The following is a 90,197-nucleotide window of genomic DNA, read 5'->3' as shown; positions in this document are numbered from 1 at the left end:
TGACAGACAAGGTGTTTTTTATGATCTTCTTCTTTTCTCAAATAAACGATCCACTTCTTCAGCCAAATCAGCAGTAATGAGAGGCTCTATGTCCTCAGCCAGTCTTTTCGTATGTGCCGGGCTTGCGCCGCTTGTTGATACGGATACTTGAATGCGACCTTTGCGGATGATCTTCGGCATATACACGCTGCCCTGTTCAGCCTCGCTTACACAATTGACCAGCTGTGTTTCAGAAGCGGTCGCGGCTATCTCCTGATTCACGCTGCGGTCATTTGTCGCGGCAATGATGAAAAAAGCGGGCGCGAGATCCTTCATTTCAATTTTACGGGAAACCCAGCGAATACGTCCTTCATCCGCCAGCTGTTTAATTTCAGGCAGGGCATCGGGACTGATTACAGTAATATCCGCGCCTTCCGGAAGCACCGTTTTGAGCCTTCTTAAGGCAACATTGCCTCCGCCCGCGATGATAATTCTTTTTCCGCTTAGATTAATGTGCAGAGGCAGCATACTGTCCCCCCTTAAAATCAAACTGGCCGCCGGGGTTTCGAACAGCTTCTGACACACGGTTCAAAAACGCCTGCTTAATATGCGGGTGAAAACCTAAGTATGAAGCGAGATGAACATTTTGATTGATCGTTTGAAGCTTTTGAACTTCCCGTTCAATCTCAGTCATTAAAAGCCCGGTAAACAGAAGATATGGAACGATAAAAACGGGTGCTCCGTCATCCTCTTCAAGGCCGGCAAACACTTCTTTATAGTGCGGGTCACATGCTGTTAAAAAACAAGGGATGACTTCTTTAACAGGTGTAATCGCCTCAAGTTTTCCGGCAATCTTACTGACTGCGTTTTTAACTGCCGGATCTGTGCTTCCTCTTCCGATCAGCACCACTTTCGCCTGCTCAATGGGCACTCCGGTATCTTCAATGCGATGATGCACCGCTTTTACGACTTCATCGTCCACTCCGATCGGAACACCATATGTCACTTTTATATCGGGATGCAGGGCCGCCGCACGGGCGATTTCAGCCGGAATGTCATGTTTTGCGTGGGCAGCGGTCAACAGCAGCAAAGGCACGGCCGCAATATGAGTGGCGCCTTGTCTGACACATGCTTCAAATCCCGCTTCAATAGACGGTTCCTGCAGTTCTAAAAAACAAATTTCCTGAATGGGAGCGTCAGCGTGCGGCATGCACCCTTTTAAAAACGCCGCCGACTCTGTCTGCGCTTTTTTCAGCCTGCTTCCGTGCCCGATGTATAAAATCGCCTGCTTCATTTACAACGCCTCGCTCAAATCCAGATTTTTCTGTTCAGATGCATACCAGTCCAGTTTGCAGTGATAATTGACGACATCACCGATAACAATTAAGCTCGGGTTTTTGATTTCTTCTTTTATCACTGTGTCTGAAAGCGTGCCGACGGTGCAGACGACTGTTTTTTGCCTGTCCGTCGTTCCCCAATGAATAAAGGCTGCCGGGGTGCCGGCGTCTCTTCCGTTTTCCAGCAGCATTCTTTCTATCTGCCGGATATTTTTAATTCCCATATAAATCACCAGCGTATCAATGCCCGTCGCCAGCGCTTTCCATTTTTCTTCAAAGTCGTCTTCTTGTTTATAATGCCCCGTAACGAATGCGACATTGGAGCTCGCCTCTCTGTGCGTCACGGGAATGCCGGCATAAGCAGCAGCCGCGATTCCTGATGTAATGCCGGGAACGATCTCAAACGGAATGGCGTTTTGCGCGAGAGCCTCCGCTTCTTCGCCTCCGCGGCCGAAAACAAACGGGTCGCCCCCCTTGAGCCTTACAACGGTTTTTCCTTTTTTCGCATACTTCACAAGGAAACGGTTGATCGTATCCTGTTTCATAATGTGAAAATCCGGGAGCTTGCCGCAGTAAATCAGATCCGCTTCTTCTCCGGCATACTGTAAAATCTCTTTGCTTACCAATCTGTCATATAATATAACATCCGCTTTCTGTATGGCTTTCATTGCCTTCACCGTTAATAAGTCCGGATCTCCCGGACCGGCTCCAACGATAAATACTTTCCCCATAGCATGTCTCCCCGATCCGTTTTGAAATCTTCCCAGAACAGCCGCGGCCGCACTTCAGCTATTTTACCATATCCCGCCATTAGGGGGGATATCCGGCTGATTGCGCGGCCTTTTTGGACCTATTATGCTAAGCTGTTTTTCACAAAGTCAACCAGTCTTCCGGTGCATTCTTCGCGTTCACATTTGCCTGAATCAAGTACGAGCTCAGGCGCTTTCGGCTCTTCATACGGTGAGTCGATCCCCGTAAAGAACGGAATTTCACCATTTCTTGCTTTTTTATATAAACCTTTCGGATCGCGCTTTTCGCATATATCGAGATCGCATTTCACGTAGATTTCATTAAATTCGCCCTCTGCCACAAGCTCTCTCACCTGATCTCTGTCCTCACGGAACGGAGAAATAAAAGCCGTGATGACGATGGTTCCCTGCTGAACGAAAAGCTTCGCCACTTCCCCGATGCGGCGTATATTTTCCTTGCGGTCATCATCGGAAAAACCTAAGTCCTTGTTTAAGCCGTGGCGGATGTTATCACCATCAAGCACGATGACTTGATAGCCTTGTTCAAACAGCTCGCGCGCTGCGGCGTTTGCAATCGTGGATTTCCCCGAACCGCTTAAGCCCGTCAGCCAGAGGATAGAGCTTTTATGCTTGTTTTTCTGCTGGTATTCTTCTTTCGTTATTGAGGCTTCATGCCACACGATATCACGATTTGTCACTCTATTTTCCTCCTTAAGAAACGCCTGCTTCTTCTTTCGTTTTCAGCCCTTTAATCAACACCTCGACAACTTCAGGACGGCTGAATTCCGCCGGCGGCATGACGCCGCTCCGCAGCATTTCTCTGACCTTTGTTCCTGACAGAATGACGTGGTCTTCTCTGTCATGCGGGCATGTTTTGGCCGTTCCCATGTTGCCGCATTTCCGGCAGAAGAAGCTGTGCTCGAATTTCATCGGTGTAATCCCGAGTTCATCCGCTGTAAATTGATCAAACAGCTCTTGCGCTTCATATGTGCCGTAGTAATCACCGACGCCGGCATGATCGCGGCCGACGATAAAATGCGTGCAGCCGTAGTTTTTGCGGACAAGCGCGTGGAAAATGGCTTCTCTCGGCCCCGCATACCGCATTGCCGCCAAAAATACACCGAGGAAAACGCGGTCTTTCGGATAATAATGATCGAGCAGCACCTGGTAGCTTTCCATTCTGACATCCGCCGGAATGTCATCTGATTTTGTTTCACCGACGAGCGGGTTCAAAAACAGGCCGTCAACCGTCTCAAGCGCGGTTTTTTGGATATATTCGTGGGCGCGGTGAACCGGATTTCTCGTTTGGAAACCGACGATGGTTTTCCAGCCCTTTTCTTCGAAGCTTCGTCTTGTATCGGCAGGTTCAAATGTAAACTCAGGAAACTGCTTTGACGCTTTTTTAACTAATGTGATCGGCCCGCCGATATACGTATCGCCGCGCGAAAATAATTTTTTCACGCCCGGATGCGCGGCATCATCGGTTTTATATACGTGAACAGCTTCTTTTTGTTTATCCGGCGTATAAATATCTTCGATGTCGACGACGCCATATGTTTCTCCGCCGTAAGTCAGTTTCACCGTGTCGCCGACGGCAAGCTCAGCCGCTTTTTCTGAATCGACCGGAAGCGTGATCGGCAGGGACCAGACAACCCCGGATGCCAGACGCATATTTTCAACGACTGACACGTAATCTTTTTCTGTGAAAAATCCTTCAATCGGGCTGTACCCCCCGATGCCGATCAGCTCTAAATCAGCGAACGAAATCAAATCAAGCTCAATTTCTTTTTGGACGGATGTAAGATCATACTGCTCATTCACCCGGTTAATTAATGTTCCTCCGTGCGGTGCTAAACTCATAATACATGATTCCTCCCAGTTAACAGATAAATAAACTCAGATTAATAGTTAAATGCCCCCGCCTTGTTCATGGACAGAGCGTTTCTCTTTTCGGATGGCTTTCATCAGACTGGCGGCTCCGCCAGCTGCCAAAAGCACGCTGGCCATCATAAAGATGGAATAGTAATCTCCTTTTAACAGCAGGGAGACAAGCAGATACGAAATCGATAGTGACAAAAACGGCGAAACGACCCATACTTTGAGCATCGTTTTCACGACTTCTTTATGAAAAACGTTCGGCCCGTTTTTGGCCATTCCGATACCGATAATTGATGATGATGTGACTTGCGCCAATGGGACCGGCAGACCGAAGACGGAACTGATAATGACAAGCCCCGCGCCGGTTCCTGAAAGCAGTATGCCTTCTCCGGCTGAAAATCTCGTAATCTTTTTCCCGTTGGTTTCAAGCACTTTACGTCCTAAAAGCAGAGCGCCGAGAGCGACAAAGATGCCTCCGTACAGCGTTCCTTTGGACACGCTGAGCACGCCCGCAGCAACCAGAGGGCCCACTGCATTTGCGACATTATTCATTCCGGCTGAAAAAGCTTCCCAAAACCCCGCAATCAGCAGCACAATCCCTAAAATCTTCTGTTTCCGATTCGAAATGACTCGAATATTCAGAGAACTGAATACCTTCGAGACGAGAAACGTGAAACAGAACGCGACAAACGGTACAAGCACCCAAAAACTCACGATGACCAAAAGATGCTGTAAAAACAATACTTTGTACGCGACGCCGACACCGACAATCGCCCCGACAGTGACCTCACTCGTCGACAGCGGAATGCCGAGCACATTCGCCGTGAATAACGATAGCGCCGCCGATCCGATAATAATGCAGACAATGGTGAGCGTAATGGTTTGTTCGGGAATGATTCCGCCGCTGATCGTCTTAACAACTTCACCGCCGCCGATAACCGCCCCTGACAGGACTCCGGCCGCGCAGATGATCAGCGCATACGTTTTCTTTTTAACGGCGCCGGACCCGTAAGCGACTCCCATTGAAGCCGCGGCTCCGCTGGCTCCGATATTCATGGCAAAAAACAGGCAGAATAAAATAGCGGCTAATTCCATCGTGCAGCTCCTTTATTCATGCAGTCCGCATTCTGTTTTCGCCATGCCGTTCCATCTGCCGCTCCGCAAATCTTCCGCGGTAAATGCAGGTGAAGTGCACGGTTCACAGCCGATGCTCGGATACCCCTGATCGTGGAGGATATTGTAATCCAGCTCATGCTTGGAAGTATATCTCCAGATGTCTTTCCATGTCCAATGGATCAGCGGGCATACTTTAATCGATTGAAACTTGTCGTCTTTATTCAGGAAATTCGTATTCGCCCGGCTCGGCCCTTGATCCCGGCGAAGACCGGACAGCCATGCCGGATGCCCCGCGAGCGCTTCTCTTAACGGCAGAATTTTTCTGATGTAGCAGCACTGGTTCGGTTCTCTTTCCCACAGTTTATCTCCGTGAGCCTCGGCCTGTTCCTCAAGAGTAAGGCTTGGCTTTTTCAGGATAATGTTCAGCCCCGGGTAACGCTCTTTCACTTTTTCGATCGTTTCATATGTTTCTTTAAAGTGAAGACCCGTATCAAGAAACACGATTTCCGCGTCTTTCTTTACTTTAGAAATTAAATCGATCAGGACGATGCCCTCAATCCCGAAGCTGCACGCGTAAACAAGCTGGTCTCCGTAGTGGCCGTATGCCCATTTTAAAACGGACAGCGCGCCTTTATAGGAATCGTCTTCCGGAAATGTAATCGCCGGCTCTTCCCATGTGTCATACGTTAGCATTTTTTCTTTCCTCCTCCCGGAGACAATCAAACAGCTGTTGTTTTCTGCCGGTTGTCTTATCCCTCAATCTTTTTTTCATATAAAAAACTTTCAATCCAGCGGAATGAAAGACAGTGACCCGGTATAGCCCTTATCTTCAAAATGCTGTGCATTTTTCTGGATGCGGCACCTTGCAATTCACGCAGGTTGCCGGGCGTCATCGGTCCAGTCCCTCAGCCGCTCTTGATAAGCTTTTTAGATTTGTACTAAATTTTAGCACAATTCTAACAGAAGTCAACCCGAGTTTTTTGATAGGAATAATAAAACAGGCCCTGAGGCCTGTTTTTATTGTCATTATTTTTTAAACCAATCTTTTGACTCGGGATTCAATTTCCATGATTTCAGTTTTTCAATGTCATCTGAATGTATCGTTCCGTTTGCAAGCGCGACTTCAATCAGCGTGTCATAATCCGTTAACGAGTAATAAGGAAGACCCGCTTTTTTAAAGGCTTCTTTTGCTTTCGGCAGTCCGTATGTAAAAATGGAAATGACGCCGAGGACTTCCGCGCCCTCTCTTTGAAGGGCCGCCGCAGCTTCAAGCACGCTGCCCCCGGTAGAAATCAAGTCTTCAATCACGACTGTTTTTTGTCCTTTCTTAATGGCGCCTTCTATTTGATTTCCTTTGCCGTGCGCTTTCGGTTTGCTTCTGACGTAGCACATCGGCGCGCCTGTACGATCTGCGAGAAGCGCAGCATGCGGAATGCCCGCCGTTGCAGTGCCCGCGATCATCTCCGCCTCGGGGAAATGCTCTTTCAGCAGTTTGCCGAGCCCGTCCGCCACATCATTTCTCACTTTTGGATACGACAATGTCAGACGGTTGTCACAATAGATCGGTGATAAAATGCCGCTCGCCCACGTAAACGGCTCATTCGGGCGTAAAAAGACAGCTTCAATGTGTAATAGATGTTTTGCGATAGCCTGTTTCATCGGCGAACGCCCTCCCATTCCAGTTTAATTGCTTCATATGCTTTAACGGGGTTTTCCGCTTTTGTAATTGAGCGGCCCACGACGATGGCTGACGACCCGTTTTCTTTCGCAAATGACGGAGTCGCCGTCCGGACTTGATCGTCAGCTGCGTCACTGGCCGTGCGGATGCCCGGTGTGACTGTCAGAAATGAAGGCCGGACCGCTTCATAAATGGCTTTTGTTTCATGTACCGAACATACCACTCCGTCCAGCCCGCACTCTTCCGCCATTTTGCCGTAATGCACAACCGTTTCTAACAGCGGCTTATGCAGCAGAAGCTCTTCCTTCGCCACCTGCTCTGAAGTGCTGGTCAGCTGAGTCACCGCGATTAAAGACGGTCGTTTTCTGCCTGCCGGCGTGCCTTCTTCAAGCCCCTCTAGGGCCGCCCGCATCATGCGTGCGCCCCCTGCCGCATGCACATTGACGAGATCAACGCCGAGGCCGGCAAGCCGCCTCATCGCTTTATTGACCGTAGTCGGGATATCATGAAGCTTTAAATCTAAAAATATATCACAGTTCCGTTCTTTTAATTGGTGAATGATGGCGGGGCCTTCCTGATAAAAAAGTTCCATCCCCGTTTTGACAAAAAGCCTTTCCTTTTCAAACAAGTCTAAAAACGTTAAAGTCTCTTCCCCTGATGCAAAATCAAGCGCGATGATGGGCAGGTTGTTTTTCATGTTTCCAGCTCCTTCCGATGCATTCACTTACAGATTGAAAGCCGTGTTGGCGCAGCACACGGGGGAGCTGTTCTATGATTTCCGGGCAGACGAACGGATTGACGAAGTTCGCCGTGCCGACGGCAACCGCACTCGCTCCCGCAAGGAGAAATTCTAATGCATCCTCTGCGGTCTGAACGCCGCCCATCCCGATAATCGGGATTTGAACGGCCTGGCTGACTTCGTATACCATCCGGATGGCGACCGGTTTGATCGCCGGGCCTGACAGTCCGCCCGTTTTATTTGCTAAGATCGGCCGTCCCGTCTTGAGATCGAGCCTCATCCCGATGAGTGTATTAATCATCGTCAGACCGTCAGCACCGGCCGCTTCAATCGCTTTGGCAATTTCGGTTATGTTTGCGACATTAGGCGAAAGCTTCACATACACAGGCACTGCGGAAACTTCTTTCACCGCTTTTGTCAGTTCGGCCGCCATGACGGGATCAGTGCCAAAAGCAATCCCCCCCGTTTTGACATTCGGACATGAAATGTTAAGCTCAAGCGCATGCACATTCGGAGCTTGGCTGATGTGCTCGGCCACTTCTTTATAGTCGTCCACCTGAGAACCGGCGACATTTGCGATAATCGGCGTGTCAAATTGTTCGAGCCAAGGCAGCTCATGATTGAGCACATGCTCAAGGCCGGGATTTTGCAGTCCGATGGCATTCAGCATTCCCGCGCTTGTCTCCGCCACTCTCGGTGTCGGATTTCCGAAGCGGGCTTCGTTCGTCGTGGCTTTAATCATAATGCCTCCGAGGCATGATAAATCGTAAAATCCGGCATATTCTTTCCCGAAACCGAAACATCCGGAAGCGGGGATGATCGGATTTTTCAATTGGAGACCCGGCAGATTCACTTCTAACATTACAGCGCCACCTCCTCAGCTTTAAATACCGGCCCGTCAAGGCAGACCTTTACATAGGATGTATCGCTTTCACCCGTGCGGCACACGCAGGCGAAGCAGGCCCCGATGCCGCAGCCCATCCGCTCTTCCATCGAAAGATAAACCTCTTTATGGCTGTACTGCTGCTTCAGAGCTTTCAGCATCGGTGTCGGTCCGCAGCTTAGCAGGACATCGAATTCGAGCTGCTTTTCACGGATGACATCGGTGACAAATCCTTTCTCTCCATATGTTCCGTCAGCCGTCGCCACATAGGTGTCTCCGTACGCACGACATTCCTGTTCGTAAAAAACATCCTTTGCTGATTGAAATCCAAGCACATGAATGACGTTTACGCCTTTTTCCGTCAGGCGCTTTGACAGTTCCTGCAAAGGCGGAACCCCGACTCCGCCTCCGACTAACAGCGCGGTTTTGCCGGGTTCAATCCGCCGGACGGGGAATCCGTTGCCGAGAGGGCCGAGAACGTCTATCCTGCCGCCCTCTTTTTTCCCGGACAAAAGACGCGTTCCCTCACCGTCAGCTCTGTAGATAACGGATACTTCATTCGCGGCGAAATTGACGTCCGCAATGCTGAGCGGTCTTCTTAATAGCGGCGTGACCGCGTCACTCACCTTCAGATGAAGAAATTGACCCGGCTCGGTAAGGTGCCGGACAAGCTCTCCTTTCAGCACCATCTTATAAATCCGGTCGGCAATCTCTAAGTTGGATTGAACAGTCAAATGCGCTTTTTTCATATCGTGACTGCCGCCTTTTGATTGGTTTCGGATGCAGGCATATGATCCGCCCGGAATGTCATGCTTTCCAGTACCCGCAAAATGGCTTCGGCCGTATCTAAAGATGTCAGGCAGGCGACTCCGTTCTCAACGGATTCGCGGCGGATTCTGAAGCCGTCTCTGGCCGGCTGTTTGCCCTTTGTCAGCGTATTGATGACAAATTGCGCTTCGCCGTTTCTGATGACATCGAGCAGATTTTTCCCTTCTTCGCCGATTTTTCCGACGACCTGAGCCGGAATCTGAGCGTCTTTCAAATAAGCCGCCGTTCCTTCCGTTGCCAAGATTTTATAGCCGATGGCGTGGAACCGCTTGGCGATCAGCAGTCCTTCTTCTTTATCTTTATCGGCAACAGTCAACAGCACTGAGCCGTAGTTCGGGATTTGAATGCCAGAAGCAATCAGCGCTTTATAGAGCGCTTTTTCCAGGGTTGAATCTTTGCCCATGACCTCTCCCGTCGACTTCATTTCAGGGCCTAACGTAATATCCACTCTTCTCAGCTTCGCGAATGAGAAGACAGGCGCTTTCACGAATACCCCCTGCTGTTCAGGCTGCAGCCCCTCTTGATAGCCGAAATCAGCAAGCTTTTGACCGAGGATGACCTTTGTCGCCAGGTTCGCCATTGGGATTTTTGTGATTTTGCTTAAGAACGGCACGGTTCTGCTTGACCGCGGATTTACCTCAAGCACATACACCTCACCTTTCGAAAGTACGAACTGGATGTTCAGCAACCCGATGATGTTAAGGCCTTTTGCCAAGGCTACAGTGTATTGTTCGATTTTTTTCTTTATGTCTTCGCTTAAAGACTGAGGCGGATAGACGGCGATTGAATCCCCTGAATGGACGCCGGCCCGCTCGATATGCTCCATAATTCCCGGAATAACGACTGTTTCGCCGTCAGATACGGCATCGACTTCGATTTCTTTCCCCGTCAGATAACGGTCGATTAACACCGGATGCTGCGGGTTGATTTTGACCGCATTTTTCATATAGTGAAGCAGCTCTTCTTCGTGATAGACGATTTCCATCGCCCGGCCGCCGAGCACATACGAAGGGCGGACAAGTACCGGATAGCCGATGGATGCGGCGATTTTGACAGCTTCGTTCACCGACACGGCGGTTTTTCCGAGAGGCTGCGGCACATTCAGCGCCTCAAGCGCCTGCTCGAACTTATCCCGGTCTTCCGCACGGTCTAAATCTTCTAGTGATGTGCCGAGAATTTTGACGCCGCGGGCGCTCAATTCTTCCGCAAGATTGATCGCCGTCTGGCCGCCGAATTGGACAACAACGCCTTCCGGCTGTTCCAAATCAATGATGTGCATGACATCTTCAACCGTCAGCGGTTCAAAATACAGTTTGTCTGATATGCTGAAATCAGTGGACACCGTCTCAGGATTGTTGTTGATAATAATCGCTTCATAGCCTGCCTGCTTGATCGCCCAGACAGAATGAACGGTCGCATAGTCAAATTCGACGCCCTGTCCGATACGGATCGGCCCGGAACCGAGGACGACGACGCTTTTTCTTGAAGTAACCTCAGATTCGTTCTCTTCCTCATATGTGCTGTAGAAGTACGGGGTTTCTGATTCGAATTCCGCCGCGCATGTATCCACCATTTTATATACAGGCTTGATGTCTGCTTCTTTTCGCATTTGATACAGCTCTTGTTCCGGCATATTCCATTCCCGGCTGATATATTTGTCGGAGAAACCGAGTTGCTTCGCTGTCTGAAGGACGGCGAGGCTGCCTTTTTCCGCTTTCAGCTCTGTTTCAAAAGCGACCAGCTTACAGAGCTTGTGCAAAAAGAATACGTCAATTGCGGAAAACTCATGAAGCTGCTCCACTGTATAGCCTCTTCTGAACGCTTCAGCAAGATAAAACAGGCGTTCATCCCCGGCTTTTCTGATCCGTTTTTCCAAAAGTCCGTCCGAAATCTCTTCCGCATCCTTCAGTTCCAGGTGATAGACATCGGCTTCCAGTGAGCGGACCGCCTTTAACAGCGATTCTTCAAGGGTGCGTCCGATGGCCATGACCTCTCCGGTGGCTTTCATTTGCGTCCCGAGCCTGCGGTTTGCCGACTCAAATTTGTCGAACGGCCAGCGCGGGATTTTAGAAACGACATAGTCAAGCGCGGGCTCAAAAGCCGCATATGTTTTTCCCGTTACGGGATTCATCATTTCATCAAGAGAAAGCCCGACTGCGATTTTCGCCGCAAGCTTTGCGATCGGGTAACCCGTCGCTTTTGAAGCGAGGGCAGATGAGCGGCTCACCCGCGGATTCACTTCGATAATGTAATATTGGAAGCTGTCGGGATCGAGCGCGAGCTGAACATTACAGCCGCCTTCAATGCCGAGCGCGCGGATCAGCTTTAATGAAACATTGCGCAAAAGCTGATATTCCCGGTCGCTCAGAGTCTGGCTCGGGGCAACGACGATGCTGTCGCCCGTGTGGATGCCGACCGGATCGATATTTTCCATGTTGCAGACGACGATCGCGTGATCTCTGCTGTCTCTCATGACTTCATATTCGATCTCTTTGTAACCGGCAATGCTTTTTTCCAGAAGGCACTGATGGACGGGGCTGAGTTTTAATCCGTTTTCGACGATCTCTTTCAGTTCTGCTTCATTCGAGCAGATGCCGCCGCCCGTTCCGCCTAATGTGTAAGCGGGGCGCACGATAACCGGAAACCCGATCCGGCCGACAAATTCCTCGGCTTCCTGTAGAGTGCGGATGATCTCACTTTCCGGCACCGGTTCATTCAGCTCATTCATCAGCGTACGGAATAAGTCGCGGTCTTCCGCCTGCTGGATGGCGGACAGCTTTGTGCCGAGCACTTCCACCCCGCATTCCTCAAGAACCCCGAGTTCAGACAGCTCGACGGCAAGATTCAGTCCGGTCTGTCCTCCCAGAGTCGGCAGGATGGCGTCCGGCCGTTCTTTTCTGATAATACGCGTGAGAAACTCCGGCGTCAGCGGTTCTATGTATACCCGATCAGCCATTTCCGTATCCGTCATAATCGTTGCCGGATTCGAGTTGACGAGAATGACTTCATAGCCTTCTTCCTTTAAAGCGAGACACGCCTGTGTGCCCGCATAATCAAATTCCGCCGCCTGTCCGATAATAATCGGGCCTGATCCGATCACTAAAATCTTTTTAATATCTACGCGTTTTGGCATACCGCTTCCCCTTCTTTCTCAGTTGTTTCGATCAAGTCAATGAATCTGTCAAATAAATGATTGGCGTCTTCCGGCCCCGGTGAAGCTTCAGGGTGGTACTGAACCGTAAATGCCGGCAATGTTTTATGCTTGAGTCCTTCGATCGTTTGATCATTGATCGCAATGTGCGTCACTTCAAGCTCTGTCTCATCTATTGAAGAAACTGTATATCCGTGGTTTTGGGCGGTTAAAGCGACTTTCCCTGTCGCAAGCTCTTTAACCGGATGATTGGAACCCCTGTGTCCGAATTTCATTTTTTCCGTTTCCGCTCCGGATGCCAGCGCAAATAATTGGTGGCCGAGGCAGATTCCGAATAACGGCACCTTCCCGAGTATGCCTTTTATCATTTCAATGGCTTCCGGCACATCTTTCGGATCTCCGGGTCCGTTAGAAAGCATGATGCCGTCCGGCTTGAGCTGAAGCACTTCTTCCGCCGTTACATTGTACGGCACAACGATGACATCGCATTTTCTTTTGTTTAACTCTCTTAAAATGCCGTGCTTCATACCGAAATCGACGAGTACGATGCGTTTGCCGCGGCCCGGACTCGGATATGCCGTTTTCGCAGATACTTGAGCGACTTGATTTCTCGGCAGTTCCGTTTCTTTCAGCCTTGCAAGAACCTCTCCGACATTCTCCTCGCTTGAAGCAAACGTTCCTTTTAATGCGCCGGCCGTGCGGATCATTCTTGTGAGCTTTCTCGTGTCAATCCCTTGTAAGCCGGGGATATTTTTCATTTTCAAATACTCGTCAAGCGTGTAAGCCGAACGCCAGTTGGAAGGCAGCTCGCACAGTTCTTTTACGATCAGCCCTTTTACAAAAGGAGTGATGGATTCAAAGTCATCTCTGTTAATTCCGTAGTTGCCGATCAGTGGATACGTCAGCGTCACGATCTGCCCGCAGTAAGAAGGGTCTGATAAAATTTCCTGATAACCGGTCATTCCCGTGTTGAATACGACTTCACCCGCGGTATGTTCCAGGCTCCCGAATGCTTCACCCTCAAATACCGCTCCATTTTCCAGCACTAGTCTTCTTTTCATTTGACGAGTCTCCCTTCTTCGTATGCAAGCTTACCGGCAGCCATCGTTGCAACAGGCCAGCCGAAGCACTTCATCTTGTTGAATGGCGTATTTTTTCCTTTAGATAAAAATGTATCTTTGTCAATGGCCGCTTCTTTTTCCAGATCAATCAGGGTGATGTCAGCAGGCGCGCCCGGTGCAAGCGTTCCGTACGGAAGACCGAACGCCTCGCAAGGTTTTGCCGTCATGAAATCAACCAGCTGCTTCAGCGTCCACGCCCCGTTTTTCACAAAATGTGTGTACAGAAGCGGAAAGGCTGTTTCTAAACCGACGATACCGAAAGGCGCAAGCTTCATATCCGTGTTTTTCTCTTCTTCTGTATGCGGCGCATGGTCAGTGGCGATGAAATCAATCGTACCGTCTAACAGCCCTTCAATCAGCGCCTCTCTGTCCTCTTTGCTGCGAAGCGGCGGATTCATTTTAAAATTGGTATCAAGTCCCGGGATATCTTCGTCACAAAGCAGCAGGTGGTGCGGCGACACTTCCGCCGTCACGCGGATTCCCGCTTTTTTTGCGTCTCTTACGGCTCTGACGGATTCTTTCGTGCTGATATGACACACATGGTAATGGCAGCCCGCCGCTTCCGCCAGCAGGACGTCACGGGCGATATGTACCGCTTCGCAAATGGAAGGTATGCCGTTCAGACCGTTCGCTTTTGAAAAAGATCCTTCATGCACGCTCCCTCCGTAAATAAGCGAGTTATCCTCACAATGAGCGACAATCGCTTTATTCATTGAAGCCGCCCGTTTCATGGCTTCATACATCATTCCGGCCGTCTGAACGCCGACGCCGTCATCGGTGAAGGCGAATGCGCCCGCTTCATGAAGCGCCTCAAAATCTGTCATTTCTTCGCCCGTTTGTCTGATCGTAATTGATGCGTAAGGAAGCACCCTGACAGATGAGGTTTCTTTGATCCGGTTTTGCAGCCATTCCATCTGCTCTTTCGTATCCGGCACCGGCCTTGTATTCGGCATGGCTGCGACTGTGGTAAAGCCGCCCCGCGCCGCGGCTTTAGAGCCCGTCTCAATGGTTTCTTTTTTCTCGCCGCCCGGTTCTCTGAAGTGGACATGAAGGTCTACGAGCCCCGGTGAAACAAACAGTCCGTCAGCGTCGATCACCGTTTCTCCGTCTTTCGCTGTCAAAAGCCCGGTTTCCATAATAAACTCACCCGTTACCCGGATATCCTGTGCCACTTTTTCTCCCTGTTCATTTAACATCCAGCCGTTTTTAATGAGATAAGACATAAGCCGCTTCTCCCCTTTTCACATTGGTTTGCAGTGCTCTTTTTAAGACTGCCATTCTGATATACACACCATTTTCCATTTGTTTAAAGATTCTTGATTTTCCGCATTCCACTAATGTTGTGTCAATTTCGACTCCTCTGTTCACCGGTGCGGGATGCATGATGATGGCATGCCGCTTCATGCTCTCCGCCCGCTTTGCGGTCAGCCCGTATGCTTCCAGATAGCCTTTTTGGTCGGCTTCTGTCTGATGCCTTTCATTTTGGATGCGGAGCAGCATGACGACATCTGAAGCTTGTATGGCTTCATCCGTCTGAACACAGGTGCCGAAGGCGTTTTTCTCATCCTGCCATTGCGGCGGACCAGAAAACAGCACACGTGCGCCGAGCCTTGTCAGCACCTCGGCATTCGACCTTGCCACCCTGCTGTGTTTGATATCGCCATGAATGGAAACCGTCAGGCCCTGAAAGGTCTCAAATTCCTCTTGAATCGTCATTAAATCGAGTAATGACTGAGTCGGGTGCTGGCCGCAGCCGTCGCCGGCGTTTAAGATCGGAATATTGACTCTGCCGGTCAGATCTTTGTAATATTCATCCGTGCTGTGCCGGATGACGCAGGCGTTCGCTCCGATTGATTCCAGTGTTTTGACCGTGTCATATAAGGACTCGCCTTTTTGAACGCTTGTGCTCGTATCGTCTAAGCTTAGTACGTTCATCCCGAGTTTCTTTTCCGCCACTTCAAAGCTGAACCGCGTTCTCGTGCTCGGTTCAAAAAACAGATTCGCAACAAATTTCCCCGCGAGATCGGGGCGGACTGTTCCCTCTTTTATCGCTTTTGCCTCACGCAGCAGTTCTGTAATTTCAGCCGTGCTCAGTTCAGACATCGCCGTTAAATGATTCATGTTTTTCTCCTCCGTTTCCGCTTGAAGGCCGTAAAAAACACCCCGGTCTATAGACTCGGGGTGCGGTTAAAGAGAGAAGCAGCGTACAGCTTCTTCCCGTTATAACCCTTCCAAGCCTCTCTGGACTTTCTTTAAAAGGTTTTACATATGATTTTGTTTTTCTGATGCAATCGCGTCTTCTTCATTTGCATGCGGCAGGATGAGGTTCAGGATGACTCCGACGATTGCCGCAAGCGCCATGCCGGATATTTGGAACCCGCCTTTTGATACTTGAATAAAAGCCCCTCCGACGCCGATCACGAGGATGACGGATGTGATAATTAAATTTCTCTTGTTTTCATAATCAATGTTGTTGTCAATCAGCATTCTTAAGCCGCTGGAGGCGATAATTCCGAAGAGCAGGAAGGAAACGCCTCCCATAACCGCGGACGGAACAGAGCTGATCAGCGCTGATACTTTTCCGATAAATCCGAAGCACAGCGCAATCACACCCGCGCCGCCGATGACAAAGACGCTGAAAACTCTCGTAATTGCCAGTACACCGATGTTTTCGCCGTATGTTGTCGTCGGCGGGCCGCCGATTAACGAAGCGATAATCGTCGCTACGCTGTCCCCCATTATGGAGCGGTGCAGTCCCGGCTTTTTAATGAAATCCTGTCCGACGACTTTACTCAGCACCATTTGGTGGCCGATATGTTCTGACATGGTCACGAAAGCGACCGGCACCATCGCAGCCGCAATGCCCAATGTCACTGACGGCGTATAGTCTTTGAAAGGGATGATAAATTCAGGAGCGGCGAACCATTTTGCATCAATGACCGGCTGAAAATTGACGATGCCCTGTGTCAGCGCAAACAGATATCCGCCTATAATGCCGATCAATACCGGAATCAGGCTTAAAAATCCCCGTAAAAAGATGGCGCAGATAATGGTGATTGCCAAAGTGACGCCGGCTACACTGAAATGTTTCAAGCTGTAGACGAGTTCCTTCGCATTCGGATCAGCATACATTGCCATATTGACGGCTGTGCTTGCCAGTCCGAGGCCGATGACGATGATGACCGGCCCGACGACCACCGGGGGCAGCAGCTTCATCAGCCACCCCGTTCCAAGCTGCCTGATGAGAAGTGCGATCAGGCCGTACACAATTCCCGCCAGGAAAGCGCCGACCATGGCAGCCCCCGGCCCTCCCGTCGCCTTCACCAAGATAATCGGTGATATAAAGGCGAATGATGAGCCGAGATAAGCGGGAATCTGGCCTTTTGTCACCAAGAGATAGGCGAGTGTCCCGATTCCGCTCGTGACAAGCGCCACTGCCGGGCTCATTCCGACCAGTTTCGGCACGAGTATGGTTGAGCCGAACATGGCGAATAAATGCTGCAGGCTGAATGACAGCCAGGACAATGGATTGGGGACGTCCCTGACTCCCAGGTTTACTTTTTTCTTACTCATGGCGTTTTCCTCCCGGTTGACTTTCAAATGGTATAAAAAAACCTCTTTGCTTTTTGCGCAAAGAGGCATACAAAACCCGGCCGCGTCGATCCGCCCGGCTTTGTGTTTTAAAATCCTCTTTGCAAACTCTCTGGAATGCATTTAAAAAGGGTGATTATTCATTTTCATAAATGGCGACCATATCAGTCTGATCAACTTCGCTCAGCTGAACCATCACTTTTTCAGCTTTTGAGGTCGGAATGTTTTTCCCGATATAGTCCGCTCTGATCGGCAGTTCCCGGTGCCCTCTGTCGACAAGCACGGCAAGCTGTATCGATGACGGCCGCCCGACATCAACGAGGGCATCCATCGCAGCTCTCACCGTCCGGCCGGTATAAAGCACATCATCAACCACAATGACCTTTTGGTCTGTGATATCGGCCGGAATGTCCGCGCCTTTTACAAGCGGCTCTTCATTGCTCGTTTTTTTCGTGAGATCGTCACGGTAAAGGGTGATATCGATTTCCCCGACGGTGACCGGATTCCCTTCAATCTGTTCGATCCGCTCGGCCAGCCGCTTTGCTAAATAAATGCCTCTTGTTTTAATCCCTACAAGAATGCAGTCATTCATTCCTTTATTCCGTTCGATCATTTCATGGGCTATCCTTGTGAGCGCCCTTCTGATGGCCTGTTCGTCGAGAATAACAGCTTTTTGATTCACTCGTGACACCTCTCCATTCGTATATAAGAAGAAAAAACCCCTCCTGCCAGAGCATAGAGGGGTTCCTTTCCAGGACGAAGACACATGCGTATCTCTTCTGTCCTATCCGTTATCCTTCTCAGCCTCTCTGGACTGTGTTAAAGAATCTATTCAGCTTGTTTTTATTATTTCAGAAAAGAAACTCGCTGTCAATGGCTATTTCTTAAATCTTCAATGAGTTTTTTCATATCTTCAGGAAGGGGCGCTTCAAACTCCATGTATTCGCCCGTCCGCGGATGATCAAAACCTAATATTCCGGCATGAAGCGCCTGACCGTTAAAATCAACGGTTTTTCTCGGTCCGTATTTCGGATCGCCTGCCAAAGGAAACCCGATATATTTCATATGAACACGGATCTGATGCGTTCTTCCGGTCTCAAGACGGCACTCTACGAGCGTGAAATCTTGAAAACGCTCAAGCACGTGAAAATGCGTGACGGCGTTTTTGCTGCTTTCTCTTGTTACGGTCATGCTTTGACGGTCTTTTTTATCTCTTCCGATCGGAGCGTCAATCGTTCCGTCATCATGTGAAATCATCCCGTGGACAACCGCTGTGTACTTTCTGGTCACGGTTTTATTGACGAGCTGATTAACGAGTGATTCATGCGCCATATCGTTTTTAGCGACCATTAACAGACCGGAAGTATCTTTATCAATACGGTGGACGATTCCCGGGCGCATGACGCCGTTAATGCCGGAAAGGTCGTTGCAGTGAGCCATCAGTCCGTTTACAAGCGTCCCTGTCACATGGCCGGGCGCCGGGTGTACAACCATGCCCCGCGGTTTGTTCACAACCAAGACGTCCTGATCCTCATAGTAAATGTCCAAATCCATCGGCTCTGCAAGCACGTCCAATTCTTCCGGTTCAGGAATGGTGACGTTTACCTGATCGCCGGGCTGCATTTTATAATTCGCTTTTACGGATTTGCCGTTAACGGATACCAGTCCCTCTTTTACCCATTGCTGCACTTGAGTGCGTGACCAGTTTTCTCCCGTTGAAGCCAAAAATTTATCAATCCGTTCGCTCTTTTGTTCAGGCTGAACGGTTATCTCAAATTGATTCATGTTATTGCTCCTTCTTTTTCCCGCTGTCAAACAGCATATGAATAAATAAAAGTATTACACCGACGCACAGTGAGGAGTCCGCGATATTAAAAATCGGATAGTGATAATCCACGATGATGACATGAATAAAATCCACCACTTCCTGGCGCGCCGCCCGGTCAATAAAGTTTCCGGCCGCACCGCCCAGCATTAAGCCGAGAGAAATTCCGAGTAACATCTGCCCTTTTGCATAACGCTGTATGTAATAAACGATTCCGATAATCACGGCGATGGTAATGACGTAGAAAAACCACATTTGGCCGGCTAAAATCCCCCACGCCGCTCCCGTGTTGCGATGAGATGTGATATAAAGCACCTGATTGATGACAGGTATGCTTTGTCCCAATTCCATATGGCTGACGACAAGCCATTTGGTCAATTGGTCGGCAATAATAATAAAAAGAGCGATAAGATAATAAAGCACACACGTTCCTCCAGTATACAGTTACTTTTATCCTTTATGAATTTTATCAGTAAAAGATGCCAGAGTAAAGGCAGATCATAAGCGCATGCAAACAGACGCTGTCACTCATACAGCGCCTGATCATATGCATAATCTCCGGGTTCCCAATATGGAAGGGTTTTCTTTTCAAATTGAGCGGGATAATAAAAATCATCAGCGGTTCTGGCCGTCGGCAACACCGCAAGTTTTTCAATCGGAATGGGGGCGCCTGTTTTTTCACAATAACCGTACGTATTGTTTTCAAACTTAGACAGGGCAAGAAGAACGTCCTGAAGTTCTTCTTTTATATGATAGATCAGAGTTGCTTCTTGGTCGTTCATTGAAGGTTCAACAGATGCTGACATTTGAAAGCAAGAATATTCGAATAATCTTGATTGAAGTTCTTCTTTCATCATGAGAAGCTCCGTGTGGATTGCGGTCAGTTGATCATTCATTCATCACAACTCCTGCTCTTGATGTTATGGCTTTATTGTTGCCCCCAGAGCGCCATTTGAAGCCCATAAGATTTTTCCTGTCGTTCTAATCGATGACATTGCTGGCATGTAAAAAAGCGCCCGGCTGACACCGGGCGCTTTCCCATTTATTATTTTTGATAATATTTTTCAACGATTTCCGCATTGCGCAGTGATAATGTCGGATATTTCGGATTGGCTCCGACATCTTTAGAAATGACGCGGGAACGTTCACACATCTGGCCTTCCGCTTTTTCTACGGTCATTTTTCCTGTTGTGAAACTTTGCGCGTTTTCAGGCGCTTCACTTTCGTCTTTTACTGTCAGTTCTGAGACGATAAACAGCTGCGCGATGTTTTCTTTAATGGATGACAAGAGGTCGCGGTTTTCTTTGTTCGGATACAAAGTAAGGCTCGCTTCCAATGATCTTCCGATAATTTTTTCGTTACGGGCTGTTTCCAAAGCTTTCAGCACGTCGTTTCGAAGCTCCATGAAGCGGTCGAACTTTTCTTCTGTCGCTTGACTGTCCGGAACAGCAATGGTTTCCGGCATATCTGTCAGCTGCACGCTTGCTTCTTCAACAAATGATAAGTGAGACCACATTTCATCCGCCGTATGCGGGAGAATCGGCGCCGTCAGCTTCACTAACGCCAGCAGCGTTTCATAAAAGACGGTCTGCATGCTGCGGCGGTCCGGATGATCCGCATGCTCGATGTACACAACATCTTTTGCAAAATCAAGATAGAAGGAGCTGAGCTCGATCGTACAGAAATTGTGAATGCTGTGATAAACCACCGCAAATTCATATTCATCGTACGCTTTTTTCACCTTATCAATCAGCTTATTCAGCTTGATCAGCATATATTGATCCACTTCGCGGAGATCTTTTACATCAACGGCATTGACGCTTGGATTGAAATCGAACAGGTTGCCGTGAAGGAAGCGGAACGTGTTGCGGACTTTCCGGTATACTTCCGCAACCTGCTTCAGAATGGCGTCAGACACGCGAACGTCCGCCTGATAATCCACTGACGATACCCATAATCTTAAGATGTCGGCACCAAGCTGTTTCATGACTTTAGCCGGAACAACAACGTTACCGATTGATTTACTCATCTTGCGTCCTTCTCCATCCAGTGCGAACCCATGGCTGAGCACACCTTTATACGGCGCTTTTCCTGTTACGGCTACTGCTGTAGAAAGAGAAGAGTTAAACCAGCCGCGATATTGGTCAGATCCCTCTAGGTATAAATCAGCCGGGCGAACGAGGTCATCACGTTCTTCAAGCACTGCTTGATGTGAAGAGCCTGAATCAAACCAAACATCCATGATATCCTGTTCTTTTGTAAATGTGCCGTTCGGGCTGCCAGGATGCGTAAAGCCTTCCGGAAGAAGATCCTTTGCTTCTTTTTCAAACCAAATGTTTGATCCGTGCTGTCTGAACAATTCAGAAACATGTTCAATGGTTTCATCTGTAATAATCGGTTCTCCGTTTTCAGCGTAAAATACCGGAATCGGCACACCCCACGCACGCTGTCTGGAAATACACCAGTCTCCGCGGTCCCGAACCATGTTGTGCAAACGCTGCTCACCCCATTCAGGAACCCATTTGGTTTCTTTAATGGCATCCAGCAGGTCTGATCTGAAATCTTTAATAGACGCAAACCATTGCGCTGTCGCTCTGAAAATGGTTGGTTTTTTTGTTCTCCAATCATGCGGATAAGAATGAGTAATGAATTCAAGCTTCACAAGTGCGCCTTTTTCATCGAGCTGCTGTGTGATCGCTTTGTTTGCATCATCATAGAACATGCCTTCAAACCCAGGGGCTTCGCTTGTCATTACACCTTTTTCATCGACTGGGCAAAGCACATCTAAACCGTATTTTTGGCCAATGATAAAGTCATCTTCCCCATGTCCTGGCGCTGTATGAACACAGCCTGTTCCGGCATCAGTTGTTACGTGTTCACCAAGCATAACGAGAGAGTCTCTGCCATATAGCGGGTGTTCAGCGATAATGTTCTCAAGGTCTTTTCCTTTGACCGTTCTTGTCACTTCATACTGATCAAATCCGCATGCTGATGCAACACTTTCGACTAAGGCACTTGCTACGACAAAGCGGTCTTCACCTACTGCAATCACGCTGTACTCAAGATCAGGGTGCACTGAGATTCCGAGGTTCGCCGGAATTGTCCAAGGCGTTGTTGTCCAAATGATGATGCGCTCGCCGTTTTCAAGAACGCCTTTTCCGTCTTTTACACCAAAAGCGACGTAAATAGATGCTGAACGTTTGTCTTGATATTCGATCTCGGCTTCAGCCAGAGCAGACTCACTTGAAGGTGACCAGTTAACCGGTTTAAGGCCTTTGTAAATGTAGCCTCGTTTTGCCATTTCACCAAATACGCGGATTTGCTGCGCTTCGTATTCCGGTTTTAATGTCACGTATGGGTTTTCCCAGTCACCGCGGACACCAAGACGTTTGAATTGCTCACGCTGTCCCTCGATTTGCTTCCAAGCGTACTCTTCGCATAGTTTGCGGAATTCCGCTACTGACATTTCTTTGCGGTTGACCTTTTTGTTTTTCGTCAGCGCCGTTTCAATCGGCAGTCCGTGCGTATCCCAGCCCGGCACGTACGGTGCGTTGTAGCCGCTCATTGATTTATAGCGGACGATGAAGTCTTTCAGGATTTTGTTCAGGGCATGGCCCATGTGGATGTCTCCGTTTGCATAAGGAGGTCCGTCATGCAGCACGAATTTCGGGCGGTCTTTCGTCCGTTCTTGAACAAGACGGTAAATGTCCTGCTCCTCCCAGTCTTTTTGCATGTCCGGCTCACGATTCGGCAGATTTCCGCGCATCGGAAAATCTGTTTTCGGCATTAACAGCGTATCTTTGTAATCCATTTTCATTCCTCCACAACATTTTTCAGAAAATAAAAAAGCCCTCTCATCCCATAAGGGACGAGAAAGCTTATCTCGCGGTACCACCCTTTTAGAAAAAACGGATCATCCGTCTTTTCCTCTCGAACATCGTAACGTGATGGAACGTCCTATCCTACTCTCGGTTCAGAAAGGAAACTAAAGGGCTGATCTGCATGATTCCGGCCATCCCGGGCTTTCACCTTCCCCGGGTCGCTTTATAGCCTGTTTTGAGTCATGCCGGTCCCTTTCAATCGTCTTTTCATCTGAATTTATGAACGTATTATATTCGAACGGGCCGGAGAATGTCAAGAAAATCAGAAAATTATTCTTTTTCCTCAAAAACCGCGTCGACTTCGTATTCCAGCAGATGATCCCAATCATCGTTCTTCAGCAGGTCGAGCTGCGCCTCAATCAGCATTTGGAAACGCGTTCTGAAGACTTTAGACTGTTTTTTCAGCTCTTCAATTTCCATTGCGATTTTTCTTGATTTGGAAAGCGACTCATTGATGATGCGATCAGCATTTTTTTCTGCTTCACGGACGATCAGCTTCGCTTCTTTCTGCGAGTTGCGCTTTACGTCTTCTGCGGCTTCCTGAGCTACGAGAATTGATTTATTCAGCGTTTCTTCGATATTGGCAAAGTGGCCGATTTTTTCGTCCAGCTCGTTCACTTTCGCCTCAAGCTCCGTTTTTTTACGGAGTGCGATTTCGTAATCTTTTCTGACCTGCATTAAAAATTCATTTACTTCATCTTCATCATATCCGCGAAAACCTTTTGTAAACGTTTTGTTATGGATATCATTCGGCGTTAATGGCATATTGCCACCTCCATTTTTACATTTCAGTACGGTTATCTAGTTCACATTATAAAACAAATACGGCACAGATGGAGAAAAAAACTGAAAAAACGACTTATTTTTGCCGTTCAAATGTAACTTTCCATTTGTCTTTTTTCGTTTTTCCGTCAACTTTTGCCAAACTGCATCGTCCGAAGCCGCGAATCGAGAGCATGTCCCCTTCAGCAACCTGATAAGACGGATCTTCAATGGCTTTCCAATTCACCTTAACGAGCCCGTTTTTCACAAGCGCCTGCGCTTTCTGACGGGATTGCCTGCTCATTGAAGCGCAGACGGCGTCGAGACGCAATGAAGAAACCGTGTCATCCCTTATTTCGACATCTGAAGCGGGAATGTGAAGAGCGGAAAGCTCGATTTTCTCAAGCTTTACCGGCGCTTTGCCCGCTTTGGTCAGCTGAGTGCTGACAAAATCGGCGATTTCACCGGAGACGATGAGCTGCACGGCTTCCTCTGAGAAAATCAGATCGCCGTATTTCTGCCGCTTTAAGCCGATCCCCATTAATGATCCGAGAAGAGAGCGGTGGTCAATGCTGACGAATTTTTCAGCGTATTGAACGTCAAAAGCCCGAAGCTCAAAATCATCCTGTTCAGGTTCCATATATTCAGGGTATAAAATCGCGCGTTTGCGCTCAGCTCTGTCATATCCTCCGAAAAACGCAAGACCGCAGGCGTCGCCGATAACGGCTTTTACAATCACCTGTTCTCTGGGATCTAAGAAATCAGTCAGCTTCATCCGATACTGGTCCAGGACAATCTGTTTCCATTCAAGCGCCTGATCAATAAAAGGCCGCTCGTCTTGTCTGAAGTGCTGGTAAATATCGCTCATGTTCTTTCCTTTCTATGTAAAGAGGCTTGGCTGGTGCCAAGCCCGTATCAAACTGTCGCATTCAAGTATACATTGCGATCATGCGGTATAGGCCCCAAAGTCCCGTCGTGGCAAACCGAAGCACGATAATCGCTACAATCGGGGATATATCCAGCATGGCAATGGGCGGAATGATCCTTCTGAACGGCTCTAAATACGGTTCGCAAATCGCTGCGAGAAACCGTCCGACCGCCGTTTCTCTCGTACTCGGCACCCATGACATAAAGATATAGATGATCAGGGCAAACGAGTAGATGTAAATTAAATAACTCAGAACGGAAAAAATTTGATAAAGAATCATCCTGCTTTACCACCTCTGATGTTCGTCTTCATTTATAAGCTCCGAAATCGTGCCGGAAACGTCGACATTATCAGGCGTGCACAGAAAAATATCTGAACCGATTCTCTGAATGTCGCCGCCGATGGCGTAGACGGTACCGCTTAAAAAGTCGACGATTCTTTTCGCCTGATCATGCTGGATGCGCTGCAGATTGACGACAACCGCCCGCCTGTTCTTTAAATGATCGGCGATTTCCTGCGCTTCCGCATATACACGCGGTTCACTCAACACCACTTTAGAGGATTTCTGAACACTTTGCAAGCTTACTACGTTCTGCTTGCCCTGCGGCTTCTGAGCGTAAGCAGGCTGTTTATCTTTCTGCTGTTCATGCTCTTCCGGATGATCCTGCTCCGTTTCAATGTATTCGTACTCGTACTCCTCCTCATCCATTGAGAAAAAGTTTTTCAGTTTATTTTTCATGCTCATTTATTTACACCCCCCGGTTCATTTCCGACTAATGAAGAGCCGATTCTGATAAAAGTTGCGCCCTCTTCAACAGCGATTTCATAATCATTTGACATGCCCATTGACAGTTCCCGGCACGGTGCGTTTGTCTGATTCAGTTTTTGCACCTGATCCCTCAGATCACGCAATTGCCGGAAGCAGGCTCTGATCGTTTCTGTATCGTCTGTCAGGGGAGCCATCGTCATCAGGCCCTCTACAGAAATGTTTCTAAACTCAGAAAGCTCTCTGATAAAGGGGATGACCTCCTCTGTTTTCAAACCGTGCTTAGACGGCTCAAGCGAAGTATTCACCTGCACAAAACAGCGAACCGTATGCTGCGCCCGTTTTTCAATCTCTTTTGCCAATGACAGTCTGTCTAAGGAATGAATATAAGATACACGGTCAACGACGGCCTTCACCTTTCTGGACTGAAGACTGCCGATAAAGTGCCACTCCGGGCTGCCTTTGATGACTTCCTGCTTACGGATAAGCTCGGCATCCCGGTTTTCTCCCAGACTTGTAATACCGGCATCAACGGCCTCTTGAGCCCTTTCGGCTGATACGTATTTTGTAACCGCGATGACGGTAACATCTTCGGGGCTTCGGCCCGATCTGTTACATGCTTCGTTTATTCTTTCGTTTATATGTCGTAATTGATCAGCAACACGCAAGATCTTACGCCTCCTTCATTCCGATAAAGGACATCATGCGTCCCGTTTTCCCTTTGTCGCGGCGGTGTGAAAAGAATAGTTCACGCTCTCGTTCGGTGCATAAACCGCTGACTGAAATGTTTTCTTCCGGAATGCCGCAATGTATCAGAAGAAGACGGTTGACCTCTTTTAAATCAAGCTGATACTGGCCTTTTTCCGTTTCGCATATGGCGGATTCAGCCGTAAAAGGCAGCGCCCGCACTTCATTGATGACGCGGTCGTCGACTGTATAGCTTCCCGCGCTGATGGACGGACCGATGACAGCCTGAATATCTGTTAAACGGGAGCCTTCTTCGTTTACCCAGCGTTCCGTCATGATGCGTCCGATTTGTTTGACCGTCCCCTTCCATCCGGCATGGGCAGCGCCGATAATGGATTTCACCGGGTCATAAAAATACAAGGGCACACAGTCCGCAAAACAAAGGGCCAAAAAAAGATTCGCATCTTTCGTGTAGAGCCCGTCCGTCCCGCGGAATGCGGAAGAATAGTCTCTCGCTCCTTTTCCTTTATCCCCGGCTGTCACGCGCCGGACGCGGTTTTCATGTGTCTGGTCGGCGAACACCCAGGAATCCAGATCAGTACCGCATAAGGACGCTATGACTTCACGGTTTGTCACAACATCATGAGCTTCGTCCCGGACGTGCAATCCGGTATTTAATGACTCATACGGAGGATTGCTGACCCCGCCGTTTTTCGTCGTGAATCCGGCGATGACCTTTGTGTTAAGCTGATTCACACAGTTCCAGTCTTCTATCATGAGTGCCGAGGGGGTGGTAAGACTAAACGGGTGATATGTATTCATGGAGATCCAACCTTTCGACAAACATTAAAAAAGCGTAATTTCCCACTCATTTTAACACAATTTTAAGCATACGTTTAGCGGCTGATTGAAAAATGAGATAAATAAATGTGCCGGAAACATTGAGATTTCCGGCTTTTTACAAGTGAAGGGAGGATTACGCTCCCCCCTTTGGTTCATTTACACGCACTAAGATGACATCTTCCCCAATTTTAACTATATTTCGCCAAGGAATGATCATTTCCTCTTCTTTTCCGAAAAAACCGAGAACTTTTCCGCTGCCGCCTAAAATAATCGCCTGAATTTTTCCCGTTGTCACGTTAATATCAATATCACCGATGCTTCCGAGTTTTTTTCCGTTCGACACGTTTACCACATCTTTTATTTGAAATTCAGATATGCTGATCATCCGTATCACGCCCTTTGCCCGTTCTTTTTCCTATTATATGAACGGCCGGGCTGAACCTTGTCACATCGGGCAATCTTTTTTGCGGCTGCACCAGCCGAGGATAAATCTCAGCATGATTTTCGTATAGTCCATAAGCTCATCAACGGACACTTCCTCGTTTACGGAGTGGGCGTTTTTTAAATCGCCGGGGCCGTATATGACGCTCGGAATCCCGGCATGATAGAGCCACCCTCCGTCAGTTACGGTTTGGGAAACATCAATGACGGGCTCCTGTTTTTTGACGGCTGAGTGTGATGCAGCCAAGACAGAAACTGCCGGATGATCCGGGTCGATTTTCAGCGCCGGGAACACCTCTCCTCTGTCTTCAATCATCGAAGATCCGCCCCATTTGAACACCGGCCTGTTTTCTTTGAGCCACAGATCACTGTCAGCGACACGATTAATATAGTCTTCGATTTCTGCGGCTGCTTGTTCGTGCGTTTCGTTCGGATAAAAGTGGACGGTGATCCATAACCGGCATTCATCGGCGACAAACGCTGCGTGTCTTCCGCCTTCAATGACGGCGGGGTTGATCGTATTGGTGCCGGGCGCAAAGCCGGGATAGCTTTTCGTTACCGCCCAGTGGCGCTCCAGCTCTCCCAAGGCAGCGATGATTTTCGCCATTTTTTCGATGGCGCTCGCTCCGAATGTGCCTCCGCCTGCATGAATCATATTGCGCCTCATGCCGTCATGAAATGTTTGTTTGCTTTTCAATTCTATCCAGCCGGTGATGACACCGCCCTGCCCTTGAATATGCAGGCTGCTCGTATCTGCGACAACCGCAAAATCCGCGTGATAGCCGCGTTTGCAGCATTCCAGCGTCCCCGCCTCACCGACTTCTTCTCCGATTACAGACTGTACAATGAGGTCGCCCGGAAGCTTAATGCCGGCATCATGGATCAGCTTCAGAGAGAAAAGAACACACGCCAATCCCCCTTTCATATCAGCGGCGCCCCTTCCGATCAGCATGCCGTCTTTTACGAGCGGCTGAAACGGGTCAGAGTGCCAGTCTTCGCCCCCGGCTTCTGCCACATCAATGTGTCCGTTTAAAATCAGGCTTTGATGCCTGCTTGAATCTGTCCCTTCTAAAACACCGACTACATTCGGGTCTTCCGGATACACATCCCACATATCGACCGAGCAGCCCGTTTCTTTTAAAAAGCCGGCCACCCACTTTTGGGCTTCTGCCGTATTTCTTGCTGGCGGGGCCGGAGTGGGAAAGGCTATCAGTCTTTCAGCAATATGTATGAAGTCGTGCCGCCGTTTCTCCGCCTGGTGTAACAGCATATCAATCTGATGCATTGGAAATCTCCCCTTTGGCTGTATCAAAAAACCCGTTCATTCATGAAATGAAACGGGTAAAAAACGGATCTTCCTCCGCTTTTTTCACCGCTTCCCTCCGCCGGCATGATCCGGATCAGGTCCGTTAAGGGTTGAGACAACGTCTCTCTCAGCCGCGTGGCAGCACCCCCAGGGTGAATTTATGTTATTTTACGGATGATGCCTCTTTTGCACGTGTTAAAAACGGGCGGCCATTGTTCCATAAGACATTGACAGGCATATCGAAAAACGCTGTAAGCCGCTCGTCAGAAAGCATGTCCCTGATTTTCCCGGAGGCGAACACCTCGCCCTGTTTTAAAAGAAGCGCCTGATCAAATACCGGCAGAATTTCTTCAGCGTGATGGGTGACATAAAGGATGGACGGCGCATTTTCTTTTTCGGCGATCGACGTAATCGTGTCCAGCAGCTGCTCCCTTGCCATAAAATCAAGACCCGTCACGGGTTCGTCCAAAATCAGCAGTTCCGGATCAGCCATAAGCGCCCGCGCAATCAGCGCTCTTTGTCTTTCCCCTTGTGATAATGTTTCATACCGTCTGTCGGCGTAACCGATGGCGCCCAAATCCTTCAGAAGACCGATCGCTTTTTCCCTTACTTGCTCACTCGGAGTTTCGTACAGCCCGATTGAGGCGTACGCGCCGCTGAGGGCGATTTCAAAAGCGGAGTCCGCGGCATATAATTTGTGCTGAAGACCTGCCGAAACAAGGCCGATTTTCCTTCTGAGCCTGTCACCGAGCTCTGTTTTGCCGAATTGATGGCCGAGCACCTGCATCTCTCCTGAAGTGGGGAAGTAATAAGAGCATAACATATTCAGCAAAGCCGTTTTTCCGGCTCCGTTTAATCCGTACAGCACCCAATTTTCGTTTTTCTCGACGCGCCAGTTAATATCTTTCAAAATCCATTTCCCGTTTCTTTTTAATGACACACTGTCCAGCTGTAAAATCACTGCAATTTCCCCCGTTTACTTTATTTAAATTTTCTAAAAACTTTTACACATTAGAATACATCACTTTTTTGCAAACGTAAACCATCGCATGAAAAAAGCCTTTAAACAAGGTTTAAAGGCTTTTTCCGTTATTGATGGATATTCTTATTCATTTGTTTAATGGCTGCCTTTTCAAGCCTTGAGACCTGAGCTTGGGATATGCCGATTTCTTCAGCGACTTCCATTTGGGTTTTCCCTTGGAAAAAGCGCTTTCGCAAAATCATTTTTTCCCGTTCGTTCAGTCTTCTCATGCCTTCTTTCAGAGCCAGCTCCTCAATCCATTGTGTATCCTTGTTGCGCTCATCGCTGATCTGGTCCATCACGTAAATCGGATCGCCGCCGTCATTATAAATCGGCTCAAACAGTGAAACCGGATCCTGGATGGCGTCAAGGGCAAACACAATTTCTTCATGGGGCACTTCAAGAACTTTGGCGATTTCCTCTGCTGTCGGCTCCCTGCTTGTCTCACTGATTAACCGCTCTCTTACTTGAAGCGCTTTATATGCGATATCGCGAAGCGACCTCGAGACGCGGATCGGATTATTATCCCGCAAATATCTGCGGATTTCTCCGATGATCATCGGTACAGCGTATGTTGAAAACTTAACATTATGGCTTAGGTCAAAATTATCAATGGATTTCATTAGTCCGATGCAGCCGACCTGAAATAAGTCATCAACATACTCTCCTCTGTTGTTAAACCTCTGAATGACGCTTAAGACAAGGCGCAGATTGCCGTTTACAAGCTTTTCCCTCGCTGAATCATCGCCCTCATCCTGTAATTGCCTAAACAGCTTTCTCATCTCTTCATTCTTGAGCACCGGTAATTTGGAGGTATCCACCCCGCAAATTTCGACTTTATTTCTTGACACGTTTTTCCCTCCCACTAGGAGCTGCTGTACAACGTTAAGTATCTCCTCGGGTGGGAAAAATATGCACCGCCATTTTACAGAAATAAACATCCGGCTGCGGCAATCCTTGCAGCAGTAAGGGCTGTCAGATGGAAAAAATTTTACACCATTTTGTTAAACTCTTTTCTCAGTCTTTTGATAATCCGCTTTTCGAGCCGGGAGATATAAGATTGTGAAATCCCCATCATGTCGGCTACATCTTTTTGTGTTTTTTCTTCTTCTCCGACAAGCCCGAAACGCAGTTCCATAATCTGCTTTTCTCTTTCGTTTAATTGCTCAAGCGCTTTTTTCAGAAGTTTTTTATCCACATTGGCTTCAATGTCTTTTGTAATAATATCATCATCTGTGCCGAGCACATCCGAAAGCAGCAGTTCGTTTCCGTCCCAATCAATGTTCAGCGGTTCATCAAATGATACCTCTGAACGGATTTTGTTGTTACGGCGCAAGTACATTAAAATTTCGTTTTCGATACATCGCGACGCGTAGGTGGCGAGTTTGATTTTCTTTTCCGGATTAAAAGTGTTTACCGCTTTGATCAAACCGATGGTGCCGATGCTGATTAAGTCCTCGATATTGATGCCGGTGTTTTCGAATTTGCGGGCAATGTAAACGACAAGACGTAAGTTTCTCTCAATCAGGATGGCCCGCGCCGCCTGATCCCCGCTCGGCAGCTTTAATAAGAGCACCTGCTCCTCTTCTTTAGACAAAGGCGGCGGCAGCGCCTCGCTTCCTCCTATGTAATATACTTCATCGCTTTTCAGTCCGAGTTTCATCAGCCATTTATACCACAAATATGTCAGACGCAGCTTAAGTTTTTTCATCTTCCTCCCCCTTCTAAATACAATGCATTTTGAGTATAATGAATAACAGACTTTTCGTCAGGAAACATGTTTTACAGCCTTCCCTGTCAGCATCTTCGGATGAACGATTCCGTCAAATTCACCGTCCGCGGATAATGGTTTCGTGCTGATGCCGATCAGGCATTTTTCACAAGCGATCATTTCGTCTTTTGTTAAAATCGTGACGTAATCCGGCTTTAAACAGAGTAAAAATTGATTGTCCTGGCCGACGCCCCTGTACGGAATCAGCCTCAGCTTATCCGCATGGCGGAACGAATCATCAAGCTGCTCTATCACTTCAAGCGGACTGGCGGATTTGATGAGGTCCGTTTCCTTTTCGCTGAGAATCGGAGCGAATTTGTCAATGCAAAGGATCATGACCGGCGTTTTCGTCAGCGGATCATACAGCTGATTCCCGGAATCCACCAATCCTTTCGCGCGGATTGTCTGTCCGCTGAATTCCGCCTGCACCATGACAAGTTCATCGTACTGAATGGACTTCGTCTCGATGTCTTCAATTCTCTTTTTCGAAAAAAACCATATGGCCGGAAATCCGATAACTACAAACATCCAGCTGATCGGGTCGCCGAATCCGGTCTGGCTTGTGACCATTACGCCTTGCTGCACAATTGATTCTGTCTGCAGCAGGGAATGTACGCCGATCATTCCCCCGCCGACGAGAAAAGTCGCGAAATAAAAGGCGAACAAATTTTGAAAAAAGTATCGGAACCGTTTAAAGCCAAAAGCCGTAAGCACGATGACTACTGAAAACGCCATTTTTCCCGCCGGATGCTCCACAAAGGGAGAAACAGGCGTAAACATCAGAAGCACAATGGCTGACCCGATGAAACCGCCGGCGGCCACTCTTCTTTTTTTCACCTGGCGTTTTAAAATAAAGGCGGTCAATAAAAGCAAAAGAGAATCAAAACAAAAGTTCAACAGCCAAATGACATCCAGATAGATTTTCACATCTGACCCCTTTCCTCTTTTGTCTTACTTATCTGTTTCTCTCTCTTGTTTCATAAGTATAAAGCAAGCTCTGTGGGAAAGTCTGTCAATTAATGTTGAGGGTAAAGTACAATTTTTAAGGGATAACCGTTTTATTTGTCGAGGGCCGAAAGGGTTGATTTCCTATTGTCCCCTTCAACTAAAAAAGCGCTGCCGTGATTTGGCAGCGCTCTGTTTTTACTCATTGATATAAAGTTTTCCTTTAGCCGTCTGTCTCGTTTCATTTCCGTAGTCATCTCTTGCGATAACGTCAATTTTTGCTCCGCTTGCTTTGATGGAAGAAGTCGCCGTCCAGTAACCCTCATATCGTCCCGGAGAAATTTCTCTCAGCGGAAGCTCTGTTGCGTTTTGGCTCCCTGCCCGGGCGTTTGTCAGAGGCAGACGGATCACGAAGGAAGCGTCTAATTTCTTTCCGCTTGAAAAAGCGATTTTCACTGATTCTCCGGCTTTTAATTCCTTATCCGCTCCGGGAACCAATCCGGAAATGACGGGAGCATTGTAATTGACATCGATTACCGTCTTTTTCGTTGTTTTGTTACCCGCTTCATCTGAGGCCGTGACCTTGATCTCATTGCTGCCGTTTTCCAGAAGGGTTCTCGCTTGATAAGAACCGTTATTTACTTCAGCTTTTTTTCCGTTCACCTTTACCCATTTTAAATGGGCGTCGTGCACTTTTCCTTTTACAGTCACTGCTTCTTTATTTGTTTTATCACCGTTTGCCGGACTGTCAATCGTCACATCCGGCTTATCCTCATCTAGTATGACCGTGACAGGGCGTGACTCATCGGTTGACCCGCTGTCTGTCACAGATGCCGCCGTCAGCCGATTGGCATCTTTAGTGAGTGTGACATCGGCCTGGAAATTGCCGTCTGCATCTGCTTTCGTTTCAGCGGCGGTTTTACCGTTATTGGTAAGACGGACAGCGGTTTTTGGTGAAGCCGTTCCTTTCACCGTGATTGACTTTTTGTTTGTAAATGATCGGTCTTCAGGCGACGTTATGTCAGGCACAGAAGCTTCGTAGTCGACCAAAGCTCTGATCATATAGTTTCCGTCTGATTTATCGGCTTTTGACCAGCGGCCGTCGAGGTATTGCCAGTTTCTGTTCGAGTACGGACTGCCGTCATCAGATGACAGGGCAGGTGTATAAGGATCGGGTTTCGTCTGGCGGAACACAAGATAAAAATCCTTTCCTACCGCGATTCCTTTTGAGCTGAGATCCACTTTGGTCCATTCGCCGTTTCGAAGCGCTTCAGCTTGGAACGGGCCGGCAATTTTGCTGCCCGGAGCTCCATCAGGGCCGGATGCATCATATACTTCTGCTTGAAATTCGGTACCTCCCGGATCAGGCCAGTCGGCGCCCCAAAATTTAAAAAGGCCTCCCGTCAGCATACCGTGTTCTTTTCCGTCTTTAAGCGTCATCTTAACGGCAGATTTGCTGCCGGCTTTAAAATATGACAGCGCGGCTTCTTCCGTCCCGTTATCATAGGCAATTTCCCCTTCATAACCGATATACGGCTTAAGCTTGACGTTTTTTTCAGCATCCCCTTTGATGTCAACAGAAAATTCGCTATTGTAAAAGCCTTTTGCCGCTACTTTGATTGTGTAGGAGCCTTCGTACGCCTTAAGCGAATATTCCCCTTTATCGTTTGTCACCGCCGGTTCAATTGCGGCATCCTCAGCCACATAAAGCGCAGCCCCTTTTACCGGTTTACCTGTTGACTGATTGGTGATGGTTCCTTTTAGCGTGCCGGACGGCATTTGCTCCAGTGTAAAGTCTGCCTGTGCGGTTTTGTCTGATTGAATAGAAACTTGTTTCGAAGCGGACTTAAATCCGTAAGCCTCGGCTTTCAGCGTATAGCTTCCCGCCTTATGTGACAGGCTGTAGCTTCCGCTTGCAGGGTCGGAATATACGGATTTCCCCGTCTCGGAGACACTGATTTGCGCTCTGAGCGGCAGGAGGTTTGTTTCACGTTTCACTCTTTTTCCGGGTGATTTCACTGCCGGTTTGGCCTGTTTCGGACTGACGGCTTTTTTCTTCAGGTGGCCGGGAGGTGTTTGTCTTTTGTGTTTATTTTTTTTGGCCGCCTTGCCGAGAGGGCTGCTTGAAAGCCGGACATCATCGATATACCATCCGTCTTCATTCAGTACTTCGTCTGACTGCATATTAAACATGAGCTTTATGTTTTGGCCTTTATACGCAGATAAATCAGCCTCTTCATCGTTCCATCCTGCGGAGTCACCATTGTAAACGGCCGCCTGCTCCCAATTTGATTTTCCTTCCGGCAGAACGAACACATACCCGTAATCAAAAAATTCTTCGAGCTTGTGCCAGCTTTTAAATTGCAAAAACAGCCTTCCTGTTTCCGGAACTTGAATCGGAGGCATCACCAAATTCATGTTGGCTGAATCGGCATAAGGGCCGGACAGATTCGTCGCATACACTTTATCTCCGGAAAATGCGGTGCCGGGCCCTGAACCCGGGGTACCCCATTCCCATTGGTCATGTGTCCCGTAACTGGACCAGCCCGCCGGCTGTGATTCAAAATCCTCTTTGTATCCCGCCGTAACGCTCGGTTTCACGTCAGCCCGGTACGTATCAGATTCTACAGAATGACCTCCGAAATCTTTTATGGTCCATTTATAACTTATCTTGCTTCCCGTTACATCCGGAATTTCCGCCTGGTATGTTCCCTTTTTTTCATCACCGCTTTTTTGAACGGCGGCTGTCGTTTTCCACTCTCCTTCATCAAACTGATAGGAAAGGATGACTTCAGTTACGCTTACATCGTCTTCTGCTGTAACCGTTAACGGAAGGTTTGCCCCTTTGTAAGCCACTGAGACCGGTTCATGGTGAAAGCTGGGCGGATTGTGATCTTCGCCCGCAGAAGAGACCTTGCCTTCTACGCTTCCGATTCCGTCCGTTACGGCAGAAACGGCATCAAAAGCGTTAACGAGACCGTGGCCGTAACCGTTATTCGGTGATTCAGGAAAAACGGAATCTGTCAGCTTTTCCGCGGTGCGCGTCAAAACGTCTTCCATTTCATCGACCGTAATAGAGGCGTTCGCCTGCCTTAACAAAGCCGCCGTCGCCGCCACATGCGGCCCGGCCATTGAAGTTCCGTCCCAGCCGCCTTCGTATGTTCCTCCAGGAATCGAAGAACGGATATTCACTCCCGGAGCCGAAATGTCCGGTTTTGTTTCATGATACGGTGAGGGGCCTTGAAGTGAGAAATCAGCGAGTTTCTTGTCGATGTCAGTCGCACCTGTCGCAAATGCTTCAGGATAATTGGCCGGATTTGCGATTGAACCCGGTCCTCCCGGTGTAAATAAGTCTTCATTTCCCGCAGAGAACTCCGGAAAAATCCCTGCCGCTCTCCACGCATTCACCATATCGCGGTACCACTCGTCCATTCCCGAACCGCCTGCCCAGGAATTATTAACAACATCCGGCGCCATCTCGGGATGCGGCGTGCCGTTTTTATCTTTAGGCGCGAGCACCCATTCACCGGCATCCAAAATATCGGCATCGGTTCCTCCGTCATCTGAAAATGCTTTTACTGCGATCCATTTCGCCCCCGGAGCCACACCGATTTGATTTGAGCCGTCAGGTTCTGAACCCGTCATGGTCCCTGTTACATGAGTGCCGTGTTCAAGATCATCGTAGGGAGCGTCTTTATGGGACACGGCATCATACCAGTTCATTTCATGATTCGGCGCTGCGGGATTTGCAGGATCGTAACCCCGGTATTTTTCCTTAAGCGCCGGATGATCCCACTGAACTCCCGTATCAATGGAGGCGACAACCGTGCCGGTTCCGTCGTATCCTGAGGCCCAGGCCTGCGGCGCATCAATTTGGCTGATATTCCATTCGATGCCTTCCTTTGCTTTGATCTCTTTTTGTTTTTTCTTCATTTGAAAAGGAGCTTTTGATTGTCGTTGAGTAAGCTGACGTTTTTCATTCGGAAGAACTTTTTCTACTTCAGGAAATGAGGCGGCTTTTTCCATTACCTCTTTCGAAGCAGTGACTGCCATTCCGTTGACAATATAATAGGAATGGATGTGATCAGCCTTGCCTTTCTTTTTTTGTTTTTCCAAATATGTTTTCAGATTCTGCTGCGCATCATGAGCCGCCAGTTTTAAAGAAGAAACGACGGCTGACCGCTTTTGATATTCGGTTTTTGCTGCGGAAAGCGATTGAGACTTGGCGTTTTTTTCTGCTTCTTTGACCGCTTTTTTCGTATTGGCTTTCTCTTTAAATTTGATAAGAAACGTGACTTTATCATTTTTTTCAAAACGCTTCTTGACTGAATCGGAAATCTTATGCTGAATGCTCTTAGAGGAAGAAAGATCTTTGGTGAAAGAAACTGCCCCCGGTGTGCTGTTCGCTTCGGCTGCACCCGGAAACAACAGGGAACTGACGACAATCGCGCTTAAAACGGAGCCTGTCCATCTGTTTCTCGTTTTTTTCTTCAATCGTATCCCCCCTTATTTGGTAACGCACTATAAAATGTGTATCCCTCCTTCATAATTGGAATCGTTTGTCATTTCGATGCTGTACGTTAAATGTAGACAATCTTCCATCCAGATATTGTCACATTCTGTAGAAAGCCGTATGAAACTAAAAAACAATCAATTCGTCATAGGTATAAAGTTGCTTTTTTCACTGTATAGATCATGGGGATAGGAAGGAAGACTGGCACAAAAAAGAAAAAGGACAAAACCATGTGGTCTTGTCCTTTTTTACATCAGCCGCGTTTGTTGCGGTTTCTTAAAAATGTAGGAATGTCGAGGGCATCATCCGCAGGCTGTGATGTATGGCGGTTCGACGTGTTTTGATGCTGTGTTTCTTCTCGTTTCGGCTCACGTTTCGCAGCGTTTTGGCTTTGAGACTTCAATCCTTGGTTTAAAGTCGGGCGCTGCGGTTTTGAGTCATCTTTTTCCTGTTCGATAAAACCGGTCGCAATAACGGTGACGACGATTTCATCTTTCAGATTTTCATTGATAACTGAACCGAAAATCATGTTGACATCAGGGTCAGATGCAGAAGCGACGATGTCGGCTGCTTCCTGCACTTCGTAGAGGCTCAGGTTTGTACCTCCCGTAATGTTCATCAAAACACCTTGCGCTCCGTCGATTGCCGCTTCCAGTAACGGACTGGAGATCGCCTTTTTGGCGGCTTCAGCAGCACGGCTTTCGCCCGTAGCGATCCCGATACCCATCAATGCTGAACCTTTGTTGGACATGATGGTTTTGACATCGGCAAAGTCCAAGTTGATTAAACCAGGCGTTGCGATGAGGTCAGAGATACCTTGCACCCCTTGGCGAAGCACGTTATCAGCTTCACGGAATGCTTCAAGCATCGGTGTGTTTTTATCGACAATTTCAAGAATGCGGTCATTCGGAATAACGATCAGTGTGTCAACGGCTTCTTTCATTGCCGTGATACCGCCTGCAGCCTGCAGCTGGCGTTTTCTTCCTTCAAATGTAAACGGTCTTGTTACGACACCGACAGTCAAAGCGCCTAAGTCCTTTGCGATTTGCGCGATAACCGGTGCGGCTCCCGTTCCGGTACCGCCTCCCATTCCGGCTGTAACGAACACCATGTCAGCGCCTTTTAGCGCTTCTTCGATTTGTTCCTTACTTTCTTCAGCGGCTTTTTTGCCGACTTCCGGATTCGCACCCGCTCCGAGACCGCGGGTCAGCTTTTCCCCGATCTGCATTTTCACTTCCGCTTTTGACAGGTTAAGAGCTTGCGCGTCCGTGTTTACCGCAATGTACTCTACACCCTGTACTTCATTTTCAATCATTCGGTTGACCGCGTTATTACCGCCGCCTCCTACTCCGATTACTTTAATTGATGCTAAGCCGTCTATGTTTGTTTCGAAATCCAACATGCTAAATCCTCCTAATCTGCCGAATGACTATCAATCTATTCCCAAAACATGCTTAATAGTTTTTTCATTTTGCTCGGTTTGTTGTGTTCGGCTTGTGTTTTTTGTTTTGCTTTTGGACGCTGCTGCGCCTCTGGCCGCTGATGATGTTCTTCTTCGTGAGAGACCGCGATTTCCTGCACGGCTTCTTCCGGCATATGAAAGCCTATTTTTCTTCCCTGAATTCTGGCATTTCGGCAGGCAAATTGTATCAAGCCGACACCCGTCATATACTGAGGGTCTCTTACACCGATATAATTCGGGCTTGCGACCCTTACATTGTGCCTCAGCACTTCCTGTGCCAATGAAAGCACTCCGGGCATTGCGGCCTGTCCGCCGGTCAGCACAAAGCCGCCGGGCAGATCTGTAATTCCCATATGCTCAATTTCGGCTGCGGCAATCTCAAGAATCTCTTCCACTCTTGCTTCAATAATATTGGCAATTTCCTGCTGTGTAAAAGATTGCTTTTGATTCGTTCCTATGACGGTGACTTCAAATACTTCATCTTCTGAAGCCTCATCATAGAATGCATGTCCGAATTGTTTTTTTACTCTTTCAGCCTCTTCGGTGGAAGTGCGCAATCCGATCGATACATCTTTCGTGATGTTTTCGCCTCCGAGCGGAATGACGGCTGTCTCCTTCAGGTGCCCCTGTTCAAATACCGCCACCGTCGTCGAGCCGCCTCCGATATCAATCATGGCGACTCCGAGGTTTTTTTCGTCTTTTGACAAAGCCGCCGAACCGGCCGCAAGCGGCTGCAGGCAGATATCAGTAATTTCAACGCCCGCTCTCTCCACACAGCGAAGTAAATTATGTAAGATCGTTTTGGAGCCGGTAATCAGCGTGCCTTCTACTTCCAGGCGCACGCCGAGCATTTTTTTCGGATCGGTAATTTCGTCTCTTCCGTCAACGATAAACTGTTTAGGAACGACGTCAACGATCAGCTGCTCATGCGGAACTGACACGACCTGTGCCGCTTCCATTACCCTGCGGACGTCTTCAACGTGAATTTCTTTGTTTTCACTGGAAACAGCGACAACGCCGTTCGTATCTTGAATATGAATATAATTTCCATTAACGCCGACAATGGCTTTTTTCAGCGGAAAACCTACCATTCTTTCAGCTTGGTCAAACGCTTTTTTTATAGAATGAACGGTTTCATCTATATCAACGATTGAGCCTTTTTTCAACCCTTCAGACGGTACATTTCCCACTCCGATAATGTTAAGGGAATCATCTGTCATTTCTCCGACGATCACTTTTGTATTGGACGTACCGATGTCAAGACTGACGTAAAGTTCATTGTTGTTCATTCTATGGCACCTCCTCACATTTCGATCAAATTCTATTCTATTATTTGCGGAACAACAATACAATGAATGTGGCTTTACAAGTGTGTAACAAAAACAACAGCATCAACAAATTCTTATCTGATTTCTCACAATTTATGTTTAATGAAACTATTCGTTATATTCTATGTATATCCTCTTTTATATCGCATTTTTTTTATTTTTTTTAGAGACGGCCCACCTTACCGTAAGATTTCCTGTCACGGTGCCATAATGTGCAAACCAGATGCAAATATACCCGCTTTCCATTAGTCTACACTAAGATGAACCTCCAGAAAAGCTATAGATATTGCCAGAAACATCCGAAAAAAGAAGAAACAGGAGGAAAATTCCAAATGCAATGCTCATTGCAGAAGACACGCCCATTGCATTGAGAATTTTCCGCTTGTCCGGCAGCCATATCCCGGGCAAAAACAAACATAGTCATAATGATTCCGCTATCGGTTATATCGGCTGCCCCGCTGATTGTAATAGATTCTTTTGAATCACCTTTAAATTAGTTCTTTAGAACTATTAATCATTTTCTTTTTTCTTGCCGGATTTACCTTTGTTAAATTCTTCAAAATACGTAGCGACTTCTAAGTGGATAATCCCCTTTTTCCCGCCGTCCAGCTGGGAAACGATAGAAGGATAGGTCTTCATCCGGCCGGCAAACGTTTTAATAGAAGCGGTAACTACATACCCGTCGTTCATATACAGCTTGATCCGGTCCTGATCCATTTTTACCGGTGTATAATAGATTTCAGAAATCGACTGCTTTAGCGAACCGGAAAGCTTATCAAGCTGCTCCGCCATTTTGACCCGCTTTTTCGCGTTTGTCCAGTCAACCAAAATCGGGCCCGCGTCATCCGGTGTGACTTCGTTCGGCAGCACAGTGCCGTTTTCGAGCACTTCATAATACACATCATGTCGCTGCAGATACGCGATCGTCTTGTATTCTTCAATGTGAATGCTGACTTTGTTAGGAAATACTTTTGAAAGTTCCGCCTTTTTCACCAGCTTATTCTGCTCAATCTTTTCTTCTGTTTGTTTCTTGTTCAGACTCCAGAACTCGGTTTGTCCGTTATGTATATCAGAAAGCGCGTTGATCTCTTTTACAGAAACGTTTTCGTTTCCGGAAACGGTGACAGAAGACACTTTGCTGATCGGCATCTGCAAGTACACGATGATCAGCACCATCATAAAAAAGAGCACAATGAATGAAATCAGCCGGCGGTTTGCTTTTTGTTTCCGCTGCTCTTTGATTTTCGGAATCCGCTCTTCAATATTTACGATTTTTTCTCTTTCATGATTTGGGTTCACTGCCTGTCCACCTCACTAAGAATGAAACAGCTTGACATTCGTCTGATTGAAAAACAAACGGCATGCTGTGATGCCGTTTGACATTTGTTAAAAGTATATCACATGAGCTCATGTAATCAGAGAACCTTTTAACGATTCCCTCCGATGATTTCAACTTCTGTATGCATGTCAACATCATACTGCTCACGGATTGTCTTTTTCACATACTCAATCAGGTCTAGAACGTCCTTGGCAGTCGCTCCGCCGGCATTGACGATAAAATTCCCGTGCATTTCGGATACTTTCGCTCCGCCGATCTGATGTCCTTTTAATCCCGCTTTTTCAACGAGGTTTCCGGCATGATTCGGCAGCGGATTTCTGAATATGCTTCCGGCGCAGGGGCTTGAATACGGCTGAGTATTTTTTCTGTAATCTTTGTTCTGCTGCATTTGCGCCGTAATGGCTTCCCGTTCCTTCTGCTCAAGCTGAAGAACTGCCTCGAGACAGACGCCGGGGCGTTTTTTCTGCAAAACAGACGTTCTGTAGCTGAAATCCATCTCTTCGTTTGTCAGCCATTCGATTGTGCCGTCTTCAAATAAGATACGGGCTTTCACAAGAATCTCACTCATATCAGATCCGTGCGCCCCGGCATTCATATAGACGGCTCCGCCGATTGATCCGGGAATGCCCGCTGCAAATTCGAGACCGGACATTCCTTTTTTACTCATGGAAGTCGCAAGCCGGACGACCGAATAGCCGCCTCCGACCGTCACTTGATCACCGTCAATCTCCAAATGATCCAGACCCGCGCCCAGTTTGATGACAACTCCTCTTATGCCTTCATCAAGCACGAGCAGATTTGAACCGCGGCCGATAACCGTCCATGGCAGATCATGTTTCTTCACAATATCCATAATATCTTTGACCGCTTCCACACGGTTGGGGATGATCAAAATGTCCGCCGGACCGCCGATTTTCATCGTTGTATGGTTCGCGAGCGGTTCTTGTTCCAGCACTTTGCCGACTTCGCGGTCTCTTAATTCCTGAATTACGTTCTCCATCATAAACCTCCGCATTCCATTTGCTCTATTTTTTTATGTCTTTCATGATACTGTACAGTCTGGCTGCCGCATCCGGAACACCGAGTGATTTTGTCCGCTCACTCATGTCCTTTAAGGTTTCTTCATTCATGACGATTTTGTCCAGCGCAGCGATCAGTTTTTCTCCGCTGAGCTCGGTTTCCTTCAGTACGATTGCAGCGTCATGCTGGCTGAGCGCCTTCGCATTGACTTCCTGGTGATTGGCTGTCACATACGGGCTCGGAATAAGCACGCTCGGAATGCCGAGAGCGGTGATCTCCGCAATCGTCGTCGCTCCGGCTCTTGCCACAATGACATCAATTGATTGTAAGTACTCCGGCATTTGGTGCAAAAACGGTTTTGTCACCATATTATCAGCGGCTTTTCCGCCTTTCAGCTCAGCCGTTACCTTCTCGTAATGCACTTCCCCGGTAATATAAAGGACTTGGTAAGGTCTCGTTTTCAATTCTTCCTGCATATCTATAACGGCACGGTTAATGGGAGCCGCGCCTCTGCTTCCGCCGAAAATGAGCACCGTTTTTTGATTGTCTTTCAGCCCGAACTCAGTTAATGAGCGGCCTGTCTTAATTGAGACGACTTCAGAGGCTCTCGGGTTTCCCGTAAACACAACTTTTTCAGCAGGAAAATGCGATTTTGCCTCTTCAAAGCAAATTGCCACCTTATTAACATATTTCGAGAGAAACTTATTTGTGATGCCGGGCAGGCTGTTTTGCTCATGAATGATCGTCGGAATCCCCATTTTTGCCGCCGCGTATACAACCGGACCGCATACATAGCCGCCTGTACCGATAACGGCATCCGGTTTAAACTCTTTTAAATATGATTTGCTTTTCGTCACGCCTTTTAAGAAACGCATGACGGTTTTTACATTTTCAAAAGAAAGTTTTCGTTTGAAACCTGTAATTTCAATGGCGCGAAACGGAATATTTTCCCGTTCAACAATTTTTTTCTCAAGACCGTTCTCTGTTCCGATATACAAAAATTCCACATCCGGATGCCGGCGCTGAACTTCTTTAATAAAGGCCAGGGCCGGATAAATATGTCCTCCGGTTCCGCCTCCGCTTACTGCAATACGCATTCGTATGTCCCCCTTAATCACATAGCGATAACCCTGTTTTTTAGGACAGGGTTATTGATGTTGTCTGTTTTTTTATAGATAACGAATAAATCATGAGTGATGAGGCAAGATACAGATCAATACCTCGAGTACCGGCTGACATTTAAAAGCACGCCGACCGCTGCGAGCATCAGCGTCAGTGATGAGCCTCCGTAGCTTAAAAACGGCAGCGTAATTCCTGTTACCGGGATCAGCCCCGTCACAACGCCGATATTAATCATGACTTGAATAGCTATCATAGAAATAATACCGATGGCGACAAAGCTTCCGTATAAATCCGGCGCGCCGAGGGCAATCCTGACGCCCCGCCATAATAAAATACTGAACAGCAGCAATATGAGCGAACCGCCGATAAAGCCGAGTTCCTCAGATAAAATAGCAAAAATGAAATCGGTTTGCGGCTCCGGCAGGTAAAAAAACTTTTGCCTGCTTTGGCCGAGCCCCATCCCGAACAGACCGCCCGGACCTACGGCATAGAGCGACTGAATGATCTGAAATCCGCTTCCAAGCGGATCCTCCCACGGGTTTAAGTAAGAGGTAATCCGTTTAATCCGATAAGGAGCGGACAGAACTAGCGCCGCAAATCCGCTTAAACCGATGAGTCCGAGAAACGCGAAATGAGCGATTCGCGCACCGGAAACAAAAATCATCACGATGCACGTGCCCACCATTACCGTCCCCGTTCCCAGGTCGGGCTGGCACATAATAATAATAAATGCAGAAAACACGATTCCGAGCGCGGGAACGAATCCGCGTCTGAATGACGTAATATTCTTCTGTTTTTCAGAAAGAAATTTAGCCAGAAACGCGATCATCGCGAGTTTCATAAACTCCGAAGGCTGAATGCTGAACGCTCCCACTCCGATCCAGCTTCTTGAACCGTTCCGCACCATTCCGACTCCCGGAATCAGCACAAGCACAAGCAGAAAAAAACAAATGATCAGAAGCAGCTTCGACCATGTACGCCATGTCCAATAATCCACATTCATAATGAAAAACATGGCAATGACGCCGATCCCCGCAAACAGCAGCTGCCGTTTCGCGAAGAAAAACGAGTCGTCAAATTTATAATCCGCCCATACCGCACTTGCACTGTAGACCATAATTAATCCTATTGTTAAAAGCAATAACGTAATGATAACTAATAACAAATCAGGCGCTGTTTTTTTAGTAGTCAAAGCAATCGACACCCCAAGCATAAGTCATTTAGGGCTGCCGATGAACAGAGACAAGCCCTTACTTAAGCATATGCACGGCATCTATAAACATGTCACCGCGTTCTTCAAATGTTTTGAACTGATCCCAGCTTGCACACGCGGGTGACAAAAGGATGACGTCTCCTTCATTTGAGAGCGCAAACGCCGCAGATACTGCTTGTTCAACATTATCGACACGTTTGACATGTTGTATTCCCAGCTCATTGCCCAGTTTTTCTATCTTCGGCGCTGTCTGTCCGAACGTCAGGACCGCTTTGACATTGTCCATATACGGTTTCAGGTCGTCAAAACCGTTGCCGCGGTCCAGTCCGCCTGCAAGCAGAATAACCGGTGCTTTGAACGCGGAGAGCGCTTTGCTTGTGGCCAAAATATTCGTCGCTTTGCTGTCATTATAAAATTTACGATTCTGGATCGCAGTTACATACTGCAGACGGTGTTTGACACCGGTAAAGCTTGTCAGCACCTTCTGAATCGCTTTATTAGATGCGCCCGCCGTTTTTGCCGCGGCTACAGCGGCTAAAATATTTTCTAAATTGTGCGCGCCCGGCAGTACGATGTCATCAACAGGCAGAATCGCTTCATCACCGAACATCAGCATTCCGTCTTTAATGAATGCGCCGCTTGACAGTTCCTGGTGAACTGAAAACGGAACGGTGCCGGCTTTTCCGCTTTCGGCAAGCCGCACGACTGTTTCATCGCTTTGATTCACGATGGCCGTATCACTCTCAAGCTGATGAAGATACACGTTCTGCTTGGCTTTTTCATAGTTTTCACGGCTGTGATGGTAATCCAAATGAGCGTCGAACACATTTAAAATCAGGCCGATTTCAGGTCTGAACGCATGAGTCCCCATAAGCTGGAACGAAGAAAGCTCTGTGACGATCCATTCATCACCGTCAGCATGATAAGCCACTTCACTGGCGACAGTGCCGATATTCCCTGCGATCAGCGCCTTTATCGAGTCAGCTTTCAGCATTTCATAAATCAGGGTCGTCGTTGTTGTTTTCCCGTTTGAACCTGTAATGCCGATGAATTTTGCATTGGTGATATAATACGCAAGCTCGATTTCCGTCCAGACCGGGATGCCTCTTCTTTGCGCTTCCTCCACCATGATATTTTCATACGGGATTCCGGGATTTTTGATCAGAATGGTGATGTGATGCTGATCAAAAAGTGACGTCGGATGCTCACCGCAGATGACCTCAATTCCTCTTTCTGAAAGCCTTTGGGCAGGTTCGTTCTCTTCAAAGGCTTTTTGATCATTCACGACGACGTTAACGCCTTTTTCATGAAGAATCGACGCAGCCGCATATCCGCTTTTCGCCAGTCCGAGGACCAGAAAGTTTTGTTTTTGCAAAAAAAGTTCGTTTTCCACTTATAACCACACCTCGATGTAAATTCCTAAAACGGCAAGCAGCAGTCCCGCAGTCCAGAATGTGACGACAACTCTCCATTCAGACCATCCGACCAATTCGTAATGGTGGTGAAGCGGACTCATCTTAAAGATTCGTTTTCCTGTCGTTTTAAAGCTGATGACTTGTAAGATAACAGATAAGGTCTCAATAACAAATACTCCGCCGATAATGACGAGCAGAATTTCAAGCTTCGTCAGAATGGCAACGGTCACGATCGCTCCTCCGAGCGCAAGCGAACCGGTATCCCCCATAAATACCTTGGCGGGATGGGCGTTGAATACAAGAAAACCGAGAACGGCGCCGACAACGGCAACCGAGAAAATCGCAACGTCATATTGTGACTGGTTCCACGCAAGGATGGCGAAAGCGCCGAATGCGATAGCCGCGGTACCGGACAAGAGACCGTCCAGACCGTCTGTCAGGTTGACGGCATTTGAACCTCCGACAAGCATAAAGAGAACGAGGATAAAGTATCCCCAGCCGAGATCGATTGACAGATGTGTGCCCGGCACCCTGATACCGGTTGAAAAATGGCAATAATGATATACTCCGTAAAATACAATGGCAATAATGATCTGGCCGATCAATTTCTGCTTCGACGTCAATCCGAGATTCCGTTTCATTACTACTTTAATATAGTCATCCAGAAAGCCGAGCAGGCCGTATCCGATCGTGACAAACAGCAGAAGAAACATTTCCGCGCTCAGATGCGAAAATTTCTGCGTCATGACAATCGCCGTAATGGCGATGGATACAATAATCATGACCCCGCCCATCGTCGGCGTCCCTGATTTTTTCATATGTGATTTCGGCCCCTCTTCCCTGATACTTTGGCCGAATTTTAAACGTCTTAAAAACGGGATAAGAATCGGAGATATCAGAACACTGATTAAAAATCCCATTATTATTGTAAATAAAATCACTTGCTCAAGCATTGCTCTTTTCTCCTCCCGTTTCGTTCAAACGACATACGTATTTATCATATTCACATTGTGTCCCCGTAATTCTTTTCATTTCCCTCATTCTAACACTCTTTCCTGTTTTACTTTTTATTCAGCTCAACAATAGCTCTACCCGCTACTTCGGCGTCATCAAAGTCGAATGTTTCATTGCCGATCTGCTGATAGGTTTCATGCCCTTTCCCGGCAATCAGAACCACATCTCCCTTTTTCGCGTTGGCAATGGCAAAAAAGATAGCCTGCTCGCGGTTTGCGATACTGTGATAGTAGGTGCCTTCTACCCCTCTTTCCATATCTCTTAATATGGCCAGCGGGTCCTCGCTTCTCGGGTTATCTGAAGTAAAAATCGGTTCGTCGGCAATCCGCACCGCAATTTCCGCCATTTTCGGGCGTTTCGTTTTGTCCCGGTCTCCGCCGCATCCGACGACGACGAAAAGCTTGCCCTCTGTCATGTCTTTACATGTATTCAGAACGTTTTCCAGACTGTCAGGCGTGTGCGCGTAATCGACGATCACAGGAAACGGCTGATTATGATTCACCAGTTCAAACCGGCCTCTGACACCTTGCAGCTCTTCAAGAGCGCATGTGATCGTATCAAACGGCAGACCCGCTGCGATCGCTGTCGCCGCTGCAGCCAGTACGTTATACACGTTGAAGCGGCCGACGAGTGAAACCGTGATCTGCTTTGTTCCTTTTGGCGTAACGAGTTCAAAGCTTGTGCCTTGCGCAGAGATCTCGATTTGTTTCGCCATGACATCGGCATCGTTCTCGATTCCGTATGTAAGGATGTGCGCCGCCGTCACTTTTTCAAAATAAGCACTGGCTTTGTCATCTGCGTTTAAAACGGCCCGCTTCGGCTTTTCATGGTTAAAGGAGCCGCCCAGCTGGGAAAACAGGAGGCTTTTAGCCTGTCTGTAGTCTTCCATCGTCTTGTGATAGTCTAAATGGTCCTGCGTCAGGTTCGTGAATACGGCGATATCATAATCGCAGCCGTGAACCCTGCCGAGTGACAGAGCGTGAGAAGACACTTCCATAATAGCTGTGTCAACATGCTCATCATTCATTTTCTTGAACGTTTTTTGCAGTGTGACGCTTTCGGGCGTTGTATTTTTGACCGGGAATGTCTCATCCCCGATTTTAATGTACATCGTTCCGATTAAACCGGTCTGCCTTCCCGCTTTTTTGAAAATCTCATCAACCATGTGCGTCGTTGATGTTTTGCCGTTTGTGCCGGTGATGCCGATAAGCTGAAGCTGCTTTGTCGGCTGCCCGTAAAACGCGTCAGAAAGAACGCTGAGCGCCCGCTGTGACCGGCGGACGATAATGACAGGAACATCGACGTCAAGCTCTTTCTCGGCAACGATGGCCGCTGCGCCGTTTTCTGCGGCTTTTTGGGCGAAATCATGTCCGTCTACCGTATACCCTTTTATACATACAAAAAGACTCCCTTTTCTCACTTCCCTGGAGTCCATCTCAATTGAAGTTATGTCAGGGTCATGAAAGTCATTTTGAACAGGTTCGGCCATTAAATATGTAAGCAGCTTTGTAAGTTTCATTGTATCAAACCTCTCAGAAATTCTATTCATTCTTTTATCATGATAACCGTTTATAAAAGTCAGAATGGCTTTTAAACATACAGTTCATATTTTAGCGTAAATAAAAGGATACATCCAGTTAATCTTAAAAGTTATCTTCTTTTTTTCTCTTTATGATAAGAGGCAGCCGAAAACAATCGGCTGCCTCAAAAAGACTCATTCTTCACTCAAGTAAACACGGATCTTTGAGCCTTCTTTTACTTTCGTTCCGGCTGCAGGTGATTGTTTCACAATTTTGCTTCCTTTTCCTGAGGAGTCTATATTCAAATTGACAAGCAGCGACTCAAGATCAGAGACAGACATCCCTACAACATTCGGAACCTCTATTGTTTTTGTGTCGTTCCATTGATATTTTTTCTCGATTTGATTTTTTCGCGGTTTGACGCCGAGCTCAGGCAGACTGTCTCTCATCATATTTCCGACAATCGGCGCGGCGACGGTTCCCCCGAATTGAATCGTACCTTTCGGATTATCAACCGCGACATATACGACAAGGCTCGGGTCATCAGCCGGCGCAAAACCGATAAAGGAGACGATATGGTTGTTTTCGAGATATTTGCCGTCTTTAACCTTTTGTGCGGTACCTGTTTTTCCGCCGACGCGATATCCTTCCACAAAGGCATTCCGCCCCGTTCCCTGAGCGACGACGCTTTCTAAAGCATATCTGATCTGCTTTGACGTTTCCTGGGAAATAACTTGCCTTTTCGCAATCGGCGATTGTTTCTTAACGGTTTTTTTCGTAACGGGATCAACCCACTCTTTGGCGATAAACGGAGTATAAAGCGTTCCGCCGTTTATTGCTGCGGAAACGGCTGCCACCTGCTGAATCGGCGTGACGGAAACCCCTTGTCCGAAAGCGGTTGTCGCCTGTTCGACCGGTCCGACTCTGTCAAGCGGGAATAAGATCCCCGTTCCTTCCCCTTGCAGATCAATGCCTGTTTTCTTTCCAAAGCCGAAATCCTTAATATATTGAAACAGCTTTTGTTTTCCGAGCCGTTCCCCCAGCTGTACAAACCCGGGGTTGCAGGAATTTTGAACGACTTCAAGATAAGATTGCGAACCGTGGCCGCCCTTTTTCCAGCATCGGAGGCGGGCGCCGTCGACCTCGGCAAATCCTTTGTCATAAAAATGGTCTCTTTGCAAGTTTACTTTTTGCTCTTGGAGAGCCGCCGCAAGCGTAATAATCTTAAAGGTCGAACCCGGTTCATATGTGCTCCATACCGGCAGGTTCCGGTTGTAAACGGACGGATCCACCGATTGATAGTCAGCCGGATCAAAATCAGGACGGCTTGACATGCCAAGCACTTCCCCGTTTTTCGGATTCATTGCGACCGCAATCATTCCGTCCGGGTTATATTTCGCCGCTGCATTGTCGAGCTCCCTTTCTATAATCGTCTGAACCTTGGCATCAATCGTCAATTTCATATCAAGTCCGTCTTTCGGAGGGGTGTAATCATCCGCTTCATCAGGCATTTTCTTCCCCTTGGCATCCGTATAAAATTTCACAGATCCCTTGACACCTTTTAAGTCATCATCATAATAAGCCTCCAATCCGAGAAGGCCCTGGTTATCAATACCGGCAAAACCGAGAACATGAGACAAAAAGCTTCCGTACGGATAATGGCGGATGCTGTCTTCAGCCACATAAACCCCTTTTAAGTCTAGCGCTTTGATTTCTTTCGCTTTTTTATTGGAAATTTTCCGCCCCTCGGGTGAGATTTTTTCTATGGAGGTTTTCTTAGTAATGTGTTTGTAGACCTTCTCTTCCGACATATTTAAAACTGACGCGAGAAGCTTGCCCGTTTTTATGGGATTTTGGATCTGGCGCGGTACGACAAAGACGGTCGGCGCGCTTTTATTAGTAGCCAGCTTCACGCCGTTTCGGTCAAGAATCTCTCCCCGCTCAGGCTCAAACGGCAAATTCCGGCTCCAGGAATCCTTAGCCAGTGAAGTCAGCTTTTCTCCCATCACAAATTGGACATAGCCTAATCTGCTGTCAATGATCAAAAAAATGATTACGCCAAAAAGCAAAACCAGTAATAAACGTTTTCGAACCGTTACATTTGAAACGCGCAAGGGACCGTCCACTCCTTATTTAGGCTTGTTTCAATTTATGCCTCAGCTTGGACACATAGAACGGCGGCGCATAAAAAAGAAGCCCGCGGGCATCCGCGGACTTCTCTGTCCCGTTAATCAGGATTTTTAAATTTCACCTTGATCACGGTATTTTCTTTCAGTTCTTTGCCTTTTTTCACACTTTGGCTTGAAGCGTAACCTTCACCGCTCACATCAATGTGAATGCCTGATACTTTGCTGAATTGAAGCACTTCCCGTCTCGACCATCCGGACATATCCGGCATCGTCATCTTTCCGTCTGTTTTTAAGAAGATTTTCTGATTGGTGATCACATCTTCTCCAGCTGTCGGATACTGCTCTTTTACGGCAACATCGCTGCCGATGACAATCGGTGTGAGATGTTCATTTTTCGCTTCCTTCTCAGCGCTCGTGACCGTCTTATCTGTCAGGTCAGGCATCTTTTGGCTTTTCGTTTCTTCCTGACCGGAATCTGTTTTTTCCGTCGGTTCGATATTCAGGTAGTGGAGGCTGTTTTTCATCGTCGGGTTAAAGATTTCCGCGACGGGATCAGAGCTGCTTTGACCCGCTTTTAATTGCGGCTGCTGCACGGCTACATAGATGACGAGCTTAGGATCATTTTTCGGCGCCATGCCCATGAATGAAAACACATAGTTGCTCGTTCCCTTTAAATATCCGCCCGTCCCGGCGATTTGCGCGGTTCCCGTTTTACCCGCGACGTCAAATCCTTCAATTTTATAAGGTTTTCCCGTTCCGATGTCTGACGTCACGACTTCTCCGAGCAGGTTCCGGACTTTTTTCGCCGTATCGGCTGAAATCGGCGTGCCTACTTGCTCTGGTTTTGTCTGCTTGACGACTTTTTTCGTATCGGGGTCGACAATATGATCAATGACGTAAGGTTTCATCATTTTGCCGTTATTGGCAATCGCCGTGACGGCCTGAAGCTGCTGGATCGGCGTTATCGCCGATGCTTGGCCGTAAGCCGTAGACGCTTTGTCAAAATCATATTTGTAGTTAATTTTACTTGATACTTCACCGGGCAGATCAATCCCTGTTTTTTGATAGAGCCCGAATTTGTGCAGGTACTCATTAAACCGGTCAAACCCCAGTTTTTCGTTGGCCAGTTTGGCGAAAGCAACATTGGATGACCTCATGAGGCCGTCACGGAAGCTTGTCATACCCCATCCGGCGCCATCGTTCCAATCTTTAACAGGCCCGCCTCCCACTTTATATGTTCCTGATTTATATTTCTCGTTTGCGGAAAACACATTTTCCTGAATCGCCGCGGCAAGCGTAAAGATCTTCATCGTTGAACCCGGTTCATACGCGTACGACACTAAGTCGTTGTAATAATTGGTGACGTTTCTGATATTCGGGTCGAAACTCGGACGCTGCCCCATCGCAAGCACTTTGCCTGTTTTCGGTTCTACGACAGCCGCCATAATTTTTTTCGGTTTATATTTTTCCGCTACTTTCGTCATGCTGTCTTCTAAAAAGGTTTGAATTTTCTGATCAATGGTTAAATATACATTGTCACCGTTTTTAGGTGCGGTGATTTTTTCTTTGCTGTTCGGAAGTTTCCAGCCGGATTTATCACTTTCGTAAGTGACAGATCCGTCGCGTTCCGTCAGATAGTTGTTCAGTATTTTTTCAAGCCCTAAAGAGCCCTGTATCTCGTTTGTTTTTTCATTCACATCGGCATAGCCGAGAACATTTGACAAAAATATGCCGTTCGGATAGTAGCGCTTCGTATCTCTTAAGAAAGAAATACCCGGAAGATTCATTTTTTCGATCTTTTGTTTTTTCGCATAAGAGATATCGCGGCCGGCTGAACCGAATTCCACCTGCTTCGCGCCATCCCTGTTTAAGATGTCCAGAATCTCGCTTTTATCAAGATTGATAACGGTCGCCAGTTTTTCCGCCGTTTTCTCTTTGTCTTTGACATGCTGAGGATGCTTCTTGTCGGTCGTCATCTTTTTATCAAGCACGGCAATGAGCTTATATGTCGCCGTGTCCTCTGCAAGCACTTTGCCGTTCCGGTCAAGAATAGAGCCGCGGCTCGCTTCTATCGTCCGCTTTTTTTCGTGCTGCTCGGTCGCTTTTGTTGCAAGTTCTACACCGTTTGCTTTACCGGTTAATTGAATGTACGCCATTCTCCCGAGAATGACAAAGAAAAAGAGAGCGAAACAAATACTGAGTATCGCTGCTCCTCTGTTCATAAACTTATTTTTTTTCGGCATGGGTTATCATTCCTGTATGTTTTTCACTTTTTTATCTTTCAGATTCAAACCGTGCTTTTTGGCGATATCCATCAGGCGCTGCGGCTGGCTTAAGTCAGCAGCCGTCTTTTCGAGATCACCGATCTGCTTATTCTTCTCAGATACTTTCTCCTCCAGTTTTTGCACCTCAATATTGGATTGGTACGCCGCGTATGCCTTTGATACGATAAACATTGATGTGGAGAGAACGGCAATGGCAAACAGGACGAGCAGCACCTTTTCCCCGAGTGTAATGGAAGCCCTTTTTTTGACAATCACCTTTTTTTCGGGACTTATCACTGGCCGTTGTTGTTTTTCCTGCTGGTAAGCTAAGTTGCTCATAGGCTGATGACCTCCTTTAATGTTGTCATTTGCTGCCCGTTATTTTCGTTTCTCCGCAATGCGGAGCTTCGCTGACCGGGCGCGGTTATTTTCTTCAAGCTCCTCTTTTGATGCCGTAATGGGCTTTCTCGTAATCAGTTTTAATTCCGGTTCAAATTCTTCCGGTATCACGGGAAGACCCGGAGGCAGTTCGGGAAGTGATGATTTTTCCTTGAATGTCGTCTTGCACATTCTGTCTTCCAGCGAGTGAAAAGTGATCACAGACACCCTTCCGCCCGGCTTCAGCACCTCTATCGCTTGCAAGAGGGCCTCTTCAAATACTTGAAGCTCGTCGTTTACGGCGATTCGAATGGCTTGGAATACACGTTTGGCCGGATGACCTCCGCTTCTTCTCGCCGGAGCAGGTATCGCGTCCTTTATTAGATCGACCAGTTGGTCGGTTGTTTGAATAGGCGATTTTTCTCTAGCCTCTTCAATTTTTCGGGCGATCTGCTTGCTGAATTTTTCTTCTCCGTATTTAAAGAAAATCCTCACAAGGTCCTCATACCGCCATTCATTTACGACTTCTTTCGCCGTAAGGGCGGCCGACTGGTCCATCCTCATGTCCAGCGGTGCGTCATGATGATAGCTGAATCCCCGTTCCGGTGTATCAAGCTGCGGAGAGGATACTCCTAAATCAAATAAAATTCCGTCGACACTCGTAATGCCGTGTTCATGTAAACACTCTTTTAAATAACGAAAGTTGCTTTTCACCAGAATAAGCTGTCCTTTGTATTCGGACAATGTTTTCTTTGCGTTTTCAAGTGCTGTGTCATCTTGGTCAAAGGCGATCAAGCGTCCTTTTTCCGATAATTGCTGCAATAAATATGTACTGTGCCCGGCGCCGCCAAGGGTGCAGTCCACATAGGTTCCGTCCGGTTTGATATTTAAACCGTCGACGGTTTCACGAAGAAGTACTGTCTTATGCTGAAACATTTGTGTCGGTCCCACCTTTATAAGGAATGAATTGAATTGTCAGTTGTTGTTGTGATGCACGAAGATCCATTATATATCAAATCCAATCATGTTTTCAGCAATTTCAGCGAATGAATCTTCTTGCTCTTCTGTGTATTGTTCCCATATTACCTTACTCCACAATTCAATTCGATTGGAAACCCCGATGACAACACATTCTTTTTCCAGTTTTGCGTAATTCAGAAGAGATGACGCAATATTAACCCTTCCCTGCTTGTCCAGTTCGCATTCGGTCGCACCGGAAAAAAAGAATCGGGTAAATGCGCGGGCGTCTTTTTTGGTGAGCGGCAGAGCCTTCAGCTTTTCTTCAATCAGCTTCCATTCATTCATCGGATAGCCGAAAAGGCATTGGTCCAGTCCTCTGGTCAGCACAAACTGCTCACCGAGGCCTTCTCTGAATTTTGCGGGTACGATCATGCGGCCCTTTGCATCAATTGTATGCCGGTATTCACCCATAAACATGATAAGGACCCCCACTTTCTCCCCTAAACTCACCACTATCCGCCACTTCTCTCCACAACCTCATTTTACACTGTTTACACATAAAAAAAAACCCTGAACTATTCAGGGTTCTTTAAAACTTTATTTCAAAGTTTGACAATCTGATGTTGGTTTTGAAAAGAAAATGGCAGATGTTTGAAGGTTGTGAAGAATTTTGGACCGTAGCGGTTCAGATAATACATCACATTCCAAATCCGTTCCTGCGGAGCGCCGAGCGGTCTGATGCTGTTTTGGATTCTTTCATAGTCACGCAGCACAAAGCCTTCTTTTTCTTCAATTCTTTTCGTTACCGTCCGTTCTAAAAACAAGAGCTGATCTTGAATGAAAGCGGCATTCTTCTGTAAGAGCGGCTCAAGGCTTGAATCGACCTTCAGCGCTTCGTCCCTTGCGCTTTTATGGACAGCTTCAATCTGAGACTTCGCCTGCTCCATTACAGAAGAAAACTCTTCCGGAATCTGCTCTTCAAAATAATTGTCTTTCAGGTGTCCGGTGCCGTGTTCGATCGCTTCCTGAAGCGGGATATTCCGTTCTGAAAGCTTCTTTTCAATATGGCGCTCAAGAATCGTAATGTTCAGTCTCGGCACTACCGGCGTCATGCGAAAGCCCATTAATGAGAAAGCCTGCTTCAGCTCACCCCAATAATTGATCTCCCCCGGTCCCGCGATAAACGCCAGAGTCGGGATGAGAAACTCCTGCATAAGCGGCCTTGTCACAACGTTATTGCTGAAACATTCCGGTTTTTCTTCCATATGGGAATGAAGCTCGTCGTTCGTCCACTTCAGGTCAAGCTCCTTAATGACAAAAACGCCGTTTTCTTTTTCAATTAAGAAACGCTCTCCCTCATGTTCGTAAAACAGATTGGCCTGATCTTTGTCCGATTCAATAATCGGTTGATAACCGGCTTCCCGCATAAAACGCTGCTGGTCTGAAACGGCTTTGGCAAGCTCATGATTGTGTTTTAAAATCTGCTGAAACATACCCGTTTCGAGCTTTTTAATCCCCGGATCTCCCGAATTCATCAGAATAAGGCCTTCTTCTTGAAACAAGTCGGCGATCAACAGCTCAAAAAAGTCCGTGAATGTCTCTGATGAGCGTAAACATCGCTTCACGTTTTGAAGGAGTGTGTTTGTGTGATCCGTTTCCTCAAAAGCAGCGAACACTTCATCAATCCAAGCCGCGCATTTTTCCTGATCAAGCTCGGTTTTAGCCGCCGATGTTTTTTTCCAGTACGACTGCGGCAGTTTCTGTTTCACCGGACCTTTATTCTCTGTTGACGTATGCACAAAATTGATTTCTTCCAGATCGTGATCTTCACCCGCCACCCAGAAAATCGGAACGACAGGAATCTGTAACGCCTCTTCCTGCTGTCTGGCAAGTACGATAATGGAGATAATTTTATGTATGGTGTAAAGAGGCCCCGTTAAAAGACCGGCCTGCTGGCCGCCTACAACCGCTGCGCTTTTTGGATCTCTCAGTTTTTCGATGGAGGCCTGCATGGCGGCGGAGTGAAATTTTTCGTGATAGGAGGATAAATAATCCGCTAATTCCTCTCTGGCAAACGGCCGCGAAGACAAGTCATGGAGCCGCTTTTGCCATACGTCCTCTGAATGAATATCATAATCAAAAAATGAAGACATGTTTTCTCCATCTATATAGTGCTGCACAAACTTATTTTGACTTTTGATGGAAAGTTCAGTTAGCTGCATCTGTCTGGAACTTCCTTTCTCCAATAAATAGTTAGGTTTCCGAAATGAGTATAGCATGTTACCGGAAAACCTCAAAAGACTTTGTTTCAGTTTCTTTCTAACGCTTTTATGCTGCGGTGTAAAAACGTGAGATGAACGGCCGGCAATCCGCAGCTTTCCGCTTCTTTTACAAGGTAGCCGATAATCGCATCAACCTCTGTCCGCCTGCCTGCCATGATATCGACGAGCATGGAAGAATGATTTTTTTCCGTCAGTCTGCACACTTCGCAAACCTTGTTCCACGCTTTTTCTCTATCGGCGAGGCCAAGAATTGTCTCCGCTTCTTCAAATACGTTTCTCATATACTTTTTGTAAGCGTCATTTCTTAACAGCTCTCCGTTTTTCACGCGCAGCAATGCAGTTAACGGGTTGATGCATACATTTATGATCAGTTTTCCCGTTAACAGCCGATACCAGTCGTTTTCATCATATACGGGAAAATCCCGGTGCATGCCGGAAAAGATGCTTTTGATCGTTTCCGGCCGGGATGCGCTGAATACACTCCATCTTACGGCTCCCGCTCCCGTATGTTCAACGGCATGATCTGATATCTTTTTTGCTCCGTGCTCAACTGTGCCGGCATAAAGCGAATGATCTGTTTGCCAATCTTTCATGTCGTGTATGTGTCCCATGCCGTTTTGCAAAAACAGCACATTCGTCCCTTTTATCGTCTCAAGATCCCGCAGCACAGCACTGAGCTGATGCTGTTTAACGGCTGCGATTAAAAGGTCGAATCCGGAAGTGATGCCTGTTTGTGCTCTGCATGCCGCCGTACATTCTATTCCGTCTTTCAAAAGCCGTATACCGCCTGAGTTAATCGCATCAGCCTGCTCCGTCCGCCGCGTAATGACCGTTACCTGATGGCGGGACGATAAGTAGTAAGCACATAAAAGGCCTACCGCTCCGCCGCCGATAATTCCGATTTTCACACTGTCACACCCTATATCTGCATTTTTCCATATTATCATAGCAGAAGCCGCCGCAAATTACTTCAATTTCGTTTTGAGCAAAAAGACTGGCAAGCATATTATAGTTGGAATTTTCAATTAAAGCGTTTACAATAATGGTAGAACACAACAAAGGGGGAGTTTGTGTTGAAAATAGAGCGACTGCTCATCAACTTTAAGACACTCGAAGAATTTAAAAGGTTTAAGGAATACGGGATGCAGGAGCTGTCGATGCTTGAAGATCTTCAGGATAATATCATTGAAAATGACAGCACCTCGCCTTTTTACGGGATTTACTTCGGGGATAAACTAGTGGCGAGAATGAGTTTATATCAGGTAAACGGAGGTGCGAATCCGTATTTTGATCAGCGTCAGGACTTTTTGGAACTTTGGAAGCTTGAGGTTCTTCCGGGCTATCAAAATAACGGATACGGAAAAGCGCTTGTTGATTTTGCAAAATCCTTCAGAATGCCGATCAGGACAAATTCACGCATGAAATCAGCAGATTTCTGGGATAAGATGAATTTTGAGCCCGTTAAATATGATATGGCGCGTGATAAAGGAGAAAATCCTTATATCTGGCATCCCGATATGGACGGTGAAATGACATCCGGAGAAACGGCATAATAAAAAACCGGCGGGGCGCCGCCCCCAGGCCGGTTCATTTTACAGGCTCTGCGCCGATTTTCTGTCGTCTTCTTTTGAATTGACCATCCTTCTCGCTCTGTCCATAATGTCAATTAGCGCTTTATAATCTTCTTCCGTCATCTCCAGCTTGTTTCTCAAGCTTTCATTTTCCTCACGCAGATCCTCGACTTCTTTTTGCAGCGCGGTCAGCTGTTCTGTGAGTTTTTCTTTTTCATGACGCACATCCGCTGCGGCCGGCGACTCTTTAAATTGCTGCAGAAACAAAATGACATCATCAATGGACAGCTCTTTTTCTCCTTCCGCCCTGCGGATCGGAGGCTGTTTGACGGTTCCCGGCATATTGGCGGAATGCACCCCGATCTGCTTTCTTAATTCCTTCCGCTGTTTTTTCGCCAGTTCTATCCCTGACTGATATTGTTTTCTGACATAAGAATTCCATCTGAACCCGCAGGCGGCAGCCGTTCTCGTCAGCGCTCTGCCGACTTCTTCAAAAGCGGAAAGCTGGGTCCCGCCTTCCCGAATATGCCTGAGCACCACTTCGGCCAGCAGCAAATCTTCATCTTGCGTCCACGCGTCTTGTCTCGTTATCGTCAATCGTATCTCCCTCCATATTTGCTCATTTACCTCATACATATGCCGCTGATAGATTAGATAGACTACTGGGGCTCACAATTTTTTCGGCGGAAGCAGGCCGGAGGGGCAAAAAAAAAGAAAAGCGCAGGAACCGAGATTCCCGCGCTTTTCTTCATACATTAATTGCTTTTAACATTTATGTCTTTGCCGTTGTATGATCCGCATGCTTTACATACACGGTGAGACAATTTCATCTCTCCGCATGACGGGCATTCTGTCATACCAGGTACATTTAGTTTGAAATGTGTACGGCGCAATCTTTTTTTCATTTTAGAAGTTCTTCTAAAAGGTACAGCCATTATTCCCACCTCCTTAAAGAGTTAAGATTCATCATCTTGTGTTAAGAGCTTTTTCAGATCCGCAAGTCTGGGGTCGATTTGATTTTTCTTGTCTTCCTCAGAAATCACTTGCCAATCCTTCCCCACTTGGGGAGCGGCTCCTTCTTTTTGTTCAGTTTCACAAAAGACTTGCATAGGAATTTCTAAAAGAATCTCTTCTTTTACGATCGGAGTTAAGTCGACGGTATCGTCTTCAGCAATATGAACGTCCTCATCTTCTATATCATCCGACTTATGAAATCTAAACAGTTCTTTTGTCGCGATTGTAAATGGATACGGCACATCAACTAAAGTTCTTGAGCACGGCAAAACCATTTCGCCTGAAATCGTAAAGTCAAACGAAACTTGCTTGGATTCAATCTCCGCGCGGCCCTTCACCTGGACGGGAGAAATGCGGCGGATGTCAGAATTCAATTTTGTCAGCTCATTTAACTCAACTGTTTCATCAAATTCAAAGCTCTTTTTCGCCATTTGATGAAGCTGATAAATCGTCCATTTCATTTGTATCACCTCAGGAAAGCAACAAACATGATTATAGCTTTTCAGAATGTTTTTGTCAATATTTTTTCTTTACAGCATAATGCCGCCGTCATGCAATCGTTGACAGCCGGATAGGCTATGCATACACTAAACGAAACGGACTAAAATATGCACTTCATTTGCAAATGTACCACACGAAGCAAAACATAGCAAGAAAGGCGGGACAAATATGAAAGCAGTCGGCCTGGTTGTTGAATATAATCCCTTTCATAACGGACACCGCTATCATGCGGAACAAGCAAAAATCAAAACGGACAGCAGCGTCGCGGCGGCGGTGATGAGCGGCCCTTTTTTGCAGCGCGGGGAACCGGCCGCCGTCTCAAAGTGGGCCCGGACAAAAATGGCGCTGGAAAACGGCGTGGATATCGTCATTGAGCTCCCTTATATATATGCCGTACAAAAAGCGGAATTATTCGCGCGCGGCAGCGTTTCGCTTCTTCATCATTTAGGATGCAGCAGCTTGTTTTTCGGCAGCGAAAACGGGCGGATCGAACCCTTTATTGAAGCGTCTGAAGCGTTCAGCCGAAAGGAAGATGACTGCAGCCTGATTCTGAAAGAGGAGCTGAAAAAGGGTCTCAGCTATCCGGCCGCCGCCTCAAAAGCTTTTTCACACATATTCAAAGGGCGGGACATGCTCGATTTGTCCAAGCCGAACAATATTCTCGGTTTTCACTACGTTAGAGCGATACACACCTCCGGTTCCGCTATGAAGCCTTATACAACAGCCAGAATCGCTTCCCAATATCATGACGCCGAGCTTCCCGGAGATAACAGCCGGATAGCCAGCGCAACAAGCATCCGGAGAGCGCTGATAGAAAAAGGAACGGCGGCCGCAAAGAGCTTTCTCCCGGAAGCATCTGCGCGTCAGCTGGAGGCATACAGAAATTCATACGGAATATGGCACAGCACGGAAGACTATTTTTCATATGTAAAATACAGCCTCAGCACTCTTTCCGCTGAAGAATTGAGCCGAATCTATGAAGTGGAAGAAGGCCTTGAGCACAGAATTCTGCGCACCATCAGACAAGCCCGATCCTATCGCGAAATGATGGAACGATTGAAAACAAAACGATACACGTGGACGAGGCTGCAGCGGATGAACACGCACATTCTGACACGGACGAAAAAAGAAGACATGCATCGGCTCTTGCAGCCTTCAAGCGCTCCTTATATCCGTCTTCTCGGAATGACGAAAAAAGGACAGGCGTACCTGTCGGCAAAGAAAAAAGAGCTTACCGCACCTCTCGTCAGCAAGCTCTCTTCTTTCTCTCATCCCGCTCTGGATCTGGACATACTGGCGGGACGGGTTTACAGCCTGCCGATAAAAGAACCTGAACGCACATTGTTTGAGAAGCAGGAATTTTCACAAGCCCCGATCCGCTATGATGAAGACGAAAAGCGTTTTTTGAATGCGTAAAAAAAGCACCTGACTGTATCAGGTGCTTTTTACTTTCATCTGATCCAAATAGTCAAGTGCGTCCTGCATGGTGTCGACAGGGACGATCTTCATATCGGACTTGATTGCTTTCGCCGTTTTTACCGCATTTTTGTAATCAGAATTTTCAGCTCCGTTTTGATTCGGCGCAAAGAAAATATCTTTTCCCGCTTTGTCTGCGGCGACGACTTTCTGATCGATTCCGCCGATCGGTCCGACTTTGCCGTCCACGTCGATTGTCCCCGTTCCGGCTATATTATAGCCTTTTGTTTCGTCAGGTTTTGTCAGCTGGTTGTAAATTTCTAAAGACATCATGAGACCCGCAGAAGGCCCGCCGATGTTTTCAATGCTGAAATGAAGATCCGGCTTCACTTTCACGTTCCGGTCCGTATATAACGCGACGCCGATTCCCGCTCTTTTCGGGTCGTCCGGGAATGATTTCAGCACAATGTCAACGGTCTTTTCTTTCGTGTCCCGTTCAATGTGAAACGTTACTTTTTCCCCCGCTTTTTTGCTGCTGATATAATCAATCAGCTTTTCAGCGGATTCGTATGTTTTCCCGTCCGCGCTGATGATTTTATCACCGACCTCTATTTTTCCTTTTGCCGGCATGTCAGAGACGACTGAGCTGGCATAAATGCCGTTAAATGAGTATTTCACCTGTTTCCCGGCTTTTTGATAAGCGGCAATGACCGCGTTTTCTTGGGAGCTTTTCATCATTTGCAGCTGGCGCTTCATATAATCCGAGTCCGATTCGCCCTCTTCTTTTATGCTTTCGTCAGGGACGATTTCATCGTAAGGATGCACTTTCGCCCAAAGATATGTATACGGATTGGCAGGGCCTACTTTGACAGTCATCAAGGAAAGGCTTCCTTTTTCAGGATAGCCTCCGTCCACCTTAATCAGCGGTCTCAGCTCTGATGCTTCTCCCGGCTGTGTGATGTAATACGGAAGCTTAATAAATGTAACAGCGATTAATAAGATCAGGATGATAAACACCCAGCGAAAATGTTTTGCTTTCATATGAGTTAGCCCTCCCAGTTCTCTATTTCTTGTTTAATCCGGCCGATCATCCGGTCTGCGGCTTCTTCGCCCGCTGTGATCATATGATCAATGTTGGCAAAAGAACTTGAGCTGAATGATTCAAGAGAAGGGCGGATCATGACGTCTGCGGCAATGGTCTGGTGACGGACCAATTCATTTTGCAGTATATCCATACTTTGCATGATTACATCAAAAATATGTGCCGCCTTTTCCGTTTTTTTCACCCGGGATACGTCAGAGGCGATGACGATATCAGCACCCATATCTTTTACGGCGGAAACCGGTATTCTGTCGACCACCGCGCCGTCGACTAACATACGTCCGTTCATTTTTTGCGGGACGAAAACGCCCGGTATGCTGATGCTCGCTCGGACGGCTTCGGATACTGAACCTTTCGTAAAAACAAGCTTTTCGCCGGTCTGAAGGTCGCAGGCCACAATGCCGAGCGGGATCCGCAGTTCTTCTATCGGCTTGCCGTACGTATAGGCATGAACGAGCTGCCTGATGCGGTCTCCTTTTAAAAAACCAAGCCTCGGCATCGTATAATCCGCGTACAGCCGCCGTTTAAATGCTTTAGCGACTTTTTTCATCGTGGCCACGTCATGCCCGGCCGCATAAAAGCTCCCGACTAATGCTCCCATGCTGCTGCCGGCAATCATATCAATTGGAATCTGATGCTTATGTAAACTGGATAACACTCCGAGATGAGCGATGCCTCTTGCCCCTCCCGAACCTAACGCTAACCCGATTGTAGGTTTGGCCAACGCGACGAACCCCCTAATAGACATCCTATACATGAATTCTATGGTCTAAATTGAACCCCTATGCTCGTATATTAGTACAGGATGACAAATAGGTACTTGCCCGGCCGCCTTTAAGGTCTGTTCTATATTTTATCATGATATAAATGTCAGTGTGCAATTTTAGCATCGGGGAGGTAAGAATGAATTTGTCTAAGTTTCATACATTTTTGATTTCATTGTTTTTCATTTTTTTGACGGCGACGGTTATTTCACACCCTCAGGCCTCATTCGAAGCCTCCAAAACCGGTCTTTCCATGTGGTGGGAGGTAGTTTTTCCTTCATTGCTTCCGTTTTTTATTCTATCTGAGCTTTTAATCGGATTCGGCATTGTCAAGTTTGTCGGCCTTTTACTCGAACCCTTTATGCGTCCCATTTTCAGAGTGCCGGGGGTCGGCGGATTTGTACTGGCTATGGGCATGGCTTCAGGCAATCCGGCCGGCGCGAAGCTGACTGCACGGCTGCGCCAGGATAAACAAATCTCCAGAGTAGAGGCTGAACGCCTCGTCTCTTTTACCAATTCATCCAATCCGTTATTTATATTCGCTGCTGTGGCAGTCGGCTTTTTTCATAACGCGTCTCTCGGCATTCTGCTGGCATCGGCTCACTATCTCGGAAACATCGCCGTCGGCCTGACGATGCGTTCATACGGACGGAAAGAAGAAGCGGCGTATACCGGTAAAAAGACGATCGCTCTCCCTTCTCTGAAGGAAGCATTTCTGGCCCTCCACAAGGCGCGGCTTTCGGAAAAGCGGCCGCTCGGAAAAATTTTGGGCGACGCCGTCACCTCTTCTGTACAAACCTTGCTGATGGTGGGCGGTTTTATTATATTGTTTTCGGTTTTCAGCCGGTTATTATCAATCGTACAAGTCATGGATGTGCTTTCTGTATTTACAAACGCGCTGCTTTCGCTTTTTCATCTTCCGGCAAATCTGGACATCCCTCTTATCAGCGGGATGTTTGAAATTACACTTGGGAGCAAACTGGTCAGTGAAGCTGATGCCGACTTGCTGCCGAAAGCCATGATTGTGAGTTTTATTCTCGGGTTCAGCGGCCTTTCCGTACAGGCCCAGGTAGCCGGCATTTTATCGGAAACAGATATCCGCTTTAAACCGTTTTTCGCGGCGCGTATCCTTCAGGGCATTTATGCCGCACTCTTTATTCTCTTACTGTGGAAGCCGCTTTACCTTGCATTGGACGAACCTTACCAGTCCGTATTCCTCCCTTTCCGCGATCAGGAAGCGGTATCTGCTGTCGTCAGCGGATGGAATACACTTGTTGAAACCGGACCCGCCATCACGCTGACAGCTCTCGCCGTATACGCATTGATTTATTGTTACAGGCTGTCAGCACGGACAAAAAAAGGATGAGACGCCAATCAGCGCTTCTCATCCTTTAAATTTCTGCTTCAGCGCCTGTTCAACTTCCGGAGGAACAAACTCTGAAACAGGCCCGTTATATTTTGCGACTTCTTTTACGATGCTTGAACTTAAAAAAGAGTACTGATTGTTCGTCATCATAAAAAAAGTTTCTATTGATTCGTCGAGCACGCGGTTGACGGAAGTCCCCTGCATCTCATATTCGAAGTCAGAAACGGCTCTGAGCCCCCTGATAATCGCCTTCGCCCGCTTTTTTTTCGCATAGTCGATTAACAGTCCCTGTGACGTCTCGACCGTAACATTCGGTATGTCTTTTGTCACTTCTCTTAACAGCTCACATCGTTCCTCAACTGTAAACAGCGGCTGCTTAGAAGAATTATTGAGCACGCATACGTACACCTGCTCAAACACGTTTGCCCCCCGTCTGATAATGTCCAGATGTCCGTAGGTAACGGGATCAAAACTTCCGGGACATACAGCTATACTTGCCACATCACTACCCCCTATTTCGGTATATCGTCACTCCTGTAAGCCCGTAAATTTCCCTTCTTGTTACGGAAAGCGCGCCGACGGCTTCAGGAAGCGCAACGGCTTTATCATGCTCGGCTACGACAAAACCGTCTTCATTCAGCATGTTCTGCTCATCAATCATTTCGATAAGCGCTTTCAGCTTTTGCTCCTTATACGGAGGATCTAAGAAAATTCCGTCAAAACCTTTTTCCCGTTTCGCCGCGGCATAGAGAGCCCGCTCTGCATCATTGCGGTATACTTCCGCTGAAGACAGCAGATCAAGCGCTTTGATATTCGCTTTTACCGTTTGGATGGCTTTGAAATCACGATCCACAAAGATACAGCGGTCAAATCCGCGCGACAGCGCTTCAATCCCGAGACCGCCGCTCCCCGCAAATAAATCCAGCCCCGTTCCTCCGTCAAAATACGGGCCGATCATATTAAAAATAGACTCTTTTACTTTATCCGTCGTCGGCCTTGTTGATGTGCCCGGCACAGCCTTTAAGGCTCGTCCTTTTCTTGAACCGGAAATTACTCTCATTATTCACACCACTTTTTCTGAAAACTTTGATGTTTCTCATCGGCTGAGCCGTTATGTATCAAAACAATCCTTATCTTATCATAAAGCATTCTTTCAAACAATGAACGTGAAACCGTGTATACATATTCACATTCCTGTCAAGACTAAGTGTAACAGCATCAATGAATGATGTTGTTGCCAACCGCGGAGAAGACTTACGTTTCCCCATAAGTTCTTCCTCCGGTTTCTCCTCTCCCTTTTCCTTCTCCTTAACTTGTTAAGGAATAGAAGGACCCCGCAGGTATCTGCGGGGATTTTTTTATATGCCGATTTTATAATCGTACTCTTTCGCTTTATCAAGCTTTGATTCAAATTCCAGCTTTAAAAAAGGTTTATAAGAAGGCTCTACCTTCTTCACATAAGAATAAGAAGAAATCTTTTCCATTGTTTTTTCGATTAGATCCATATCGCAATACAGCACAACGTATTTCAGCCGCTTGGAAACATAATGAACGTTGCCGAATTTTCTCAGCATTTTGCTGTGTTTTAAAGAATGCAGATATACGATTATGCCTTGGCGCTTATTTTCCATCATGATCACCCGCCTGACTTTCTGTTCATTTTATGTAAAAGACGAGACGGCCGTCTCGTCAGGAAACTTTGCATCCGCAGCCGCCGCCGGAACCGCACCCGCCGCCGCAGGATGACAGGCCGTCAAAATAAGGATTCCCCGTCGGAACTTTTACATGCTCCGAGACGGCCGTTCCGAGTTCAATGCTGATCTCGTCAAGCAGCGACTGAAGCTCAGTCTCCGCTTTTTTAAATTCGGCCACCTTATCGTTTAAATCCAGTTCCCGCTTCATTTCTCTCATTTTGCGGGAAATCTCTCTATAATCAGGATGGTATTTGCCAAAGCGCTGCACATCCTCATACTGCTCTTTAACGCTCATAAAAGAACGAATGATCCGCCCTGCCTCTTCATCTTCACGGAGACGCTTGTAACAATCGCGGTAATTTTCAGCCGTCTCAGACTGCAGAATCATGCCGGCAAGCTGCTCCGCTTCACTTTGAAGCTTGACGGACTCAATTGTTGCATACATAAATACGCACCTCCAGTTGCTAGTTTACCATGAAACCACCCAATTGGAAAATGCGGCGTTTAAACGCTTTTTAATCCTGTGAACGCATGGCGTGAACCATCTGCATCATCATCTGCGCCATTTGAATCCCGTTTGAGAATTGGCTTACCCGATGCGGTATCGTCTTTTCATAAAAATTCATCATGTCAAGCTGAAAGGAATTGAGATCGTCCGGTTTTCTCGCAAGTCTGCGGTACCAGACGGGACGCTGCCGTATAAACCGTTTCCGTTCCTCATCTGCGGATATGAATTCCTGAACCTCTTTTCGCATACACGATCCCCTTCTTTAATCCTTTCTGAACGAAAAAGGATGTTGTCCGGAGCCTTGCCGGGGCTGCTTCGTGCTGCTCCCCGAAAATTGGCTTAAAAGGCTTTGCAATGATGAAATGGACTGGCTCATTTTATTGATCTGCTCATTCATTTGGTTGATATCCATCTTTTTGACGGCAGTGACCATTTTTGAAACGAAATCGTTTTTTTCAGCTGGTTCCTGTTTGGTTTCCGCGTCGGAAGAAGGCTGAACGGCCTCGTCTTTAAAAGGATCCCATATCGGATCATCCTCGCCCAGAAGAACCCAATTTTCATAGACTTCCTGCCAGCTCCTTTGTTCCTTGCGAACATTTTGGATCAGTTTGGGATGCTTTTTTACGAATTGTTTAAAATCATCGATTGATTGCCGTGATTGCTGATTCGCCACAATTCTCACCCCCTCCGAAAAGTTTTGCCTGCTATAATGTATCGGTTCATTCGCCTTAATGTTCGCCTAAATTGCGAAAAAAAGCAGGTATATTTTTTTCAGCAGGAGCGCCGCTCGCGAAAAAACATAAAAAAACCGCGGGGGACGCGCCCCTCTGCGGTTTTTACTGCCAAGGCTTAATGAAGTTTTGCGTATAATACTTCCGGTCCACGCCGACACCGAGGTGCGTATAATCCGGGCTTAACAGCGCCTTTCTGTGGCCTTCGCTGTTCAGCCAGCCCTCCACGGCGGCAGGACCGTCCACATAGTTGTAGGCAATATTTTCACCGGCCTCCCGGTATTTCACATCGCCTTTTTCTAAGCGGTCCTTCAGAGTCCCGTATTTCTTTGAGACGTGAGAGAAATACTTGTTATCCTTCATGTCCTTGCTGTGGCCGAATGCCACTTTTGCGGCGCCTTCGTCCCATTTCAGCCTTGCCAGTCCGTGTTTCACGCGGATGACATTTGTAATGTCGAGAATCTGCTGCTCACTCGCTCGTTCAATGTCGTTCCATTTTTCATCAGAAACTGGCTCGGGTTCTGTCAGCTTTCCTCTGTACATGACTTCATACGGCCTTTGTTTCACAAGTGTTTCCGCATCAAATGCCCTGATGCTTGACAGATTCCCGTCAAATTTGTCCATGTACAGCTGAACATACATTCCGCCTATCTTGACGGTGGGACGGGTATTGATATCTTCTTCAGAAAACTCGAACCGATACGTGTTTCCCTTGTCAGTCACATTGACAAAAGGAGAAACCTGCGTCGTTTTAAAAACTTCGCCCGTCGATTCGCCGATCTTAAACGGTTTTGCGTTGATGCCGCTTCCCGAAGCGTACAAAGTCACGGCTTTATCATTCAAAATACCGACTTGTACGTATTGGTCTTTCCCCTGGTTGTACACCCACCACTCGTAATCGTAGGCAGAAGGATCTTTCCGGGACGGTTCCCCAAGTTTCTTTTTCACATCGGCGGCAGATTTCCCCATGAGAGAAAGCAGTCCGGATGACGGCATTTTCAGCCGTTTTCCGCTCTCTTCTTCATTGGAAACCTGAGGCTCCTCCTGATCCGTCTTTTTCTGAGGAGCCGATCCATATTGTATAAACAGAACATACGCTCCGTAAATAAGCAAAAGGATAACGAGAGCCCTTGCGATATTTTTCAACCTCTCACCCCCATATGTTCAAACCGTTCTGTTTTTGTTTACTCTTATACAGTACAGCCTATTTGCATCGTCCGTGATTTATGTTTAATGGATAAACCCCTCCGGACCGCCGTCTTCAGAAATGTCAGACAGCGCCCGGCCTGCTTGCTCATTTGATTGCTCGGCCAACGAAAGATCGCCGAGCGTAACAATGCCGACCAGTTTTTTATCCTTTGTGACGGGAATTCTTCTGAGCTGATGTTCAGCCATCAAATGGAGCACCTCCTCCACAGAGGCGTCTTCTTCTGCACTGATAACCCGCTCTGTCATTGCGTCGGTTATTTTTTGAGAGTTCGGCTTTTTTGAAGCAATTCCCCGTAATACGAGATCTCTGTCTGTCACGATCCCGACAAGGGTCGCGCCGTCTTCATCCACTATCGGAATGGCGCCGACATCCGCGTCTTTCATCTTCACCGCAGCTTCATATACATTATCTAATACTGTACAATATTGCAAGTCTGACGTCATGAGCTTATTGATCTTTGTCATTGCGGAATTCCTCCTTTTTCTGCTACTATTGTCGTCAAATTTTTCTTTTTGCATACTTTCACCGTATGAATCATTGAAAGTGTAACGCTTTCATACTATGATTGTCAGGAAAGGGCATTTTTAAAAGGAGGGGGAAGGTTTGAAGTTTGAAAACAGCGGTCTTGAAGGGGTAACAGCGGAGCTCAGCCGCTTGAATGATCTGATGGAAGGTAAAGGGCTCATTCTGGCTGGACAATGGGATTATGAAAGAGTGACTTACGACAAAAAGTTTTCAGTACCTGAGGGGACATTTTATCTGCGGATTCAAGGAACGGCAAAAGAGGGCGATGTCGGCGGCAGCCGGGCCGTGATTCAGCTGAAGGCCCCTCTTTTAGGAAAGCATTATTATCCGCACGGCGTAGAATACGGCAGTGCTGAAGAATTTCCGGAACATGTTGTCGCTGAAAGCAAAGCTTTACTGCTTGAATTGGAAGAGTCATTAAAAACAGTGCAAATGTAATAAAAAAGTACAGCATATTCTGCTGTACTTTTTTTATGAGACGGTATGCTCGATATACGGCGGCTCTGACAGCGTATCTTTTTCCCGTTCCGTTCTGACCCACTGAAAAAAGATGACAGCCAAATATGTTCCGTAGACCGCCTCTTGAATGATTTTCATCAGCACTGCCCCAAGCTGCTGATCTTCCAGAGGAGGCAGCGTGTTAAACATCTCCGGTCCGGATAAAGGAATCTCCTCCAGCAAATCTAAAGGAACGCAAAGCTTCATTGCTTCGGCCCAAGCCGCCGGATCTGTATACGTGGCATACATGGGCGCCCCGCTGAACATAATGAGCGCGCAGGCCGGCGTTAACAGAATCCCGTCTGCCATAATATACCCCAGCTTCATTAAACCGCTGAGACGGGGCAGACCGTCCACCTTATGCACAAGCGGCCACCACATAAAAAACGCCGTTACAAAGATGAGTCCGTTCATCAGCGTGTGATACAGCGAATCCGTTTTGACGAAATCAAATATAAACGGGATGTGATACAGTGAAAAAATACCGTTAAACAGCACTAATGCGATAAGCGGCATTGAAAAGAACGAAAACAGCGGCTTTACGACAGGACGGAAGATCAGTTTTTTCCATGCCCAGCCGGGAATTCCGGAAATCAACAGCGGCGGTACGACTAAAAACAGAACCGCCATCTGCGTCATATGGGCACTGAACATCACATGGCCCAATAAATCAACCGGACTTCCCGCAGCCGTGTAAAAAAATAGCGCGGAAAGCACAAACAGCACCTTCTCCTTAGCGGCCACACGTCCTTTATGCCGGCTGCACCAGTAAAAGTAAATACCTGTTATCACGGCAGTTATACAAAACAGATACGGGCTCCACATTGCGCGAAACCCGAACATTTCCAAATTAATCAAATCTCTCACTCCCCGCCGTCCCGATTACCACCAAATAATCGTGACAAATGCAAGCACGGTGATAAACGCGACAAATATTCCCGAATACAGAAATAATGACGGCGCTTCATGCCCCTTCTGGCTCATATGCATAAAGTAAAACAGCTGAAAGATGACCTGGATGACCGCAAGCAGGATCAGAAACGGCATCGTAAACCATCCGGCAATGCCGTCAGCAGCCACCGTCAAAAACGCGACAAGCGTAAGGCCGATCATCAAACCGAAGGATATGACCTGATATTTCATCTCCTCGGCATTTTTCTTTTTCCGATATTCGAGATCCGTACTGACAGTCCCTCTGTTTTTGTTATCGTCCATCGTTATCCCACCATCCCCATCAAATATACAACGGTAAAGATAAAGACCCACACGACATCGATAAAATGCCAATATAAGCTGGCCACATAATATTTCGGCGCATTATAAAGGCTGAGCCCTCTTTTCGCATTCCGGATCATAAGCGCGCTGATCCACAACAGCCCGAACGCCACGTGTGCTCCGTGTGTGCCGACCAGCGTGTAAAACGCAGAGCCGAGCGCAGAGCTTGTAATGGTAAAGCCGAATTCGTGAGTGTAATGCATAAATTCATAGATTTCTACCCCTAAAAATCCTGCTCCCAATAAAACGGTAACCAAAAGCCACACCTGCATTTTTTTAAAGGAGAAATTTTTCATATGATACATCGCATACACACTCGTTAAGCTGCTCGTTAAAAGAAGCATCGTCGCGATAAACACGATCGGCAGCTCAAACATCTCAGCCGTTGACGGCCCTCCGGCTTTAGATTCCCGTAAAGCAAGAAATGTCGCAAATAGCGAGGCGAACAGAACCGTTTCGCCGCCGAGAAACAGCCAAAATCCCAAAAACTTATTTTTCCCCTCCAGCGTTGCTTTTTCAGGAGAAGCCGGAAAGGTTTCAGCCGTCATTTTTTCCTGCAGCTGCATTACGCCTTCACCCCTTTATCATCATTCGGCAGATCTTCTTTGTGAATATGATAGCCGTAATCATCGACCACAGAGCGAAGCAGCATGGTAAAGAATGTGATGCCGAGCCCTATGAAGATAACCGGAAGCCCCCATGAATAATCGGAGTGGTATAAAAACCCAAACGCTGCGACAAACAGCCCGAAAGATATGATAAACGGCATGATGGAGCCGTTCGGCATATGAATGTCCTCTACAGGCTCTGCAGGCGCCATCCCTTCATTTCCGGCCTGCTTTTCAATCCACAGCGGGTCAAGTCCCCGGACAAACGGAAGCTGTTTAAAATTATATTCCGGCGGCGGCGAAGAGACCGCCCATTCAAGCGTACGACCGTCCAGCCACGGGTCGTTCCCGACGTATTTCCCCTTTATTGAGGTATAAATAATATTGACCACGAGTAAAGCAGCCGCGCCCGCCATGAAAAACGCGCCGATTGAACTGATCAGGTTGCCGGTATCAAGACCCTGGCCGGGCAGATATGTGTAAACGCGCCGCGGCATTCCCATCAAGCCGAGGAAATGCTGAATGAAGAAGGTAAGATGAAACCCGATAAAAAATAAGACGAACGAAATTTTTCCCATCGTTTCATGAAGCACCTTCCCGAACATTTTCGGCCACCAGAAATGCACGCCCGCCAGGATGCCGAACACAACGCCGCCGATAATGACATAGTGGAAATGCGCTACGACAAAATACGTATCATGGAACTGATAATCTGCCGCTGCGGCCGCCAGCATGACACCCGTGACTCCTCCGAGTACGAAAGAAGGAATAAAGGCGACGGCATACAGCATAGGCGTCGTGAATTTGACATTTCCTCCCCAGATGGTCAAAAGCCAGTTGAAAATTTTAATGCCCGTAGGCACCGCGATCGCCATCGTCGCAACCGCAAATATTGCATTAGCGATCGGTCCGAGTCCCGTCGTAAACATGTGGTGAACCCAAACCATGAACCCGAGAAAGCCGATCAGCACGATCGCAAAGACCATAGACGAATAACCGAACAGACGTTTCCTCGCAAATACGGGAATGATTTCTGAAAAAATCCCAAAGGCGGGAAGAATTAAAATGTATACTTCCGGATGCCCGAAAATCCAAAACAGATGCTCCCAGATTATCGTATTGCCGCCCAATTCAGGATTAAAGAAATTCGTTCCGAACAAACGATCCAGCATCATCAGCGCCAAACCGACGGTGAGCGGAGGAAATGCGAATAAAATGAGTGCCGACGCCACAAATGTCGTCCACGTAAACAGCGGCAATCTCATATACGTCAAACCCGGCGCCCTCATATTAATAATCGTGGCGAGAAAATTGATCCCCGCAATCAGCGTACCTAAGCCTGATATTTGCAGGCCGAGCACGAAAAAGTCTATGCCGTGCCCTTTCGAATTCAGCGCAAGCGACGCGTACGACGTCCATCCTGCATCAGGAGCGCCCCCTAAAAACCAGCTCAGATTCAAAAAGATGCCTCCGAAGAAAAACAGCCAAAATCCGAGCGCATTCAGAAATGGGAACGATACGTCACGCGCCCCGATCTGCAGCGGCACAACCGCGTTCATCAGCCCGAATAACAGCGGCATCGCCGCCAGGAAGATCATTGTCGTGCCGTGCATCGTCATAATTTCATTAAACTGCTGCGCACCCATAAAATCGTTCCCCGGCCTCAAGAGCTGAATCCTGATAAGCATGGCCTCAAGTCCGCCGACGACGAAGAAAAATCCCCCGGCGATCATATATAAAATCGCGATTTTCTTATGGTCAACCGTCGTCAAATAATCCCAAAGCAAAGAGCTTTTTCTTTGCTGTCCTGTAAGCGTATTCATCATTTGCGACCTCCCCCCTGATATCTCCCTGTCCTCACTTGTTCTCCGCTTTCAGCCCTTTTAAATATTCATACAGCGCATCCGTTTCAGCGTCCGAGAGCTTCGGATAAGTCCCTGTCATTTTATTGCCCGGTTTAATGCTGTCCGGATTTTTCAGCCAGGCTTTTATATTCTCTTTATTCGCATCCTTAATGCCGGCCACTTTGACCCGCTCACCGAAGGTAGCGAGGTTCGGAGCCGTTCTTGCCGCTTCAGCCCGTTTATCATTGGGCTCAACCGCATGACAGCTCAGGCAGTTTTTTTCCTTAAAGAGCTCTTCTCCTTGCGCGGCTAAACCGGAATCTGTTGTATGCTTATAATTTTTCATCGCTTTCGTCCATTGTTTAAATTCTTTTGACGGCAGCGGTTTCACTTTGAAATCCATCAGCGCATGTGAAGGTCCGCACAGCTCTGCGCATTTCCCGAAGAAATATTCTCCCGCTTCTTTGCTGCGTTTAGAATCGAAGGTCAGAAAGAAAGTATTGTCATTATCCGTATTCGTATCGATTTTCCCCCCGGCTGACGGAATCCAGAAAGAGTGTTTCACATCTGAGGACTTCAGCTTGAAATAGACGCGTTCATCTGTGGGAACGATCAGCTCCTGACTTGTCACAAACCCGTAATCAGGATACTCGAATTCCCACCAGTATAAATTCGCCCTTACATTAATCACGAGCGCATCCTCTGCTTTACGGTTTTTCTTATCCATCGGCGACGTATCCGCCAGCGCCAATGTGTCGATGACAACCGGAATGACAAGAATAATCAGAAGCAGGATCGGAATAACGGTCCAGGTGATTTCTAAAAAACGGTTCCCCTCCACCTGTTTCGGTATCGTGTCTTCCCCTACACGCGACCGTCTGAATCTCACAATGACGTAAAAGAAAATAACTGCTACGACCGCAACGACGACAACCATGATAAGTGTGCTGAGCACCGTCAGATCATATTGTTTATCAGCCACTTCGCCGGCAGGCTTGAGTGTGGACAGAAACGGTTTTCCACAGCCGCTCAATAAAAGCGGCACTAAGGCTAATAATGATAAAAGACGCCAACGCTTTAACATTTCACCCAACCCCTTTTTTGAATCAGTACGAGATGCACAAGCAGTAAATCTGCTTCCAGCCGAAATACTTCATTTCCTCATTTCTTAAAATATGAGATTTTTTACTTAAAATTCCATCTATGTATAAAAGCAAAGCCGCCTGATTAAACAAAAGGTCAAGGCGGCGTTTACTAGTTGTCATTGTTTGTTTTGGCGATCAAACAAGCTCATTATTCAATTAAAACAGCGTGAAGACCACCATCGCTACAAAATAAATGGTCATGTAATTAAGCGAATAGACAAACATAAGAGTTGCCCACTTCATGATGTTTTTCATACGGAATCCCATCAGTCCGAGAACAAGCCATCCGACATTCAGCAAAGTGCCGAGAATGACGATCGGAAGACCGAGACTGCCGAGGAAAAACGGAAGAGGCAGCAGGCATGCGACCCAGACGATAATCTGTCTTTTCGTCACTTCAAAGCCGTGCACTACCGGAAGCATCGGAATATTCGCTGCTCTGTAATCTTCCGTCTTTTTAATCGCAAGCGCTAAAAAGTGCGGAATCTGCCAGATGAATAAAATCATGAATAAAACCCACGCGACAACACCGATGTGCCCTTCAACCGCTGTCCAGCCGATTAACGGCGGCACGGCGCCTGATACACTTCCGACAACCGTATTAATCGTATAACGGCGTTTCGTCCACATTGTATAAAGAACAACGTACGTAAACACGCCGATAAAACCGATGACTGCTGCCATCACAGTGGTCATCAAGAGCATGATAAGTCCTAAAGCAATGAGTAAAATTCCTGACCACAGCGCTTGATTCGGCTGAATCTTTCCGGTTACCGTCGGTCTTACTTTCGTGCGTTCCATTAAATGATCAATATCACGATCGTAATAGTTGTTAACCGCACAAGAACCGGCGATGATCAAAGAAGATCCTATTAATGTAAGAAGCACGGTGTTTAAATTGCCTAAAAAACTCAGACCGGATATATGTAACGCAAGCCACATGCCGGTAAAAGTCGTAATTAAATTCGAATTGACGATTCCTATTTTGATAAGCGAAAGGAAATCCTTCCATGCCGTCGTCTCTTCAATCTGTCCGTCTATAGCTGTATCGTTTAAAATTCTGGAATTAGCCATAACGTAAACCTCCCTTACAAACCTAAAGCAGGTTTTTTAAGACCTGCAACTCTATCATACAAGATAATGACCTGTAAAAAAACATCCTCTTAAATATTAAACGAGAAACAGGAATTTATTTGTGAACTTTTTATGAATTTTACCAAATCCGCCGGTTTCTTAATAAAGCGGTTACTTTATTTCTATCAGACCCATCTGGAATAATCAACCCCATTATCTAAGAAGTCCTGATTCTATTATATTTTTGTGAACAAACAGAATTGAGAATTGCCACAAAACACATATTCGCTTACACTTGGTACGTATATCATTTTGTCCAGTTTGTTAAGAAGGTGAATGTAAAATGAATAAAGCTTTGAAAGCGCTCGGCGTACTGACGACATTCGTCATGCTCGTCGTGCTGATCGGCGGCGCTCTTGTCACAAAGACAGGATCGGGTCTCGGTTGCGGAAGGCAGTGGCCGCTTTGCCACGGCCGGTTTTTCCCGGAGCTTAACGCCGCTTCTATCATTGAATGGAGCCACAGACTCGCAAGCGGTGTCTCAATCGTTCTCGTGCTGAGCCTCGCTTTTTGGGCATGGAGAAAAGTCACGCCTGTTTTCCGTGAAACAACCTTTCTCGCCATTATGTCCATTATCTTTTTATTTTTACAGGCGATTCTCGGCGCATTAGCGGTTGTTTTCGGATCAAATGCGCTCGTTATGGCGCTTCATTTCGGCATATCGCTGATTTCTTTCGCTTCTGTTCTAATTTTGACGCTGCTCATATTTGAAGCTGATAAATCAGACAAAAAGCTCGTCAAGCCGCTCAGAATCGGCAGGAAAATGCAGTTTCATATGATCGGCCTTTCGATTTACACGTATATCGTCGTTTATACGGGGGCTTATGTGCGCCATACGAAATCAAGCCTTGCCTGCCCTGACGTTCCGCTTTGCAGCAGGCTGAACCACGGGCTTCCGTCCCATTTTCAGGAATATGTGCAGATGGGCCACAGAACGGCAGCACTGCTTCTGTTCGTATGGATTCTTGTCGCTTTTGCGCATGCGGTGCGCTCCTACAAAGATCAAAAACAGATTCTTGGGGGCTGGATAGCGGCTCTTGTCTTTGTTTTATTACAGGCGCTGTCCGGAATCATGGTTGTTTATTCAGAAATGGCCACCGGTTTTGCACTTGCCCATTCGCTCTTTATTGCCGGCCTGTTCGGCGTCTTATGCTATTTCTTATTATTAATCGCCCGCTTCCGCTATGAATCAAAACAGCGGAACATCTGAGGCACATGAAAAGGCCGAAGCATTAGAGCTTCGGCCTTTCTACATATAAAAAACCTGATCGCACACGGGGGCGGATCAGGTTTTTTATATTCATTTTTTACGCTTTTTCAATTTCGATCAGTAAATCACCTGTCTGAATCGGTTCACCGTTTTTCACATGAATCTGCTGTATCGTCCCGGAGAACGGCGCCTGTACCGTCGTCTCCATTTTCATCGCTTCATTAATCATCAGATGATCGCCTTTATTTACCTTTGCCCCGGTTTCCGTTAACAATTTAATGACGGTTCCCGGCATGGATGCCGCAATGTGGCTTGGGTTTGTCCGATCTGCTTTTAATTTTTCCTGTACGGACGATTTTATGCTTTCATCTTTAATGACCACCTCGCGCGGCTGGCCGTTCAATTCGAAATAAACGACACGTGTCGCATCTGGCTGCGGTTCACCGATAGATACAAGCTTCACGATCAGCGTTTTTCCGCGCTCGATTTCCACTTCGATTTCTTCACCGAGTGTCATGCCGTAGAAGAAAGTCGGTGTGTCCAATACGGAAATATCACCGAAGCGTTCAGCCGTTTTAACATATTCTGTAAACACCTTCGGATAAAGAGCATACGCGATTGCGTCCTGATCACTCAATTCCATCTGATGTGTTTCTTTCCATTCTTCTTTAATGCCTTCAAAAGATACCGGTTCAAGCAGCTCACCCGGTCTTACCGTGATCGGCGTCTGTCCTTTCAGAACGAGCTTTTGCAGTTTTTCCGGAAATCCGCCGTGCGGCTGGCCGATCTGCCCTTTAAAGAGCTCAACGACTGAATCCGGAAAATCAAGCGTTTCGCCTTTATCATAAACATCTTGTTCTGTTAAATTGTTTTGCACCATGTAAAGCGCCATATCTCCGACGACTTTGGAAGAAGGTGTTACTTTCACGACGTCGCCGAACATGCGGTTGACGACGCTGTACATGTCTTTCACCTCATTCCAGCGATCACCGAGGCCGACTCCTTTTGCCTGCTGCTGCAGATTGCTGTACTGGCCGCCCGGCATTTCATGATTATAAATCTCAGTATGCGGAGACTTCATCCCGCTTTCAAATTCACTGTAATACTGACGGACTGATTCCCAATATTGTGACAGTCTTTCCACCTGGCGGACATCCATTTCAGGACGGCGGCTGTTTCCTTCAAGGGCATGATAAAATCCGCTTGCGCTCGGCTGTGAAGTCAGACCCGCCATTGAGCTGACGGCGACATCCACGATGTCCACACCCGCTTCAACAGCTTTGGCATAGAGAAAGACGCCATTGCCGCTCGTATCATGCGTGTGAAGATGAACGGGAATATCAATCGTTTCCTTCAGCGCTGAGATAAGTTCGTATGCGGCTTGAGGTTTCAAAAGACCGGCCATGTCTTTAATGCCGAGAATGTGCGCACCAGACGCCTCAAGCTCTTTCGCCATAGAAAGATAATACTTCAAATCATATTTCGTCCGGGTCTTATCAAGAATATCTCCCGTGTAACAAATCGCAGCCTCCGCCACTTTTCCGGTTTCACGAACGGCATCGATGGCCAGCGTCATCCCTTTTACCCAGTTCAGGCTGTCAAAGATCCGGAATACGTCAATACCTGACTCCGCTGACTGCCGGACAAATTTTTGGATGACATTGTCCGGATAGTTTGTATAACCGACGGCATTTGATGAACGAAGCAGCATCTGGAACAATGTGTTCGGCACTTCCTTGCGAAGATCTTCAAGGCGTTTCCAAGGGTCTTCTTTTAAGAAACGGTACGCTACATCAAATGTCGCGCCTCCCCACATTTCAAGGCTGAACAGTTCAGGCCACAGGGCAGCCGTAGGATTCGCGATTTTTTTCAAATCATTGGATCTGATCCGTGTTGCGAGCAGGGACTGATGGGCATCCCTGAACGTTGTATCGGTCAGGAGCACGGATTTTTGCTCTTTCACCCAGTCTGCAAGCCCCTCGGCGCCTCTTTCATCAAGGATCTGTTTCGTACCGCTTGCCGGCTTTTCCCCGATATCTAACGTAACGGTCTGAGGCTTATCAAATGCAGGTTTTTCTTTTTTCCCGATTCCCGGAAAACCGTTCACTGTGACATTGCCGATATAGGAAAGCATTTTTGTTCCGCGGTCCTTCTGTTTTGGGAAAACAAACAGCTCAGGCGTTGTGTCGATAAACGATGTGTCGTATTGGCCCGTCAGGAATTTTTCATGCTTTGCCACGTTTTCAAGAAACGGAATATTGGTCTTAATGCCTCTGATCCTGAATTCCTGCAGGTTGCGGACCATTTTCGCTGATGCCTGTTCAAACGTCAGCGCCCATGTCGACAGCTTGACGAGCAGTGAATCATAATAAGGCGTGATGACGGCGCCCTGGAAGCTGTTTCCCGTATCAAGGCGGACGCCGAAGCCGCCGCCTGAGCGGTAAGCCATAATTTTACCCGTGTCAGGCATAAAGTCATTCAGCGGATCTTCAGTGGTCACACGTGATTGGATCGCATACCCGTTTGTAAAAATGTCTTTCTGCTCAGGGATATTGACGGCACGGCTGTGCAGTCCGTGGCCCTGCGCGACGAGGATTTGCGTCTGAACGATATCAACCCCCGTTATCATTTCCGTAATCGTATGCTCCACTTGCACGCGCGGGTTCACTTCAATAAAGTAAAATTCACCGCCCGCTACGAGAAATTCCACGGTCCCCGCGTTGATATAGCCGACATTTTTCGCAAGCGCCACAGCCGCTTCACAGATTTCGTCCCTTAATTCAGGCTGCAAAGATACACTCGGCGCCACCTCAATGACCTTTTGATGGCGTCTCTGAACGGAACAGTCCCGCTCATACAGATGGACGACATTGCCTTCTTTATCTCCGATCACCTGAACTTCAATATGCTTAGGATTTTCGATCAGTTTTTCAACATACACTTCATCGTTTCCGAATGCGGCTTTCGCTTCTGATTTGGCCCGCTCAAACGATTCTTTCAATTCGCTTTCGCTTCTGACGATTCTCATTCCGCGGCCTCCGCCTCCGAGCGATGCTTTAATAATAAACGGAAATCCGTGGACTTTTGCGAATTGTTCGACATCTTTTAATGTTTCAGCCGGTCCGTCACTCCCCGGAATAACGGGGATGCCGGCTTTTTCTGCCTGCTCCCTCGCCTTTACCTTATCTCCGAACATATCCAAATGCGCTGACGTCGGTCCGATAAATACGATGCCCTCTTCTTCACAGCGCCTCGCAAATTGGATATTTTCAGAGAGAAATCCGTAGCCCGGATGAATGGCATCTACGCCGTTTCTTTTTGCGATCTCAATAATCCCTTCAATATCAAGATACGCGTCAATCGGTTTTTTGCCTTCTCCCACAAGATAAGCTTCATCCGCTTTATAGCGATGATAGGAGCCTGAATCTTCTTTTGAATAAACGGCTACCGTTCTGATGTTCAATTCTGTGCACGCCCGGAAAATCCGGATCGCAATTTCTCCCCTGTTTGCTACTAACACTTTTTGGATGGATTGTTGTGACAAACTTTTCTCCCCCTTGGCCTAATAAATATGTAGTTTATAATAAAGGAATATCCGTGCTGTGTATACACTTGTTTTTTAGAGATACACAGATTTTTCCGTCTGCCGTCTTTTTACCCCCTTAGACGGAACGGGCTCCCTCTTTTTCTTCTTTTCTGAGTACTTGACATGCATGCTGACATTCACCAATATACCGGCACTCATTAATAACAAAAACATTGATGAGCCCCCGTAGCTGATAAACGGCAGCGGAACACCTGTGATCGGAATTAAACCGCTGACACCGCCGAGATTGATAAAGGTCTGAATCGCAATCATGCTGGATATCCCGATTGCCAAAAGGCTTCCGAACGGATCTTCACATTTTCTCGCAATATAAAAACCTTTTAACACGACAAAAGCCAGCAGCACAATGACAAACAGGACGCCGAAAATGCCGAGCTCCTCTGAAATAACCGCCATAATAAAGTCTGTATGCGATTCAGGCAGATAACCGTATTTTTGAATGCTTTCTCCAAGACCGAGACCGAAAAAACCGCCTGAGCCGATCGCATAATACGAATTTATAATCTGCAGGCCTGATGTGCTGGCGTATTTAAAGGGATTTTCAAGGCTTTCAAACCGGCTCATACGCCCGGGTGTCAAAATATCGTCCCATTTCAGATAGATGATCGGGCTGACAAGGAGTAATACGATTCCCGCCATGAGAACCAGCTTGAGCAGGGTCCTTCCGCTGAATCCCGAACACATAATGACGCAAAGCGCGATCAGACCGATAATCATCGCCGTTCCGAAGTCAGGCTGAATGGCGATAAGCGCACAAATGACTACGGTGACGATCACCGGCGGCGCAACCCCCGTCAAAAGCTGATCGATATAGCTTTGTTTCTTTGCGTATACCGCGGCAAGGTACAGTATCAGGGTCAGCTTGACAAATTCCCCCGGCTGAATGGCCATTCCGCCGATTTTAAACCAGCTTTGCGCGTTTCCGGCAACATGTCCGAAAACAAACAGCGCGCAAAGCGCAGCCACTGAGGCAAGCAGTATGAATTTCTGAATCTTTTGATGGGCGAACACTTTGTACGGAAAAACGGCCGCGATAATAAACAGCACAAACCCCGCGATGACGGCGAACAGCTGCCGTTTAAAGAAATAGTCGCTGCTCACGCCGTAACGCATAACGGCGGTAATCATGCTTGAGCTGTATACCATTACCAATCCGAAACTGCACAGCAGAATGATAGCGCATATCAATGAATAATCGTAAGATTTTAACATTCTTTTAAACATAACATCCTCTTTCCTGCTTAAAGCTTACGTTTAATACCTATTGCGTATTATATTTTACTATAATTCATAAACAATTTACGCAGTTTCTTTATAGTTTTTCGGATGAAATGCAGATTAAGAGACCGTCTTACGAAAAGAAGATGCAAAAAAACGGTTTACGGTTATAAAAAAACCCAAACCGTTGAATAGTTTGAGTTTGATCATTTATTTTCCTGTAAACGCGTCATGCAAAGCAGACAGTTCTCTTTCAAGTCTGTCCAGCAGCTCTTTGCCGTCGTTTTCGTCAACTAATCCCAGGCGGACAGCAAAATCGATTTCCCTCGACAGTCCGAACATCTGAGTATCCAAGACCTCTTCATACAGAGGACATTGAGGCATCGTTAAGTTATCCATTTGTACTCGGATCAGCTTCAAAATCTTCTCAGCATCTAACTTCAACAGCTCGAATGCTTTCTGCTGATGGTCAACTATAATCTCTGAAGCCAAAAGTATCCCTCCGTTCCCCAGGCGAGTACCTAATTCTTCTATTTATCATAAAGGGTATCAGGTGAAATTGCAAGAGGATTTAAGCAGATGTTATGATAAAAAATGTTTCAAAAAATACTCAGCCTGTATTTCTCAGACATGATTTCCAAAAGCTTCACACCCGCGATGCTGTTGCCTTTTTCATCAAGCGCCGGGCCGAATATACCGATTCCGAAGTTGTACGGCGAAATGCCCATGATTCCTCCCGAAACGCCGCTTTTAGCGGGAATGCCGACCTTAATCGCGAATTCCCCGCTCGCATTGTACATGCCGCAGGTCACCATAAACGTCTTGCAGATTCTCGCCACATCTTTTTTAATGACCTGCTCCCCGGTTTCCGGATGCTTGCCGTCAAGGGCGAATACGCAGCCGATTTTGGCTAAGTCCAGACTGCTCATCTTAATCGCGCACTGTTTTGTATACAAATCCATGACCTCTTCAACATCGCCTTTAAAAATGTCATACTGCTTCATGTAATAACACATGGCCCGATTAATCATGGAAGATTTGAATTCCGATTCCGCGACATGGCTGCAATATGTAATGTCCTGATTATTCGCAAGTCTTCTGATGAATCCGAGCAGGTAATCCAGGCGGTCTTTCGGCGAATGCCCTTTAATTAAACCCGTAACGATGAGAGCTCCCGCATTAATCATCGGATTTAAAGGCTTGCCCGGATTCATTGTTTCAAGCTTAATCATGGAATTAAACGGGTCGCCGGTCGGCTCCTGACCCACGCAGCTGAACACCTTTTCCTTTCCGTAATCCATCAGTACGAGCGCCAGAGAAAGCACTTTCGAAATGCTCTGCAGCGTAAATGTCCGGTCGGCGTCACCTGCCGTCAGACATGTATTTTCCGCATGATAAATCGTGACCGAAAGGCTGTCTTGTTCAGATTCAGCCAGAGCCGGAATATAGTCTGCCACTTTGCCTTCTTCGGTCCTTTTTTTCGCTTCCTGAACTAATGCGTCCAGCTCTTGGTAATGCCGGCATACCATGTCGATCATCCTCACTTCGCTGCCGTTGTATACATCTAATTTGCAACGCAAAGTGACAATTCATGCGAAAACTTTTATACTTTAAGTAAAGGGGGGCTTCACCATGAGCGTTATTCAAGTAAAAGGCAATGTTACATACCCGATTACAATTGATCCGAGTGTCTGGATTTTCGATGACCGCAAGTTTCCGTTTGAAAAAAATCAGCCCGTTCATCCGGACGGCTCTGCAGAAACCCAGGAGCATACGCTTGATCCGGAACGGGTGATCAGAGAAGGGCGCATTTCGCCGCCGACTTTAAAAAGCGAAAAACGTTATGAAAAAGAAAGACTGATGAACGGCAGCTTCGCCATGAAGCTCGGCGCTGTTTTAGCAAATGCCGAGCCGAAAGAAAGCGCTGTCCTGTGCGCATTTATTTCAAAATCAGAAAGAACCGAAGTGGCGCTTGAAAAGGCGATGGACGCAATCGCGCATTTCAGCGATGCGGGGAAACCCCTTCAAGACGGCGGTCCGGTCCATTTTTACGTGGACGGAGACTTTGAAAAACCAATAACGGGCGTCACAGAAATCGAAGTTTTATAACAAATCGGCGGCAAGCTGTGCAAGGCCGGATCTCTCACCTTTCACAAGCTTCACGCTGCCGGAGACGGTTTGTTCTTTAAACCGTTCTACAACATAAGCAAGTCCGTTGTTTAAACTGTCTAAGTATGGGTGATCTATTTGCTCCGGATCGCCCATCAGGACAATTTTGCTGCCCTCTCCCACCCGAGTCAAAAGCGTTTTGACCTCGTGCCTCGTCAGATTCTGAGCCTCATCAATAATAATAAACTGATCCGGAATGCTTCTTCCCCGAATGTATGTCAGCGCCTCCACCTGAATCGATCCGATTCCTGCCAAAATCGCTTCAAGTTCACCCGGCTTTTTCGCATTGAATAAAAATTCAAGATTATCAAAGATCGGCTGCATCCACGGCTTGAGCTTTTCCTCTTTTTCGCCCGGCAAATATCCGATATCCTTTCCCACCGGGACGATGGGACGCGCGACGATCAGTTTTTTATAAATACCGAGATCCTCCGTCTGCAGAAGCCCTGCCGCGAGAGCAAGCAAGGTTTTTCCCGTTCCCGCTTTTCCGATCAGGGTGACAAGCGGGATATCTTCCCTCAGCAGGAGTTCAAGCGCCATTGTCTGCTGGACGTTCTTCGGCCTGATACCCCATACGTGCTCATCATCGAAAACGAGTCTTTTTACGGTCTCGCCTTTCTTATCTGCCATGCCGACCGCAGACGAAGATCCTCCTAATTCATCTTTCATCAGCACAAATTGATTCGGATAAACTTGATGCTGCTGAAGCTCCTTAACTGAAATTTGTTTGTTTTTATAAAACGAGGCAAACCGCTCTTTATTCATAAATATATCTTTGTACCCGCTATATATTTCATCATGATCAACGACTCTGTCGTTTAAAAAGTCCTCCGCCAAAAGCCCGATGGCATCCGCCTTTACCCTGACAAGCACATCTTTGCTGACCAGGATGACGAGGCGGCCGTTTTCTTTCGTTTCCTCCTCAAGGCTTAAATTTTTTGCCACCGCCAAAATGCGGTTATCATTCGTTTTTTCGATAAAAATTTCTTGGAGCTGGTGAAATGACCGGTGGTTCAGTTCAATTCTGAGCGTTCCTCCGCTTTCAAGCGGAACTTTCTCGTGCAGCCTTCCTTTCTCCCTGAGCCCGTCTATCAGCTTAGATACGTGCCTCGCATTTCTCCCGACCTCGTCCATATACCGCTTTTTTGAATCGACCTCTTCCAGCACGACGGCGGGGATGACAACTTCGTTTTCTTCAAAGGAAAAAATGGCGTTAGGATCCTGCAAAAGTACATTCGTATCTAACACATAAATTTTACTCAAGTCTCAGCCTCCTGAAATAAGGATCAAAGCCCATCGTGTGCTTCTCTTTCCGCGAAAAACGGGGATGCCTGCTAAAATATATGATTTGGTGAATAAAGATAGAAGGTTAATTCAACAATAAAATAAATGAAAGCATTCAAGGAGGAAATCTGACGTGCGAATTCTTTTCATTATCATACAAGCCTTATTTATCCTTACCGGCTGCACTGCTGTACAGGACGGCCGCGGCCGAAATATTCAGAACGAATCAGCCGATCAGCGCGATGCAAAACCGATCCATGTGAAAAATACGGCTCCTGAGACAGCTGAAAATCCCGGCCGGACAGACATCGCTAAGCATCTCGTCGAGGTAACCGAAAAAATCCCCGGCATTTCAGATGCCACCGCGGTTGTACTCGGAAGATACTCCGTTGTCGGAATCGATGTGGATGACAATTTAGAAAGAAGCAAAGTGGAGAGCATTAAATACACGGTTGCCCAGGCGTTAAAAAACGATCCTTACGGCGCCAATGCCGTTGTCGTGGCTGATCCTGATACGGTTTCCCGTCTGAGAGGCATGGGCAGCGACATTAAGGCCGGCCGCCCCGTTTCAGGCATTTTGGACGAACTTGCCGCCATCGTCGGCCGCGTCATGCCGGAAGTCCCGAATGATGTGACCGACAATGAAAAAGAATCACCGACTCAATCGAATGATGATCAGCTGAACCAAAGAGACCAGAACAAGCTGCAGAACGAACAGAACGATCAATCGGATCATCATATGAAAAACCGCCGGTAAAAAGCAGCGCCCGCTCCAAAGGAAGGGCGCTGCTTTCTTTCCCTTTGGCAGGAGGGGCATCCATGATATAATGCTTGTCATAGTGAAAGAGGTGAAAAATCAATGAGAGTAAAATGTTCCATTTGCGACAAAATCGAACAAATTGATGATGAAACACTGACAGCCAAACGCCTCCGCAATCGTCCGATTCATACATATATGTGCCGGGAATGCCATGACCGAATCAAAGTCAAAACGGAGGCGCGGCTGAATACCGGACACTTTTCCTTTCATCCCGGACAAAAAGCGAAAAAAGATAAACTGAAAAAATAAACCGAATAAAAAATGACCCGCCGGAAGGCAAGGTCATTTTTTTATTGCGGTTTAGCTGACTGGCTTTTTTTGGACTGGTGCAGACGGATTTTGTAAACGATCAAAATCAAGGCGGCGACAACAAGCCCTTCTCCGACCGGCAGAAACACACCGAAAAAAGTCAGCACGGTGCAGCCGAGCACGAGAAAGAGATAAACTGCCGCAGCCTTCAACACCGGCAGCCGTTTGGCAAAGCCGAGTTTAAATACAATCACCGAAAGCACGACGATCGTTCCGTATAACAGCCACATTCCCGTCAGCGGATGCTCATCCACTTGGTAAAGAGCCGCAAAGAACGACAGCCGTTCACTTACTTCATTCAAAAAGATCCCCCTCCCCTTTTCCGTTCGGGTTCTACCTTTTCAAATTCTGCAAGTGATTAAGACATTCCTGCTGTTTTTTTCTTTTTCGCCGCTTTTTCACGTTCGTTTTTATTCAGGATTTTCTTTCTTAAACGGATGGATTCCGGCGTTACTTCACAGTATTCATCTTCGTTTAAGTACTCGAGTGATTCTTCAAGCGACATAATGCGCGCTTTCTTAATCGTAGTCGTTTGATCCTTCGTAGCGGAACGGACGTTTGTCTGCTGTTTCATTTTGCTGACATTGACGACAAGGTCATTGTCACGGTTATGTTCACCGACAATCATGCCTTCATATACTTCTGTTCCAGGCTCAACGAAGATGACGCCGCGGTCTTCAATACCTTGAATACCGTAAGATGTCGCTTTTCCGTTTTCCATGGAAACGAGCACACCCTGACGGCGGCCTCCGACTTGGCCTTTTTGCATCGGCTGATAGCTGTCAAACGTGTGGTTCAGGATACCGAAACCGCGTGTCAGTGACAGAAACTCAGTAGAATAGCCGATGAGTCCGCGTGAAGGTACGGTAAAGATCAGGCGGACCTGGCCGTTTCCGTTATTAATCATATCAAGCATTTCGCCTTTTCTCGCACCCATTGATTCCATAACAGAACCGGTATGCTCTTCAGGCACGTCAATCTGCACGCGCTCAACAGGCTCGCAGCTTACGCCGTCGATTTCCTTAATGATAACTTCAGGCTTAGACACTTGAAGCTCATAGCCTTCACGGCGCATGTTTTCAATTAAAATGGACAGGTGAAGCTCACCGCGTCCTGAAACAACCCATGCGTCAGGTGAGGCCGTCGGTTCGACACGGAGACTGACATCTGTTTGAAGCTGCGCGTTCAGACGCTCTTCAATTTTACGGGATGTGACATATTTGCCTTCACGACCTGCAAACGGGCTGTTGTTTACGACAAATGTCATTTGGAGCGTAGGCTCATCAATGCGCAGAACCGGCAGCGGCTCATGGTGTTCAGCCGGACAAACCGTTTCACCGACGTTGATGTCTTCCATGCCCGAAACGGCAACGAGGTCTCCCGCTCTCGCTTCTTCAATTTCCACGCGTTTCAATCCTTGGAAACCGAAGATTTTCGTTACGCGGAATGATTTTACCGTTCCGTCAAGTTTCATCAATGAAACCTGCTGACCCACTTTCATCGTGCCGCGGAAAACGCGTCCGATACCGATACGGCCGACATAATCATTGTAATCAAGCAGCGCCACTTGGAATTGAAGAGGCTCTTCGGCGTTATCAACCGGGGCAGGGACATGTTCAAGAATCGTTTCATACAGTGATTCCATATTTTCGTCCTGCTTTTTCGGATCCAGACTTGCCGTTCCGTTAATCGCAGAAGCATAGACGACAGGGAACTCAAGCTGTTCTTCGTTTGCGTCAAGCTCGATGAACAAATCAAGCACTTCATCAATGACTTCTTCCGGACGGGCGAAATCACGGTCGATTTTGTTTACGACGACAACCGGATTTAAGTTCTGCTCAAGGGCTTTTTTCAGTACAAAACGGGTTTGCGGCATGCAGCCTTCATATGCGTCAACGACTAACAGAACGCCGTCAACCATTTTCATAATCCGTTCTACCTCTCCGCCGAAGTCGGCGTGTCCCGGAGTGTCCAAAATATTAATGCGTGTATCTTTATAGTTAATCGCAGTATTTTTCGCAAGAATTGTAATACCGCGTTCACGTTCAAGATCGTTTGAATCCATTGCGCGCTCGGCAATATTTTCGTTGGCACGGAATGTTCCGGCTTGGTGAAGCAATTGGTCTACCAAAGTCGTTTTCCCATGGTCAACGTGGGCAATAATCGCGATGTTGCGAAGATCGTTTCGAAGTTTCACATTTTCATCTCCTAAAAAAATTAGATAACTTTCATATTATACCACACATCCTCTTTAAAAGCGTTACGTTTTTCTGTAAACTGAAAGTATGACGTTAAAGGGGATGGAAATATGAAAAAATTGAATTGGCTCTTATTATTATTTGCATTCGCAGCAGTCTTCAGCATGATGCTGATCGGCGTATCAATCGCTGAGAAAAGCGCATGGGGCATCATCGGAAGCATTGTTCTCGTTATCGCCATGATGGGAAGCGGTTTCACCGTAAAGAAAAAAATGCGCGAACAGGGACTGCTTGATTAAAAGCATGACCCTTTGCAAAATTCGGTAAACATGGAAAGCACAATATCTCATGAAGCCTGAATCAAAGATTCAGGCTTTTTCACATGCTCAAAACAGGCTTTAGATGTAAGGCTTATCTCCCCCGCCGCCTAATCAGGAAGCCGGAAATGACAGCTCCCATTCTAGTTACATCAGCAGATTCCCTCAGAAGATGCAGTCTAAAATAGTCCGGCATCGTTATGCAGAAAATACCATACCTCCTATTTCAATTCCATCATTGTCTTTTTATACTTGTGGCTGTAAGCAAATACACATGACAAGGAGAGAACGAAATGAAAACATCTTTTTTGAAGAAAACCGCTGTAACTGCCGCCGCAACCGCCTCAGCCGCCTTGCTTGCATTCAGTCCGCTTGATTCTGCCGGCGCAAAAACGATCCAGGCAAATGAACCGCATATCCTGCAGGCTTCCGCAGAGAAAACACCGGAAGACGCGGCAAAACTCATTGACATCATCAGCCAATCGATTTACGAAAAAGACGGTGTCTATTATTTTGACAGCGAAAAAGCGGTGGAATTGGGATTAGATCAAGAACAAGCCCAGATCATTCAAAAGCTGTGGGACAGTTCAACCGAATTTTTAACCGTTCTTTCCCAATGTATTGAGAAAACGGACGGCGAATATACATTTAATAAAGAAAAAGCGGTGGAGCTCGGCTTTACGGAAAAAGAGGCCCTTATCGTTGATCAGCTGTTCACCGCTTTTTCCCAAAGTCTTCATATCCTTCAATCTGCGCTGATTGAAGAAGACGGTGAGTATACGTTTGATCAGGACCTTGCTGAAAAAGCAGGAGCAGGAAAAAAAGAAGCAAAGCTGTGTGCCGGATTCTTTAATTCACTGCCCCAGGAATTGCTTGAAGGCATTTATACAGCCTTTCATCCGGCTGAGTAAACGGATTAAAACGCCCGGTCATTCAGCCGGGCGTTTTTTTAAATCAGCAGTTTAAGGATCAGCATGATAAAGAAAACAGCGCCGAACAAACAGGCTGCTTTTATCAGCAGCTTCCCGTAATACCGTTCCTTAAACCGCCTTTCTTCTTCTGCGTAACAGGCTGGCGCCTTCATCTCAGGGCTGCCGAGGTCAAGCGGCTCCTTCATCATATGATATAAACTCCCGCACTTACCGCATGATTCAAGATGGCGGGAAATAAACCGCTCCGTTTCTGTTTCACAATCGCCTTCAATATATAAAGGGAGTAAATCTCTCACTAAACAGCAAGTCATATCTGTCCGTCCTTCCTTTTTTCCGCCAAGTGCTGTTTCAGCTGCATTCTCGCCCTGTACAGGGTGCTCTTCACCTTCGAAAGACTCCAGTCCAAAACATCTGCAATCTCTTCGTAAGACAGCTCTTGAAATATCTGTCGAAATGCTGAATAAAATGACTGAAAATCTCTGACATCTGAAACAATCCTTTTCGTTTATTAAGGCCTCACCCGTTTAGACAAACGGCTATAAAAAAAGTTTTACAGATCGGAACATTTTTCCCCTATCATTTTTCCCGACTTCATTTGTCATTTTTTTCAGAATAAATCGCATCATTCGACTCATGTCTGATTCAACACGTGCCTCTCGGCTTATCCCCCGATGCTGGCCGACGGAAGCCTTTCCGGGACGATTCTATCAATTCATCAGCGGAGTCTAGTTTTATATTGCAGAATGAGAGAATGCTGGTTTATTATAACAATATAAGTTTTCATTATTTTCAAAAAGGGGGATTTATTGTGGGTTTAGGTAAGAAATTGTCTGTTGCTGTCGCCGCTTCCTTTATGAGTTTAACCATCAGTCTTCCGGGTGTTCAGGCCGCTGAGAATCCTCAGCTTAAAGAAAACCTGACGAACTTTGTGCCGAAGCATTCTTTGGTGCAATCTGAATTGCCTTCAGTCAGTGACAAAGCAATCAAGCAATACTTGAAACAAAACGGCAAAGTCTTCAAAGGCAACCCTTCTGAGAGACTG

The 90,197-nt window shown here is 47.1% G+C and carries 88 protein-coding genes, 1 pseudogene and 2 riboswitches (1 of these 91 only partly in view); of the genes and pseudogenes, 11 read left to right on the top strand and 78 right to left on the bottom strand.

Going from position 1 to position 90,197, the window contains the following annotated elements; genetic code table 11:
- Positions 1-18: 18 nt before the first annotated feature.
- The 50 genes from ACNFN4_RS15440 to ACNFN4_RS15195 form a co-directional block, all read right to left on the bottom strand.
- Positions 19-507, bottom strand: coding sequence for a precorrin-2 dehydrogenase/sirohydrochlorin ferrochelatase family protein (locus ACNFN4_RS15440; protein WP_014417736.1), 489 nt, complete (start codon positions 505-507; stop codon positions 19-21).
- The gene (locus ACNFN4_RS15435) at positions 488-1,273 is read right to left on the bottom strand and encodes a sirohydrochlorin chelatase (RefSeq protein ID WP_014417735.1); all 786 of its coding nucleotides are present in this window, start codon (positions 1,271-1,273) and stop codon (positions 488-490) included. Before ACNFN4_RS15435 ends, ACNFN4_RS15440 begins: the two co-directional genes overlap by 20 nt.
- Entirely contained in the window at positions 1,274-2,047 is a 774-nt protein-coding gene (cobA, locus tag ACNFN4_RS15430) for a uroporphyrinogen-III C-methyltransferase (protein WP_007409740.1), read from the bottom strand.
- A 122-nt stretch (positions 2,048-2,169) separates the two neighbouring features.
- Positions 2,170-2,763 carry an adenylyl-sulfate kinase gene (cysC, locus tag ACNFN4_RS15425; RefSeq protein WP_007611313.1) on the bottom strand — a complete coding sequence of 198 codons (594 nt, stop codon included), beginning with the start codon at positions 2,761-2,763 and terminating at the stop codon, positions 2,170-2,172.
- Positions 2,764-2,776: 13 nt separating this feature from the next.
- Positions 2,777-3,925 (bottom strand): sulfate adenylyltransferase, encoded by a 1,149-nt coding sequence (sat, locus tag ACNFN4_RS15420; protein ID WP_014417734.1) that lies wholly within the window; start codon positions 3,923-3,925, stop codon positions 2,777-2,779.
- A gap of 48 nt (positions 3,926-3,973) precedes the next feature.
- A complete protein-coding gene (locus ACNFN4_RS15415; protein ID WP_012117522.1) occupies positions 3,974-5,038 on the bottom strand; it encodes an inorganic phosphate transporter in 1,065 nt (354 codons plus the stop codon).
- Between the two features lie 12 nt (positions 5,039-5,050).
- A complete protein-coding gene (locus tag ACNFN4_RS15410; RefSeq protein WP_003154369.1) occupies positions 5,051-5,752 on the bottom strand; it encodes a phosphoadenylyl-sulfate reductase in 702 nt (233 codons plus the stop codon).
- A gap of 127 nt (positions 5,753-5,879) precedes the next feature.
- Positions 5,880-5,984, bottom strand: a riboswitch (SAM riboswitch).
- Positions 5,985-6,085: 101 nt separating this feature from the next.
- Entirely contained in the window at positions 6,086-6,718 is a 633-nt protein-coding gene (gene pyrE, locus ACNFN4_RS15405) for an orotate phosphoribosyltransferase (protein ID WP_017417751.1), read from the bottom strand.
- Positions 6,715-7,434 (bottom strand): orotidine-5'-phosphate decarboxylase, encoded by a 720-nt coding sequence (gene pyrF, locus ACNFN4_RS15400; protein ID WP_014417733.1) that lies wholly within the window; start codon positions 7,432-7,434, stop codon positions 6,715-6,717. Before pyrF ends, pyrE begins: the two co-directional genes overlap by 4 nt.
- Positions 7,403-8,338 (bottom strand): dihydroorotate dehydrogenase, encoded by a 936-nt coding sequence (locus ACNFN4_RS15395; RefSeq protein ID WP_003154377.1) that lies wholly within the window; start codon positions 8,336-8,338, stop codon positions 7,403-7,405. Before ACNFN4_RS15395 ends, pyrF begins: the two co-directional genes overlap by 32 nt.
- Entirely contained in the window at positions 8,338-9,108 is a 771-nt protein-coding gene (locus ACNFN4_RS15390) for a dihydroorotate dehydrogenase electron transfer subunit (protein WP_121984414.1), read from the bottom strand. Before ACNFN4_RS15390 ends, ACNFN4_RS15395 begins: the two co-directional genes overlap by 1 nt.
- Positions 9,105-12,320, bottom strand: coding sequence for a carbamoyl-phosphate synthase (glutamine-hydrolyzing) large subunit (gene carB, locus ACNFN4_RS15385; protein ID WP_266054756.1), 3,216 nt, complete (start codon positions 12,318-12,320; stop codon positions 9,105-9,107). Before carB ends, ACNFN4_RS15390 begins: the two co-directional genes overlap by 4 nt.
- A complete protein-coding gene (locus ACNFN4_RS15380) occupies positions 12,305-13,399 on the bottom strand; it encodes a carbamoyl phosphate synthase small subunit (RefSeq protein ID WP_007409730.1) in 1,095 nt (364 codons plus the stop codon). The genes carB and ACNFN4_RS15380 overlap by 16 nt, the downstream gene beginning before the upstream one ends.
- Positions 13,396-14,682: a dihydroorotase gene (locus ACNFN4_RS15375; RefSeq protein WP_167409067.1), complete on the bottom strand. Its 1,287-nt coding sequence runs from the start codon at positions 14,680-14,682 to the stop codon at positions 13,396-13,398. The genes ACNFN4_RS15380 and ACNFN4_RS15375 overlap by 4 nt, the downstream gene beginning before the upstream one ends.
- Positions 14,666-15,580 carry an aspartate carbamoyltransferase catalytic subunit gene (locus tag ACNFN4_RS15370; RefSeq protein ID WP_448200288.1) on the bottom strand — a complete coding sequence of 305 codons (915 nt, stop codon included), beginning with the start codon at positions 15,578-15,580 and terminating at the stop codon, positions 14,666-14,668. Before ACNFN4_RS15370 ends, ACNFN4_RS15375 begins: the two co-directional genes overlap by 17 nt.
- Positions 15,581-15,721: 141 nt before the next feature.
- Positions 15,722-17,032, bottom strand: a complete 1,311-nt coding sequence (gene pyrP, locus ACNFN4_RS15365) for a uracil permease PyrP (protein ID WP_025649477.1) — start codon at positions 17,030-17,032, stop codon at positions 15,722-15,724.
- A 154-nt stretch (positions 17,033-17,186) separates the two neighbouring features.
- Positions 17,187-17,732: a bifunctional pyrimidine operon transcriptional regulator/uracil phosphoribosyltransferase gene (gene pyrR / locus ACNFN4_RS15360; protein WP_003154392.1), complete on the bottom strand. Its 546-nt coding sequence runs from the start codon at positions 17,730-17,732 to the stop codon at positions 17,187-17,189.
- A 188-nt stretch (positions 17,733-17,920) separates the two neighbouring features.
- Positions 17,921-18,835: an RluA family pseudouridine synthase gene (locus tag ACNFN4_RS15355; protein ID WP_022553372.1), complete on the bottom strand. Its 915-nt coding sequence runs from the start codon at positions 18,833-18,835 to the stop codon at positions 17,921-17,923.
- A gap of 1 nt (position 18,836) precedes the next feature.
- Entirely contained in the window at positions 18,837-19,298 is a 462-nt protein-coding gene (lspA, locus tag ACNFN4_RS15350; protein WP_014417726.1) for a signal peptidase II, read from the bottom strand.
- A gap of 101 nt (positions 19,299-19,399) precedes the next feature.
- Positions 19,400-19,771 carry a TraR/DksA family transcriptional regulator gene (locus ACNFN4_RS15345; RefSeq protein ID WP_003154399.1) on the bottom strand — a complete coding sequence of 124 codons (372 nt, stop codon included), beginning with the start codon at positions 19,769-19,771 and terminating at the stop codon, positions 19,400-19,402.
- A gap of 149 nt (positions 19,772-19,920) precedes the next feature.
- On the bottom strand, positions 19,921-22,686 hold the full coding sequence (ileS, locus tag ACNFN4_RS15340) for an isoleucine--tRNA ligase (RefSeq protein ID WP_012117512.1): 2,766 nt from the start codon (positions 22,684-22,686) through the stop codon (positions 19,921-19,923).
- Between the two features lie 340 nt (positions 22,687-23,026).
- A complete protein-coding gene (divIVA, locus tag ACNFN4_RS15335) occupies positions 23,027-23,521 on the bottom strand; it encodes a septum site-determining protein DivIVA (RefSeq protein WP_003154406.1) in 495 nt (164 codons plus the stop codon).
- A 94-nt stretch (positions 23,522-23,615) separates the two neighbouring features.
- Positions 23,616-24,386, bottom strand: a complete 771-nt coding sequence (locus ACNFN4_RS15330) for a YlmH family RNA-binding protein (protein WP_007409722.1) — start codon at positions 24,384-24,386, stop codon at positions 23,616-23,618.
- 61 nt (positions 24,387-24,447) lie between these two features.
- Positions 24,448-24,726, bottom strand: a complete 279-nt coding sequence (locus tag ACNFN4_RS15325; RefSeq protein ID WP_003154408.1) for a YggT family protein — start codon at positions 24,724-24,726, stop codon at positions 24,448-24,450.
- Between the two features lie 6 nt (positions 24,727-24,732).
- Positions 24,733-25,191, bottom strand: coding sequence for a cell division protein SepF (gene sepF / locus ACNFN4_RS15320; RefSeq protein WP_007409719.1), 459 nt, complete (start codon positions 25,189-25,191; stop codon positions 24,733-24,735).
- A complete protein-coding gene (locus ACNFN4_RS15315) occupies positions 25,188-25,880 on the bottom strand; it encodes a YggS family pyridoxal phosphate-dependent enzyme (protein ID WP_021493712.1) in 693 nt (230 codons plus the stop codon). The genes sepF and ACNFN4_RS15315 overlap by 4 nt, the downstream gene beginning before the upstream one ends.
- A 4-nt stretch (positions 25,881-25,884) precedes the next feature.
- The gene (gene pgeF / locus ACNFN4_RS15310; protein ID WP_014304972.1) at positions 25,885-26,721 is read right to left on the bottom strand and encodes a peptidoglycan editing factor PgeF; all 837 of its coding nucleotides are present in this window, start codon (positions 26,719-26,721) and stop codon (positions 25,885-25,887) included.
- Positions 26,722-26,875: 154 nt separating this feature from the next.
- A complete protein-coding gene (locus tag ACNFN4_RS15305) occupies positions 26,876-27,127 on the bottom strand; it encodes a YlmC/YmxH family sporulation protein (protein ID WP_003154415.1) in 252 nt (83 codons plus the stop codon).
- A gap of 60 nt (positions 27,128-27,187) precedes the next feature.
- Positions 27,188-28,468 (bottom strand): acetylornithine deacetylase, encoded by a 1,281-nt coding sequence (locus tag ACNFN4_RS15300; RefSeq protein ID WP_021493713.1) that lies wholly within the window; start codon positions 28,466-28,468, stop codon positions 27,188-27,190.
- A 75-nt stretch (positions 28,469-28,543) separates the two neighbouring features.
- A riboswitch (TPP riboswitch) is annotated at positions 28,544-28,648 on the bottom strand.
- A 4-nt stretch (positions 28,649-28,652) separates the two neighbouring features.
- Positions 28,653-29,450 (bottom strand): ABC transporter ATP-binding protein, encoded by a 798-nt coding sequence (locus ACNFN4_RS15295; RefSeq protein ID WP_007611292.1) that lies wholly within the window; start codon positions 29,448-29,450, stop codon positions 28,653-28,655.
- Positions 29,451-29,578: 128 nt separating this feature from the next.
- Positions 29,579-30,361 (bottom strand): RNA polymerase sporulation sigma factor SigG, encoded by a 783-nt coding sequence (sigG, locus tag ACNFN4_RS15290; protein WP_003154420.1) that lies wholly within the window; start codon positions 30,359-30,361, stop codon positions 29,579-29,581.
- A gap of 140 nt (positions 30,362-30,501) precedes the next feature.
- Complete coding sequence (sigE, locus tag ACNFN4_RS15285; RefSeq protein ID WP_007409714.1) at positions 30,502-31,221, bottom strand: RNA polymerase sporulation sigma factor SigE; 720 nt, start codon at positions 31,219-31,221, stop codon at positions 30,502-30,504.
- A gap of 57 nt (positions 31,222-31,278) precedes the next feature.
- Positions 31,279-32,208, bottom strand: coding sequence for a sigma-E processing peptidase SpoIIGA (gene spoIIGA, locus ACNFN4_RS15280; RefSeq protein ID WP_014417723.1), 930 nt, complete (start codon positions 32,206-32,208; stop codon positions 31,279-31,281).
- 216 nt (positions 32,209-32,424) lie between these two features.
- Positions 32,425-36,720, bottom strand: coding sequence for a S8 family peptidase (locus ACNFN4_RS15275; RefSeq protein WP_029973500.1), 4,296 nt, complete (start codon positions 36,718-36,720; stop codon positions 32,425-32,427).
- 272 nt (positions 36,721-36,992) lie between these two features.
- Positions 36,993-38,141, bottom strand: a complete 1,149-nt coding sequence (gene ftsZ, locus ACNFN4_RS15270; RefSeq protein WP_029973501.1) for a cell division protein FtsZ — start codon at positions 38,139-38,141, stop codon at positions 36,993-36,995.
- Positions 38,142-38,176: 35 nt separating this feature from the next.
- Entirely contained in the window at positions 38,177-39,490 is a 1,314-nt protein-coding gene (gene ftsA / locus ACNFN4_RS15265; RefSeq protein ID WP_448200287.1) for a cell division protein FtsA, read from the bottom strand.
- 549 nt (positions 39,491-40,039) lie between these two features.
- Positions 40,040-40,828 (bottom strand): cell division protein FtsQ/DivIB, encoded by a 789-nt coding sequence (locus ACNFN4_RS15260; protein ID WP_007409710.1) that lies wholly within the window; start codon positions 40,826-40,828, stop codon positions 40,040-40,042.
- A 128-nt stretch (positions 40,829-40,956) separates the two neighbouring features.
- A complete protein-coding gene (gene murB, locus ACNFN4_RS15255; RefSeq protein WP_015388267.1) occupies positions 40,957-41,868 on the bottom strand; it encodes a UDP-N-acetylmuramate dehydrogenase in 912 nt (303 codons plus the stop codon).
- A 25-nt stretch (positions 41,869-41,893) separates the two neighbouring features.
- Positions 41,894-42,985: an undecaprenyldiphospho-muramoylpentapeptide beta-N-acetylglucosaminyltransferase gene (gene murG, locus ACNFN4_RS15250; protein WP_022553377.1), complete on the bottom strand. Its 1,092-nt coding sequence runs from the start codon at positions 42,983-42,985 to the stop codon at positions 41,894-41,896.
- Positions 42,986-43,101: 116 nt separating this feature from the next.
- On the bottom strand, positions 43,102-44,202 hold the full coding sequence (gene spoVE / locus ACNFN4_RS15245; RefSeq protein WP_003154430.1) for a stage V sporulation protein E: 1,101 nt from the start codon (positions 44,200-44,202) through the stop codon (positions 43,102-43,104).
- Between the two features lie 58 nt (positions 44,203-44,260).
- Positions 44,261-45,616 carry a UDP-N-acetylmuramoyl-L-alanine--D-glutamate ligase gene (murD, locus tag ACNFN4_RS15240; protein ID WP_022553378.1) on the bottom strand — a complete coding sequence of 452 codons (1,356 nt, stop codon included), beginning with the start codon at positions 45,614-45,616 and terminating at the stop codon, positions 44,261-44,263.
- Positions 45,617-46,591, bottom strand: coding sequence for a phospho-N-acetylmuramoyl-pentapeptide-transferase (mraY, locus tag ACNFN4_RS15235; protein ID WP_007409707.1), 975 nt, complete (start codon positions 46,589-46,591; stop codon positions 45,617-45,619). It lies immediately after the preceding gene.
- A gap of 107 nt (positions 46,592-46,698) precedes the next feature.
- Positions 46,699-48,171, bottom strand: coding sequence for a UDP-N-acetylmuramoyl-L-alanyl-D-glutamate--2,6-diaminopimelate ligase (locus tag ACNFN4_RS15230; RefSeq protein WP_022553379.1), 1,473 nt, complete (start codon positions 48,169-48,171; stop codon positions 46,699-46,701).
- 195 nt (positions 48,172-48,366) lie between these two features.
- Positions 48,367-50,286 carry a stage V sporulation protein D gene (locus ACNFN4_RS15225; RefSeq protein WP_003154438.1) on the bottom strand — a complete coding sequence of 640 codons (1,920 nt, stop codon included), beginning with the start codon at positions 50,284-50,286 and terminating at the stop codon, positions 48,367-48,369.
- A 113-nt stretch (positions 50,287-50,399) separates the two neighbouring features.
- Positions 50,400-52,544: a penicillin-binding protein 2B gene (gene pbpB, locus ACNFN4_RS15220; RefSeq protein ID WP_289357250.1), complete on the bottom strand. Its 2,145-nt coding sequence runs from the start codon at positions 52,542-52,544 to the stop codon at positions 50,400-50,402.
- A 6-nt stretch (positions 52,545-52,550) separates the two neighbouring features.
- On the bottom strand, positions 52,551-52,904 hold the full coding sequence (ftsL, locus tag ACNFN4_RS15215) for a cell division protein FtsL (RefSeq protein ID WP_003154442.1): 354 nt from the start codon (positions 52,902-52,904) through the stop codon (positions 52,551-52,553).
- A gap of 39 nt (positions 52,905-52,943) precedes the next feature.
- Positions 52,944-53,879, bottom strand: coding sequence for a 16S rRNA (cytosine(1402)-N(4))-methyltransferase RsmH (gene rsmH, locus ACNFN4_RS15210; RefSeq protein ID WP_448200286.1), 936 nt, complete (start codon positions 53,877-53,879; stop codon positions 52,944-52,946).
- Positions 53,880-53,948: 69 nt separating this feature from the next.
- Positions 53,949-54,380 carry a division/cell wall cluster transcriptional repressor MraZ gene (gene mraZ / locus ACNFN4_RS15205; protein ID WP_003154445.1) on the bottom strand — a complete coding sequence of 144 codons (432 nt, stop codon included), beginning with the start codon at positions 54,378-54,380 and terminating at the stop codon, positions 53,949-53,951.
- A 125-nt stretch (positions 54,381-54,505) separates the two neighbouring features.
- Positions 54,506-56,125, bottom strand: a complete 1,620-nt coding sequence (bshC, locus tag ACNFN4_RS15200) for a bacillithiol biosynthesis cysteine-adding enzyme BshC (RefSeq protein WP_232489723.1) — start codon at positions 56,123-56,125, stop codon at positions 54,506-54,508.
- Positions 56,126-56,211: 86 nt separating this feature from the next.
- Entirely contained in the window at positions 56,212-57,093 is an 882-nt protein-coding gene (locus ACNFN4_RS15195) for a 2-dehydropantoate 2-reductase (RefSeq protein ID WP_031303996.1), read from the bottom strand.
- A 162-nt stretch (positions 57,094-57,255) separates the two neighbouring features.
- On the opposite strand from ACNFN4_RS15195, the gene ACNFN4_RS15190 reads away from it, so the two are divergent.
- The gene (locus ACNFN4_RS15190) at positions 57,256-57,738 is read left to right on the top strand and encodes an N-acetyltransferase (protein ID WP_007611262.1); all 483 of its coding nucleotides are present in this window, start codon (positions 57,256-57,258) and stop codon (positions 57,736-57,738) included.
- Positions 57,739-57,777: 39 nt separating this feature from the next.
- On the opposite strand, the gene gerR is transcribed toward ACNFN4_RS15190, so the two are convergent.
- The 3 genes from gerR to ACNFN4_RS15175 all read right to left on the bottom strand — a co-directional run bounded on the left by gerR (position 57,778) and on the right by ACNFN4_RS15175 (position 59,231).
- A complete protein-coding gene (gerR, locus tag ACNFN4_RS15185; protein ID WP_014417712.1) occupies positions 57,778-58,353 on the bottom strand; it encodes a sporulation-specific transcriptional regulator GerR in 576 nt (191 codons plus the stop codon).
- Between the two features lie 158 nt (positions 58,354-58,511).
- Positions 58,512-58,691, bottom strand: coding sequence for a 50S ribosomal protein L32 (rpmF, locus tag ACNFN4_RS15180; protein ID WP_003154457.1), 180 nt, complete (start codon positions 58,689-58,691; stop codon positions 58,512-58,514).
- Between the two features lie 21 nt (positions 58,692-58,712).
- On the bottom strand, positions 58,713-59,231 hold the full coding sequence (locus ACNFN4_RS15175; RefSeq protein WP_053285001.1) for a YceD family protein: 519 nt from the start codon (positions 59,229-59,231) through the stop codon (positions 58,713-58,715).
- A gap of 208 nt (positions 59,232-59,439) precedes the next feature.
- On the opposite strand from ACNFN4_RS15175, the gene ACNFN4_RS15170 reads away from it, so the two are divergent.
- The gene (locus ACNFN4_RS15170; RefSeq protein WP_021493721.1) at positions 59,440-60,687 is read left to right on the top strand and encodes a nucleotidyltransferase; all 1,248 of its coding nucleotides are present in this window, start codon (positions 59,440-59,442) and stop codon (positions 60,685-60,687) included.
- Positions 60,688-60,705: 18 nt separating this feature from the next.
- Here ACNFN4_RS15170 and ACNFN4_RS15165 read toward each other — a convergent pair whose 3' ends face one another.
- Together ACNFN4_RS15165 and ACNFN4_RS15160 are read right to left on the bottom strand one after the other, a co-directional pair.
- The gene (locus ACNFN4_RS15165; RefSeq protein ID WP_182072684.1) at positions 60,706-61,728 is read right to left on the bottom strand and encodes a SepM family pheromone-processing serine protease; all 1,023 of its coding nucleotides are present in this window, start codon (positions 61,726-61,728) and stop codon (positions 60,706-60,708) included.
- 5 nt (positions 61,729-61,733) lie between these two features.
- Positions 61,734-62,513, bottom strand: a complete 780-nt coding sequence (locus tag ACNFN4_RS15160; protein WP_014304961.1) for a patatin family protein — start codon at positions 62,511-62,513, stop codon at positions 61,734-61,736.
- A gap of 179 nt (positions 62,514-62,692) precedes the next feature.
- On the opposite strand from ACNFN4_RS15160, the gene ylbJ reads away from it, so the two are divergent.
- Positions 62,693-63,919 carry a sporulation integral membrane protein YlbJ gene (gene ylbJ, locus ACNFN4_RS15155; protein WP_053573413.1) on the top strand — a complete coding sequence of 409 codons (1,227 nt, stop codon included), beginning with the start codon at positions 62,693-62,695 and terminating at the stop codon, positions 63,917-63,919.
- A gap of 18 nt (positions 63,920-63,937) precedes the next feature.
- Here ylbJ and coaD read toward each other — a convergent pair whose 3' ends face one another.
- The 8 genes from coaD to ACNFN4_RS15115 all read right to left on the bottom strand — a co-directional run bounded on the left by coaD (position 63,938) and on the right by ACNFN4_RS15115 (position 68,526).
- Positions 63,938-64,420 (bottom strand): pantetheine-phosphate adenylyltransferase, encoded by a 483-nt coding sequence (gene coaD / locus ACNFN4_RS15150; RefSeq protein ID WP_014417707.1) that lies wholly within the window; start codon positions 64,418-64,420, stop codon positions 63,938-63,940.
- Between the two features lie 4 nt (positions 64,421-64,424).
- Positions 64,425-64,979: a 16S rRNA (guanine(966)-N(2))-methyltransferase RsmD gene (gene rsmD / locus ACNFN4_RS15145; protein ID WP_007409693.1), complete on the bottom strand. Its 555-nt coding sequence runs from the start codon at positions 64,977-64,979 to the stop codon at positions 64,425-64,427.
- A gap of 298 nt (positions 64,980-65,277) precedes the next feature.
- Positions 65,278-65,550 carry a YlbG family protein gene (locus tag ACNFN4_RS15140; protein WP_014417705.1) on the bottom strand — a complete coding sequence of 91 codons (273 nt, stop codon included), beginning with the start codon at positions 65,548-65,550 and terminating at the stop codon, positions 65,278-65,280.
- Between the two features lie 58 nt (positions 65,551-65,608).
- On the bottom strand, positions 65,609-66,058 hold the full coding sequence (locus ACNFN4_RS15135) for a YlbF family regulator (RefSeq protein ID WP_003154472.1): 450 nt from the start codon (positions 66,056-66,058) through the stop codon (positions 65,609-65,611).
- A 70-nt stretch (positions 66,059-66,128) separates the two neighbouring features.
- A complete protein-coding gene (locus ACNFN4_RS15130; protein WP_003154475.1) occupies positions 66,129-66,368 on the bottom strand; it encodes a YlbE-like family protein in 240 nt (79 codons plus the stop codon).
- 15 nt (positions 66,369-66,383) lie between these two features.
- The gene (locus tag ACNFN4_RS15125) at positions 66,384-66,794 is read right to left on the bottom strand and encodes a YlbD family protein (RefSeq protein ID WP_007409691.1); all 411 of its coding nucleotides are present in this window, start codon (positions 66,792-66,794) and stop codon (positions 66,384-66,386) included.
- A 163-nt stretch (positions 66,795-66,957) separates the two neighbouring features.
- Positions 66,958-67,998 (bottom strand): CAP domain-containing protein, encoded by a 1,041-nt coding sequence (locus tag ACNFN4_RS15120; RefSeq protein ID WP_014417703.1) that lies wholly within the window; start codon positions 67,996-67,998, stop codon positions 66,958-66,960.
- Between the two features lie 84 nt (positions 67,999-68,082).
- Complete coding sequence (locus ACNFN4_RS15115; protein WP_014417702.1) at positions 68,083-68,526, bottom strand: CBS domain-containing protein; 444 nt, start codon at positions 68,524-68,526, stop codon at positions 68,083-68,085.
- 139 nt (positions 68,527-68,665) lie between these two features.
- Here ACNFN4_RS15115 and ACNFN4_RS15110 point away from each other — a divergent pair, with 139 nt between their 5' ends.
- Entirely contained in the window at positions 68,666-69,025 is a 360-nt protein-coding gene (locus tag ACNFN4_RS15110) for a YugN family protein (RefSeq protein ID WP_007409688.1), read from the top strand.
- Positions 69,026-69,058: 33 nt separating this feature from the next.
- On the opposite strand, the gene ctaG is transcribed toward ACNFN4_RS15110, so the two are convergent.
- From ctaG to cyoE, 6 genes are all read right to left on the bottom strand, one after another.
- Complete coding sequence (gene ctaG, locus ACNFN4_RS15105; protein ID WP_100261768.1) at positions 69,059-69,943, bottom strand: cytochrome c oxidase assembly factor CtaG; 885 nt, start codon at positions 69,941-69,943, stop codon at positions 69,059-69,061.
- A 24-nt stretch (positions 69,944-69,967) separates the two neighbouring features.
- Entirely contained in the window at positions 69,968-70,300 is a 333-nt protein-coding gene (ctaF, locus tag ACNFN4_RS15100) for a cytochrome c oxidase subunit IVB (RefSeq protein WP_007409686.1), read from the bottom strand.
- Between the two features lie 2 nt (positions 70,301-70,302).
- A complete protein-coding gene (gene ctaE, locus ACNFN4_RS15095; RefSeq protein WP_003154482.1) occupies positions 70,303-70,926 on the bottom strand; it encodes a cytochrome c oxidase subunit III in 624 nt (207 codons plus the stop codon).
- Positions 70,926-72,794: a cytochrome c oxidase subunit I gene (gene ctaD, locus ACNFN4_RS15090; protein ID WP_007611227.1), complete on the bottom strand. Its 1,869-nt coding sequence runs from the start codon at positions 72,792-72,794 to the stop codon at positions 70,926-70,928. Before ctaD ends, ctaE begins: the two co-directional genes overlap by 1 nt.
- A 31-nt stretch (positions 72,795-72,825) precedes the next feature.
- Positions 72,826-73,896, bottom strand: coding sequence for a cytochrome c oxidase subunit II (gene coxB, locus ACNFN4_RS15085; protein ID WP_014417699.1), 1,071 nt, complete (start codon positions 73,894-73,896; stop codon positions 72,826-72,828).
- 217 nt (positions 73,897-74,113) lie between these two features.
- Positions 74,114-75,031 carry a heme o synthase gene (cyoE, locus tag ACNFN4_RS15080; RefSeq protein ID WP_003154486.1) on the bottom strand — a complete coding sequence of 306 codons (918 nt, stop codon included), beginning with the start codon at positions 75,029-75,031 and terminating at the stop codon, positions 74,114-74,116.
- A gap of 343 nt (positions 75,032-75,374) precedes the next feature.
- Between cyoE and ctaA the strand changes: the two genes are divergently transcribed.
- Positions 75,375-76,301: a heme A synthase CtaA gene (ctaA, locus tag ACNFN4_RS15075; RefSeq protein ID WP_021493725.1), complete on the top strand. Its 927-nt coding sequence runs from the start codon at positions 75,375-75,377 to the stop codon at positions 76,299-76,301.
- A 97-nt stretch (positions 76,302-76,398) separates the two neighbouring features.
- On the opposite strand, the gene pyc is transcribed toward ctaA, so the two are convergent.
- The 4 genes from pyc to glsA form a co-directional block, all read right to left on the bottom strand.
- Positions 76,399-79,845 (bottom strand): pyruvate carboxylase, encoded by a 3,447-nt coding sequence (gene pyc / locus ACNFN4_RS15070; RefSeq protein ID WP_021493726.1) that lies wholly within the window; start codon positions 79,843-79,845, stop codon positions 76,399-76,401.
- 75 nt (positions 79,846-79,920) lie between these two features.
- The gene (locus ACNFN4_RS15065; protein ID WP_072177548.1) at positions 79,921-81,132 is read right to left on the bottom strand and encodes an FtsW/RodA/SpoVE family cell cycle protein; all 1,212 of its coding nucleotides are present in this window, start codon (positions 81,130-81,132) and stop codon (positions 79,921-79,923) included.
- Between the two features lie 204 nt (positions 81,133-81,336).
- Complete coding sequence (locus ACNFN4_RS15060) at positions 81,337-81,618, bottom strand: YlaN family protein (protein ID WP_003154494.1); 282 nt, start codon at positions 81,616-81,618, stop codon at positions 81,337-81,339.
- Between the two features lie 107 nt (positions 81,619-81,725).
- Positions 81,726-82,655, bottom strand: a complete 930-nt coding sequence (gene glsA / locus ACNFN4_RS15055) for a glutaminase A (RefSeq protein WP_021493728.1) — start codon at positions 82,653-82,655, stop codon at positions 81,726-81,728.
- A 103-nt stretch (positions 82,656-82,758) separates the two neighbouring features.
- Here glsA and ACNFN4_RS15050 point away from each other — a divergent pair, with 103 nt between their 5' ends.
- Positions 82,759-83,235: a hypothetical protein gene (locus ACNFN4_RS15050; RefSeq protein ID WP_012117486.1), complete on the top strand. Its 477-nt coding sequence runs from the start codon at positions 82,759-82,761 to the stop codon at positions 83,233-83,235.
- Here ACNFN4_RS15050 and ACNFN4_RS15045 read toward each other — a convergent pair.
- Positions 83,230-84,558: a PhoH family protein gene (locus ACNFN4_RS15045; RefSeq protein WP_014417660.1), complete on the bottom strand. Its 1,329-nt coding sequence runs from the start codon at positions 84,556-84,558 to the stop codon at positions 83,230-83,232. The two genes, ACNFN4_RS15050 and ACNFN4_RS15045, sit on opposite strands and share 6 nt — an antisense overlap.
- Before the next feature lie 154 nt (positions 84,559-84,712).
- Here ACNFN4_RS15045 and ACNFN4_RS15040 point away from each other — a divergent pair, with 154 nt between their 5' ends.
- Together ACNFN4_RS15040 and ACNFN4_RS15035 are read left to right on the top strand one after the other, a co-directional pair.
- A complete protein-coding gene (locus ACNFN4_RS15040) occupies positions 84,713-85,336 on the top strand; it encodes a YhcN/YlaJ family sporulation lipoprotein (protein ID WP_012117484.1) in 624 nt (207 codons plus the stop codon).
- Between the two features lie 102 nt (positions 85,337-85,438).
- Positions 85,439-85,648: a YlaI family protein gene (locus ACNFN4_RS15035; RefSeq protein WP_007409677.1), complete on the top strand. Its 210-nt coding sequence runs from the start codon at positions 85,439-85,441 to the stop codon at positions 85,646-85,648.
- Positions 85,649-85,689: 41 nt separating this feature from the next.
- On the opposite strand, the gene ACNFN4_RS15030 is transcribed toward ACNFN4_RS15035, so the two are convergent.
- On the bottom strand, positions 85,690-86,010 hold the full coding sequence (locus ACNFN4_RS15030) for a YlaH-like family protein (RefSeq protein ID WP_007611192.1): 321 nt from the start codon (positions 86,008-86,010) through the stop codon (positions 85,690-85,692).
- Positions 86,011-86,066: 56 nt separating this feature from the next.
- Positions 86,067-87,905, bottom strand: coding sequence for a translational GTPase TypA (gene typA, locus ACNFN4_RS15025; protein WP_014417657.1), 1,839 nt, complete (start codon positions 87,903-87,905; stop codon positions 86,067-86,069).
- A gap of 111 nt (positions 87,906-88,016) precedes the next feature.
- Between typA and ACNFN4_RS15020 the strand changes: the two genes are divergently transcribed.
- Positions 88,017-88,205: a YlaF family protein gene (locus ACNFN4_RS15020; protein WP_003154504.1), complete on the top strand. Its 189-nt coding sequence runs from the start codon at positions 88,017-88,019 to the stop codon at positions 88,203-88,205.
- A gap of 311 nt (positions 88,206-88,516) precedes the next feature.
- Positions 88,517-89,134 carry a hypothetical protein gene (locus ACNFN4_RS15015; RefSeq protein WP_014417656.1) on the top strand — a complete coding sequence of 206 codons (618 nt, stop codon included), beginning with the start codon at positions 88,517-88,519 and terminating at the stop codon, positions 89,132-89,134.
- Positions 89,135-89,172: 38 nt separating this feature from the next.
- Here the strand turns inward: ACNFN4_RS15015 and ACNFN4_RS15010 are convergent, their stop codons facing one another.
- Positions 89,173-89,466 (bottom strand): anti-sigma factor family protein, encoded by a 294-nt coding sequence (locus tag ACNFN4_RS15010; protein ID WP_007409673.1) that lies wholly within the window; start codon positions 89,464-89,466, stop codon positions 89,173-89,175.
- Positions 89,463-89,597, bottom strand: a pseudogene (locus ACNFN4_RS15005) (RNA polymerase sigma factor); the annotation flags it as partial. The pseudogene ACNFN4_RS15005 and the gene ACNFN4_RS15010, both read right to left, overlap by 4 nt.
- A gap of 366 nt (positions 89,598-89,963) precedes the next feature.
- On the opposite strand from ACNFN4_RS15005, the gene ACNFN4_RS15000 reads away from it, so the two are divergent.
- Positions 89,964-90,197, top strand: the beginning of a protein-coding gene (locus tag ACNFN4_RS15000; protein ID WP_017417711.1) for a M4 family metallopeptidase. 1,332 nt of this gene lie beyond the right edge of the window; only the first 234 of its 1,566 coding nucleotides appear in the window; the start codon lies at positions 89,964-89,966; its stop codon lies beyond the right edge, outside the window.

The organism is Bacillus sp. N1(2025) (assembly GCF_053470005.1).
The sequence above is the reverse complement of the archived record's forward strand: the minus strand, read 5'-3'. Positions and strand labels throughout refer to the sequence as shown.

Coding starts and splice junctions, on each gene's coding strand:
- ACNFN4_RS15175 (WP_053285001.1), bottom strand. CDS start 59,231: ATGAAATGGACGATTTATCAGCTTCATCAAATGGCGAAAAAGAGCTTT.
- ACNFN4_RS15300 (WP_021493713.1), bottom strand. CDS start 28,468: ATGCATCAGATTGATATGCTGTTACACCAGGCGGAGAAACGGCGGCAC.
- ACNFN4_RS15355 (WP_022553372.1), bottom strand. CDS start 18,835: ATGAATCAATTTGAGATAACCGTTCAGCCTGAACAAAAGAGCGAACGG.
- ileS (WP_012117512.1), bottom strand. CDS start 22,686: ATGGATTACAAAGATACGCTGTTAATGCCGAAAACAGATTTTCCGATG.
- divIVA (WP_003154406.1), bottom strand. CDS start 23,521: ATGCCATTAACGCCGAATGATATCCATAACAAAACGTTTACAAAAGGT.
- bshC (WP_232489723.1), bottom strand. CDS start 56,125: ATGCAGCTAACTGAACTTTCCATCAAAAGTCAAAATAAGTTTGTGCAG.
- rsmH (WP_448200286.1), bottom strand. CDS start 53,879: ATGTTTCAGCATAAGACAGTACTTCTTCGTGAAACCGTCGACGGTTTA.
- ftsA (WP_448200287.1), bottom strand. CDS start 39,490: ATGAACAACAATGAACTTTACGTCAGTCTTGACATCGGTACGTCCAAT.
- ftsZ (WP_029973501.1), bottom strand. CDS start 38,141: ATGTTGGATTTCGAAACAAACATAGACGGCTTAGCATCAATTAAAGTA.
- ctaD (WP_007611227.1), bottom strand. CDS start 72,794: ATGATGAATACGCTTACAGGACAGCAAAGAAAAAGCTCTTTGCTTTGG.
- ACNFN4_RS15130 (WP_003154475.1), bottom strand. CDS start 66,368: ATGCGAAAAGAGGTTCAGGAATTCATATCCGCAGATGAGGAACGGAAA.
- cobA (WP_007409740.1), bottom strand. CDS start 2,047: ATGGGGAAAGTATTTATCGTTGGAGCCGGTCCGGGAGATCCGGACTTA.
- ctaA (WP_021493725.1), top strand. CDS start 75,375: ATGAATAAAGCTTTGAAAGCGCTCGGCGTACTGACGACATTCGTCATG.
- ftsL (WP_003154442.1), bottom strand. CDS start 52,904: ATGAGCAACTTAGCTTACCAGCAGGAAAAACAACAACGGCCAGTGATA.
- murB (WP_015388267.1), bottom strand. CDS start 41,868: ATGGAGAACGTAATTCAGGAATTAAGAGACCGCGAAGTCGGCAAAGTG.
- ACNFN4_RS15375 (WP_167409067.1), bottom strand. CDS start 14,682: ATGTCTTATCTCATTAAAAACGGCTGGATGTTAAATGAACAGGGAGAA.
- mraZ (WP_003154445.1), bottom strand. CDS start 54,380: ATGTTTATGGGTGAATACCGGCATACAATTGATGCAAAGGGCCGCATG.
- ACNFN4_RS15435 (WP_014417735.1), bottom strand. CDS start 1,273: ATGAAGCAGGCGATTTTATACATCGGGCACGGAAGCAGGCTGAAAAAA.
- rpmF (WP_003154457.1), bottom strand. CDS start 58,691: ATGGCTGTACCTTTTAGAAGAACTTCTAAAATGAAAAAAAGATTGCGC.
- ACNFN4_RS15140 (WP_014417705.1), bottom strand. CDS start 65,550: ATGGAAAATAAGCGCCAAGGCATAATCGTATATCTGCATTCTTTAAAA.
- ACNFN4_RS15370 (WP_448200288.1), bottom strand. CDS start 15,580: ATGAATCATTTAACGGCGATGTCTGAACTGAGCACGGCTGAAATTACA.
- glsA (WP_021493728.1), bottom strand. CDS start 82,655: ATGGTATGCCGGCATTACCAAGAGCTGGACGCATTAGTTCAGGAAGCG.
- pyrP (WP_025649477.1), bottom strand. CDS start 17,032: ATGAGTAAGAAAAAAGTAAACCTGGGAGTCAGGGACGTCCCCAATCCA.
- carB (WP_266054756.1), bottom strand. CDS start 12,320: ATGCCAAAACGCGTAGATATTAAAAAGATTTTAGTGATCGGATCAGGC.
- cyoE (WP_003154486.1), bottom strand. CDS start 75,031: ATGGCTAATTCCAGAATTTTAAACGATACAGCTATAGACGGACAGATT.
- ACNFN4_RS15230 (WP_022553379.1), bottom strand. CDS start 48,171: ATGAAACTTACAAAGCTGCTTACATATTTAATGGCCGAACCTGTTCAA.
- ctaE (WP_003154482.1), bottom strand. CDS start 70,926: ATGCAGCTGCAGGAAAAAATGACGGCTGAAACCTTTCCGGCTTCTCCT.
- ACNFN4_RS15325 (WP_003154408.1), bottom strand. CDS start 24,726: ATGATTCTTTATCAAATTTTTTCCGTTCTGAGTTATTTAATTTACATC.
- ACNFN4_RS15410 (WP_003154369.1), bottom strand. CDS start 5,752: ATGCTAACGTATGACACATGGGAAGAGCCGGCGATTACATTTCCGGAA.
- sat (WP_014417734.1), bottom strand. CDS start 3,925: ATGAGTTTAGCACCGCACGGAGGAACATTAATTAACCGGGTGAATGAG.
- ACNFN4_RS15170 (WP_021493721.1), top strand. CDS start 59,440: ATGAAAGCAGTCGGCCTGGTTGTTGAATATAATCCCTTTCATAACGGA.
- ACNFN4_RS15065 (WP_072177548.1), bottom strand. CDS start 81,132: ATGTTTAAAAGAATGTTAAAATCTTACGATTATTCATTGATATGCGCT.
- ACNFN4_RS15395 (WP_003154377.1), bottom strand. CDS start 8,338: ATGTTAGAAGTGAATCTGCCGGGTCTCCAATTGAAAAATCCGATCATC.
- ctaF (WP_007409686.1), bottom strand. CDS start 70,300: ATGGACGATAACAAAAACAGAGGGACTGTCAGTACGGATCTCGAATAT.
- sepF (WP_007409719.1), bottom strand. CDS start 25,191: ATGAGCATGAAAAATAAACTGAAAAACTTTTTCTCAATGGATGAGGAG.
- ACNFN4_RS15330 (WP_007409722.1), bottom strand. CDS start 24,386: ATGAGCGATATTTACCAGCACTTCAGACAAGACGAGCGGCCTTTTATT.
- pyrE (WP_017417751.1), bottom strand. CDS start 6,718: ATGAAACAGGCTATCGCAAAACATCTATTACACATTGAAGCTGTCTTT.
- ACNFN4_RS15440 (WP_014417736.1), bottom strand. CDS start 507: ATGCTGCCTCTGCACATTAATCTAAGCGGAAAAAGAATTATCATCGCG.
- pgeF (WP_014304972.1), bottom strand. CDS start 26,721: ATGAATACATATCACCCGTTTAGTCTTACCACCCCCTCGGCACTCATG.
- rsmD (WP_007409693.1), bottom strand. CDS start 64,979: ATGAGAGTAATTTCCGGTTCAAGAAAAGGACGAGCCTTAAAGGCTGTG.
- ACNFN4_RS15020 (WP_003154504.1), top strand. CDS start 88,017: ATGAAAAAATTGAATTGGCTCTTATTATTATTTGCATTCGCAGCAGTC.
- sigE (WP_007409714.1), bottom strand. CDS start 31,221: ATGAAAAAACTTAAGCTGCGTCTGACATATTTGTGGTATAAATGGCTG.
- ACNFN4_RS15390 (WP_121984414.1), bottom strand. CDS start 9,108: ATGAAAAAAGCGCATTTGACTGTTCAATCCAACTTAGAGATTGCCGAC.
- pyrF (WP_014417733.1), bottom strand. CDS start 7,434: ATGAAAAACAACCTGCCCATCATCGCGCTTGATTTTGCATCAGGGGAA.
- ACNFN4_RS15035 (WP_007409677.1), top strand. CDS start 85,439: ATGAGAGTAAAATGTTCCATTTGCGACAAAATCGAACAAATTGATGAT.
- coxB (WP_014417699.1), bottom strand. CDS start 73,896: ATGTTAAAGCGTTGGCGTCTTTTATCATTATTAGCCTTAGTGCCGCTT.
- ACNFN4_RS15135 (WP_003154472.1), bottom strand. CDS start 66,058: ATGTATGCAACAATTGAGTCCGTCAAGCTTCAAAGTGAAGCGGAGCAG.
- pbpB (WP_289357250.1), bottom strand. CDS start 52,544: ATGCCGAAAAAAAATAAGTTTATGAACAGAGGAGCAGCGATACTCAGT.
- ACNFN4_RS15010 (WP_007409673.1), bottom strand. CDS start 89,466: ATGACTTGCTGTTTAGTGAGAGATTTACTCCCTTTATATATTGAAGGC.
- ACNFN4_RS15345 (WP_003154399.1), bottom strand. CDS start 19,771: ATGAATGATCAACTGACCGCAATCCACACGGAGCTTCTCATGATGAAA.
- ACNFN4_RS15115 (WP_014417702.1), bottom strand. CDS start 68,526: ATGACAAAGATCAATAAGCTCATGACGTCAGACTTGCAATATTGTACA.
- mraY (WP_007409707.1), bottom strand. CDS start 46,591: ATGCTTGAGCAAGTGATTTTATTTACAATAATAATGGGATTTTTAATC.
- ACNFN4_RS15050 (WP_012117486.1), top strand. CDS start 82,759: ATGAGCGTTATTCAAGTAAAAGGCAATGTTACATACCCGATTACAATT.
- ylbJ (WP_053573413.1), top strand. CDS start 62,693: ATGAATTTGTCTAAGTTTCATACATTTTTGATTTCATTGTTTTTCATT.
- murG (WP_022553377.1), bottom strand. CDS start 42,985: ATGCGTATTGCAGTAAGCGGAGGCGGAACCGGAGGACATATTTATCCG.
- ACNFN4_RS15415 (WP_012117522.1), bottom strand. CDS start 5,038: ATGGAATTAGCCGCTATTTTATTCTGCCTGTTTTTTGCCATGAATATC.
- ACNFN4_RS15165 (WP_182072684.1), bottom strand. CDS start 61,728: ATGAAAGCAAAACATTTTCGCTGGGTGTTTATCATCCTGATCTTATTA.
- ACNFN4_RS15380 (WP_007409730.1), bottom strand. CDS start 13,399: ATGAAAAGAAGACTAGTGCTGGAAAATGGAGCGGTATTTGAGGGTGAA.
- ACNFN4_RS15305 (WP_003154415.1), bottom strand. CDS start 27,127: ATGATCAGCATATCTGAATTTCAAATAAAAGATGTGGTAAACGTGTCG.
- ACNFN4_RS15015 (WP_014417656.1), top strand. CDS start 88,517: ATGAAAACATCTTTTTTGAAGAAAACCGCTGTAACTGCCGCCGCAACC.